This window comes from Pantoea trifolii, assembly GCF_024506435.1.
Classification (GTDB): Bacteria; Pseudomonadota; Gammaproteobacteria; order Enterobacterales; family Enterobacteriaceae; genus Pantoea; species Pantoea trifolii.
Map to the genome: position 1 here is coordinate 1,607,922 of NZ_JANIET010000001.1, position 113,614 is coordinate 1,721,535.

The following is a 113,614-nucleotide window of genomic DNA, read 5'->3' on the forward strand; positions in this document are numbered from 1 at the left end:
CACCGACCGCGGCGATATCGCCGAAAGCCAAGCCACCGCGGCGATTTATGGCAACAGCACGCCAATCTCTTCGCTGAAAAGCTACTTTGGTCATACGCTGGGCGCGTGCGGGGCGCTGGAAGCCTGGATGAGCATTGAGATGATGCGCGAAGGCTGGTTTGCGCCGACGCTGAATCTGTCGCAACCGGCAGCGGAATGCGGTGAACTTGATTACATCATCGGCGAAGCACGTCAGATTGAGACGGATTACATTCAATCTAATAATTTTGCGTTTGGCGGTATTAATACTTCGCTGGTGTTTAAACGCTGGCGCGATGGCTGATAGCAGGTCGCTATGAATGGCGCTTGTTAGTTAAGTCCGCGACGAGCGCATGCCGGATGCGCTTTTGGTCCGGCGGTCCTCGCGCCGCTTACGCGGTACCTTCACTTCGCTCGTTTGCCTGACGGACCGGCGGAGACGGGACTTCCTTGTCCCGGCTCCGCCTTTCGCCCGCGTCCTGCGGGCTCTCCTGGCTTCCTCGCTTCGTTCAGCGCTGCGGATTGCCTAACCAAAAGCGCACCTGGCCTGCTCGTAAGCTTCGGTACATGTTGTTGAAAAGGGCACAGTTGCCCGTGACGCAGCAGACGTGTCAGAACCCGCTACCTATTCAAAGCAAACCCCTTTCTTCAGTGATAAGCATTGGTCGCCATGAATGGCGACCCTACAAGACCGCTCAGGCGACTTGTTGCACCACCTCTCCATAATGTGAACGCAGAAAGTAGGATTTTTCTTGCTTTCGGGCAACGACTGCGCATAATCGCAAACCGCAATAATAATGATTATCACTTCGTTTGCATTAGGGGATCCCATGCGCGCTATGCCTTTCAATCCCGGACTGAAACCGACGCTGTTGGCCGTAATGGTCAGCGCCGGTTGTTTGCCAGTGATGGCTGCTACCACCAACACCACAACTCAAACCAACGCGAAAAACGAGCAGCAGACGCTGACCGTGACCGCGACACCCCAAACCGATTTCAAACCCGGCGGCGACGATCTGGTACCGGCGTTCCTTGATGGTCAGGTTGCACACGGCGGCCGTCTTGGCATGCTGGGTGAGCAAAACGCCATGGACGTGCCGTTCAACGTCATCGGTTTTACCTCGAAAATGATTCAGGACCAGCAGGCGCAAACCATCGGTGATGTGGTGCGCAACGATGCTGGCGTGCAGAATCTGAAAGGCTACGGCAACTTTGCCGAGAGCTATCGCATTCGTGGCTTCAAGCTGGACGGCGATGCCATGACCTACGGCGGCCTGGCCGGTATCGTGCCGCGTCAGGTGATGGATGCCTCCCTGATTGATCGCGTAGAAATTTTCAAAGGTGCTAACGCCTTGCTGAACGGTTCGGCGGAGAGCGGCGTCGGCGGCATGATTAACCTCGAGCCGAAGCACGCTGATGACACGCCGCTGACGCGCATCGGCGTGGATTACACGTCAGGTTCACAAGTGGGCGGTACCGCCGATATTGGCCGTCGTTTTGGCGACAATAACCAGTTTGGCGTGCGTCTGAATGCGGTTCACCGCGAAGGCGGCACGGAGGTGAATGGTGAAAAGAAACGCACCACCGCTGCGTCACTCGGCCTGGATTATCGTGGCGATCGTCTGCGTACGTCGCTCGACGTCGGCTACCAGAAAAAGACCTTCCACGATGCGCGTAACGGCATCAACATCAGCGGCATCGATTTCATTCCTGATGTGCCGTCCAACTCGAAAAACTACAGCCAGAATTGGGTGTTCAGCGATATCGAGTCGGAGTTTGGTCTGGCGAAAGCCGAATACGATCTGACCGATCAGTGGACTGCCTATGCAGGCCTCGGCGCACAGCACACCCATGAAGTGGGCAACTACGGCATTCCAAAGATCCTCGATAGCGCCGGCAACGCCACCATTGGCCGCTTCCGTACCAATCGTGTGCAGGACAACATGAGCGGCATGGTTGGCCTGCGTGGTGATTTCACCACCGGTCCGGTGACGCATAAAGTGAACTTCGGCTATTCGGCGATGACCGCGAATGCGAAAAACAGCTATCGCATGTCGTCGGGTAACGATGCCAATGTGAACATTTATAACCCGCAGGATGTGGCCGAACCGGATAGCATGTTTGCCGGTGGCGCTAAGTTCAGCGATCCACTCACCACGTATCGTTCTCGTTCACAGGGCTACCTGCTGAGCGATACGCTGGGCTTCTTCGATGACACCTTGCTGGCAACCGTTGGCGCGCGTCATCAGAAAGTGGTGGTGCGTAACTACGGTTATGACGGCGCTGAAGATACCGCGACACGTTTCGACAGCAGCCGCTGGTTGCCAGCGTACGGTTTGCTGTATAAAGCCACGCAGAATATCTCGCTGTATGCCAACCATACCGAATCGCTGACGCCGGGCACCGCCGCGCCGTTTACCGCCACCAACTACGGTAGTGTGACTGGCATCGTGCATGCGAAGCAGAACGAAGTGGGTGTCAAAGCGGACTTTGGTCGCGTTGGCGGATCGCTGGCGCTGTTTGAAATCAAACAGCCGGTTGGTGTGCTGAACAATTCGGTTTACCAACTGAATGGCGAGCAGCGTAACCGTGGCGTGGAGCTGAATGTATTCGGTGAGCCGGTGCTGGGCCTGCGTCTCAACAGCAGCGCCACCTGGATCGATCCGGATATGACCAAAACCGGTGACAGCGATCAGAATGGTAAAAACGCCATTGGCGTACCGCGCTTCACTGCGGCGCTGGGTGCGGAGTATGACATCAAGCCGGTGGACGGTTTGACTGCCACAGCATTACTGAACTACACCGGTTCGCAATACGCCGACCTGGCAAACAACATGAAGCTGGATGATTACACCACGCTGGATTTAGGGCTGCGTTACCGCATGAAGGTTAACCAGAACGATATGGTGTGGCGCGTGGGGGTTGATAACGTCACCAATGAGAAATATTGGGCCAACGTCGATGACAGCGGCACCTATTTGTCTCAGGGTGAACCGCGCACGGTGAAGGTTTCACTGAGCTACGATTTCTAATCTTTTCTTCACGGGGCGCTTGCGCCCCGTTATTTTCTCCGCCAGAAATAATCCTGTAACTTTAAGCACATTGCATTACACTCTGTGCGGCAATCCTGCGCGAAAACTCGCCTTTATTTTTGAGTCATCATGAGTTCACCTGCACCACCAGACGACCACGACGAACCTTATCGGCAGCCGCTCGACGACGCGCTCTTCGCTATTGTGGTACTTGCAGTCACTTCGGTTACGCTTATAATCTTCGTCCTGATGATTACGCTGTGGATGAGTTAAGGTCAGCACCGGGAAAAGGAAGCCTGCAAGGAGATGTCGATGGAATCCAGAGATGACAAACTGATCGCCATAATTGGTCTGCTCTCCGCCTGTTTAATTGGCGTGGTGTTTCTCTTCACTATGACGTGGCTCACCGACGTGCGTCACCCCGCTGATCCTTCACTTGATGTGCAAACCTGTCCGCAAAAACCTGCCACCACGCAACAGTCTTAGCTGTTTGTCTGCCAGTTCTGCCACTTAATTTGTTGACTGCGCAACTCCAGCGCCAGCGCCTCATGCAAGGTGCGATTGCCATTGGGATCGCCAAGGCCAAACAGCGCGCCCGGTGAACGCCGATCGTCGGCCCAGGCCGGATACTCCACCACCGGATAGAGCGAAATGCCTTCCAGCGCCACACCGTGATCCAGCGCCAGACGCGCTTCTTCACTAATCTGCCGCAGCCAGGGCGCACGCGCCTGACCTTCAGCGCCGGTTTCGGCCAGAATCATTGGGCGCTGATAGCGTTGCCAGCACTGCATTAACAAACGGTGCAGCGGTTGACGCGTCGGATGGTCATGCGGAATGGTTTCGCCTGAGAAAAACCAGTGATTGTCGGGATAGTAATTGAGACCCAGAATATCGAGGAAATCCGCGCGGCCACCCAGTTCCGGCGCATCGCGTCCGCCAATCCAATCCCAGGCTTCAAACTGCGCCTGATGCTGCGCGTCGGCGTAGGGTTTGCTGTCGGGATTATCGGGATCGGTCGCCACTTGTACCAGCGGATCGGTCAGCACAAAGCGAGCATCGGGATAAACCTCACGAATGGCGTGCATTGCCGCTAGCGAGGCGCGCACTAATTGGCGCTTCAGCTCGCGACCGCGATCGCTGGCGTAAGGATCGAGCCAGGAAACGTCCGCGCCGGCCCACGACCAGAATGAGATCTGATTAATTGGCGTGAAAAAGGGCTTTTCGATGCCTTCATCGCGCATCAGTTGCGCCATCGCGCGGGCGAAGCGTTCAAAGTGATCGACAAAGCTGGCTTTCCAGATATCCAGGTGATCGGGATAGCCAAAGTGCGCCAGCTCCCAGATAATCTGCATGTCTTGACGCGCTGCGGCATGCATCATCGGCATAAAGGTGCGCCAGTCATATACGTTGGGCACGGATTCAATTAAATGCCAGCGCGCGCCATCGCGCGCGGTGTGCAAACCTTCTTGCGCCAGCGCGGCATAATCTTTCTCCAGCAGCATGTCGTGGCCGCTGCTGATCACCATATCGAGCCGACGTCCGCCTGCGCGACAGGCGGTTGAGCAGGGAAAACTGCCCTGAAAGAAACTGCGGAACAGCTGAGGGTGATGGCGCAGGGATTGCTGGGTCATAATCCTCTCCTCACGGTGAACGCCGGATGCAGAATGCAGAACGCCTGGCTAAGTCTAGACTAAATTGACGGTGCGCCATTGGGCAGAAAAGGACGCCTCCGATTGCTTGTTAGCGCATTGATACCAACAATAATAGGTCCACAGCTTTCAGGGATTCACTATGAGTGAAGCAGCAACTTCTTTGCCGCCTGAGGAACATTCGGGCAACGGGCTGAAACCGAGTGTTGAGGCGCGTTGTGCGCGGCATCCGGGCATGAGCGGCATTCATCCGCTTAATGATGGATTGGATGCTTTTGCTGCGCGCTATCAGATGATGAGCATGGCGCAGCACACCATTGATGTGCAGTACTACATTTGGCACAACGACATGTCTGGTCGCTTGCTGTTTAGCGCGCTGCTGGATGCCGCCGAGCGCGGAGTGAAAGTGCGACTGCTGCTGGATGACAACAACACGCCGGGTTTGGATGAAACGCTGGCGGAACTCGATCGTCACGTCAATATCGCCGTGCGCTTGTTCAATCCGTTCTCGTTCCGCACGTTGCGCGCGCTCGGTTATCTCACCGATTTTTCCCGCCTCAATCGACGTATGCACAATAAAAGTTTGACGGTGGATGGCGCGGCGACGCTGGTGGGCGGGCGCAATATCGGCGACGAATATTTTGGTACCGGCAATGAGCCGCTGTTTACCGATCTCGATGTGCTGGCGATTGGGCCGGTGGTCGACGAAGTGACGCAGGATTTCGAACGCTACTGGCGCAGTAAAGCCGTTTCGCCGCTGCGCAAGGTGGTTGATGTGAGCGGCGATGCGCATCAGGCGGTGCGCTTGCCGCCGGAGTGGCAGCAGAGTGAAGCGGTGGAGCGCTATCTGGCACGGCTGGAGCATTCGTCGTTTATCAGTCAGATGGAGCAGGGCGAGCTGGAGATCACGTGGGCGGAATCGCGTCTGCTGAGCGACGATCCGCGTAAAGGGCTCGGCAAAGCAAAACGCCGCAGTTTACTGCCGCAGCGTATGCTGGAGGTGATTGGTACGCCGCAGCAGCAGTTCGATATTATCTCGGCCTATTTTGTCCCGACGCGTGCTGGCGTGGCGCAACTGCTGGCGTTGAAGCGGCGCGGGGTGAAGATTGCGATACTCACCAATTCACTGGCGGCGAATGACGTTACGGTGGTACACGCCGGTTATGCGCGCTGGCGGAAAAAACTGCTGCGCCACGGTATCGCGTTGTATGAACTGAAGCCGCAGGATAATCCGCAGAGTGCGCCACACGATCGCGGCATCACCGGTAATTCGGGTTCCAGTTTGCATGCCAAAACCTTCACCGTGGACAATCGCAAAGTGTTTATCGGCTCGTTCAATTTCGATCCGCGCTCCGCCATGCTGAACACCGAAATGGGGTTGGTCATCGAGAGTGAAACGCTGGCGCAGCAAACCCATCAGCGCTTTATTGCCGGGATGCGCGATCGCGCCTGGACGCTGCGCCTGGATAAGTGGGGACGCGTCAATTGGGTGGAGTTTGCGAACGAGCAGGGCGAAGTGGTGCATAAACACGAACCGCAGTGCACGCTACTGCAGCGCTTGCTGGTGCGACTGGTGTGGCGTTTGCCGGTTGAGTGGTTGCTTTAAATATAAGGGCCAGCTAACCTGGCCCTTATATTTATTTGCGTTCCGGCTTACCGGAGAACAGGAAGCGCAGCAGCGGAATGCGCAGATGGATTTCATACAGCGTAAACGCCACGCCGAACACCATCAGCAAGCCGACGAAGAAGCCGAGCGTGTCGCTACCAATGTGCGGCGTGATGTAGATGCCGTACAAAATGGTCAGCGGATGGTGTACCAGATAGATAAACAGCGAGGCATTCACCAGATACATGATGCGCGGCGAATGGCTGTTCAGCAGCTTATGGCCGAAGCTAAAACAGACGTTTAGCATGCACAACCCCATCAGCGTCGAAATGATCATATCGATTTCATACAGCCAACCTTCACCGCTGCTGTAACGCTGATTCAGGCTATAGGCGATGAATACTGCGATAGCGCCAAAGCACATCACCGGATTAAAGCGCACAAACAACGCTTTCAGCGCCTGATGCTTCCAGCTCAACGCACCCAGCATAAAGAACGGCAGGAACATCAGCGTTTGCATCACGGCAATGCTGAACAGGCCATCGGCAAACACGGCCGGAACGAAATAAAACAGCACGCGGCGCAACGCACACCAAATTAAGGCATAAGTCAGTAGTGCCAGCGTCAATTTACACCAGCCAATTTGCTGATAATCGATGCTGCGCTGCTGCTTATTCAGCCAGCGAAACGCCACCATACCGAACGTCGTCAGAATCACCAGTACCAATAAAAACCACAGATGAGATATCAGCTCCCACGCCAGCGTGTTGTACTTGTCGTACAGCGAGAAACTACTCCAGTCGCCGATTTTGTCAGTGAGATTTTTGGTGATGAAAAACTGCGGCAGCGTAATCAGCGGAACAGCGGTCAACATCGGGATGCCGACACGCTCCAGACGCACTTTCAACCAGCGTTGTGGCTGGTAGCGTAAGTAGAGCATGTAGGAAAAATAGCCTGAGATAACAAAGAACACCTGCATGCGGAAGGCGTGAATAAAGTCGTTCAGCACCGTCAACCACATTGAGGCGTCATGACTGTTCACGGCCCATTTCTGCGTGGAGTAAATCAGGGAGACGTGAAAAGGCACGCCCAATAACATTAAATACGCGCGAATCGAATCGAGGAAATATTCACGTTCGGGTTTAGCTGAACTCATAATCTTCCAATAGTCAGTTTACTTGCCGGTTTCGCCCTGAAACCGGATTATGCCGAAGGAAAATTCTACCGGCTGTAAACAGGGTATACTATCAGGTGAATCTGTATGTGATTTTGCGGGGTTTAATTATCCTAAAAGCACATTTTCAGCTTACAAATCAGCGGAACAATCGATTACATACGCTGTCGGAAAACCGAATAATCCTTTAAGATAATCGGGTTTGATCTAAGCACACGAAAGGGGGGGATGTGCTGAATAATGTGAATAATAAAGTGGGACTGGTAAAGATGCGCTGGGTAGGCGCGGCAGTTCTGCTGGCTATGTATGCCAACAATAGTTGGGCGTTTAACATTGATGATGTTGCAAAACAAGCCAAGGCGTTGGCAGGGAAAAGTTTCGAAGCGCCAAAAAGCAATTTACCCTCTCAGTTTCGTGAAATGAAGTTTGCTGACTATCAGCAGATCCAGTTTAACCACGACAAAGCTTATTGGGGCAAACTGCGCACGCCGTTTAAGCTTGAGTTCTATCATCAGGGCATGTATTTCGATACGCCGGTGAAAATCAACGAAGTGACGGCGTCTTCAGTACGTGAAATTAAATATAACCCTGACTACTTCAATTTCGGCAACGTAAAACACGATGCTGATGCAGTCAAAAATCTCGGCTTTGCTGGGTTTAAGGTGTTGTATCCATTAAACAAAAAGGGCAAAGACGACGAAATCACCAGCTTCCTCGGCGCCAGCTATTTCCGTGTGATTGGCGAAGGCCAGGTGTACGGTCTTTCGGCGCGCGGTCTGGCGATTGATACCGCCTTGCCGTCCGGCGAAGAGTTCCCGCGCTTTAAAGAGTTCTGGATTGAGCGTCCAAAACCGCAGGACAAACAGCTGGTGATCTATGCGCTGCTGGATTCGCCACGTGCGACCGGTGCCTATCGCTTCATCATCAAACCGGGCAAAGAATCGACGGTTGATGTGCAATCCAAAGTTTACCTGCGTGATAACGTCGGTAAACTGGGCGTTGCGCCGTTGACCAGTATGTTCCTGTTTGGTGCGAACCAGCCTTCGCCGGTGACCAACTTCCGTTCAGAGCTGCACGATTCGAATGGTCTTTCGATTCATGCCGGTAACGGTGAGTGGATTTGGCGTCCGCTGAATAACCCGAAACATCTGGCGGTCAGCACCTTCACCGTTGAGAATCCAAAAGGCTTTGGTCTGCTGCAACGCACGCGAGATTTCAGCCGTTTCCAGGATCTTGACGATCGTTACGATCTGCGCCCAAGTGGCTGGGTTGAGCCGCAGGGTGATTGGGGCAAAGGTCGCGTTGAGCTGGTAGAGATTCCAACCGCGGATGAAACCAACGACAACATCGTTGCGTTCTGGACGCCGGAAAAACTGCCTGAGCCAGGCAAAGAGATGAACTTCCAGTATCGTCTGCACTTCACCCGTGACGAGAATCAGCTGCACTCCGACGATATCGCCTGGGTGAAAGACACGCTGCGCTCTGCCGGAGATGTGAAGCAGTCGAATCTGGTGCGTCAGCCTGATGGTTCTATCGCCTTCACCGTGGATTTCGTTGGCAAAGCGATGAGCAAGCTTCCGGAAGATACGCAAGTGGCACCGCAGGTGAGCGTGGGTAATAACGCTGACGTGGTTGAGCAGAGTGTGCGCTACAACCCGGTGACCAAAGGCTGGCGTCTGGTGTTGCGTCTGCGTGTGAAAGATAACAAGCAGCCGACTGAGATGCGTGCGGCGCTGGTGAGCGGCGACAAGACATTGACGGAAACCTGGAGCTATCAGCTACCTGCCAATGAATAAATCGATATTTCTACCTCAATCTTACGTGGAGGCTCTGCCGCTTGATGCGGCAGGGCGCGCCCGTCTGAGCGATTCGCTACAGAATGCGCAGGCGTTCCACGCTATTCATACGTCGCTGGGGCAGGATAACGCCGCCAGCGAGCGCCCGGATGATGCGCCGCTGAAATCGGTGTCATCCCGTGTGCAAATGGCCTGGCCGGACTCACTGGCGGATGGTCAGCAGCTCAGCAAGGATTATCTCGATCGCACCACACTCAAGGCGATGCCGAAAGTGAAGCGTTCGCTGATGTTCCCGGAGATCTGGCGCACCAACCCGATTGCGCGCGCCTGGGATTCCCTGCGCGGCCAGAAATCCAATCCACGTTATGCCACCGTTGAAGAGCAGAAAACGGAGGACAAGTGGCGTCACGTTGGCTCTATGCGTCGCTACGTGCTGCTGATTCTGACGATTTTGCAGACCGTAGTGGCAACCTGGTACATGAAAACCATTCTGCCGTATCAGGGCTGGACGCTGATCGATCCAATCGAGATGTTCAACCAGAACTGGCTGCAGTCGGTTGAGCTGATCCTGCCGTATATCCTGCAGACCGGAATCCTGTTCCTGTTCGCCATTCTGTTCTGCTGGGTTTCTGCCGGTTTCTGGACCGCGCTGATGGGCTTCCTGCAGTTGCTGATTGGCCGCGATAAGTACAGCATTTCGTATTCGACCACCGGCGATGAGCCGCTGAATCCGGAACACCGTACCGCGCTGATCATGCCGATCTGTAATGAAGACGTTGAACGCGTATTTGCCGGCCTGCGTGCGACCTGGGAATCGGTCAAACGTACTGGCAATGCTGAACATTTTGACGTCTACATTCTGAGCGACAGCTACGATGCGGATATCGCCATCGCCGAGCAGAAAGCCTGGATGGAACTGGTGCGTGATGTCGGTGGCGCGGGCAAGATTTTCTATCGCCGTCGTCGTCGTCGTGTGAAGCGTAAAAGCGGCAACATCGATGACTTCTGCCGTCGCTGGGGCAGCAACTACAGCTACATGGTGGTGCTGGACGCCGACAGCGTGATGAGCGGTGAGTGTCTTACCGGTCTGGTGCGCATGATGGATGCTAACCCGAACGCCGGTATTATCCAGTCGTCGCCAAAAGCGTCAGGTATGGATACGCTGTATGCCCGTTGCCAGCAGTTCGCGACGCGCGTGTACGGTCCGCTGTTCACCGCCGGTCTGCACTTCTGGCAGTTGGGTGAATCACACTATTGGGGCCATAACGCCATCATTCGTGTGCAGCCGTTTATCGAGCACTGTGCGCTGGCACCGCTGCCGGGTGAAGGTTCCTTCGCTGGTTCGATCCTGTCGCATGACTTCGTTGAAGCCGCGCTAATGCGTCGTGCTGGTTGGGGCGTGTGGATCGCCTACGATCTGCCGGGCTCTTATGAAGAACTGCCGCCGAACCTGCTGGATGAGCTGAAGCGTGACCGTCGCTGGTGCCACGGTAACCTGATGAACTTCCGTCTGTTCCTGGTAAAAGGGATGCACCCGGTTCACCGCGCGGTGTTCCTGACGGGCGTAATGTCTTATCTCTCTGCGCCGTTGTGGTTCATGTTCCTTGCGCTGTCTACTGCCTTGCAGGTGGTGCACACGCTGATGGAACCGACCTACTTCCTGCAACCACGTCAGCTGTTCCCAGTGTGGCCGCAGTGGCGTCCGGATCTGGCGATTGCCTTGTTCTCAACCACTTTGGTGCTGTTGTTCCTGCCGAAGCTGTTGAGCGTGGTGCTGATTTGGTTCAAAGGAGCGAAACCTTACGGTGGCGCCATCCGCTTGTTCTTCTCGCTGATTCTGGAAATGCTGTTCTCGGTGCTGCTGGCGCCGGTGCGCATGCTGTTCCACACCGTATTCGTGGTCAGTGCGTTCCTTGGCTGGGAAGTGGTGTGGAACTCGCCGCAGCGTGATGATGATGCGACGCCGTGGAGCGAAGCGTTCCGTCGTCATGGTTCACAGATGCTGTTGGGTATCGTGTGGGCGGGCGGTATGGGCATCCTCGACCTGAACTTCCTGTGGTGGCTGTCGCCGATCGTCTTCTCGCTGATCCTGTCGCCGTTTGTGTCGGTGATGTCAAGCCGTGCAACGGTAGGGCAGAAGAGTAAGAACGCCAAACTGTTCCTGATTCCGGAAGAGTATGAGCCACCCAAAGAGTTGGTCGATACCGATCATTATCTGCAGATTAACCGTCAACGCGCGCTGAAAAATGGCTTTATGCATGCGCTGTTTAACCCGGCGTTTAACGCGCTGGCGACGGCGATGGCAACATCGCGTCATAAGCAGAGCGATTTGCTGGACCATGCGCGCGACCGTCGTGTCGATCAGGCGCTGAGTGATGCGCCAGAGAAACTGAACCGCGAGCAGCGTTTGCAGCTGATTAGCGATCCAGTGGTGCTGGCGCGCGTGCACTCACGTTTGTGGGAAAGCGCGGACAAATATCATCAGTGGGTGGAAAGCTATCAGAAGCTGAAGCTCAATCCTGAGGCGCTGCCACAGCGCTGAAGATGAGAAAATGAAAAGCGGCAGAGATGCCGCTTTTTTTTTGCGCGGAATATGACGCAATCTTTACGCGTCAGGAGTGGTTATTCCACCTCGCAGGCGGTTAAACTAACGCCAGTTCATTGTGAGTAAATGTTGTGAATTATTTACTGAAAATAACCGCGCTTAGCGCCGCCATTCTTCTGCTCACCGGTTGTGGCAGTATTATCAGCCGCACCTTGCCCGGACAAGGTCACGGCAATCAATATTATCCCGGCGTGCAGTGGGACGTTCGTGACGGACCGTGGCGTGTGCTGACCATTCTCGATTTGCCGCTATCGCTGGTGATGGACACGCTGTTACTGCCCGTGGATGCCAGTCACGGCCCGTACGAATAATCGTTATTACAGATTGTCAGAAGGGCTGTTGTCGTCTTCCCACTCCTGCGCCGCCGCTTCACCCTCTTCGAGGTCACGCGGCGGTTCCAGCTGGAATTCGCCTTCATCCCATTCATGCAGCGTATTTTCCGCCTGCCACTCCTGACGTAGTTCGACTTCATCAAAATCGCCGTCAAAAATTGCCTGTGCGGCTTCTCCGCTGGAGATCGGCAGGCATTCACCCTGGCCATCCTCTTCAGCGAAAAATTCAGCCTGCCACATAATGTCGCCATCCTGCATCACATACTTCTGCAGGGCAAACTGGCTGACGCTGGCATCTTCTTCGGCGATCTCAGGTTGGCTGGCGAGAAACTCTTCGCGGGCGGCTTCAATGGCTTCTTCAAGGGTGCTAAACAGGCTCATCATCAACTCCATGTCTGTAAAAAAGGGATTTCACAGAAGGATAGACGAAAAATCGTGAAGTGCAGGGCGGAGAGGAAATATCGGTTGGGCGGTTGCGTAAAATTCAACCGCCCAACCGGTCAGGCTATTTTCTGCGGGAAATGCAATACCGGGCGTACTGATTCATGAATAATTGGAGCAGAGTAACGAATACAACATTTAATACAGGGCTTAACCTTTTTAAAATTAATACGCGCGGTTGATAATGCCTGATTTAAATTATACAGAGTGCCGATAAAAACCATATCCTCCTTTACGGGTAGCCGTTTACACTCTTTTCTATGCAGAAGATGATAACCTTCCTGATCGGTACTGATCGTCACGTAGTAGTAGATGCCTTTATTCATTTTATAATTGTCCTGAGATATATTTGCTGTGTGAAATCTTTTTATATTTTTTTAAAAGTGAACGTAGCGTTCTAACTGACATCACGAAATTAACTGGATTCGATTTTATCGACAAATTCCATAAGGGAATAAGAAGGTGTCATTTTCTTTAGAAAAAGAATATAGAGGATTTTATTAAGACAATACCTTGTTTAGTAAGTTAATTTTACTGCATTGATTAGCGGGGCCGAAGGGTTTAGTAAAATTAAATAGGATTACCCCTGGATGTTGGGGAATTCAGGTCCGAGACAGCATATTTTGATCCGTTAATATTTCCTTACAAGCAGCGCAAGAATCAAATGCTAAGGCAGTTTTTTACCCATATACTGGCTTGAAAGGTTAATTTTTTACAGAGTTAAGGCAAAGAAACACGGATTTAGTGGGTAAAGTTTGGTGCTAACTGAACAATTAGCCCAAGTTCACGCTGGACCGATTAGCGAATTAATAACCGGATAAAATCACGTAATAAGGTAAATTTCTGCTGAAGGACGTGGGGCACGCAATCATGCCCCATATCACATTAATAAACCGAAGGCTCGCCTTGTGGACGCGTTTTGAAGCGGCGATGCAGCCACATATATTGTTCCGGAGCCAGTAACACTGTCTCTTCGACCACTTTATTCATCACGACAGCGGTCTCAAGTTCAGATTCCAGCGTAAATTTATCTCGGATATCAGGCATCATTTTCAGCTCATAGCCGCGCGCATTGGGCAGACGTCGCGCCAGGAACGGCACCACGCTGGGGTTTGCCAGACGAATCAACATATGGGTGCCGGTGGTGGTTGCCGCATCCTGAACCGCGAAGAACGGTGCAAACACGCTGCTGCGCGGGCCATAGTCATGATCCGGTGCATACCAGATAATGTCGTTGTTCTTCATCGCGCGAATCATGCCTTTCAAATCTTTGCGGTCTAGCATGCTTTTATTGGAACGCATGCGGCCCCAGGTTTGTAGCCAGTCGATGAGCTTATTGTCATTAGGGCGATATACGCCAATGCCCGGGTTATGCATACCAAATACTCGCGCGCCCAATTCCAGAGTCAGAAAGTGCATACCAATTAATAATATGCCGCGCTTCTCGGCCAGTGCGTTAGCAACATGTTCAAGACCGCTGGTGGTGACCCATTTACGGATGCGCCAGTCTGGCCAGAACCATGCCATACCGGTTTCAATTAGTCCCATGCCCACCGATTCAAAATTGTGTTTGACCATCGCGTCGCGTTCATTGGTCGGCATGGTGGGAAAGCACACTTCAAGATTGCGCTGCGCCACTTCAACACGACGTTTCATGAAACGCATGGCAATGCGACCCAATCCACAGCCAATGGCATGCAACACTGGATAGGGCAATAGCACCAGCAGGTAGAGGAAACCAATGCCGAGCCAGGTCAGCCAATAGCGTGGATAGAGGAGTTCACGGGTGAGTTTGGGAAGTTGAGTCATGGAAATGTCAGTATCCTGCGTCTTATGCCAGAGAGTCCGGTTTCTGTAATTTTTTGTCATTATGCCATTTTTTCATTCTGGCTGAAATCAAGCATAGACCGTGGGCGGCTATCTGGCAGCAGGTATGCGCACGAAAACGCAATTGTGTCGCAGAAATGCGCCTGTAATTACATCCGTCAGGTTTATCACACCAAAATTTTTGTATCCGGCAGAATTCGGGTATTATACGCGCGCTCAATTTCTCTGATTGCTAACAGGACGAACACCATGCCAGTGTTACATAACCTTGTTTCCAATAAAGAGCTGAAGGAACGTATGTTGGCGGAAACCGAACCACGTACCACAGTCTCTTTTTATAAATATTTCCAGATCGCCGATCCCAAAGCCTTCCGTGATGCCCTTTACGTTGAGTTAACCAAACTCAAGGTGTTTGGTCGCGTCTATGTCGCGCATGAAGGCATCAACGCACAAATCAGCGTACCAGCCAGCCGCTACGAAAAGATGAAGGCAGTTTTGTATGCCTTTGATGCGGCGCTGAACAATCTGCGCATGAACATTGCGCTGGATGATGACGGTAAATCTTTTTGGGTGCTGCGCCTGAAAGTGCGTGAGCGCATTGTGGCGGATGGGATTGAAGATAATAGCTTCGATGCCAGCGATGTGGGCGCTTACCTGAAAGCCGCAGACGTTAACGCGATGCTCGACGATCCGGATGCGCTTTTCGTGGATATGCGTAACCACTACGAATATGAAGTGGGACGCTTTGATAACGCCATGGAAGTGCCGGCCGATACTTTTCGCGATCAGCTGCCGATGGCCGTTGATATGCTGCAGGATAAGAAAGACAAAAAGATTGTCATGTACTGCACCGGCGGCATTCGTTGTGAAAAAGCCAGCGCCTGGATGAAGCACAACGGCTTCAATGATGTTTATCACATTGAAGGTGGGATTATTGAATACACCCGTCGCGCGCGCGAGCAGGGCTTACCGGTGCGTTTCAAGGGCAAAAACTTTGTCTTTGACGAACGCATGGGCGAACGCATTTCCGACGATATTCTTTCCAGCTGTCATCAGTGCGGCACGCCTTGCGATAGCCACACCAACTGCATCAATGATGGCTGTCACTTGTTGTTTATTCAGTGCCCAAGCTGTGCTGAAAAATACAACAACTGCTGCAGCCCAATCTGCATGGAAGAGTCAACGCTGTCGCCAGAAGAGCAGCGCGCACGCCGTGCGGGCCGTGAAAATGGCAACAAGGTGTTTAACAAATCACGCGGTTTGCTGAACATGACGATGGCGATTCCCGCGCCAGATAAAAAATAAGCGCAAAACAGCCTGAAGTCAGCGGACTTCAGGCTGCATTTGGTTTACTTACGCACGCCTTCCACCGAAATAATCAATTCAGCTTTCTGCGATGCCGGGCCAAGATCTTTGCTGATGTTGAACTCTTTCAGCACGATTTCTCCGCTGGCTTCAAATCCTGCACGGTAGCCGCCCCACGGATCTTTGCCTTCTCCCATCAATTTTGCGTCGAGCATCACGGGCTTGGTCACGCCATTCAGCGTCAGGTCGCCGGTGATTTTGTAATCCTTGCCGTCTTTCTTCACAGCGGTAGAAGTAAAGGTCGCCTGCGGGAACTTACCGGTGTTGAGGAAATCCGCGCTGCGCAGGTGTTTATCACGTTCAGCATGGTTGGTATCGAGGCTGTTAGTGTTGATGGTCACGTTGACTTTATCTGCTGCAGGATTGGCTTCATCAAACGTGAAGCTGCCGTCAAAATCTTTAAAGGTACCGTACAACCAGCTGTAGCCCAGATGCTGAATGCGGAACTGAACAAACGCGTGCTGGCCTTCCTTATCAAATTTATAGTCAGCTGCGCTGGCCGTCAGGCTGGCGCTTAATAAGCCGGCCGCTGCTACTGCCAATAATGTCTTCTTTAGCATGTTACTTTTCCTTTTCAGAGGTTAACGGGATGCGGTAACCCAACATCCTTTTCAGTGTCACATCACGGTCGATGAAATGGTGTTTCAGGGCTGCCAGCGCGTGCAATGCAGAGAACAGCACCAAACCCCACGCCAGCCAAAGATGAATGTCGCCTGCCAGATCTGCTTGTTGCGCAGCACCGCTGAACAGTGCGGGAACCTCGAACCAGCCAAATACGGAGATCGGTTTTCTATCGGCGGTGGAGATGAGATAACCGCTGAACAGCAGCACAATTAGTAAGCTGTATAACATCCAGTGCGCGGCAGTGGCACCGCGCCGAACGGCGGGGGAATAGCTCGCCAAGGGTTTGGGCTGCGGCGAAATAAAACGCCAGCCGAGGCGCAGCAGCAGTGCAGCAAACAGCAGCATGCCGATGCCTTTATGAATTTCAGGCGCGTCGTGATACCAGCCGTCGTAATAACCCAATCCGACCATCCACAAACCCAGCGCAAACATGCCGTAAATAGCCAGCGCCATAAGCCAATGTAATAAAATGGAGATGGCGCCGAAATGCTGTGTGGAATTACGCCACATATTAAGTTCCAGAAATGAAATAAGTGGCAATGAGCATCTACATTTTGCAATGAAAGATCAATTAACCTTACTTTTCTATAAAGTCGAAAATCATCTTCGGAATAAATGAGGATTTAATTAAAACTCAGTCAGGATAATTGAAGGGATGACGTAAAACACAAGGGCTATTGCGGGATATTGCATATTGACTACACCAAATGCGGCATACCGCTGCATTGAATGTTTATTTAGGTAATTAAATGTCAACTTACGTCAATCTTGCCGACGCAGAGTGAGCGCCGGCATCTGTGCATCAGTCAAATCGCGCGAGTGAGAAGGGCTTCATATCGAAAGAGAACGGTTTATTCTGCGCAAATTCACTGGCAAGCTCACCCAACACGCTGGCGAATTTGAAACCGTGTCCGCTTAAACCGGTGATAATCAGGCGATTCGGCTCACCGGGCAGCGTATCAATAATGAAATCTTCATCCGGCGTATTGTCGTAGCTGCAGGCTTCACCATGCAAACAGACGCCCACGCCCGGCAGAAATTGACGCAGGAAGTTAAATGACTCGTTACCATCCACCGCGATGCTGCCAAAAGGTTTGCGATCGGCCGGCGTTTGCATCAATTGGCCACCATCGTGACGTCCCACTTTCAGCGCGTTGTTATCCGCCGGGAAGCCATAAAAGTGACTGCCATCGCTCATCTCCACAGTGAAGCCGGGAAATTTGTTGTTTTCGCTGTAGCGACCATCTGCCTGATACCAGGCGAAAACTTTACGCACCGGCGCAACCGGCAAATCAGCGACCAACTGGCTCACCCAGGTTCCGGCGCTGACCAGCAATTTACGCGCGCGGAAAATGCCTTCGCTGGTGGTGACCTGCTGCAGATCGCCATCGCGACCCATTTCTGTCACCGGGCAGTTAAACAGCTGCGCGCATCCGGCTTGTTCCGCCAGCTGCACCCAGCTGCGCACCGCCTGCTCGCATTTGAGGAAGCCGGAGTTAGGCTCGAACACGCCAATATAGCCATCTGGCACCGTGAACTGCGGCCAGCGCGCGCGCACTTCATCGGCTTGCAGGATTTTCACATCCAGCTGCCACGCTTTCGCGCTATCGATAACATTTTGAATAAAGGTGGAGGTGATAGGCGCTAAGTTGAGGATGCCGCTGCGATGCATGATGCGCTCGCCGCTCTGGTGTTCCAGTTCATCCCACAGCGTCTGCGCGCGCAGCACCAGCGGCACGTAACGTTCACCTTCGCCATAAGCATGGCGAATCAGGCGGGTTTCGCCATGATGCGTGCCCTGGCTGTGCGGGGGATGGGCGCTATCAATCATTAGCACTGATAAGCCAGCCTGCGTGGCGTAAAACCCGGCTGCTGCGCCTACCGAACCGCTTCCCACCACAATCAGATCATAAACCATAACGACATCACTCCAGCAAAACGGTGAAATTTTTCAACAGCATATCAAAAGAGAGCGCCCATGAAAAAGGCACCCTGTTGGGTGCCCTTTCACGCGATAGTAGAAGTTAATGCTTTTGATTGTCGCGTAGATACTGCTCGGTAGACTCTATTTTTGCAATGCCAGCTTCGAGAAGTGAGATAAACTGTCTGGCAACATCAGTTGTCAGCCAGTAGGTCGGGCCCACGTCAGCTTCTTCTTCTTTCTGCCCCTGCGAGGAGAGCGAGTGCAGGCGAATCATCATGGCGTCATAACTGTCTACGGTGCTGATATCCCATCCTACCAACGGATGAGTCTGGATGACGTCTTTATTTCTGTCCATTATAACCTCCGTATTACTCGTTAAACGAAGTGCTTCTTGAGGTTCAATGCGGCTGTATCGTGCACTAGCGAAACAATTATAACATGAAATAGCGAGTACAATAGTTAAAAGGTATGACGAACCTAATCAGAGTGAAAATAAACGCACTTCACATTGACGTTATAGCGAATAATAAAATGCCCGAAACGTCAGGCATTTTATTGGAAATATTATTGGCAGTAGTGACGAAATTATCGGCTTTTGTAAGAGGAAACTTTAGGCCGAAAAAGAGAATCTTTTAGGCGTGTGGCTCGCTTGGCAGCAGGCCGTGACGTTTCTGAATCTCTTCCGCTAGCCGGGTAAAATGCTGCTGTAACTGCTCGTCATGGTTCTGGTTTTGCGCTTCCAGCGTCAGGTTGTGGACCAGCAACTGATTGGCGCGATCGTCGAGACAGAAGGTCAAGGTGGCAAACGCATTTTCTAATACGGTTAAGCGGCGCTGTTGCTCAGCAATAAATGCCAGCAACTCTCCGAAGGTCATCGCCTCTTCTGGTTTTTCAGTAGTCATGTAAAACACCTCCTGTAAGCATGACGAGGCAAGAATAGGGGATCGTTTAACATGAGTCTAGATGCAGGCAGTTTTTCTGGCGAGAGGGAAATAAAAACAAAAAAGCCGGGTGGCGAAACCCGGCAAAAACGGCACAGTGGCTGTTAATCGTTATTAAACCAGTCGTCAGCGCTTTCCCAGGTTTCTTGTAACAGTTCGCTGATGCGTTCGCGTGACTCTTTGCAGCCACCAAACACGCTAAGTTGGTTGCCGCCGGCATAACGCACTTTGACGTGATGATCGTCGTCAGGGAAATCCTGCGTAATGCGACGGACCAGTTCGATGCTGAGTGCATCCAGTGCACCTGCAGGAAGGGGCGAAGTTTTTGCTACGGTAATTTCAACGCGCATAGAAGCCTCCGGAATAATATACTGTTTATTTGTACAGTATATTATTCCCGAAGGCAAGCAGCAGAAAATTATTCTTTGATGCGCCAGTTCAGCGTCTCACCGGCAAGGAAAGGCACCAGCGTGTCATCCGCCAGGGCAATGCTCTCTTCAACCTGCCAGGATTCACGCACCAGCGTCAGCGTGCCTTCATTCAGCGGCAAACCATAGAAGTTCGCGCCGTTCTCTGAGCAGAAGGCTTCAAAATGTTCCAGCGCCTTCAGCTCCTCAAACACCGTGGCGTAAGCAGGCAAGGAGGTCGGCGCATTGAACACACCGGCGCAGCCGCAACTTGCTTCTTTCAGGTGACGCAGATGGGGGGCGGTATCGGTACCGAGGAATACGCGACGATTACCGCTGGCGACCAGCTTACGCAGCGCTTCCTGATGAATATTGCGTTTCAAAATCGGCAAGCAGTAGAGATGCGGACGCACACCGCCAACCAGCATGTGGTTGCGGTTGAACATCAGGTGTTGTGGCGTGATGGTGGCGCCCAGCAACTCGTTTCCTGCCGCCAGATACTCCGCTGCTTCTTTGGTGGTGATGTGCTCCATCACCACTTTTAGTGCCGGGAACTGTTTGCGCAGCGGCTCCAGCACAGTTTCAATAAAGCGCGCTTCGCGATCAAAAATATCGATATGGGAATCGGTCACTTCACCGTGCACCAGCATGGGCATGCCGATCTGCTGCATGCGATCCAGCACCTTCGCGATCGCGGCGATATTGGTCACGCCGTGGCTGGAGTTGGTGGTGGCATGCGCAGGGTAGAGTTTGGCAGCGGTAAAAGTGCCGTCACGGAAGCCGCGTTCGATCTCATCGGGATCGAGTGAGTCGGTGAGATAGCAGGTCATCAGCGGAGTAAAAGCATGCTCAGCAGGTAACGCAGCCATGATGCGCTCGCGGTAAGCCACGGCAGCGGCCACGCTGATAACCGGTGGAACCAGGTTCGGCATGACAATCGCTCGACCATTCACTGCGCTGGTATAAGGCAGTACGGCGTTGAGCATCGCGCCATCGCGCAGATGAATATGCCAGTCGTCAGGGCGGCGGATGGTAATTTGCTGAGGTTGGGCTGTCATTCAAAAAGACTCCGGCTGAGAAGAAAACGAGAGGCGCGTTTAGGCCGGGGAGTAATCATAAGGATGTGGGCAACCGTTTGCACGGGATTTTATTGTGACAAACAAAAACCGCACCCGAAGGTGCGGCTACGCGGATTAATCAGTAAACGGAATCACCAATTGTCCCGGTTTCACTTCTATCCCTTTAGCGAGTTTCTTCGCCAGCGCTTCTCCTTTACTGCGGTCTGCGCTCAGCACGTAGGCGGGTTTCTCATTGAAATAACGCTTTAGCGACTCATTGAGATAAGGCGTTAGGGTTTTCATGATCGACGCCATTTTTTCTGGCTGCACCTGCGCATCGACAATCTCCATGTCATGCAGATAAATCGCGCCTTCCTGCGCGTTGTAAACCGGCTGCGCCTTCATCTTCAGCAGCATTTCGGCCTGCTGCGGACCAAACAGCGAGCTGACATTGATATTGGCTTTACCTGAGAGGGTGATTTTGCCAGGTTCTTCACGGCCAATCTGGCTGTTGAGATCGCTCAGCACAATGTGTGCATTCACCAGCCCGGAAACGCCGATGTCTTTTTCGAAGTTATTGCGCTTTTGCAGCGCCTGATTCACTTCCTGTTCGCTGATAGTGTATTGCGTCAATTGGTTACAGCCGCTGAGTAGCACGGCAAAAAGCAGGGCGACAAGCCCGGTAAACGCCTTTTTCATATAATCCTCATCCTGATCGAAACGGCAAAACAACGATAGCCTGCCTTAATCAGCGGCACCTGTCACCAGGAGAGGGATGAGAAGCGCCGTGGCGCTTCTCATGGATGAGGATTATGCAGCGATGGAGGAGAGCAGATTGACCTGAGTTTGTTTCGCCATATTATCGCGATAATCGGCAACGCGGCTTGGCCACTCAATACCATTGACCAGCGTTAAGGAGCGCAGCAGCGGGAACAGATGAATATCATCTTCTGAAAGTTCGCCATTGACCGCATTGGGCTTGACGATCAGTTTGTCGAGCTGGCGCAGATCATCGCTGATGTTTTTGATCAAGCCCGGCGCGTGTTTACGCAACTCGCCGAAATCCCCGACGCTGGCCTGCTTCTTCTCGCTAAAGTAGCTGCGCGCTTCCGGCGTAGCGAATTCGGCAAAGGAGGCATCGGCGATGCGCGGCAACAGCAACTTGTTGACGTAGCCATTCACATGGCGCAGCCAGTCGCTAATCGCCGGATTGCTTTTGCCATTCAGCAGCGGTTCGTGATCGTATTTATCCACCAGCCGCACAATATCCATACTTTCCGGCACCGCGCTGCCATCAGCCTTTTGCAGAATCGGCGCCATTTTCTGGCCGATCAGTTTTTTCGGCGTTTGCTCGTCGTCATTCAACATAACGATGAGTTCTAACGGCAGATTTTTTAAGCCGAAAATCATGCGTGCTTTGACGCAGAAAGGGCAGTGATCGTAGATGTAGAGTTTCATCCCGTTTCTCCTGTGGTTCTAAGGGTGACGGAGGTCACCCTTTTTTCGGACGTGCGGGAAGTATGGAAGAGATCTGTGGCAGGGGCAAACTAGCTGCTGAAAATTGCTGGCGCCACCGAACGCGGCTGGAACTGCCACCACAGCGCCAAAAGGGTGATCATCCCGACGCTGCTCAGCAGCATCCACGGCAGTTCCGGCAGCGCCCATTGCTGGCCCATATCGAACATCCAGCCACCACCGGAGTAGCCGATCAAACCGCCAATCGCGAGGCCGAGACGGCTGAAGCCCATGTAGCTACCGCGTGCGCGGGAGCTGGCGAGCGAAGCGCTGAGCGTTTCACGCGCCGGTTCAGCAATGATCGAGCCGAGATAAAAGATGGCGATCAGTATAAACAGCGACGGCAGCGAGTCGGTCATGCCAACCGGCAACAGACTGAACGTCATCAGGAACAAACCGGCCATTAGACGCGTTTCCAGGCGGAAGCGTTTTTCGCTCCAGCGTGCCAGTGGATAAAGCAGGCTTAATGACAGTAGCGCTTCAATGGCGTACATCCACTTCACCGCAGCAGGCGCACCGGCCACCTGATTCACCATCACCGGTAACATCAACATCACCTGCACGGCGAGAATGTAGTAACCGGTTAATGTCAGCACATACAGTCGAAAACGCTTATCCTGCCAGACGCGTTGCATCCCTTCACGCATCGCAATGCGTTCTGTTGAGATACGCCACGCCGGTAACCAAATGGCGTTGAACAGCGCAGCAGCGACGAACACCGCCGCGCCAACCCAGCACACCAGGCGGAAATCCCACGCCAGCAGCCAGCTACCAATCAGCGCCCCCAGCACCGCACCGGCGCTGTCCTGCATCATCAGCAGGGAGAAGAAGCGGCCGCGATCGCGTGCGCGCACCAGTTTCATCACCAGTGCGCTGCGTGGCGGGTCAAACAGCGTGCCGCCAAGACCGGATAGCAAGCAGGCGAACCACAGCAGCCAGGGTTGATGCGCCAGCGCCATGCAGGCAAAACCCGCCGCACGCATCAGCATGCCGGTGACGATCAGCGGACGCGCACCAAAACGGTCGGCAATCGCACCGCCGAAGATGCCGAATCCCTGCTGGACGAATTGCCGCAAGCCAAGCGCAATGCCGACCATCAACGCGGCCCAGCCCAGCTGTTCGACAAAATGGATAGAGATGAGAGGAAATACCACAAAAAATCCCATCACAACCAGCATGTTATCCACTAAAAGAAATGTTTTACCGAGGCGTCGTGCCCGCGCAACCCGAGACATGCTAATTCCTGAGCAAGTGAGAGGAGATAAGAGACCAATTGGTCTATTTTCCGCCTGCTCAAAGGCGAAAAACAGCTTTCTCAGGATGATATTTTTTCATCGAATCCGCAGAAATATTAATCCTCAATCAGGATGAATCCGGAGGAACGCGTTCAAGGGTTTTACCGCAAGCGGGGTGACGGTTATAGTGAGCAGTATCGCCGCTGGCGTACATCTTTCTTAAGTTATGGATTTCAGGAGTCATGATGTTTGGCTATCGTTCTGCTGGCCCACGCGTGCGCCTCACAACCGATCGCTTAGTGGTGCGTTTAGTACATGAACGCGATGCCTGGCGATTAGCGGATTATTACGCTGAAAATCGTGCGTTTCTTAAGCCGTGGGAACCGGTGCGCGACGAGAGCCACTGTTATCCTTCAGGTTGGCAAGCACGCCTCGGGCTGATCGCTGACATGCATAAACAGGGCTCAGCCTACTATTTTGTGTTGATGGACCCGGAAGAGACCGAAGTGCGGGGTGTAGCCAACTACAGCAACGTGCTGCGCGGCTCGTTTCACGCCTGCTATCTCGGCTATTCGCTGGGCGAGAAGTGGCAAGGTCAGGGATTGATGTTTGAAGCGCTCACCACCACCCTTCGCTATATGCAACGTCAGCAACGCATTCACCGCATCATGGCAAACTACATGCCGCACAATCAGCGCAGTGGCGATCTGCTGGCGCGCCTCGGATTTGAAAAAGAGGGCTACGCCAAAGATTATTTATTGATTGATGGACGCTGGCAGGACCATGTCCTGACTGCGCTGACCTACCGGGAGTGGACCCCGGATCGCCGTGGACAATAAAAAAGGATTATCCCCAATGAAAATGGCCTTATCCGCGCAGGCGCTGCGCGTAATTGGATGCCTGCTGGAGAAGCAGGTCACCACGCCAGATCAATATCCGCTCTCCCTTAATGGCGTTGTCACAGCCTGTAATCAGAAATCCAACCGCGAACCGGTGCTGAATCTCAGCGAGATGGAGGTGCAAACGCAGCTCGATGAGCTGGTGAAAAAGCATCTGGTGACCTCCAATAACGGCTTCGGCCAGCGCGTCAGCAAGTATGAACAGCGTTTCTGTAATTCCGCGTTCGGCAACTTGCAACTGAACAGCGCTGAAGTCGCGGTGTTGACACTGTTGTTCCTGCGCGGCGCTCAGACGCCTGGCGAGCTGCGTACCCGTAGCGGTCGTCTGCACGAATTCAGTGATATGAATGAAGTCGAGCAGACGCTTAACGGCTTGACCACGCGCGATGATGGTCCAATGGTGGTGCGTCTGGCGCGCGAACCGGGTAAACGTGAAAGCCGCTATATGCATCTGTTTGGCGGCGAAGTGGCGGAAGACGCGGCCAGCACAGAAACCACGAGCGACAATGACGATTTAATCGCGCGTGTTGCGCAACTTGAAGAAACGGTTGCTCAGTTGCAGTCGCAACTGCAACAGCTGCTGCAAAAGGATCTCTGATATGACGCTGCGTATTGGCATTGTCGGTTTAGGCGGTATCGCGCAGAAAGCGTGGCTGCCGGTGTTATCGCAGGCCAGCGGCTGGCAATTGGCTGGCGCGTTCTCGCCCAATCAGGCCAAGGCACAACCGATTTGCGATAGCTATCGCATCCCCTATTTTGGTCAGCTGGATGCGCTGGCCGCAGCCAGCGATGCGGTGTTTGTTCACAGCAGCACCGCCAGCCATTACGAAGTGGTCAAAGCGCTGTTGCTGGCGGGCAAAGATGTGTGCGTCGATAAACCGTTAGCCGAAACGCTGCAACAGGCTGAAGCACTGGTTACGCTGGCGGACAAGCATAAGCGCAAGCTGATGGTGGCATTTAATCGCCGTTTTGCGCCGCGCTATCAGCAGCTAAAAAATGACATGCCTCGCGCGGCCTCGCTGCGCATTGAGAAGCATCGCGCGGATAGCGTTGGCCCGCACGATCTGCGTTTTACCCTGCTGGATGATTATCTGCACGTAGTGGATACCGCGCTGTGGCTGGCGGGCGGCAGCCTGACGCGCGAGCTGGGGCATATCGAGACCAATGACGATGGCGCGATGCTGTACGCCGAACACCATTTCACCGCCGGTTCGCTGCAAATTACCACCAGCATGCATCGCCGCGCCGGCACGCAACGCGAAGTGGTCAGCGCCATCTGCAACGGTGATTACATCGAAATTAACGAGATGCGCGACTGGCAGCAGGAAAACCGCAGCGGCATCGTGCGTGATGTGCCGCCCGCGTGGCAAAGCCATCTTACCCAGCGCGGTTTCAGCGGCGCAGCGCACCATTTCATTCAGTGTGTTGAAAATCAGACGATGCCTGAAACCAGTGGCGAACAGGCGCTGGCGGCGCAGCGTCTGGTGGAAAAGTTGTGGCGCGATGCCGAACGTGAATAATCCCTTGTAACACTCAATGCTGGTCATTTCCCGCCGTGTCAGTAGACTATCGCCGGACATCAAGGGATGTCCGCGCTAAGTCGCTCATTTCTCCGACACTTTTCAGGATGCGCCACTCAAAATGAATTTGTTGAAATCGCTGGCTGCGGTCAGTTCGATGACCTTGTTTTCCCGCGTGCTGGGCTTTGCCCGCGATGCCATTGTGGCGCGCGTTTTCGGTGCGGGGATGGCAACCGATGCCTTCTTTGTTGCCTTCAAACTGCCCAACCTGCTGCGCCGTATTTTTGCCGAAGGCGCGTTTTCTCAGGCGTTCGTACCGATCCTGGCGGAATATAAAAGTAAGCAGGGCGAAGATGCTACGCGCGTGTTTGTGGCCTACGTTTCCGGTTTATTGACGCTGGTGCTGGCGGTGGTGACTGTGTTGGGGATGATCGCTGCGCCCTGGGTGATTGTGGTGACGGCGCCAGGTTTTGCCGATACCGCCGATAAATTCGCCTTAACCAGCGCGCTGCTACGCGTCACCTTTCCTTATATTCTGCTGATTTCGCTGGCCTCGCTGGCGGGCGCCATCCTCAATACCTGGAACCGTTTTTCCGTGCCGGCGTTTGCGCCAACGCTGCTGAACATCAGCATGATTGGTTTTGCCGTCTTCGCTGCGCCGCATTTTAATCCTCCGGTGATGGCGCTGGCGTGGGCCGTGGTGGTGGGCGGCGTGTTGCAGCTGTGCTATCAGCTGCCGCATCTGAAGAAAATTGGCATGCTGGTTCTGCCACGCCTGAATCTGCGCGATGCGGGCGTGTGGCGCGTAATGCGTCAAATGGGACCGGCGATTCTTGGCGTGTCGGTCAGTCAAATTTCACTGATCATCAACACCATCTTCGCCTCCTTTTTAGTTTCCGGTTCTGTTTCATGGATGTACTACGCCGATCGTCTGATGGAGTTTCCATCCGGCGTACTGGGCGTGGCGCTGGGCACCATTTTGCTGCCCTCGCTGGCGAAGAGTTTTGCCAGTGGTAATCAGGAAGAGTATTCACGGTTGATGGATTGGGGCCTGCGTCTCTGCTTCCTGCTGGCGTTGCCGAGCGCGGTAGCGCTGGGGATCTTGTCCGGACCGCTGACGGTCGCGCTGTTCCAGTACGGGAAATTCACCGCCTTTGATGCCTTGATGACGCAACGCGCGCTGATTGCCTATTCAGTGGGTTTGATGGGGCTGATTGTGGTGAAAGTGCTGGCACCCGGCTTCTATTCTCGTCAGGACATCAAAACGCCGGTGAAAATTGCCATCGTGACGCTGATGGTGACGCAATTGATGAACCTGGCATTTATTGGCCCGCTCAAACACGCCGGTTTGTCGCTGTCGATCGGTTTAGCCGCTTGCCTGAATGCCGCGCTGTTGTACTGGCAACTGCGTAAGCAGGATATCTTCCAGCCGCAGCCTGGCTGGTTCAGTTTCCTGACCCGTTTGCTGATTGCGGTATGTGTGATGGCCGCAGCATTGCTGGGCGTTCTGCAGGTCATGCCAGCATGGGAAGAGGGGCAGATGTGGTGGCGCCTGATTCGCCTGGCGGCAGTCTGCGCCATCGGCGGCGGCGCATACTTTGTGATGCTCGGTCTGCTCGGCTTCCGCCCGCGCGACTTCGCACGCCGCACTCTGGCGTAAAAAACCTGCTCCCACGCAAACGGAAGCTTGTTTTGGTCCGGCGGTCCTCGCGCCGCTTCGCGGTTCCTTCACTTCGTACGTCAGCCTGACGGACCGGCTCAGACGGGACTTCCTTGTCCCGGCTGAGCCTTTCGCCCGCGTCCTGCGGGCAAATCCTGGCTTCCTTTCTTCGTTCAGCGCTGCGGATGCCTGCCCAAAACAAGCTCCCGCCTGCTGTTTATCTCTTGTGCGCTATGCTTAAAACCAAAGAAAAAAGGCCGCCGTCCCGAAAGATAGCAGCCTCTTCAAACCCACTTTTTACCCTTTACGGCTCAGCGTCGCCTGACCTTTGCCCAAACCATCCGGCCCGTAAAATGCCTGCGTTTGATGCGGTCGCAACACCGCCAATGCTTCATTGGTGAAGCCAATCTGATGCTGCAACAAAATCCCGTTATGCGTATTGGCATCGCGCAAGCGGCGCGTGTGCTGTTGAATACGCGCCCAGCGGTTTTCGCGATCGCTGTGATCACCATAGGGCGCCTGCGTACCAAGGGATTTCTCGGTGGTGCGGCGCATCTCGTCCAGATAATTCAACGTGGTCAGCAGCGCGCTTTTATCTTCAGAAATACGCTGCAGCATGTTGCCATTAACCTGGCCGGCAGAAAGTTGCTGTTGTTCTTCATCCATTACCACCGCAAGGGATGTCAGCACGTCCTGCATTTTGTCTAAGGTGATCAGCAGATTGTCCATTGGGATTAGTTACCCTCTAAATACGCCTTGGTATCGGCGATCAGCGCGTCGGCGATCTTACCGGTATCCATTTTCAATTCGCCATTACGAATGGCCGTCTTCAGCTGCTCAACGCGCGCTGTGTTAATGTCTTTGCTGCCAGGCTGCATCAGTTGCGCCTGCGCGCTACTCAACTTCACTTCTGCACCGCTTTCGCTGGTGGTGCTGGCTGCTGGCGTGGCGCTCTGACGCACTTTGCTGCTGTTATCGTTGGTATCGCGTGTTTGAACAGTGCTAACCGGATTCGTAGGCTGCGTTCTGTCGATGCTCATGGTAAGGCTCCTGTAAGGTCAGTTGGGGGTCAGCCAACTGAGTCAGCATAGGGTAATGTCTTTGTTGATATCTCTATCGGCAGAAAAACAGGGTTCTTTAACGCTTTATAGCGATATCAGAATATTCCCATCCGCGTCGACGCGACCACTGACAACCTGACCATTTCCCATCCTCACGCGCACCATTTGTGCCGCGCTGGCGTTGTTCAGCGCACGTCCTTCGCTGCTGGCATTAAACCCGTTTCCACTGGCGACTACCATCACATTTTGACCGGCTTTCACGCGCCACGGCTGGCGCACCATGGTGGCAGTCACCGGCTGTCCTGGCGGGATATCGCGCAGCGCGACGGCATCGATGACGCCGCTGCTATCCATCAAGGCGCGCGCCGGCAGTTCATCCAGCCGCCCGGTTTCAAGACGCACATCAGATGGGCTGAGATTGCTGCCGCGTGCCACCTGGCGACTCGCCACCAGATATTGTCCGGTGACCTGTACCTGCACCTGCAGGAAACGACGGTTTTGATCGCAGTTAGCGGCGATGCTGATGTTGCCCCACTGACGGCTATTACCCGGCAGCTGCAGTTCAGGGGTTTCGCAGTTTGGCCACTGCGCCTGCGGTGTACGCACCACCACCGTCATGCCTGCGGCATGTTGTGGGTCGCGTGCCTTAAAAAATTGGGTCAACTGCGCGGTAAGGTCCGCGGCAGAACTGGGGAGCGCCAGTGCCAGCAACAATGTGACTAGCAAGGTGGAATATCTGCGCATAACGCCTCCTGACGAGAAGATGGCAGTGAGTCTACGCCTCGCGCAAAAAAACCAATGTCAAAAATAGCCGTCATTTTTGCTGCTATTCAGACGATCACCCTTGCATTTGTCCCCTTAAGCTGTCAGCTCGAAATTCTCATTCGCGGAGGAAGCATGCTCGACAAACTCGATGCCGCGCTGCGATTTGGTACTGAAGCGTTAAACCTGCGAGCTCAGCGTCAGGAAATTCTGGCGTCAAACATTGCCAACGCCGATACCCCGGGCTACCAGGCGCGGGATATCGACTTTGCCAGCCAACTGAGCAAGGTGATGCAAAACGGTCGCGCCCAAGGCAGCAGTCTGGCGCTGAATGTGACGTCCTCACGCCACATTGAAGCGCAAACCAACTCTCAGCCGTCACTGGATCTGCTGTACCGCATTCCCGATCAACCCGCCGCGGATGGCAACACCGTGGATATGGATCGCGAACGTACACAGTTTGCTGATAACAGCCTGAAATACCAAACCGATCTCACCCTCATCAGTAGCCAGATTAAAGGCATGATGAGCGTTCTGCAGGGGCAATAAGCATGGCATTGCTGAATATCTTTGATATCGCAGGTTCTGCGATGACAGCGCAATCACAGCGCCTCAACGTCAGCGCCAGTAACCTGGCCAACGCCGACAGCGTTACTGGCCCAGATGGCCAGCCTTACGTGGCAAAGCAGGTGATTTTCCAGACCGACGCCGCACAAGGTGCAGCCACCGGCGGCGTTAAGGTCGCAGGCGTGGTGAACGATCCTACTCCGGCAAAACTGGTGTACGACCCGGGTAATCCGCTGGCGGATCAGAAGGGCTACGTCAAGATGCCGAACGTTGATGTTGTGTCCGAAACCGTTAACACCATGTCCGCGTCGCGCAGCTACCAGGCCAACGTTGAAGTGCTGAACACGGTGAAGTCAATGATGATGAAAACTCTCACCATCGGTCAGTAACGGAGAACGAATATGAGCGTAGCAGTAGGCATTAAAGACAGTCTGGACCCAACGGTACTGACCTCCAGCAGCGCCTCGAGCGGTAACTCTTCCGCCGACCTGCAGAATCAGTTCCTTAACATGCTAGTGGCGCAGCTGAAAAACCAGGATCCCACCAATCCTATGGATAACAGCCAGCTCACCACCCAGTTGGCACAGATAAACACCCTTAGCGGTATCGAAAAGCTGAATACCACACTGGGATCCATCTCCGGCCAGATCACGACCAGCCAGTCGCTGCAGAGTTCAACGCTGATTGGTCACGGTGTCATGGTCAAGGGATCGCAGGTACTGGTGGGCAGCGGAACCACGACGCCATTTGGTGTTGAGCTGGCGACCGCGTCGACTGCCACAAGTGTCACCATTAAAGACAGTAATGGCGCCACGGTCCGCACCATCGATCTCGGCAAACTGAGCTCTGGCGTTCACACCTTCTCGTGGGACGGCAAACTGGATGACGGTTCTACTGCCGCGGATGGCAAATATTCTGTCTCACTGGCCGCCAGCAATGGCAGCACGCAACTGGTGGCGCAGCCGCTGAATTATGCCTATGTCAATGGCGTCAGCACCACTGATGGCACTACAAAACTGGATCTCGGCACCATGGGCTCCGCGACCCTCGATGAAATTCGTCAGATTCTCTGATTAACCTTTTTGCAGGAGAGATTACATGTCTTTTTCACAAGCGGTGAGCGGCCTGAATGCTGCTTCCAGCAACCTGGATGTGATTGGTAACAACATCGCCAACTCCGCCACAGCCGGTTTTAAATCCAGCACAATTGCCTTTGCCGATATGTTTGCCGGTTCTAACGTCGGTCTGGGGACTAAAGTTGCCGCCGTTATCCAGAACTTTGGTGATGGCAGTACTACATCAACCAGTCGTGGATTGGACGTCGCGCTGAGCGGCAACGGCTTCTTCCGTATGACCGACGCTAGCGGCGGTGTGTTCTATTCCCGTAACGGCCAGTTCACGCTGGATGCAAACCGTAACCTGGTGAACACCCAAGGACTGAACGTCTCTGGTTATCCGGCCAGTGGCACACCACCCACCATTCAGACCGGTGCGAATCCGGTGGCGCTGAGCATTCCAACCACGCAGATGGGCGCTCGCGCAACGACCACCGCGACTCAGGTTGCGAACCTGAACTCCACCAGCACCACGCCGAGTGTCACCACCTTTGATAAGTCCAATGTAGATAGCTACAACGCAAAAACCACCATGACGGTGTATGACACTCAGGGTAACGATCACCAGTTAGATATGTATTACATCAAAACGGCAGATAACACCTGGACCGTGCATATGGTTGACTCCACCACCGGTAATGAAGTCGGTAACACTGCGGGCGGTGACAGTCTGGGCTACCAGATGCAATTTGATGCTAACGGTAAGCTGACCGGCGTATCAAAAATGATTAATGATACGGCCAACCCTGGCACTGCAATTCCTGATACCGCTACCACCAACGCTTCGCTGGCAAACCTGGTTGTGGGTGGCACCAACGGTGCGGCTGGCATGAATATCAGCCTGAGCATGTTGGGCAGCCTGCAGCAAAACACCGGTGCGACCACCTTTGGTAACCCAACACAGGACGGTTATCAGCCGGGTGATTTGACCAGCTACACAATTAATGATGACGGCACCATTACCGGCACTTACTCGAACCAGAAAACCCAGTTGTTGGGTCAGATCGTGTTGGCGAGCTTCTCTAACCCGGAAGGTTTGAAGTCTGAAGGCGATAACGTCTGGTCAGCAACCAGCTCATCAGGGCAGGCCGCGGTCGGTCTGGCAGGCACCGGTACTTACGGCAACCTGACTTCAGGTGCGCTGGAAGCGTCCAACGTCGATATGAGTAAAGAGCTGGTGAATATGATCGTTGCGCAGCGTAACTATCAGGCCAACAGCCAGACCATCAAAACTCAGGACCAGATTCTTAACACCCTGGTTAACTTACGTTAATTCGCTAACGGGATTGCCTTATGGATCACGCAATATATACCGCCATGGGCGCGGCCAGTCAGACGTTGGAGCAGCAGTCGGTAACGGCCAGCAACCTCGCCAACGCCTCAACGCCGGGCTTTCGTGCTCAGCTCAACGCGTTGCGCGCGGTGCCGGTCAGCGGCTGGTCGCTGCCAACACGTACGCTGGTTGCCGCTTCCACGCCGGGCGCCGATATGTCACCGGGCTCGATGGATAACACCGGCCGCACGCTGGATGTAGGTGTCGCGCAGGACGGCTGGTTGGCAGTGCGTGCCGCTGACGGTACCGAAGCTTATACCCGCAACGGCAACATGCAGATCAGCTCGACCGGTATTTTGACCATTCAGGGCAATCCCGTGATGGGCGATGGCGGTCCGATCGCCATCCCGCAAGGTGCTGAATTGACCATCGCGGCAGACGGTACCATCACCTCGCGTAACGCCGGTGATGCGCCGAACGCCACGGTGCAGATTGGTCGCCTGAAGCTGGTGCGCGCCACCGGTAAAGAGATGCAACGCGGTGATGACGGCATGTTTCGCCCTAACCAGCAAACCCAGGCGACGCGCGGCGCGGCGCTGGCGAACGATGCCACCATGACGGTGATGCCTGGCGTGCTGGAGGGCAGTAACGTGAAGCCGGTGGAAACCATGGTCGATATGATCGCCAACGCCCGACGTTTTGAGATGCAGATGAAAGTGATCTCCAACGTCGATGAAAACGAACAGAAAGCTAACAGCTTGCTCAACATGAGCAGCTAAGGCGTAAGGAAAACACCATGATTCGTTCTTTATGGATCGCCAAAACCGGTCTTGACGCTCAGCAAACCAACATGGACGTCATCTCCAACAACCTCGCGAACGTAAGCACCAACGGCTTTAAACGTTCGCGCGCGGTATTCGAAGATTTGATGTACCAAACCCTGCGTCAGCCGGGCACCCAGTCGTCGGAGCAAACCACGCTGCCGTCTGGTTTGCAGATCGGTACCGGTGTGCGTCCTGTCACCACCGAACGTCTGCATCAGCAGGGTAACCTGTCGCAGACCAGCAACTCGAAAGACGTGGCGATTAACGGCCAGGGTTATTTCGAAGTGCAGATGCCGGACGGCACCTCGGCGTATACCCGTGATGGTTCATTCCAGGTTGACCAGAACGGTCAGCTGGTGACCAACGCCGGTTATCCGGTGCAGCCAGGCATCACCATTCCGGCCAACGCCACCAGCATCACTATCTCGCGCGATGGCGTAGTGAGCGTAACGCAGCAGGGCCAGACCAACCCCGCACAGGTCGGTCAGCTGACGCTGAGCACCTTCATGAACGATGCGGGCCTGAATAGCCAGGGTGAAAACCTCTATCAGGAGACGCAGGCATCCGGTGCGGCAACGCAGAGCACGCCAGGCCAGAACGGCGCGGGTCTGCTGTATCAGGGTTATGTCGAAACCTCGAACGTCAACGTGGCGGAAGAGCTGGTGACCATGATTCAGACGCAGCGCGCCTACGAGATCAACAGTAAAGCGATCAGCACCTCCGATCAGATGCTGGCGAAGTTAACCCAGCTGTAATGCTGGTGTCGTTGGGCCAGCCTGGCTGGCCTGATTAAGCAACATGAATAAGGTTAGAACTCCGTGGCGAAGCAAGTGATTCTCAAGCCTGGTCATTGGTTGGTAGCCACGCTGCTACTCACTCTTAACGGTTGTGCGCTGGTTCCGCGCACGCCATTGGTGCAAGGGGCGACAACGGCAGAGCCGACGCCATCCGCACCACCAGTGGTGAACGGTTCCATTTTTCAGGGCGTCGCACCGCTGAACTACGGCTATCAGCCGCTGTTTGAGGATCGCCGTCCACGCAACATTGGCGACACATTGACGATCACCTTGCAGGAAAACGTCAGCGCCAGCAAAAGTTCTTCCGCTAACGCCAGCCGCGATGGCAGCAACAGTTTTGGTGTGACAGGTGTACCAACCGGCCTCAGTGGTCTGGTGGGGGCCGGTGGCGAAAAAGCCACGCTGGATGCCAATGGCAAAAATGACTTCGCCGGCAAAGGTGGCGCGACGGCGAATAACACCTTTACGGGCACCATCACCGTCACCGTCAATCAGGTGTTGTCGAACGGCAACCTGCGCGTGGTGGGTGAGAAACAGATCGAAATTAACCAGGGCACCGAATTCATCCGCTTCTCGGGCGTGGTTAACCCGCGCACCATCAGTGCCAGCAATGCGGTGCTGTCAACGCAGGTGGCCGATGCACGTATTGAGTACGTCGGAAATGGTTATATCAATGAAGCGCAGACGATGGGCTGGTTCCAGCGTTTCTTCCTGAACGTCTCGCCGATGTAAGAGGTAGTAACAATGAATATGACGACTCTGCTCCGCCTGAGCCTTGGCTTACTGCTTGGTTTCAGCGTTCTGGCGCATGCTGACCGCATCCGCGATCTGACCTCCGTACAGGGCGTGCGCGATAACCAGCTGATCGGTTACGGCTTGGTGGTGGGCCTTGATGGTACCGGTGACCAGACCACGCAAACGCCGTTTACCACGCAAACCGTGAGCAACATGCTCTCCCAGCTCGGTATTACCGTGCCAGCGGGCACCAATATGCAGCTGAAAAACGTGGCGGCCGTTATGGTCACCGCCAAGCTGCCGACCTTTGCGCGTCAGGGACAAACCGTTGATGTGGTGGTCTCCTCGCTGGGTAACGCCAAAAGTCTGCGCGGCGGTACGCTGCTGATGACACCGATGAAAGGTGTCGATAACCAGGTTTATGCGCTGGCGCAGGGTAACATTCTGGTTGGCGGTGCCGGCGCTTCAGCCGGTGGCAGCAGCGTGCAGGTTAACCAGCTGAACGGTGGCCGCATTACCGGCGGCGCCACGGTAGAGCGTGAACTGCAGAGTAACTTTGGTAGCCAGAACACCATCAACTTGCAGCTGAATAATGAAGACTTCAGCATGGCACAGCGCATCGCCGACGCCATCAACAGCCGTGGTATTGGCTCCGCGCAGCCGCTGGATGCGCGTACCGTGCAGATCCGTGTTTCGCCGAATAACAGTTCTCAGGTGCGCCTGCTGGCCGAAATCCAGAACCTCGACGTTTCAGTGCCGCTGGAAGATGCCAAGGTGATCATCAACTCACGTACCGGTTCGGTGGTGATGAACCGCGAAGTGACGCTGAATACCTGTGCGGTGGCGCAGGGCAACCTGTCGGTTACCGTCAATCAGCAGCAGAACGTCAGTCAGCCTGATACGCCGTTGGCGGGCGGTCAGACCGTGACCACCAACAATACCCAGATCGATCTGCGTCAGAGTGGCGGCGCGCTGCAACGGGTTAACGCCAGCGCCAACCTCAACAACGTGGTACGTGCGTTGAATGCGCTGGGTGCGTCACCGATTGAGCTGATGTCGATTTTGCAATCGATGGAAAGCGCAGGCTGCTTGCGCGCCAAACTGGAAATTATCTGATGAACGATACGCAATCGCTGGTGAATGCGGCGTACGACAGCCGCTCGCTGAACGACCTGAAACGCGAAGCCGCCGCCGACCCAAAAGGGAAGGCGATGCAGGTGGCCAAGCAGGTGGAAGGGATGTTCGTGCAGATGATGATGAAAAGCATGCGCGCTGCGCTGCCGCAGGATGGCTTGCTGAGCAACGATCAGACGCGGCTTTTCACCTCGATGTACGATCAGCAGATTGCGCAGGACATCGGCAAACGGGGTCTCGGCATGGCCGATATCATCGTTAAACAGATGCAGCCCGCTCAGGAGCCGGACGAAACCGCCGGTACGGTGCCGATGAAGCTGGATAACAGCTTCATCTATAGCAATCTGCCGTCGAATCAGCTGGAGCAGATGGTGCGTAAAGCGGTGCCGCGTTTGCCAGTCTCGCCGAGCAGTTTGCCCAGCGACAGTAACGACTTTATCGCCCAGCTGGCGCAACCGGCGCAGGTCGCCAGCCAGCAGAGCGGCATTCCGCATCACCTGATTCTGGCGCAGGCCGCGCTGGAATCCGGCTGGGGCCAGCGACAGATCCTGACGCGCGACGGCAAGCCGAGTTACAACGTGTTTGGTATTAAGGCGAGCGGCGACTGGAAGGGCGCAACTACCGATATCATGACCACCGAATACGATGGCGGCGTGGCGAAAAAGGTGCGCGCCAGTTTCCGTGTGTATGGCTCCTATATGGAAGCGCTCAGCGACTACGTCAAACTGCTGTCCAATAATCCTCGTTATGCCGCCGTTGCCAACGCACCGAGCGCCGAGCAGGGCGCGCGTGCCTTGCAGGCCGCCGGTTACGCGACCGATCCAAAGTATGCGCAGAAACTGGTGGGAATGATCCAGCAATTCAAAAACATGGGCGAAAAAGTGGTGAAGGCTTACAGCAACGACATCACCGATTTGTTCTGATTTTTGCTCTCAAGTTTCACTTAAGCACGCCGATAACAATCACATGCCTCGGGCGTTCACCGCCCGCGCAATCGCACTGATGACTGCCAGCCCGGTTAACGGGAAATTAAGGAACCGAGATGTCCAGCATAATTAACTCAGCGATGAGTGGGCTGAGCGCCGCACAGGCTGCATTAAGCACCACCAGTAATAACATCAGCAATTACACGGTAGCGGGCTATTCGCGTCAGACGGCGATTCTGTCGCAGTCGAACAGCACCCTACAGGGCAACAGCTATTACGGCAACGGTGTGACGCTCTCCGGCGTGCAACGTGAGTATGACGAGTTCATCACCGCTCAGCTACGCGGCTCCAGCGCTAACTACAGCGCCGTGAATACGCAGTACAACCAAATCTCGAACATTGATGACCTGCTGTCGACGTCGACCACCAGCTTGTCGACCTCAATCCAAAGCTTCTTCACCAACGTGCAGAACGTGGTGAGTAACGCCAATGACCCGTCGGCGCGTCAGTCAATGCTGAGCTATGCACAAGGTCTGGTGAATCAGTTCCAGACCACGGCGCAATATCTCAATAATATGCAGAACAGCGTTAACACCGATATCGCCTCGAACGTCGACCAAATCAATACCTTCACCAGCCAGATTGCCGACCTGAACAGCCAGATCGCCAAGCTGACCACCGGCGGTGGCGCGGCGCCGAACAATTTGCTGGATCAGCGCGATCAGTTGGTGAATAGCCTGAACAATGTGGTGGGCGTTAACGTATCCCAGCAAGATGGTAGCTATATCGTCTCAATGGGCAGCGTGACCTTGGTGAACGGTAAAAACTCGACCAGTTTGGTGGCGATGCCGTCCAGCAGCGATTCAACACGTACCACTGTCGGCTATGTTGATAAGCAGGCGGGTAACGTTGAGATCCCTGAGAAGACGTTAACCACCGGTTCCCTTGGTGGTTTGCTGGCGTTCCGCACGCAGGATCTGGATACCGCGCAAAATCAGCTCGGCCAGTTAGCTGCGGCGTTCACTACAAGTTTCAATACCGTGCACAGCGAAGGCTATGACAGCAACGGCGATCAGGGCGGTAACTTCTTTAATATCGGTTCGCCAACCGTGGTGGGTAACAGCAAAAACACCTCAGCGGCTACCGTTACGGCTGCATGGTCAGACACCAGCGCGATGAAAGCGTCTAACTACACCGTAAGTTATGACGGCAGTAATTGGTCGGTGACCCGCATGTCTGACAACGTGAAGTTTAGCGTTACGCCAGATGCGACTGACGGCACCCTTAACTTTGATGGTCTGAAACTGACGGTGAGCACCTCACCCGCGCCAAACGCTAAAGACAGTTTCCTTGTCAAACCGGTACAGAACGTCATTGCCGGTATGTCGGTGGCGATCACCGATGAGTCTGAAATTGCTGCGGCATCCAGTGCAACCAGCGGTGAAAGTGACAACCGTAATGCGCAGAAATTATTGGATCTGCAGGACAGTAAATTGGTGAATGGTAATGCGACCATTGCCCAAGCTTATGCCAGTATTGTTAGCACCGTTGGTAACAAAACCAGCACATTGAAAACTGCCAGCACTACGCAAGAAAACGTGGTGACTCAGTTAAGCGATCGTCAGCAGTCAGTGTCAGGGGTCAACCTTGATGAAGAATACGCTAACCTGACTAAGTATCAGCAGTTCTATATGGCGAACGCGCAAGTGCTGCAAACGGCGGGTACCATTTTTAATGCGCTGATGGGCATCCGCAGCTAAGCATAGAGGATAAAACCATGCGTCTTAGTACCAATATGATTTTCAACCAGCAGGTACGCGGAATTACGGATTCGCAAGCCTCGTGGTTAAAAGTAGGCGACCAACTGGCAACAGGGAAACGCGTGAGCAATCCCTCGGATGATCCTATTGCAGCGTCACGCGCGGTAGTGCTATCTCAGTCCCAGGCTAAAAGCACTCAATATGCTACGGCGCGCAGTTTTGCCGATCAAAGTTTGTCGATGGAAGAGAATTCACTCTCAAGCGTGACCAGCAGTATCCAGGATGCGCAGACCATGATCGTGTATGGTTCTACCGGTACGCTGAGTGACGATGACCGCGCATCGATTGCCACTAAACTTGAAGGTATTCGCTCACAATTACTCAATCAGGCCAACAGCCGTGATGGTAACGGTCGTTACATTTTTGCTGGCTATCAAACGGATGTCGCGCCTTTCAGCGATGCGGGTGCGCCGGCAGGTGTCTCTTACGTCGGCGGCGCTGAAGCCATTACGCAGAAGGTCGATGATGGTCGTACGATGGCGGTGAGTAGCACGGGCTCATCAGTGTTTATGTCAATAACCAGCAACTCTAAAGTTGAGCCCGATGGCACGCCTAGTGAAACCAATCTGTTTAAGATGCTGGATAGCGCCATTGCGGCATTAAAAACGCCGCAGGATGATGCTGATGCTGCAACCAAGCAGGTTTTTCAGGATGCGATGGATAAATCCAACCGTGGCTTGAGTAACTCATTAAACAACGTGCTGGCAGTGCGTTCAGCGGTGGGTTCACAGTTGGCGGAACTGGATACGCTGGATGCACAAGGTGATGATCGTGACACCATTATGGCGACGCAAATGACGGATTTGGTGCAGGTTGATTATACGCAGGCCATATCGAGCTATACCATGCAACAAACAGCCTTGCAGGCGTCGTACAAGACGTTTACCGATATGTCGAAACTTTCTTTATTTCAGCTTAATTCGTAATTGACCTGAACCTTTGAGCGTACTTTAACCGGGTGCGCTTAGTTTCTCCCACCGCCTTTCGGGGCCGTGGGATTTTTTTTGCCTGTTATTCCTGGCGCCATTTATGGCGGTCGCAGGCAATAAAAAACCCCGGACTGGCCGGGGTTTGATGTCGACTGACTTGCTAGAGGTTACGCGCTTTCCGGACGGGTTGCCGGTGCGGTTGCCTGGTGCGTCGCGCTGTGACCACCAGCAGAGCCGCGACCTTCGAAACCAAACGCTGGACGGACCCAGTCGCTATTGCGAACCGGTTCAGGTTCCCACGCCGGTGCCGGTGCTTTGGTCATCGGTGCAGTTGCGTGATGTTTAAAGCGCGTCTCAACCGTGGTCACTGCGGTATCACGTGCCGCAACCGGCGCATGAGGTTCCGTGACCGGTGTGACTTCGGCTTCAGCCGCAACTGGCGCAGCCAGCACGTCTTCAACCTGAGCTTCCACTGCTGGCGAAACATCAGCTGGCGCCTGTTCAACAACCGCAGCCACTTCGCTAACTGCTTCTTCAGGTTTCGCTTCTTCAACAACAACGGCCGGTTCCGCTTCAGCTGCGGTTTCCTGAGCAACCTGTTCATCAGCAGCGGGAATTACGGCTGGCTCTTCGTTAACAGGCGCGGCAATTGGCGAGACGTCATCAGTATTCACCACTGGCACATCGGTATGTGCTTGTGGTTCAGCCTGATGCACCACTTCTTCAGTAGCAACCTGCTCAACGGCCGGTTCAACAGCAGCCGGCTGAGTTTCTGCATCAGCGGCTTGCTGGTAGCCGTAATCCGTCACTTCATGCATCGCATCTTGCGTGCTGTACTCTTCCTGCGCTTGCGCAACCGGGTAAGAGATCCACACTTTGCCTGACGCCATTTCTGGAGAGGCAGCAGCCGATTCCAGCGGCATTGCTGACTGCGTTGGGTAACGCTCGTCACGATAACGACGACGACGCTGGCCACTCACGCGCAGGTGACGCGGTGAACGACGTGAACGGCGCGGCATATTGGCGCTATCACGGTTATCGCTATCATCTTGCTCGTCATTGCTGGCTTCAGGATGTTCGTTGTACTGAGCGCGCGGCGCAGTTTCAATGGCGGCTTCGTGCACCACTGGCGTTTCGGCAGCAATTTCAGTGGTGTCGCCCACACGCACGCGCTGTGACAGCTGACGCTGCTTACGACGCGGCATTACCTGAACGCGTTCTTCTTCCTGCTCGACGTTTTCGTTAACGACAGGAGCCTGAACAACCGGCTCAGCGGCTTTCTGATCCTGCTGCTGATTGCGCTTCTCTTCCTGACGACGACGCTGGCGATCGGCACGTTGTTCGCGGCGCTGTTGCTGCTGCTCATCACGTTGCTCAAGCGCTTCATCGCTCAGGACCGGACGCGCTTCACGCGGCTCGTTCTGACGCTTGTTGCGACGATTGTCCTGATTGTCACGCGGTTCACGGGCTTCACGTGGCTCACGTGCTTCACGCGGCTCGCGCGGTTCACGACCTTCGCGCACCTGACCATTCTCGCCATTACGCGGAGTACGTTCGCGACGGTTGTTGCGGCGATTGTTATTGTTGCGACGTTCGCCACGTTGCTGGGTATTTTCAGATTCAGCAGCAACAACGGCTGGGGATTCTTGTTTAGTTTCAGCAGGAGCCGCAGCTGGTGCATCACCGGCAAACAGTTTCTTCAATCCGCTCAGCAGGCGTGCCACGAAGCCGGTGTTAGTCACCGCTGGTGCTGCAACAGCAGGCTTGGTTTTCACTTCTGCTGCAGGCTGAGACTCTTTCACCACTTCAACCGGCGCAGGCGGCGCATCAGGCATCGCGAAGGCGGCCAATGCTGGCTGCTCCGGACGACGACGCTCAGCATGCTCTTCTTCAGAAGGCAGCGCCATTTCCGCTTCGTGCAGTTTCGGCAAGTGATAGCTCAGCGTTTGTGTCTCTTCGCCGGTGCGAACACGGAGTACCGAATAGTGTGGCGTTTCCATCTGATCGTTTGGCACGATGATGGCACGCACACCGCCCTGGCGTTTTTCGATGGCGCTTACGGCATCACGCTTTTCGTTCAGCAGGTAAGAGGCGACCTGAACCGGAACAATCGCATGCACTTCTTTGGTGTTGTCTTTCAGCGCTTCTTCTTCAATCAGACGCAGAATAGACAGCGACAGTGATTCGTTATCACGGATGGTGCCGGTACCGCTGCAGCGAGGGCAGACGTGATGGCTGGATTCACCCAGTGACGGGCTCAGACGCTGACGCGACATCTCCAGCAAACCGAAGCGTGAAATGTGGCTGATCTGAATACGCGCACGATCCTGACGCACCGCTTCACGCAGACGGTTTTCCACCGCGCGCTGGTGGCGCACTGGCGTCATGTCGATGAAGTCGATAACGATCAGGCCGCCGAGATCGCGCAGACGCAATTGGCGAGCAATCTCATCGGCCGCTTCCAGGTTGGTGTTATAGGCAGTTTCTTCGATATCACCACCGCGAGTAGCGCGTGCGGAGTTGATATCAATCGCCGTCAGGGCCTCGGTGCTATCGATAACAATCGATCCGCCTGATGGCAGACGCACTTCACGCTGGAAGGCTGATTCAATCTGCGATTCGATTTGGTAGTGGCTGAACAGCGGGATTTCACCGGTGTACAGTTTGATTTTGCTGCTGAAGTCTGGACGACCCAGTGCAGCAATGTGCTGACGAGCCAGTTCCAGGACTTTTGGATTATCGATAAGGATTTCACCGATATCCTGACGCAGATAGTCGCGGAAGGCGCGCACGATAACGTTGCTTTCCTGATGGATCAGGAAAGGCGCCGGGCGGCTGTCTGCGGCTTTCTTAATGGCTTCCCAGTGCTTCATACGGAAGCTGAGATCCCACTGCAGTGATTCGGCAGATTTGCCTACGCCCGCAGTGCGAACGATTAATCCCATGCCGTCTGGAAGTTCCAGTGCGGAAAGTGCTTCTTTTAATTCGGTACGATCGTCGCCCTCAATGCGGCGTGAAATACCACCAGCACGTGGGTTGTTCGGCATCAATACCAGATAGCTACCGGCCAGAGAAATAAAGGTAGTCAGTGCTGCACCTTTATTACCGCGTTCCTCTTTATCAATTTGAACGATAACTTCCTGACCTTCACGCAGCACATCTTTGATATTCGGACGACCATGTGCGTTGTAATTGGCGGGGAAGTATTCGCGGGAAATTTCTTTCAGAGGGAGGAAACCGTGACGTTCTGCACCGTAATCAACAAATGCAGCTTCAAGGCTGGGTTCAACGCGGGTGATTTTACCTTTGTATATGTTGGCTTTTTTCTGTTCGTGTCCAGGACTTTCAATATCCAGATCGTACAGACGTTGTCCATCAACCAGGGCAACGCGCAACTCCTCCTGCTGAGTTGCGTTAATTAACATTCTTTTCATCGTGACTTACTCGTTATTCTCACATGAGTGATCTAGCTGCGGGCATCGTTACCCTGGACGAGAATCAACCGATGGCCCCGTGTCTTAATGCACTGACGTCAACCTCACGGTTGTCGGCGGCTAAAGGGGCGCAAATCTTGTCGGTGGCCTGTTTTTCATAAGGAAATCCAGCGCCTGAAGGTGGAAATGTTACAGAGTATTCAAAAATCCACACATCCTGGTCTGTCGTCCAGGCCGCAACCCGCAGCCCGCTAAGTGCCTGATTTAACATTACGTCTTACGCCATTGCTGCGTGTCCGTTCAATCCGGCAAAATGACTTATTTCGCTCTTTATCCTGCCTGAATCTCTCCAGGGCAGAAACCCCTGCATTATTCCATTGCTAACCAACATTAAGCAAGGCGACTTTTGCCAAGCTGAGAAGTTTATTCGTCCATAACCTGTTCATTTGCAGGGCTAATCATCGCATCGCTGAAAATGTCGCCATTTTCACCGTTTCATCACGCGACAAAGAGAGAGTTAAGCACAGAAAAAGGGGTGGCGCTATCCAGGGACACTAATTAGAATCGCCGCCATGAAAACAGAGAATCCCGGCGTACAGTATGTCGCCATCACGGCTGAAAATGCCGGACAACGAATTGATAACTTTTTGCGCACCCAGCTCAAGGGGGTGCCGAAAAGCATGATTTATCGCATTTTGCGTAAAGGTGAAGTGCGGGTGAATAAAAAGCGCGTTAAACCGGAATATAAGCTGGAGGATGGCGACGAGCTGCGTATTCCGCCGGTGCGGGTTGCCGAGCGCGAAGAGAATACGGTTTCACCGAAGCTGGATAAAGTCGCGGCGCTCACCAATGCCATTCTCTATGAAGATGATTACCTGATGGTGCTGAATAAGCCGTCGGGCACGGCGGTGCACGGCGGCAGCGGATTAAGTTTCGGCGTGATTGAAGGGCTGCGTGCGTTGCGTCCGGAAGCGCGATTCCTTGAGTTAGTCCATCGCCTCGATCGTGATACTTCCGGCATCCTGCTGGTGGCGAAGAAGCGTTCTGCGTTGCGCTCTCTGCATGAGCAGCTGCGCGAAAAAGGCATGCAGAAGGATTATCTGGCGCTAGTGCGCGGTGACTGGCCGTCGCATCTGAAAGTCGTGCAGGCACCGCTGCTGAAAAACATTTTGCAGAGCGGCGAGCGTGTGGTGCGCGTGAGTGCGGAAGGCAAGCCTTCTGAGACACGCTTTAAAGTCGAAGAGCGCTTCGGTTTCGCGACCTTGGTGAAAGCCAGTCCGGTGACCGGCCGTACGCACCAGATTCGTGTGCATACGCTGCACGGCGGCCATCCAATCGCCTTTGACGATCGTTACGGTGACCGCGACTTTGATGCGCAATTGGGTTCGACGGGCTTATCGCGTCTGTTCCTGCATGCTGCAGCGTTGACCTTTACCCATCCCAACACCGGAGAAGTGCTGCGGATGGAAGCGCCACTGGATGGCGCACTCAAGAATTGCCTCGCCAAACTGCGTCAGAAAAAAGACTGATTATCCGGGCATCAACATAACGCGTTGATGCCCACCTTTCTTAGCATTTCATCCAGCGCAATCAGCGGTAAACCAATCAAGGTATTGGGATCGCGACCTTCCAGCCTGTCAAATAAACAAATCCCCAAACCTTCGCTTTTGAAACTGCCAGCGCACTGCAGCGGCTTTTCTTTATCAACGTAGCCCCGAATCTCTTCAGCACTCAATTCGCGGAAATGCACGATAAAGGGTTCGCAAATGACCGATTGTTTGCCGCTCTGCGGTTGCAATAGCGCCAGACCGGTATAAAAGGTGATGGTGTTGCCGCTGGCGGCTGCGAGTTGCTGGCAGGCTTTCTCCACCGTATGCGGTTTACCGGTTATCTCGCCATTCAGCACGCAAACCTGATCGGACCCGATTATCCAGCTGTCTGGGTAACGTGCTGCCAGCGCCTCCGTTTTGGCTAAGGCCAGACGCTGCACCAGCTCGGGAGCCGATTCATGCGGCAGCGGGGATTCGTTGCAATCCGGGGCGGCGGTAATAAAAGGCAGGCCCAGTTTGCTCATCAGCGCCTGACGAAAAGGGGAGGTTGAGGCTAAAACCAAAGGTGTCGTCATTTTTTTTCAGAATAGATAGCGTAAACATGACAGTCATTTTAAACTATGCGCCGCACTGGATGCGACTAACGGGTGAAAGATGCCGTAAACCGGCCTTTTTCTTTGACTCTATGACGTTACAAAGTTAATATGCGCGCCCTATGCAAAAGGTAAAATTACCCCTGACGCTCGATCCGGTCCGCGCCGCGCAAAAACGCCTTGATTATCATGGTGTTTATGCACCTGAATTGGTGGCGCGCTTGGCCGAAACGGTCGTGAGTGTGGACAGTGAAGTTGAATGCGATATGTCGTTTGCGGTTGATAACCAGCGCCTCGCCGTTCTGCAAGGAACAGCCGAAGTGCAGGTGACTCTGTCATGTCAACGCTGCAACCAGTCGTTTCCACGTCATGTTCACGTAAGCTATTGCTTCAGTCCTGTCTCTTCTGATGAGCAGGCCGAGGCACTACCGGAAGCCTACGAGCCAGTTGATGTCAATGATTTTGGTGAGATCGACTTGCTGGCAGTGATCGAAGATGAGCTCATCCTCGCGCTGCCCGTGGTTCCGGTGCATGATTCTGAACACTGTGAAGTGTCCGACGCGGACATGGTGTTTGGTCAACTGCCTCCAGAGGCAGAAAAACCAAATCCCTTTGCCGTATTAGCCAGTTTAAAGCGTAAGTAATAGGAGTAAGGTCCATGGCCGTACAACAGAATAAACCAACCCGTTCTAAGCGTGGTATGCGTCGTTCACACGATGCTCTGACCACTGCTGCTCTGTCAGTAGATAAAGTTTCTGGCGAAACTCATCTGCGTCACCATATCACTGCGGATGGTTACTACCGCGGTCGCAAGGTTATCACCAAGTAATCCTCGCGATTACACAAGGCGATACCTTGACACGTTTGACCCTGGCAGTTGATGCCATGGGCGGGGACTTCGGTCCTTGCGTGACAGTGCCTGCAGCCTTGCAGGCACTGGCCTCTCATTCGGAGCTGGTTCTTCTTCTGGTCGGCGATCCCGACATCATCTCGTCATTTCTTGCCAAAGCGGATTCCTCGTTACAGAGGCGTGTGCAGGTTATTCCTGCCGAATCGGTTATTGCAAGTGATGCCAAACCTTCTCAGGCGATTCGTAACAGCCGCGGCAGTTCAATGCGTGTGGCGTTAGAGTTGGTGAAAGAGGGTAAAGCACAAGGCTGTGTCAGTGCGGGAAATACCGGTGCGCTGATGGGGCTGGCGAAAATGTTATTAAAACCGCTGGATGGCATTGAGCGTCCGGCGTTAATGACGGTGTTGCCACATCAGCAGCATGGCAAAACGGTGGTGCTGGATCTCGGCGCTAACGTTGAATCTGACAGCGCTATGCTGGTGCAGTTTGCGATCATGGGCGCTGTAATGGCCGAAGAAGTGCTGGAGATCGCCCAGCCGCGTGTGGCGCTGCTGAATATTGGTCAGGAAGAGACCAAAGGGTTAGAAACAATCCGCGCCGCATCTGCGGTGCTGCGAGCGTCACCGCAAATCAACTATATTGGATACCTTGAGGGGAACGATCTCCTCACCGGCAAGACGGATGTGCTGGTTTGTGATGGCTTCGTTGGTAACGTCACGTTGAAGACCATGGAAGGCGTGGTAAGAATGTTCCTCTCTCTGATCAAATCGTCAGAGGAAGGAAAAAAACGGGCCTGGTGGCTAACATTGCTGGGGCGCTGGATTCAAAAGCGTCTGGCAAAGCGTTTCGGCCATCTCAACCCCGACCAGTACAATGGCGCTTGTCTGTTAGGATTGCGCGGGACAGTGATCAAAAGCCACGGTGCGGCGAATCAACGTGCATTTGCCGTGGCGATAGAGCAGGCAGAGCAGACGGTGCGAAAGCAAGTCCCAGAGAGGATTGCGGCGCGCCTTGACACTGTATTAGCCAGGAGTGACAAAGCGTAGATGTTTACCAAAATTATCGGTACGGGCAGCTATTTGCCTGAGCAGATTCGCTCCAATGCGGATCTGGAAAAAATGGTCGAGACGACGGACGAGTGGATTGTCACCCGTACCGGCATCCGTGAGCGTCGTATTGCCGCTCCGGATGAAACCGTTGCTACTATGGGCTTCACCGCAGCACAGCGCGCGCTGGAAATGGCGGGTGTGAATGCGAGCGACGTTGGCCTGATCATTGTGGCAACCACCTCTTCCAGCCATGCCTTCCCTAGTTCAGCGTGCATGATCCAGCAGATGCTGGAGATCAACGATTGCGCTGCCTTCGATTTGGCCGCTGCCTGTGCGGGCTTCACCTATGCACTGAGCGTTGCCGATCAATACATCAAAAATGGTGTGGTAAAACATGCGCTGGTGATCGGTGCAGACGTGCTGGCACGTACGCTCGATCCTAACGATCGTGGCACTATCATTCTGTTTGGTGATGGCGCGGGCGCGGTGGTACTAAGCCAGAGTGAAGAGCCTGGCATCCTTTCTACCCATCTGCACGCCGACGGCCGTTACAGCAAACTGCTGACGCTGCCGTATCAGGATCGTGCCCATCAGGATGAGCCTGCTTATCTGACGATGGCGGGCAACGAAGTCTTCAAAGTGGCCGTGACTGAACTGGCGCACATTGTTGATGAAACTCTGCAAGCCAACAATCTTGATCGTGAAATGCTCGACTGGCTGGTGCCGCATCAGGCGAACCTGCGCATTATTAGCGCAACCGCCAAAAAGCTCGGCATGGGCATGGATAAAGTTGTCGTCACGCTGGATCGTCACGGTAATACCTCGGCCGCGTCAGTGCCAAGTGCACTGGACGAAGCGGTGCGCGATGGTCGTATCAAGCCGGGACAACTGATTCTGCTGGAAGCCTTTGGTGGTGGTTTCACCTGGGGTTCTGCGCTGGTTCGCTTTTGATTGACAGGAACGAAAGATGACGCAATTTGCTTATGTTTTCCCAGGACAGGGATCGCAGACCGTCGGCATGTTAGCCGAGCTGGCTGCTGAAAACCCGCAGGTTGAAGCCACTTTCCGTGAAGCTTCTGATGCGCTGGGTTATGACTTATGGCAGCTGGTCCAGCAAGGACCGGCTGAAGAATTGAATAAAACCTGGCAGACGCAGCCTGCGTTGCTGGCGGCTTCTGTTGCTATCTATCGCGTATTGCAGAGCAAAAATGCGGTGCAGCCAACCATGATGGCCGGCCACAGCCTCGGTGAATACTCGGCGTTGGTTTGTGCCGGTGTGCTGAATTTCGCAGACGCCATTAAACTGGTTGAACTGCGTGGCAAACTGATGCAGGAAGCGGTACCAGAAGGTACTGGCGCCATGCAGGCGATTATCGGTCTGGATGATGCATCCATCCGCAAAGCTTGCGAAGAAAGTGCACAAGGTCAGGTGGTTTCACCGGTTAACTTTAACTCGCCGGGCCAGGTGGTTATCGCTGGCAACAAAGAAGCGGTTGAGCGTGCGGGTGCAGCTTGTAAAGCTGCCGGTGCCAAACGTGCACTGCCGCTGCCAGTCAGCGTGCCATCACACTGTGCGTTGATGAAGCCTGCTGCCGATAAATTGGCGGTGGCGCTCGAAGCGATCACCTTCAATGCGCCTGCGGTGCCGGTGGTAAATAACGTCGACGTGAAGTGTGAAACTGAAGCTGCTGCGATTCGAAGCGCATTGGTTCGTCAGCTGTATAGCCCGGTGCGCTGGACCGAATCGGTCGAGTTTATTGCTGCGCAGGGCGTTGAACAGCTGCTGGAAGTCGGTCCAGGTAAAGTCCTGACCGGTCTGACCAAACGTATTGTGGATAGCCTGAGTGCTGCTGCGGTGAACGATTCTGCTTCACTGAGTGCTGCACTTTCACAGGAATAAGAGGAAAAACATGAGCTTTGAAGGTAAAGTAGCGCTGGTTACCGGTGCAAGCCGTGGAATTGGTCGCGCCATTGCGGAAACGCTGGCTGCGCGCGGTGCCAAAGTGGTGGGAACCGCCACCAGTGCAAGCGGTGCGGAAGCAATCAGTGCGTACCTCGGCGACAAGGGCAAAGGCCTGCTGCTGAACGTCACTGATGCCGCCTCAATTGAGAGCGTCCTCGAACAAGTTCGCGCCGAATTTGGCGAAGTGGACATTTTAGTCAATAATGCAGGCATTACGCGTGACAATCTGTTGATGCGCATGAAAGACGATGAGTGGGCGGATATCCTTGATACCAACCTGACATCTGTCTTCCGTCTTTCTAAGGCGGTTATGCGTGCCATGATGAAAAAACGCGTGGGCCGTATCATTACCATCGGTTCTGTAGTTGGGACCATGGGTAACGCGGGTCAGGCAAACTATGCGGCAGCAAAAGCAGGTTTGATTGGCTTTAGCAAATCACTGGCGCGAGAAATTGCGTCACGTGGCATTACTGTAAACGTCGTGGCTCCGGGCTTTATTGAGACGGACATGACGCGTGCACTGAACGAAGATCAACGTTCGGGTATTTTGGCAGAAGTGCCAGCAGGTCGTTTAGGTGACCCGCAGGAGATTGCCAATGCTGTTGCATTCTTAGCCTCTGACGAAGCAGCCTACATCACGGGTGAGACGCTTCATGTCAATGGCGGCATGTACATGGTCTGATAATCACGAAAACATTTGCTTTATCTGCGGTAAACACCGCAGAATAACGCAAAATCGTGGTTCGACCAGCCGGGATTTTGTTGCATCTTTTTCAACATTTTATACACTACGAAAACCATCGCGAAAGCGAGTTTTGATAGGAAATTAAATAGTATGAGCGATATCGAACAACGCGTTAAGAAAATCGTAGCTGAGCAGCTGGGTGTTAAAGAAGACGAAGTGATTAACACTGCTTCTTTCGTTGAAGACCTTGGTGCAGATTCTCTTGACACCGTTGAGCTGGTAATGGCTCTGGAAGAAGAGTTTGATACTGAAATTCCAGACGAAGAAGCTGAGAAAATCACTACCGTTCAGGCAGCGATCGATTACATCAATAGCCACAACGGCTAATGAATATCTTCAGGCGGTCACCTCGACCGCCTGAGTTTTATGTTTGCCCCACATAGCGTTATTTTTTCCCTCCCTGGAGGACGTGCGTGTCTAAGCGTCGTGTAGTTGTGACTGGTCTTGGCATGTTGTCTCCTGTCGGCAATACCGTAGAGTCTACCTGGAGTGCTCTCCTTGCCGGTCAGAGCGGCATTAGCCTGATCGACCATTTTGATACTAGTGCCTATGCAACGCGTTTTGCGGGCTTAGTAAGAGATTTTAATTGCGATGATTTCATCTCGCGCAAAGATCAGCGCAAGATGGATGACTTCATCCAATACGGCATCGTTGCAGGCATTCAGGCTATGGCAGACTCCGGTCTGGTCGTAACCGATGAGAATGCTGGTCGCATTGGTGCGGCAATCGGTTCTGGTATTGGCGGACTGGGTTTAATCGAAGATAACCACAGCTCGCTGGTCAACGGTGGACCGCGCAAAATCAGCCCATTCTTTGTGCCTTCTACCATCGTCAACATGGTTGCAGGTCACCTCACCATCATGTACGGCCTGAAAGGTCCAAGCATCTCGATCGCAACTGCCTGTACGTCTGGTGTGCACAACATTGGTCATGCGGCGCGTATCATTGCGTATAACGATGCTGATGTGATGCTGGCCGGTGGTGCGGAGAAAGCCAGTACGCCATTAGGCGTTGGTGGTTTTGGTGCTGCTCGTGCGCTCTCCACGCGTAATGACAATCCTCAGGCGGCAAGCCGTCCGTGGGATAAAGATCGTGACGGTTTCGTGTTGGGTGACGGTGCTGGCATTATCGTATTGGAAGAATACGAACACGCGAAGAAACGTGGTGCGAAGATTTATGCTGAGATCATTGGTTTTGGCATGAGCAGCGATGCTTACCACATGACGTCACCTCCGGAAGACGGTTCAGGTGCAGCAGCAGCGATGGTTAACGCGCTGCGTGACGCGCAGCTGAACGCTGAGCAGATTGGTTATGTCAACGCGCACGGCACTTCGACGCCCGCCGGTGACAAAGCGGAAGCGCAGGCGGTGAAATCGGTGTTTGGTGCGGCGGCTCACAGTGTGATGGTCAGCTCAACTAAGTCGATGACTGGCCACCTGTTGGGCGCTGCGGGCGCGGTAGAAGCGATTTATTCGATTCTGGCGCTGCGCGACCAGGCGATTCCACCAACCATCAACCTCGACAATCCTGACGAAGGTTGCGATCTGGACTTCGTGCCGCATACGGCGCGCCAGGTCAGCGGACTGGAGTACACCTTGTGTAACTCCTTTGGATTTGGCGGCACTAACGGCTCGCTGATCTTCCGCAAGGTTTAATCGCTCCTCAGCCATACAGAGGCCCGCATTGCGGGCCTTTTTTATATTTTCTACCGGGCTAATCAAGGCGGCCAACATGTGGATAAACGGCATACCGCAAACCGCGCTTTCAACACGCGATCGCGCAGTGCAATTTGGTGATGGCTGCTTTACCACTGCTGCAGTGATCAACGGCCATATTGTTATGCTGGATGCGCATCTGCAGCGGCTGAAAGAGGGTTGCGCACGGTTATTGATGGATGCGCCTGATTTAGCTCAACTCGCCGCAGAAATGCATCACGCCGCTGCGCAACAAACGCAGGCAGTGCTCAAGGTGATTTTGACACCGGGCGCAGGTGGACGTGGTTATAGCCGCGCAGGCTGCCAAACACCGACGCGCATTATTTCGCTCTCGCCGTGGCCACAGCATTACGCTACGTTGCAACAGCAGGGCGCTGTGCTGCACACCAGCCCAATACGCCTGGGACGCAATCCATTGCTGGCCGGCGTAAAGCACCTGAATCGCCTTGAGCAGGTGCTGATTCGCCAGCATCTTGACCAGACGGGCGGCGACGAGGCGCTGGTGCTTGACACTAACGGGACGGTGGTGGAATGCTGTGCGGCCAATTTATTCTGGCGCAAAGGCAATATCGTCTTTACGCCGCGGCTTGAGCAGGCTGGCGTGGATGGCATTATGCGTCGTTATCTGATGGCGCAGATGGCCGCGAATGGCCAGACTTGTCAGCTGATTGATGGCAGCAGGGACGATGTGTTGAACGCCGATGAAGTGGTGATGTGCAACGCCCTGATGCCCGTTTTACCCGTGCGACAAATTGACGACGTTTCGTTTACCGCACGCTCGCTGTATCAGCAACTGCGCGCCAGTTGCCCGACGATGGAAGCATCATGACTCGAATGAAAAAAATTCTCGCAGGCGTTGTGGTAGTCGCAGGACTCGCCGCCGCCTTTAGTTATTGGCAGATTGAACGTTTAGCCGATACGCCCTTAACACTGCAGCAGGAAACCATTTACACCTTGCCCGCTGGCAGCGGTCGCGTGGTACTGGAAGCGCAACTGGAAAGTCAGCACATCATTCCGCAAAGCATCTGGTTTGGCCCGTTACTGAAGCTTGAACCGGAACTGGCGCGTTTCAAAGCCGGTACCTATCGCCTGGAAACCGGCATGACGGTACGACAGTTGCTGCAATTGCTGGCCAGCGGTAAAGAAGCGCAGTTCCCGGTGCGTTTTATTGAAGGTTCGCGTCTTACCGAGTGGTTAGCCGAGCTACGCAAAGCGCCATACCTGAAACACACGCTGACCGACGATCAACTTACCACCGTTGCCGCTGCGCTCAAACTTGACGTGAGCCAACTGGAAGGCAGTTTCTACCCTGATACGTATCTCTACACCGCCAATACCAGCGATGTGGCGCTACTGGAACGTGCCCATGCGCGCATGAACAAGCTGGTTGATGAGATTTGGCAGGGACGCGTGGAAAATCTGCCTTACAAGAAAGAGCAGGACATGGTCACCATGGCGTCGATCATTGAGAAAGAGACTGGCGTGAGCGAAGAGCGCGCGCGCGTGGCGTCGGTATTTATCAATCGCCTGCGTACCGGGATGAAACTGCAAACCGATCCCACGGTGATTTACGGTATGGGCGACAGCTATACCGGCACGCTAACCCGTAAAAATCTGGAAACGCCAACCGACTATAACACCTACACCATTAGCGGTTTGCCGCCGGGACCGATCGCGATGCCGGGCCGTGCTTCACTGGAAGCGGCTGCACATCCGGAAAAAACCAATTACCTCTATTTTGTCGCGGATGGCAAAGGTGGACACACCTTTACCACCAATCTGGCCAGCCACAACAAAGCGGTACAGGTTTACCGGCTGGCAATGAAGGAAAAAAATGAAAAGTAAGTTTATCGTCATTGAAGGCCTGGAAGGTGCAGGCAAAACCACTGCGCGTGATGCGCTGGTTGCTGTGCTGCATGAGCACGGCATTCATGATGTCGTCTTCACGCGCGAGCCGGGCGGTACGCCGCTGGCAGAACAATTGCGCGTGTTGGTCAAGCAGGGCATTGATGGCGAGCAGGTGACCGATAAAGCTGAGCTGCTAATGCTGTACGCGGCACGCGTGCAGCTGGTTGAGAACGTGATCAAACCGGCGCTGGCACGCGGTGCCTGGGTAATCGGCGATCGTCACGATCTATCTTCGCAAGCCTATCAGGGCGGTGGACGCGGTCTGGATGCGCAGCTGATGACCACGCTGCGCGATGCAGTGCTGGGCGATTTCCGTCCCGATCTCACACTCTATCTCGACGTTACGCCAGAAATTGGCCTGCAACGCGCCCGCGCACGCGGTGAGCTAGATCGCATCGAGCAGGAATCATTGCGATTTTTCGAGCGCACGCGTGAACGCTATCTGGCTTTGGCCGCTCAGGATCCCTCAATCCTGACCATTGATGCGACGCAAAATATTGCAGGCGTGACATTGTCACTTCAAGGCGCCTTGCGTAACTGGTTGGCAGGCCAATCCGCATGAACTGGTATCCGTGGCTGAACCAGCCTTATCGACAAATCATCGCCCGCCATCAAAGTGGCCAGGCGCATCACGCCTTGCTGGTGCAGGCCATTGAGGGCATGGGTGACGATGCGTTGATCTGGGGCGTAAGTCGTTGGTTGATGTGCTTGCAGCCGGAAGGATTAAAAAGCTGCGGCCACTGCCATGGCTGCCAGTTGATGCAGGCGCACACGCACCCGGATTGGTATCGCCTTGAAGCCGAAAAGGGGAAATCCTCACTCGGTATTGATGCGGTGCGCGACGTCACTGAAAAGCTGTATCACTTCGCCCAGCAGGGCGGCGCAAAAATCGTTTGGTTGCCCGATGCGGCGCAGCTCACGGAAGCTGCCGCCAACGCACTATTGAAGACGCTGGAAGAGCCGCCGGCGAATTGCTGGTTTTTCCTCAGCGTGCGCGAACCTTCGCGCCTGCTGGCGACGCTGCGCAGTCGCTGCATGACGTGGCATCTCTCGCCGCCAGAAGAAGCACATAGCCTGCAATGGCTGCAGAAGCAGCAACCGCAGCCGCAAGAGAAGCTGCGCGCCGCCTTGCGTTTGAGTAATGGCGCACCCGCTGCTGCCTTGACGCTGCTGCAGCCGGAGCGCTGGCAGGCGCGTGAAACGCTGTGCGAAACGCTGATCAAAGCGCTTAACGGCGATGTGCTGCAGCTGTTACCTGCGCTGAACAGCGAAGATGTGTCCGAACGCCTCAGCTGGCTGATTTCGCTGCTGGTGGATGCGATGAAAGTGCAACAGGGCGCCCGTCAGTGGCTGAGCAACGGCGATCGTCCGTATGTGGTCACGCAGTTGGCGCAAAGAATGAATAGCAGTGCGCTCAACAGCAGCGCGCAGCAATGGATGCAGTGCCGCGAACAGCTGTTACATGTCGCCGCACTCAACCGAGAATTAATGTTGACCGATCGTTTACTCGCCTGGGGACGTTTACTGACTCCGGCAACGGTCGGCTAAGCGAAAAGAGAGCTCTATGTTTATTGTCGATTCCCACTGCCATCTTGATGGCCTCGATTATGAAAAACACCATCGCGATCTGGATGATGTCATCGCCAAAGCGGCGGCGCGCGATGTGAAGTTTATGCTGGCAATTGCCACCACCTTGCCGGATTACTACAAAATCAAACAGCTAGTAGGCGATCGTGAAAATGTCGCGCTGGCCTGTGGCGTGCATCCGCTCAATCAGGAAGCGCCGTACGACGTCGAAGAGTTCCGCCGTCTGGCTGCCGAGGATCGCGTAGTGGCGCTGGGCGAAACCGGGTTGGATTACTTCTATCAGCAGGAAACCAAAGCGCAGCAGCAAGCCTCGTTTCGTGAGCACATTCGCACTGGTATCGCACTGAATAAACCGATCATTGTGCACACGCGTGATGCGCGTGAAGACACGTTGGCGATTCTGCGCGAAGAGCAGGTGGAGAAGTGCGGCGGCGTGCTGCACTGTTTTACCGAAGATAAAGAAACCGCAGCGAAACTGCTGGATCTCGGTTTTTATATCTCTTTCTCAGGCATTCTGACTTTCCGCAACGCCGAACAAATTCGCGATGCGGCGCGCTATGTGCCGATTGATCGCATGCTGGTAGAAACCGATTCGCCGTATCTGGCGCCGGTACCGCACCGTGGCAAAGAGAATCAGCCAGCGTTTACGCGTGATGTGGCAGATTATATGGCGGTATTAAAAGGCGTGGATATCGATACCCTCGCCGCTGCCACCACTGAAAACTTCTCCCGCCTGTTCCACATCCCGATGAGTCGTCTCGGCGGCTAACCGCTTTATTTCAAACGCTGTAATTAATCAAAAATCACCCAACTGCACTGCGTCTGACTGGACGCAGTGCAGTGATTTATTGCTGTTTATTAGTGCAAGTCAGTAAGAAATGACTGAAAGGAAGGGGTCACACTTAGCGAAATGTGATGGCCGTCAATTTAACAATTAGCGATTTATTTTACTCTTCGTAATAAATCAAAAGACGCTCAGCGTCACCCCGGCGAAGGATCCTCCCCCTAAGCCATGCGCACTGCGCAAAAAATTGCACTCATACTCAGGAGTTTCTATGTTCAAGAACGCATTTGCGAACCTGCAGAAAGTAGGTAAATCGCTGATGTTGCCGGTATCGGTTCTGCCGATTGCCGGTATTTTGTTAGGTGTTGGTTCAGCAAACTTCAGCTGGCTGCCGGAAGTGGTTTCCCACGTCATGGCCGAAGCGGGTGGTTCGGTGTTTGCCAATATGCCGCTGATCTTTGCAATCGGTGTGGCGCTTGGCTTTACCAATAACGATGGCGTGTCTGCGCTGGCGGCTGTGGTTGCTTACGGCATCATGGTGAAAACCATGGCGGTGGTTGCGCCATTGGTACTGCATATGCCTGCCGGAGAAATCGAGGCCAAGCATCTTGCCGATACCGGTGTGCTCGGCGGGATCATCGCCGGTTCTATCGCGGCGTATATGTTTAACCGCTTCTACCGCATCAAACTGCCTGAATATCTCGGCTTCTTTGCCGGCAAGCGCTTTGTCCCAATCATCTCTGGTCTGGCCGCGATTTTCACCGGTGTGGTGCTGTCATTCATTTGGCCGCCAATCGGTACCGCAATTCAGGACTTCTCACAGTGGGCTGCGTACCAAAACCCCGTCGTCGCCTTTGGCCTTTACGGTCTGATTGAGCGTTCACTGGTGCCGTTTGGTCTGCACCATATCTGGAACGTACCTTTCCAGATGCAGATTGGTGAGTTCACCAATGCCGCAGGTCAGGTTTTCCACGGTGATATTCCACGTTACATGGCGGGCGACCCAACGGCAGGCAAACTGTCAGGCGGCTTCCTGTTCAAAATGTACGGTCTGCCAGCAGCAGCGATTGCGATTTGGCATACCGCCAAACCAGAAAACCGCGCCAAAGTGGGCGGTATTATGATCTCCGCCGCGCTGACCTCGTTCCTGACCGGTATTACCGAGCCAATCGAGTTCGCTTTCATGTTCGTGGCGCCGATTCTGTATGTGATCCACGCGATTCTGGCGGGCCTGGCCTTCCCAATCTGTATCTTGCTGGGTATGCGTGATGGCACCAGCTTCTCACACGGTCTGATCGACTTTATCGTGCTGAGCGGCAACAGCAGCAAAATCTGGCTGTTCCCGATTGTAGGTATCATCTACGGCCTGATTTACTACACCGTGTTCCGTTTCCTGATTGTGAAACTGAATCTGAAAACCCCTGGCCGTGAGGACACCGCAATGGAGCAGAGCAGCGCAACCGGCAGCGAAATGGCGGGCAAACTGGTTACCGCGTTTGGTGGTAAAGAGAACATCACTAACCTTGATGCCTGTATCACGCGTCTGCGTGTGAGCGTGGCGGATGTCGGCAAGGTTGATCAGGCTGAACTGAAAAGCCTTGGCGCACGTGGTGTGGTAGTAGCAGGTTCAGGCGTTCAGGCGATCTTCGGTACCAAGTCCGATAACCTGAAAACTGAAATGGATGACTATATCCGCAGCATGTAACGAGAAAGTGTGGGCAGAGCCGGTGCGATGAAGCGGCGTCAGATCGTAAAGACGCCATAAACCATCCCTGGGGCTCGGCCCAAGCCATCCCTGGCTTGGGACGCTTTACTCCTCTGCCGCCGCTTCATCGCACTTCACTTTCGGTGCGTAAAAATGCCCTCAAATGAGGGCATTTTTTATTTATAAATAAACCCGCAAATACTCCGTCAAACACAGCAGCGCCATCGCCTGACCATACGGCATCGAGGTGAGCGGTATCTGGCGGTAATACTCCAGATCGTTGCCCATCGCCGTTCCGAACGACACCTGCTTCAGTTCCCCATCCTCATCGATATTACCGATCACGCCACGCAATGCTTTCTCCGCCAGCGGCAAATACGCGGGCGAGAGGTAGTGTTTGCGCACCGCTTTAAGAATGCCATAGGCGAAACCGGCGGTGGCGGAGGCTTCAGGATAGCTGTTGGGATCGTCGAGCAAGGTGTGCCACAAACCGCTGCTGTGCTGACAGGTGCTCAGCGCCTTCACCTGGCTCTCCAGCACCTGCTGCAGGAAACGCCGCGTGGCATGCTGTTCCGGCCAGTTCATCATCTCGAGGAAATCAGGAATAACGATAGTCAGCCAGCTGTTGCCGCGCGCCCAACGTGCGTTGGCGAAGTTGTGCCGCCCATCAAACGTCCAGCCGTGGAACCACAAACCGGTTTGGCGATCCATTAAATATTGGGTATGAATCAGGAACTGATAGCTGGCTTCTTCGACAAACTCGGGACGATTCAGCAGCTGACCAATCTTCGCCAGCGCCATCACGCTCATCATCAAGGTGTCATCCCACAGCTGCTGGGTGTTTTCGTTGTTGTAGACGATGTGCTGCAGGCCGCCTTGCTCGGTGCGCGGCATCTCATACATCACCCATTCAGCCCAACGCTCCAGCACCGGCCGCCATGCGGCATTTTGCGTCTCTTCATAGCGATACGCCAGCGTCAGGAACGGACAAACGGTATTGACGTTCTTGGTTGGCGTGCCTTCTGCCAGCCGCGTGCTGAACCAGTCATCGATGATCTTCAGCGTCTCTTGATCGCCGGTTTGCTGATAGTAGTGCAGCATGCCGTACAGGCCGATGCCGTGTGTCCATTCCCAACCGGCCCAGCCTTTGGTATCGATCACGCGGCCATCATCGAGGCGCAGCAAAAACTCACCGCTGTGATCGGTAATATTCACCAGATTATGGGTTAGCCGCTGAATCAACTGCACCAGCTCAGTACGTGGCAACAGATATTCAGGCTGGCGCAGTAACGCGCTGTGCTTCACAGGAAATACAGTCATGGTTCATTCCTATCGTTAATCAGGGTAGAGAGAGAAGGTAAAGATCGTGGCTGAGTCGGCAGCGGCGGTGCGGCCGCTTTGTGACGGTTGAGATACCCGACGTTGTTATTGCCCCACAGATTTTCATACGGCATACCCGCCAGCATTTCGACCACTTCACGCGCTTGCGGCGTAATGCGTTCCGGCACCACGCGTCCGGCTTCGCGCATTTTCAATGTCTCTTCGCGCAACACCGTGTGGGTTTGCAGGTTGAGCTTGAAGCGCAGTGAAATAATGAAGCCGCAGGCCAGCACGCAAAGTGTGCCCACGCTGAGGATCGCCAGAATGGTATGGCCGACAGCCGGGACTTGTGTGGCCTTGCCGGAAGAGAAGCCCGCCAGCTGCAACACGATACCGACGAACATCACCGCACCTGCTTGTGAGGCTTTGCGCGTCAGCGTCATGATGCCGGCAAAAATGCCTTCGCGACGCTGGCCGGTAATCACTTCATCGACGTCAGCGATATAAGTGTAAGTATTCCACGGCACATAGTTGATGCCACCGCGACCAAGACCAGCAAGGCCAGAAATCAGTACCAGCAGGGCGAAGTTGTCGTTCATGCCGGTGTACCACAATCCGGCGTAGGAGAGGGCGCTCAGACCAAACAGCACCACCACCATACGATAGGCAGGCGCAGGTCCTAGTCGGATACACAGCGGAATCATCGCCATCACCGCAATAAACTGCATCACCGCCATGGTGCCCATCAGGTTGGAGGCGATCTGCGCGCTTTGCATCAGCACAAACACCACATACCAGGTAAACACCGCGTTAAACACGTCCTGCGCGATATAGCCGCCGAGATACATGCCAAGATGCTGGCGGAAAATACGAATGCGCAGCGTTGAGGCCAGCTCGGTGTAGAGGCGTTTCAGGCTCTGCAGCAAAGTTAGCTGTGATTTTTCCTGCTCTGCGCGGCGTGATTCGGCAGAGAAATCGTTGGGATCGCGCTCCCAGGTAAACAGCCACACCAGCGTTAACACCAGCGCACAAATCACCGAGAACACCAGGCTGGCGTAGAAGAAGGAGATCGGATTATCTTTGCCAAACCAGCCAATCAGCACGCCCGGCAGGAACGCCGCCAGAATGGCCGACAGCTGCGCCAAACCAATACGCGCGCCAGAGAAACGGGTTTTCTGTTTGAAATCATCGGTCATCTCCGGCACCAGCGTTTCATAGGGCACCAGAATCATGGTGTAGACCATATCGAACAGCAGATAAGTCAGCAGATACCACCAGAAACTCATGTCGCCAACCCACATCAGGCTGTAGCTGAACACGCACGGAATGCCGAGCAGAATGAAGAATTTGCGGCGGCCAAAGCGCTTGCCGAGCCAGGTCGAACCAAAGTTGTCGGTCAGGAAACCCATTAGCGGGCTCACTACCGCATCCAGCACGCGAGCGGCAGCAAAAATAAAGGTCGCCTGAATCGGCGAGAGCCCACAAAAGGTGGTGTAAAAGTAGAGCAGCCAGGCGGCGGTTAACGCCGTGGTGCCTGCACCGAGGAAATCCCCGGACCCATAGGCCAGATAATGGCCCAGGCCAATCTTACGAGAGCGCATGGCAGGTTCTCCTTGAATTAGTCGGTAAACACATCCCTCATCACTCCGTACAACTTGCTCGGATTGGATTGAAAGTAGAGCGGCTTAAGCGTGCAAACCTTCGTGATTTCGCAATGACTTTCTTGTGGATGGCAAAATCACAAAGAAAATGGCGAGATATCTCTAATTTATAAAACAGCGTTTCATTTTTGTGGTTAATGAGATGTTGGAAATGCGAGTTGCAGCACAATGTGTGGCGAAGGGAGAAAACGGCGTAAAGGCAGTCATTTAATACAGGAAATGTGGTCCTGAGGTTGAAAGAAATGGAATTCCTCACGCATACTGCCTGACTGAACTCAGGCTTAAGGAAATGCACCATGGCTGAAGAAACCATTTTCAGTAAAATCATCCGTCGCGAGATCCCCGCCGACGTGGTTTATCAGGACGAACTGGTCACCGCCTTCCGTGATATCGCGCCCAAAGCGCCTACCCATATTCTGATCATCACCAACGTATTGATTCCCACCGCCAACGATGTGCAGGCCGCACACGAGCAGGCGCTGGGCCGGATGATCACCGTGGCCGCCAAAATTGCCCGTGATGAAGGCATTGCCGAAGATGGCTACCGTCTGATCATGAACTGCAATAGTCATGGCGGTCAGGAGGTTTATCACATCCATATGCATTTGGTCGGCGGTCAGCCGCTGGGCCCAATGTTGGCCATCTAACTCAGGCGGACAAATTGATGCGTCAATGGCTGAGTGGCTTGCTGTTGCTGACCCTTGCCGGTTGCAGCAGCGATAAGCCGATGATTAATACCTCGCAGTCGCTGGTAATGGAATCGTCTGTATTATCCGCGGGCATTATTACCGATGATCCGAAGTTGACCGAACAAGATGGTCAGCAGCGTGCCATGAGCGTGTTGTACAACCAGCGGGAAACGCCGGTGAAGGTGAACTATCGTTTCTATTGGTACGACGACAAAGGATTGGAAATCACGCCGGAAGAGCCAGCGCAGAGCCAAATTGTCCCGGCGCACGGCAGCGTAGAAGTGGCCTCACAAATGGGCAATCCGACCGCCAGTAAGGTGCGTCTCTATCTTTATCTTTGAGGAGTAAGCTGTGATTCGCAGTGTAAAACGTTCGGGCGCGTTGTTATTTGCGCTAATGCTCACCGGTTGTGTGGTGAAACAACAGACGCCAGCGCCGGTAGAACCCACGCAGCCAACTACGCCAACGCAGCCGGTTGAACCGACGCCGCAGCCGGTGCCGCCGCCAGAAACCGTACCGCAGCCACCGAAGCTGAAAACCATTAACTGGGATGCCAGCGTCCAGCCGTTGGTCGGCAAGATGGTGCAATCTTCAGGCGTGAATCCTGGCAGCGTATTGCTGGTGGACCGCATCAAGAACAGCACCAACGGCGCGTTGCAAACCGATAAAGCTACCGATGCGATTCAGAATGCGCTGGCCAACAACGGCAAGTTCACGCTGATCACTCCGGAACAGCTGGCGCAGGCCAAGCAGACGCTGGGCTTATCGCCGGATGACAGCCTCAACTCGCGCAGTAAAGCGATTGGCCTGGCGCGCAACGTTAACGCGCAGTATGTGCTGTACAGCAATGCGCAGGGCGATGTGAAAGCTCCAACGCTGCAAATGCAGCTGATGCTGGTGCAAACCGGTGAAATCATCTGGTCAGGAAACGGTGTTGCTCAACCCTGATCCTCAGCTGCAAAACCTGATTCAGCAACAATGGCCGACGGCGCAAGCTGCCGGTCATTTTTTCGCGCTGCCGGGACTGAGCGGGCAAAGCGTGCGCGTGCAAACGGAACAGGGCGAGTTGCTGGCGCGACGTGCGCCGCCGCAGCCGATCCCGTTTGTCGATCGCCAGCGCGAATATCGCATTCTGCAGCAGCTCAGATATGCAGAGCTCGGGGCGCAGCCGCTGGCGTGGCGCGATCCCTGGCTTCTGCAAAGCTGGTTACCGGGCGAAGTGCTCACCTCCACGCAGTTTAACGCGCAGCGGGAGGCGATTGTGGTGCTGCTGCAGCGCCTGCATCAACAGCCGCTCACCGGCTATCGTTTACGATTAGCGCCGCTGCTGCAGCGCTATTGGCAACTTTGCCAGCAGCGTCACTGGCGCTGGCAGCGTCGTCTGCAACGCTTATTACAGCAGGGCGAACCGCAGCCGCTGCGCCTGGCACCGCTGCATATGGATGTCCACGCCGGTAACCTGATTGCTACGCCTGCCGGTTTGCGCCTGATCGACTGGGAATATGCCGCCGATGGCGACGTGGCGCTGGAGCTGGCGGCGGTCTGTGCGGTTGATGGCGATACGCGTCCAGCGTGGATTGCCGAGTACGCCGCGCGCGCGAAGTTGGATGAGCACGAACTGGCGCGGCAGATGCAGCGCTGGCAGCCGTGGTTGCAACTGCTGATGGCCAGCTGGTATCAGCTGCGCGCTGAGCAGAGCCAGGATGACACCTTACAACAGCTGGCGCAGGCCAGTTGGCACGACCTTTAACGTAGGATTTTAATCATGACCATGAACACGCCTGGACCGCTGATGCTCGACGTCGAAAGCTATGAGCTGGACGCCGAAGAACGCGAGATTCTGCAGCATCCGCTGGTAGGCGGACTGATTCTGTTTGCCCGCAACTTCCACGATGTCGACCAACTGGCAGAGCTGGTGCGCCAGATTCGCGCCGCGTCGCGCCATCGTCTGGTGGTCGCGGTGGATCAGGAAGGCGGGCGCGTGCAGCGTTTCCGCGACGGCTTCACGCAGTTGCCGGCCATGCAATCCTTCGCCGCGCTGCACGATCTCAATAGTGCCGGTGAACTGGCGCAGCAGGCGGGCTGGCAGATGGCGTCGGAAATGATCGCCATGGATATCGACATCAGTTTCGCGCCGGTACTCGACATTGGTCACATCAGCGCGGCGATTGGCGATCGTTCGTTCCATGAAGATCCGGCTATCGCACTGCAAGTCGCGCGTCATTTTATCAACGGCATGCATGAAGCGGGTATGAAAACCACTGGCAAACACTTCCCCGGTCACGGTGCGGTCAGCGCGGATTCGCACAAAGAGACGCCGCACGACAACCGCGATGCCGCCACGCTGCGTCAGCATGACATGGCGATCTTTAAGCAGTTGATCAATGAGCAGCTGCTCGATGCGGTGATGCCAGCGCACGTTATCTATACTGAGGTGGATCCGTTGCCCGCCAGCGGTTCACCCTACTGGCTGCAAACCGTGTTGCGCCAAGAGCTCAGCTTCCACGGCGTGATTTTCTCCGACGATTTGTCGATGGAAGGTGCCGCCGTGATGGGCAGCTACGCCGAACGCGCACAGCAGTCGCTGAATGCCGGTTGCGATATGATCCTGGTGTGCAATCAGCGCGCCGGCGCGGTGAGCGTACTGGATAACTTGACGCCGATCGGGGCAGAGCGCGTGACGCAGTTATACCATCAAGGGCGTTTTACCCGTCAAAGCCTGCTGGCAAGCGAGCGCTGGCGGCAAAATCAGCGTCAGCTCAGCGCATTGCAAGAGCGCTGGCTGGCGCACAAAGCTTCGGGCAGATAAGCCGCGCTGCCCGGATTTATTCCACGCTGAGGAAAATCATGATCATCTATCTGCACGGTTTTGATTCCAACAGTCCGGGCAACCATGAAAAGGTGCTGCAGCTGCAGTTTATTGACCCGGACGTCAGATTAGTCAGCTACAGCACCCGTCATCCCAAACACGACATGCAGTTTCTGCTGAAAGAGTGCGACAAGCTGCTGCAACAGGGCGACGATGCGCATCCGCTGATTTGCGGGGTTGGGCTGGGCGGTTATTGGGCCGAGCGCATTGGCTTCCTGTGTGGCATGCGTCAGGTGATCTTTAATCCCAATCTGTTCCCATTTGAGAACATGGAAGGCAAAATCGATCGCCCGGAAGAGTATCTCGATATTGCTACCAAGTGCGTGAATGATTTCCGCGAGAAGAACCGCGAAAAGTGTCTGGCGATTTTGTCTCGTCAGGATGAAGCGCTGGATAATCAGCGCAGCGCGGCGTATCTGCAGCCGTTCTATGAAATCATCTGGGATGACGCAGCCAGCCACAAATTCAAGAACATCGCGCCACATCTACAACGCATCAAAGCCTTCAAACTCCTCGCCTGACCATTGTTGCGCCGTGTGACGCGGCGCATAAAATGTGTAACATTCTGATAATGCTGCTGAAAGATTGATGTACATCAATTTTCTTATGTGATGTCTTTGACGCCGTGATATTCTGCCCTCAGCTCGCGATTTAACGTCGCCAACCCTATGTTTATTAAGGTTTTTATTAACCATTAATTAACTATTGGTTTACAACTTTGAGGGGGTCTTTGTTGACTACATCTATGGAAAAAATCGTTATCATCGGCGGTGGTGCTGGCGGCTTAGAGCTGGCAACGCAGCTCGGTCACAAGCTGGGACGCAAGAAAAAGGCCGAGATCATTCTGGTCGATCGTAATCACAGCCATCTGTGGAAACCGCTGCTGCATGAAGTGGCAACCGGTTCGATGGACGAAGGGATTGATGCGCTGAGCTATCTGGCGCACGCGCGCAATCACGGCTTCCAGTTCCAGCTGGGATCGCTTACGCAAATCAACCGTGAAAACAAAACCCTTGAGCTGGCTGAAATTCGCGATGCGGAAGGCGCACTGTTAGTGCCGCAGCGTGAGCTGGCCTACGATCGCCTCGTTATTGCGCTTGGCAGCACCTCAAATGACTTCGGCACGCCGGGCGTGAAAGATCACTGCATCTTCCTTGATAACCCGCATCAGGCGCGTCGTTTCCACAACGAAATGCTCAACCTGTTCCTGCGTTTCTCGGCCAGCGAAGGCAGCCTGGAAAAAGTGAATATTGCGATTGTCGGCGGCGGTGCTACCGGCGTGGAACTCTCTGCTGAGTTGTATAACGCGGTGAAACAGCTGCACAGCTACGGCTACAAAGGTCTGGATAGCAGCTCGCTGAACGTCACGCTGGTGGAAGCCGGTGAACGCATTCTGCCTGCGCTGCCACCGCGTATCTCGGCGGCGGCGCATCAGGAGCTGACCAAACTTGGCGTGCGCGTGTTGACGCAAACCATGGTCACCAGCGCCACCGAAAACGGTTTGAATACCAAAGGCGGCGAATTCATCGAGGCCGATCTGATGGTGTGGGCGGCCGGTATCAAAGCGCCAGATTTCCTGAAAGAGATTGGCGGACTGGAAACCAACCGCATCAATCAGCTGGTGGTGAAAGAGACGCTGCAAACCACGCTGGATGACGACATCTACGCCATTGGTGATTGCGCCTCCTGCGCGCTGCCGGGTGGCGGATTTGTGCCGCCGCGCGCGCAGTCAGCGCATCAGATGGCATCGCGCGCGCTGGAGAACATCCTTGCACAGCGTAAAGATAAACCATTGAAAGCCTATGTTTATAAAGATCACGGCTCGCTGGTATCGCTGTCGCGCTTCAGCACCGTGGGCAGTTTGATGGGTAACCTGATGCGCGGCTCGATGATGGTGGAAGGGCGCATTGCGCGTTTTGTCTACATCTCTCTATATCGTATGCACCAGATTGCGCTCCACGGATACTTCAAGACCGGTCTGATGATGCTGGTCGGCAGTCTTAACCGCGTACTGCGTCCGCGCCTCAAGCTGCACTGATGATTTTCGGGCGGTGAATGCCGCCCCACGCCACGTCAGCTGCCGTAACCCGCTGAAAACTTCACGTTCAGCTTAAGGTTACGGCACTATTTCACCTGCTCTCAGAACTCTCCTAAAAGCTGGCCCTGATGGGTTTCCGCTGCGTTTCCTCCATTAATCTGATGTTGCAATTACGGTCCATCTGTAAAACTTATTACCAACAAACACGGCGCGGCGCGCACGCCGGTTATGCCTCGGCTACATCAGGATTTCGTAGCGGCAGGAATGCGCGGTAACAACCTTCAGGAGGACATTCCTGTGAATAAATCAATGTTAGCGGGTATCGGTATCGGCGTAGCAGCAGCGTTAGGCGTTGCCGCAGTCGCCAGCATGGATGTCTTCGATCGCGGCCCGCAGTATGCACAAGTTCTGTCGGCGACGCCGATCAAGGAGAGCATCAAGCAACCGCGACAGGAGTGTCGCAATGTGACGCTGACCCATCGTCGTGCGGTCCAGGATGAGAATCGCATTGCCGGTTCGGTGCTGGGTGCAGTAGCGGGCGGTGTGTTGGGCCATCAGTTTGGTGGTGGTCGCGGACGCGATGTGGCAACGGTAGCGGGCGCGTTGGCCGGTGGTTACGGTGGTAATCAGGTGCAGGGTGCGCTGCAGGATCGCGACACTTACACTACCAACGAGCAACGTTGCAAAACGGTATACGATAAACAGGAAAAAATGCTGGGTTATGACGTGACCTATAAAATAGGCGACCAGCAGGGCAAAATCCGCATGGAAAATGACCCTGGCACCCGCATTCCGCTGGACCGTAATGGTCAGCTAATCCTGAATTCGAATCAGGCCTAATTGGGCAAAGATGCATCACAGCAGCAGTAACAAAAAAGCGCCGCAAGGCGCTTTTTCGTATCACACATCATCTCAGCCATAGGGTCGCCATTTATGGCGACCTTCCGAAACACAACATCAAACCCGATTTTTCGCCAGCTCGCTGACAAAATCCTGCACCCATTCCATACGGATTTTCCGGTCCGCCATGTCGCGGGTGAATTTCAGGCGCGTTGGGCCATCCAGTTTCCACTGCTTAGGATCTTTCTGCAGCAGGCCAATCAGCCAGCCCGGATCAACCTGATTCTGCGGCGCAAACTCAAAGAAACCGCCTTTGTCGCTGGCTTCAATCTTACGAATCCCCAACTGGCGCGCCACTAAACGCAGCCCGGCGATATCCAGCAGATTCCGCGCCGCATCCGGCAGTTTGCCGAAGCGGTCAATCATCTCAACTTTCAGCTCCGCCAAATCCTGCTCATCCGCCGCGCTGGCGACGCGCTTGTAGAGCGACAAGCGGGTATTCACGTCCGGGATAAAATCATCCGGCAGCAGGGCAGGCATGCGCAGTTCGATTTCGGTTTGATTGCTGGTGAGATCTTCCAGCGACGGCTCGCGGCCCGCCTTCAGCGCATCGACCGCATTCTCCAGCAGCTCCATATACAGCGTGAAGCCGATGGTTTCCATCTGGCCGCTCTGATCTTCGCCGAGCAGTTCACCCGCGCCGCGAATCTCCAGATCGTGGGTTGCCAGCGCAAAACCGGCACCAAGATCTTCCAGCGACGCGATAGCTTCCAGACGCTTCTGCGCATCAGTGGTCATCGCTTTTGGATGCGGCGTCAGCAGCCACGCATAGGCCTGATGGTGCGAACGTCCCACGCGGCCACGCAGCTGATGCAGCTGCGCCAGACCAAAGTGGTCGGCGCGTTCAATGATAATGGTGTTGGCGCTGGGAACGTCGATACCGGTTTCGATGATGGTGGTACACACCAGCACGTTAAAGCGCTGATGGTGGAAATCATTCATCACCCGCTCGAGATCGCGTTCGCGCATCTGGCCGTGACCAATGGCAATACGCGCTTCCGGCACCAGATCGGCCAATCGCTGCGCCGCTTTCTCGATGTTTTCGACGTCATTGTAGAGATAGTAAACCTGGCCGCCGCGCAGCACTTCACGCAGGATCGCCTCGCGCACTACCAAGCTGTCGTACTCGCGCACAAAGGTTTTCACCGCCATGCGTCGTGCCGGTGGCGTGGCGATAATCGACAGATCGCGCATGCCGCTCATCGCCATATTCAGGGTACGCGGAATCGGCGTGGCAGTGAGCGTCAGGATATCAACATCGGCACGCATCGCCTTGATGCGCTCTTTGTGACGCACGCCAAAGCGGTGCTCTTCATCGACAATCAGCAGGCCGAGATCGTGCCATTTCAGGTCGTTCGACAGCAGCTTATGCGTGCCAATCAGTATATCGACTTTGCCCTCGCGCGCCTGCTCCAGCACCTGACTCTGCTCTTTGGCGGTGCGGAAGCGCGATAGCATCTCAATGCGCACCGGCCAGTTAGCGAAGCGATCGCGGAAGTTGTCGTAATGCTGCTGCGCCAGCAAGGTGGTCGGCACCAGCACCGCGACCTGTTTGGCGTTCTCAACCGCGAGGAACGCGGCGCGCATCGCCACTTCGGTTTTACCAAAGCCGACGTCACCGCACACCAGACGATCCATCGCCAGCGGCTGACACATGTCGCTCAGCACCGCATTGATCGCTTGGCCTTGATCCGGCGTGGTTTCAAACGGGAAGCCTTCGCAGAACAGCTGATATTGATCGCGATCGTGCTTAAAGGCAAAGCCGGTTTTGGCCGCGCGCTGAGCGTAGATATCCAGCAGCTCGGCCGCTACGTCGCGCACTTTCTCGGCGGCTTTCTGCCGCGCGCGCGACCAGGCATCGCTGCCGAGTTTATGCAGCGGCGCATTCTCATCGGCGCCGCCGGCATAGCGGCTAATCAGATGCAGCGACGAAACCGGCACATACAGCTTGGCGTCGCCCGCATAGGAGAGCATCAAATATTCAGCCACGATGCCGCCGGCTTCCAGCGTGGTCAGGCCGATATAACGCCCAACGCCGTGCTCCAGATGCACTACCGGCTGGCCGGGATGCAGCTCGGCAAGGTTGCGGATCAGCACATCAGGATTGATGGTGCGGCGATTATCCTGGCGACGGCGACTGACGCGCTCGCCAAGCAGATCGCTTTCGCAGATCAACGCCAGCTGGCGTTGCGTGTCGATAAAGCCGCGCTCGCTGGCGCCAATCATCAGGCTATGCGGCTGGTTGGCGGCCTGATCAAAGTGATCGATGGCCTGTGGGCGCAGTTTGATGCGCGTCAGCAGCTCTTGCAGGCTTTCGCGGCGACCTTCACTCTCCACCGAGAAAATGACCTGACCGCTGAATTGTTCAAGGAACTGACGCAGCAGATCGAGTGGCGCTTTGGCCTGCGCCTGCACGGTTAATTCCGGCAGCGGCTGATACCCCAGATTGGTGTTTGCCGCTTTCTCCGGCAGCGTGTCGCTGCTTAGCTGCATGCGCGGCCAGGCTTTCAGTTCGCTCATTAACGTGTCGGGACGCAGCCACAGCGTAACCGGCTCCAGCAACGGACGCATCGGATCGATACGGCGATTCTCAAAGCGCGCGTTGGCGTCTAGCCAGAAGCGCTCGGCGCTTGCCAGCAAATCGCCGCTGTTGAGCAGCAGCGTGTTGGCAGGCAGATAGCTAAACAGCGTTGGCAATTCTTGCTCAAAGAACAGTGGCTGCCAGTATTCGATACCGGCAGGCAACGTGCCTTTGCTCACCTGCTGATAGACGTGCTCCGGCTCGCGTCGTACGTCAAAGGTTTCGCGCCAGCGGCTGCGGAACAGCTCGATGGCGGCTTTATCCGTGGGGAATTCATGCGCCGGCAGCAGGTTAATGGCGTTGACCGCTTCCAGCGTGCGCTGAGTATCGACATCAAACAGGCGCAGGCTGTCGATCTCGTCATCAAAGAAGTCAATGCGATAGGGTTGATCACTGCCCATCGGGAACAAATCGAGCAGCGCACCACGCGTGGCGTATTCGCCGTGCTCCATCACCTGATCGACATGGCGATAACCAGCCTGCTCCAGCTGATCGCGCAGCGCATCGCGCGACAGCTTTTGCCCTTGCTGCATCACCAGCGCATGGCCGTGCAGGAAGCTGTGCGGACAAACGCGCTGCATCAGCGTGTTGACCGGCATAATCAGCATACCGCGCGTTAAGTTGGGCAGCTGATACAGCGTGGAGAGGCGAGCAGAGATAATGTCCTGATGCGGCGAGAAACTGTCGTAGGGCAGCGTTTCCCAGTCAGCGAGGTTAGTGACCGGCAGATCGGTGAACTGGCGTATCTCCTCCTGCAGACGCAAGGCAGATTGCATATCCGGGGTAATCATCAACACCGGACCGCTATGGCGTTCGGTGATGCTGGCACACTCAAGCGCTTGCGCGGCGCCGACGAGCTGGCCGAGCTGGCGATGGTCGCCGGCTTTGACTGGCAGGGTATAACGACTCTGTTCCGACATGGGATCTCGACATTCTCTCCTTGGATTACAGGGCGTCATCATTCCATAATCCGCCCTGAGGATCATCTGTCGTTTCGGAGTTTCTGCCAGGTCTTCATAATGACGACTCTACAAAACCCCCACGAATCACTTACTCGATTGCTGTGTGTAGTGCATACGCGGGCGATCGACATTGGCCCATGACAGCTCTTTCTCCAGATGGTAGCTGTGATTGCCGTCGTCCCACTTCACGTAATAGCCGGTTGGCGCATCTCCCTGTTCAAAAACGTTAACGATCTCGCCTCTGATCTCTCCCGATTTATGCTTCACGATACTGTTCTTAGGGAATTTGAACATGGTGTACTCCTCGTCGCCTACGGTAATTCACCTTTAAGTCTACGCCAGCCGATGACGAATAAACGTACAAATAACATCATTAATTTGTCGCAATTTTATGCATAAGCAGTGGCTGGTACGGTTTTTGACACAACTTTGCCGCAGACTCAGAGGGTTAGAGGTTTCATAAAGGGGACGCCTCCTTTATCATCCCACTACTTATTTTAGGCAACTGCCAAGACGGATCTCATGTATCAACCAGTCGCGTTATTCATCGGTTTGCGCTACATGCGTGGACGTGCCTCAGACCGCTTTGGTCGCTTCGTCTCCTGGCTCTCAACTATCGGCATCACGCTCGGCGTGCTGGCGCTGGTCACCGTGTTATCGGTGATGAACGGCTTCGAGCGCGAGCTGGAAGGCAATATCCTCGGCCTGATGCCGCAGGCGCTGGTCACCAGCGACAAGGGCAGCATCAATCCGAAAGAATTGCCAGCCGAGGATCTCAAGCTGCAAGGCGTTAAGCGCATCGCTCCGCTCACTACCGCCGATGTGGTGCTGCAAAGCGCGCGTAACGTTTCGGTCGGCGTGATGCTCGGCATCAATCCCGACGAACAGGATCCGCTGACGCCATTCCTCGTCAACACTCAACAAAGCGTGCTGCAAGCGGGCCAGTACAACGTCATCCTCGGTGAACAGCTGGCTGCACAGCTGGGCGTGAAGCGCGGCGATCAGCTGCGTTTGATGGTGCCGTCGGTCAGCCAGTTCACGCCAGTGGGGCGCTTGCCGAGCCAGCGTATTTTCACCGTGGCTGGCACGTATGCCGCCAACAGCGAAGTGGATGGCTATCAGATTCTGGTTAATCAGCAAGATGCATCACGCGTGATGCGCTATCCGCTCGGTAACATCACCGGCTGGCGTTTGTGGCTGGATAAACCGTTAAGCGTTGATGCGCTCAGCCAGCAGAAACTGCCGGATGGCCTGGCGTGGAAAGACTGGCGCGAACGCAAAGGCGATCTGTTCCAGGCGGTGCGCATGGAGAAAAACATGATGGGGCTGCTGCTGAGCCTGATCATCGCGGTGGCAGCCTTCAATATCATTACCTCGCTCGGCCTGCTGATCATGGAGAAGCAGGGCGAAGTGGCGATCCTGCAAACGCTGGGTTTGACCCGCCGCCAGATTGTCGCGGTATTTATGGTGCAGGGCGCCAGCGCCGGCATTATTGGCGCGCTGCTGGGCACCGTGCTTGGCGTGCTGCTGGCCAGCCAACTGAATAATTTGATGCCGGTAATTGGCCTGTTCCTCGATGGCGCGGCGCTGCCGGTCGACATCAACGTGTTGCAGGTAATCACCATCGCGCTGGTCTCGATGGCCGTCGCGCTGCTCTCTACTCTTTATCCGTCGTGGCGCGCTGCCGCCGTCCAACCCGCTGAGGCTTTACGTTATGAGTAATACTCCTTTGTTGCAGTGTCGTGACCTGTGCAAACGCTATCAGGAAGGCAGCGTGCAGACCGATGTGCTGCGCAATGTGGCTTTCAGCCTGCAGCCGGGTGAACTGACGGCGATTGTCGGCAGCTCCGGTTCGGGTAAAAGTACCTTGCTGCATCTGCTCGGCGGCCTGGATGCACCTACGTCGGGCGATGTGATTTTTGATGGTAAATCGCTGAATGCGATGTCGTCCGCCGCGAAAGCCGAGCTGCGTAACCGCGAGCTCGGCTTCATCTATCAGTTCCACCACTTGCTACCGGACTTTAGCGCGCTGGAGAACGTAGCGATGCCGCTGCTGATTGGCAAAATCGGCAAAGCGGAAGCGGAATCACGCGCGCGTGAAATGCTGGCGGCGGTAGGGCTGGAAAAACGTGCTGCGCATCGGCCTTCTGAGCTGTCGGGCGGTGAACGTCAGCGTGTGGCGATTGCGCGCGCGCTGGTGAATCGTCCGCGCCTGGTGATGGCGGATGAACCCACCGGTAACCTCGATGCGCGCAACGCCGACGCGATTTTTGAATTGCTTGGCGAGTTGAACGTCAAGCAGGGCACCGCTTTTCTGGTGGTGACGCACGATCTGCAGCTGGCGAAACGCCTGAGCCGGCAGATGGAGATGCGCGACGGTGAGCTGAGCGACCAACTGACGCTGGGAGTGATCTGATGGCTTCGTCATTATCCCTGCTGCTCGGGCTGCGTTTTAGCCGCGGTCGGCGGCGTGGTGGCATGGTCTCGCTGATCTCCATCATCTCCACCATCGGCATCGCGCTGGGCGTGGCGGTGCTGATCATCGGCCTGAGCGCCATGAACGGCTTTGAGCGTGAGCTGAACAACCGCATTCTGGCGGTGGTTCCGCACGGTGAAATCGAGCCGGTGAATCAGCCGTTCCGCAACTGGCAACCGATGATCGCGCCGATTGAGCAGGTTGCTGGCATTGCCGCCGCCGCGCCCTACATCAACTTCACCGGGCTGATTGAGAGCGGCGCGAAGCTGCAAGCGCTGCAGGTGAAAGGCGTCGATCCGCAGCAGGAAGCGCGTCTTAGCGCCTTGCCGAGCTTTGTTGCCGGTGATGCGTGGTCACAGTTCGCGGCGGGCAAACAGCAAATCATTCTGGGTGGCGGCATCGCCAAATCGCTCAACGTGAAACAGGGCGACTGGATCACCATTATGATCCCGAATAATGATGGCGAGAATAAGCTGCTGCAGCCGAAACGCATTCGTCTGCAGGTTAGTGGCGTGCTGCAACTGAGCGGCATGCTCGATCACAGCCTGGCGCTGGTGCCGCTGGCCGATGCGCAGAAGTATCTGGATATGGGCGACAGCGTCAGCGGTATTGCGCTGAAGATGAATGACCCGTTCCAGGCGCAGAAGCTGGTACGAGACGCCGGTGAAGTGACGCACTCTTACGTCTATATCAAGAGCTGGATTGGCACTTACGGCTACATGTACCGTGACATCCAGATGATTCGCGCCATTATGTATTTAGCCATGGTGCTGGTGATTGGCGTGGCTTGCTTCAACATCGTTTCGACGCTGGTGATGGCGGTGAAAGACAAGAGCAGCGACATCGCGGTGCTGCGTACGCTGGGCGCCAAAGATGGTTTGATTCGCGCCATCTTTATTTGGTACGGCTTGCTGGCGGGCCTGCTTGGCAGCGTCAGCGGCGTGGTGGTCGGCGTGCTGGTGGCGCTGAATCTCACGCCAGTGATGCGCGTGTTTGAGCACCTTACCGGGCATCAGCTGCTGGCGGGCGATATCTACTTTATCGATTTCCTGCCGTCCGAACTGCACTGGATTGATGTGATTTCGGTGCTGGGCACCGCGATTGTCCTGAGCCTGATTGCCAGCTGGTATCCGGCCCGACGCGCCAGCCGTATCGATCCGGCCCGCGTGCTCAGCGGTCAGTAAAGATAAAACCCAGCCGCCGTGCGGCTGCTATTATCGGGCAGATTAGCCCGAAAAATACCCGACGCGCGGCGATAAACGCCGCAGATAAGGAGCTTTTATGCGCATACCGCGCCGCCGCCTACGACTCGCCCGCGACAAAAAAAACCGCCGCAAGGTGCATCAACGCTTTCGCCAGCGCATCTTCGAGCGCGATCGCAAAGCTGAACTGGCCGCGCATCCGCAACCGCGCGTGGTGGTGCTGACCGGCGCGGGTATCTCCGCCGAGTCCGGTATTCGCACGTTCCGCGCCGCCGATGGCTTGTGGGAAGAGCACCGCGTGGAAGATGTCGCCACGCCGGAAGGTTTCCAACGCAATCCGGCGCTGGTGCAGGCGTTCTACAATGCGCGTCGTCAGCAGCTGCAACAGCCCGAAATTCAGCCCAACGCCGCGCACAAAGCGCTGGCGGAACTGGAGCAGGTGCTGGGCGATAATTTCCTGCTGGTGACGCAGAATATCGATAACCTGCACGAACGCGCCGGCAGCCAGCGCGTGCTGCATATGCACGGTGAACTGTTGAAAGTGCGCTGCGTCAGCAGCGGACAAGTGCTGGACTGGACCGAAGATTTAACCCCGGACGATCGCTGCACCTGCTGCCAGTTCCCGGCGATGCTGCGCCCGCACATCGTGTGGTTTGGTGAAATGCCGCTGGGGATGGAGGAGATTTATCAGGCGATTGAGCAGGCGAATCTGTTTATTGCCATCGGCACCTCGGGCCACGTTTATCCCGCCGCTGGTTTTGTCCACGAGGCAAAACTGCAGGGCGCGCATACCGTGGAGCTGAACCTGGAACCGAGCCAGGTTGGCAATGAGTTTGCTGAGCGTCATTACGGTTTAGCCAGCGAAGTGGTGCCGGAGTTTGTGCATACGTTTTTGCGTGGGTTGTATAAGTAGTTTAGTGCGCGCTTTCCCTCATCCCAACCTTCTCCCAAAGGGAGAAGGGGCGAAATAGAACCCTCTCCCGCTTGCGGGAGAGGGCAGGGTGAGGGGGAAGTCGCAGAGGACTAACGTCCCGCCTTCAGCTTCTGGAACAGCGTCTCATACTGCACGCTGGCTTCACCGACATCGTTCTGCCACTCGCCGTTTTTAATCACATCCTCAGCAGGATACAGCGAAGGATCGTTGGCCACTTCCTGTGGCAATAGCTTCTTCGCCGCCAGGTTTGGCGTGGGATAACCGATGGTTTCCGCCACTTGCGCCGCCACGTCTGGACGCAGCAGGAAGTTAATCAGCTTCAGCGCGCCTTCACGGTTTTTCGCGTTGGCGGGAATCGCCAGGTTATCCATCCAGAAAATCCCGCCTTCCTGCGGCCAGATAATCTGCAGCGGCGTGCCCGCCTGACGCGCAACGTAGGCGGAACCGTTCCAGATCATGCCAACGTTCACTTCGCCTTCCATAAACGGGTTGCCCGGATTATCGGAGTTAAACGCCAGCACGTTCGGCATCAGCTTTTTCAACTCTTCATAAGCAGCTTCGATCTGTTTAGGATCGCGGGTGTTGCCCGAATAACCCAGCTTGCGCAGCGCCATCTGGAACACTTCACGCGCGTCGTCGGTCAGCAGCAGGCTCTGCTTATACTCCGGCTTCCACAAATCGGCCCAGCGGGTAATGCTTTTGGCATCCACCTCGTCGGTGTTGACGCCAATGGCGGTTGCGCCCCAAATATACGGGATTGAGTAATCGTTATTAGGATCGAACGGCTTATTCAGCAGGTTAGGATCGAGATTTTTGAAGTTGCTGAGCTGGGATTTATCGATCTTTTGCAGCATGCCTTCATTACGCATCTTGGCGACGAAGTAGGTTGAAGGCACCACCAAATCGTAAGCGCCATCTTTCCAGGTCTTCAGCTTGGCATACATGCTTTCATTGGATTCGTAGGTGGAGTAAATCACCTTGATGCCGGTCTCTTTGGTGAACTGCTCCAGCAGTCCCGGCGGCACGTATTCGGTCCAGTTATAGAAGTAGAGCGTTTTGCCGGCATCCGCCTGCGCGCTCTGCATGCCCAATGCCAGCGCCCCAGCCGCCAGCCAATGAGACCACTTTTTCATCGATTATCCTCTATTTGGTTTTATCACGGAGCAACAGCTGACTGAGCGCCACCAACAGCAGCGACAGCAGCAGCAAAATTGTCGCCAGCGCGTTCACTTCCGGTGACACGCCAACTTTAACCATCGAATAGATTTTTAACGGCAAAATTTCGAAGCTCGGGCCGGTAACAAACGACGATACCACGACATCGTCCATCGACAGCGTAAAACTGAGCAGCCAACCCGCTGCGACCGCCGGTAGCGCCAGCGGCAGCAAAATTTTGCGCAGGATGGTGACTTCGCTGGCACCAAGATCTTTGGCGGCTTCCAGCATGCGCACATCAAATCCTTTCAGGCGCGAATAGACGGTGATCACCACAAACGGCAGGCAGAAAGTGATGTGCGAGAACAGCAGCGACCAGAAGCCAAGCGAAATGCCCAGCAGCATGAACAGCACCAGCAGCGAAATCGCCATCACGATATCCGGCGACATCATCACCACAAACAGCATGCCGCTGACGAACGGTTTACCCCGGAAGCGATAGCGATAGAGCGCGACGGCGGTCAGCGAGCCGATAATCGTGGCGCAGCTGGCGGAGAGCACGCCCATCAGCAATGAATGTTGTGCCGCCTGAATCAGGCTGTCGTTGTTCATCAGCAGGCGATACCACTGCGTGCTGAAACCCTGCCAGTTAATGCCGAAACGTGAACTGTTGAAGGAGTTGACGATCAGAATGATGATCGGGATATAAAACCAGGCGTAAATCACGGCCATGAAGCCGCCACGTAACCAGCGCGCCATCATTGCAGTTCCGCCTTGCTGTTCAGCATACGCGCTGCACGCCAGTAAGCCAGCAGCATCAATCCCATCAGCAGCGTCATCACAATGCTGGTGGCGGCACCGAACGGCCAGTCGCGGATATTGAGGAACTGGCTCTTGATCACGTTGCCAATCAACAGGTTTTTCGCGCCGCCCAGCAAATCTGCCACAAAGAACAAACCCATCGCCGGGATAAACACCAGCAGGCAACCGGCGACAATGCCCGGCATGGTGAGCGGCAGAATGATGCGTAAGAAGGTTTTCAGTTTACTGGCGCCGAGATCGCGCGCCGCTTCGAGGCAGGATTTATCCAGTTTTTCCAGGCTGGAGTAGAGCGGCAGCACCATAAACGGCAGCAGAATGTAGATCAGTCCCAGAATCACCGCTTCGGAGGTGTACATGATGCGAAACGGTTTATCGATCACCCCGAGCCACAGCAAAAACTCATTTAGCCAGCCGCGCGTGCTGAGGAAGATTTTCAGGCCGTAGATGCGGATCAGCGAGTTGGTCCAGAACGGCACAATCAGCAGGAACAGCATCAGCGGACGCAGGCGCGCCGGTAGTTTTGTCAGACACCAGGCAAACGGATAACCCAGCAGCAGGCAGCACAACGTGGCGATAAACGCCATATTCAGCGAGTGCAGCAGCACGTCGGCGTAAAGTGGATCCAGCAGTCGCGTGTAGTTATTGAGGGTGAAGGCCATACTGACAAAATGCGCATCGTCGCGCGTCAGGAAGCTGGTGGCGAAGATCATCAGGTTGGGCAGCAGCACAAACAGCGTCAGCCAGCTGACGATCAGCGCGACAATCACTTTCTGCAGGCGGTTACGCATCAACTTCATACGGCAGCACCACCTCCCAGTTTGGCACCCAGCTGACCGCCATTTTCTGGTTCAGTGAGTGATCAAAATCGGGATCGTCTTCGTTGAAGAACTCGCTCACCGTCAGCAGCTTGCCGTTCTCCAGCTCAACGGTGGATTCCAGCGTCATGCCTTTATAGTTGCGCTCGCGCACGTAGCCGATCAGGTTGTCGCTGCGGCTGTCGTGATCGATCTCCTCGACGCGCAGATCTTCCGGGCGCAGCAGCACATGCAGCTTATCGCCCGCGCTGACCGGGAAATCACACTGCAGCTCACATTCACGCCCTTCCACCCGCGCGCGGATAGTGGGCGCATGCTCGCTGCTCAGCACCTCGGCATCGAACACGTTTATCTCGCCGATAAAGCGCGCCACAAACAGGTTGGCGGGCTCTTCGTAAATCTCGCGCGGCGTGCCGTCCTGTTCGATACGACCATCGCGCATCACCACGATACGATCGGACATAGTCAGCGCTTCTTCCTGATCGTGGGTGACGAAGACAAAGGTGATGCCGAGCTTACGCTGCAGCGCTTTGAGCTCGTTTTGCATCTGGCGACGCAGCTTGTAATCCAGCGCCGACAGCGACTCATCCAGCAGCAACACTTTCGGACGATTGACCACCGCGCGCGCAATCGCCACGCGCTGTTGCTGACCGCCCGAAAGCTGATGCGGACGGCGATCGGCAAAACTCTCCAGCTGCACCATCGCCAGCGCATCGTTAACGCGCGTGGTGATCTCGGCCACCGGGGTTTTCTGCATGCGCAGGCCAAAGGCGACGTTCTCAAACACCGACATGTGTGGGAACAGCGCGTAGCTTTGAAACACGGTGTTGATGTGGCGATGCTCGGCGGGCAGGTCGGTGATGTCATTATCATCAAGAATGATGTGACCGCGATCGGCCTCTTCCAGCCCGGCAATCAGCCGCAATATGGTGGTTTTTCCGCAGCCGGAAGGGCCAAGCAGCGTGATGAACTCGCCGTGACGGATGGTCAGGTCAAAGTCAGAGATGATGGTTTTGCCATCGAAAGCTTTACTGATGCCAGAAAGCGTAACCAGCGCAGGCGCGCGTGTTTGCGTCATTTTAGTCACTCAGTCTGATGGTGAATCAGGTTACAGCATAGCCGCTGGTGGCCGCTTGCTGTGATGAAGGGCGCGATGATACCGCAAAAATGTGTCAATGCCATGTTTTGCCACGGATTTACCTTGAAAACGCTGAAAAATGCCGGAGTATGCATAACGGAAAAGTCGGACAGGTGAGCGTGAGCGAATTTTCAGCGCAATTCACGTTGAGAGAGCTAACCTGAAGGATAATGATTTGACGCAACATGGTGCCATCAGGCCACCATGATAATGACGCAGGTTCTTTAGAGGGATGACAGATGGATCAATTACTTGAGCGTTTTCTCAGTTATGTCGCAGTAGAAACTCAGTCAAAACCTCAGGCACGTCAGGTGCCAAGCAGCGAAGGGCAGTGGACGCTGGCGCGTCAATTACAGGAAGAACTCATTGCGCTGGGCTTTGTTGATGTTTCGCTGAGCGATCATTGCTGTGTGATGGGCACTTTACCGGCTAACGTCGATTGGGCCACGCCGGTGATCGGCTTTATTTCGCATATGGATACCTCACCGGATTTCACTGCCAAAAACGTCAATCCGCAGATTATTGAAAACTACCGCGGTGGTGATATCGCGCTGGGTAACGGTGATGAAGTTTTGTCACCGGTGATGTTCCCGATTTTGCATAAGTTGATTGGCCATACGCTGATCACCACCGATGGCAAAACCCTGCTCGGCGCGGATGATAAAGCCGGTATCGCCGAGATCATGACCGCGATGGCGCGTCTGGCAAAAAGTGATACGCCGCACGGCGCGATTCGCGTGGCCTTCACGCCGGATGAAGAGATTGGTCGCGGTGCATCGCACTTCGACGTCGAAGGCTTTGCCGCCGATTGGGCCTATACCGTGGATGGCAGCGATCTCGGCGAGTTTGAGTTCGAGAACTTCAATGCCGCCACCGCGATGGTCAAAATCACCGGTAACAACGTGCATCCGGGCAGCGCCAAAAATGTGATGGTCAATGCGCTGGATCTGGCGATGCGCTTCCACGCGGAATTGCCGGCCAAAGAGAAGCCGCAGTATACCGACGGCTACGAGGGCTTCTTCCATCTGCACATCATCAAAGGCACGGTTGAACATGCCGAGCTAATGTATCTAATCCGTGATTTTGATGCCGACAGCTATGAACAGCGTAAACAACTGCTGGAAGAGATTGGCCAGCGCGTTAGCAAAGGGCTGCAGAGCGAGTGTTCGGTGAAGGTGGAGATCAGCGATAGCTATCGCAACATGCGCGAGAAGGTTGAACCGCATCCGCACATTATTGAGTTAGCGCTACAGGCGATGCGCGATTGTGGCATTGAACCGAACGTCAAACCGATTCGCGGCGGCACCGACGGCTCTGCGCTGTCGTGGAAAGGATTGCCGTGCCCGAACCTGTTCACCGGCGGCTACAACTATCACGGCAAGCACGAGTTCGCCTCTCTTAATGTGATGGCGCAGTCGGTAGATGTGATTGTGCGTTTGGCTGAGCTGGCGGGGCAGAAGAAGGGGTGATGGTGATTGCATAGTGCGGGTTGTCCCCCATCCCGGCCTTCCCCCATAAATGGGGGAAGGAGACGCTGCCACATGTAGCTTCAGAACGAACATATGGCAGCATCTTCCTCCCCCATTTATGGGGGAGGACCGAGGAGGGGGACAGCCAGCACCCACCGAGCACCCACCGAGCACCGTCCGAGTTTTAGAAACCCCGAGACAGACTGAAACTTACTCGCCGAAGAACCAATATCCGCTATTTACCAACGCCGCCAGCTGCGCCAGCAGTGAAGGGTCGTCCAGCGCATCGCCGAAATCTTCCAGCGTCAGCACGTGATTGTGTGCCAATGCCGCCAGCACATGCGGATGGCTGCTGGTGATCGATTCCCCGTTCACAAACACCACATCTCCGATGGTCAATACACGCAGACCGCCGAGACGCGTCAGCGCATCGCCTTGCTGCAGTGCATCGTAAATCTCATCAGGTTGATACGGCGGCTCCGGCGGCGCGACGTCCAGCTCATGACGTGACTGAGAAATAAACTCGCCAAACCACTGATTAAACTGCTCTGGCTGGTTGATCACATCCATCATCACTTTGCGGATGCCTTCCAGTTCTGATGGCAGGATCTGCGATGGGCATTCACGCGATGGCACATCAGGATCGCTGTAGCGATAGCTGCCCAATTCGTTGGCCAGCATGTGATCGGCAAAACCGCTGATCAGCTCGCGACCGTTCGGTGCGCGGAAGCCGACCGAATAGTTGATGGCGTTTTCCAGCGAATAGCCTTCATGCGGGAATCCAGGCGGAATATAGAGAATATCGCCGGGCTCCATCTCTTCATCGATGATGGCGTCGAACGGCTCAACCTGCAGCAGATCCGGATGCGGGCAGTGCTGTTTCAACGGCACCTTTTCACCCACGCGCCAGCGACGACGGCCGGTGCCCTGAATGATAAACACATCGTACTGATCGAAATGCGGGCCCACGCCGCCGCCTGGCACGGCAAAAGAGATCATCAGATCGTCAACGCGCCAGTCGGGCAGGAAACGGAACGGGCGCATCAGCGCGGCAGAAGGTTCATGCCAATGGTTGACCGCCTGCACCAGCAGCGACCAGTTGCTCTCACCGAGATGATCGTAGCTCTCAAACGGCCCGTGGCTGACTTGCCATTTACCTTCGTTATGGCTGACAAGGCGGCTATCCACCTCATTTTCCATTGCCAGACCAGCCAGTTCGTCAGGAGAAATAGGATCGACGAAGTTTTTAAATCCACGTTTAAGCACCACCGGGCGTTTCTGCCAGTAGCGCTGAATAAAGTCGGGCCAGTTGATATCGAGCTGATAGTCCATAGGGTGAGTCCGTTTGCTGCAAAGAATGATGGCAAGTATAACAGCCCGCGTCCCTTTCTACTCGCGGTGATGCTCGACTTCCTGGCGCTGGAAAATGACTTCCATGCGCGCGCCACCGAGCGGGCTGGTGGTGGCAATCACCTGACCGGCGTACTGTTCGAGGATATCGCGCACCACGGCTAAGCCCAATCCCTGGCCGGGGCGCAAGGTGTCGGCGCGCTGACCGCGCACGAAGATCAGATCGCGTTTGCTTTCCGGGATGCCGGGGCCGTCATCATCAATAAACAGATGCAAGGTGTTGTCGGTTTGGCGCGCGGTGACTTCAATGAATTCGAGGCAATATTTGCAGGCGTTATCGAGTACGTTGCCCAGCACTTCCATAAAGTCATTTTTATCGCCGATAAAGGTCAGTTCCGGCGAGATATCCAGCGTGATCGCCACGCCTTTACGTTGATAGACCTTATTCAATGCCGAACACAGGCTGTCGAGCAGCGCCGACACCGAATGCAAATCGCGCTGCAGAGGATTGTGATCGGCCTGCATGCTGGCGCGATGGAGGTAATAACCAATCTGTTGTGAAATGCGGCTGATCTGCTCCAGCATCACCGGTTCGGCCTGCTCAATGGTTAACTCTTTACCATTGCGTAACGATCGCAGCGTACTTTGCAGCACCGCCAGCGGGGTTTTCAGGCTGTGGGTGACATCCGAAAGGGTGGTGCGATAGCGCGTGTAGCGCTGGCGTTCATTGGTCAGCAGCAGGTTAAGATTGCGCACCAGGCTGCGTAGCTCTTGTGGCGGATTGTCATCGAGATTCTCGCGCTGGCCTGTTTCCAGCTCGCGCACTTGCGAAGTGAGATCGCCAATCGGCCGCAAGCTCCAGTGTGCCGCCAGCCACAGCAGCGGAATCACCAGTAGCAGATTCGCCGCCAGCACATAGCTGAACCACGACCACACCACATCGGAATGCTGCAACTCTTGCGGAATCGAATCGACCACCACAATGGTTAACGCCGGTAAGTTGGTGGTGGCATCGTAGCGATTGACCGCGACCGAATGGGTAAAGGTGTCATTACTGTCGCTATCCAGCGCGTGTAGTCGCTCTTTCGCCTGCGAGTTATTGCCCATCGCCGCCATGCTGGTGCGATTGCTGGTGTCGATTTCATAGAAGTCGGGCTTGAGCAGCCATTCACGACGAATCTTTTTGCGGATGTCTGGCACATCGCGCTGTTGCCACAGCAGTTTGCCGTGTTCATCGTAGATAAAGACCAGCGTGGGGAAATTGAGCGTCATGCGCTCGGGCTGACCAATGGTCAGCTGATTGTCGTGCCACTGCGCCAGCGTAAAGAACAGGTTGCTCTCGCCGCGCATCACGCGATAGGTATTTTTATCGAAGCTGACGACGTAGCCGACCACGGCGACCATGCCGTAGGAGAGCGACAAAAACAGTACGATCGCGGCCGTCGCCAACAGGAAACGGGCGCGAAGTGAGAAGGGGCGTAAGCGTTGTAACCACGTCATAAATCAGAGATCAAAGCGATAGCCCTGGCCGCGCACGGTGTTGATCACTTCGGTCGGATAGAGTGAGAGAATTTTTTTGCGCAGACGTCCCATCAGCACGTCGATGGTGTGGCTTTCGCGCAGTTCGGCGTCCGGATAGAGCTGCAGCATCAGTGAATCTTTGCTTACCACTTTACCGGCGTTACGAATCAGGGTTTCGACAATGGTGTACTCGAAGGCGGTCAGTTTTACCGGTTCGTCTTGCACCGTCAGTTCACGGCGAGAGAGATCGACCTGGAACGGCGGCATAGAGATAATTTGCGATGCATGACCGCTGTTGCGACGCATCAGCGCCTGCAAACGTGCAGCCACTTCTTCAATGTGGAACGGCTTGGTCACGTAGTCGTCGGCACCGGCTTCCAGCGCTTCCACTTTGGCCTGCCAGCCTTCGCGAGCGGTTAATACCAGAATCGGTTGGCGAACGGCATCGGTGCGCCAGCGGCGAATCAGCGACATGCCATCTTCGTCCGGCAAACCGAGATCGACCAGCGCGATGTCAGGGACATGTTCTTGCAGGAAATAATCCGCTTCTTTGGCATCTTCTGCGGCATCGACCTGATGGCCCATGTCACGCAGCTGCACGGCGAGGTGATGGCGCAGCAGCGCATTATCTTCCACAACCAGTACACGCATAGTATTTCCTTAGCTTCCAACGTAGTGATGATGGAAAGAGTATATGCGAAGCCAACTAAACCATAGAACAACCAGGCGCGCTAAGCGCGCCTGGTTAATGCATTACTTCAGGTCATCAACCATCTGAATCGCACGGCCGAGGTAGTTGGCTGGCGTCATCTGCTTCAGGCGCACTTTTTCCTCTTCCGGCAGTTCGAGGCTATCGATAAAGGTCTGCATGCCTGCGGCATCAACGCGTTTACCGCGCGTCAGCTCTTTCAGCTTCTCGTACGGTTTTTCAATGCCGTAACGACGCATCACGGTTTGGATCGGCTCTGCCAGCACTTCCCAGTTGTGATCCAGTTCGTCCAGCAGACGATCACGGTTCACTTCCAACTTAGAGATGCCTTTCAGTGTGGCCTGATAGGCGATCAACGCATAACCGATGCCCACGCCAAGGTTACGCAGCACGGTGGAGTCGGTCAGGTCGCGCTGCCAGCGTGAAACCGGCAGTTTGCTCGCCAGATGCTGCATCATCGCGTTCGCCAGGCCGAGGTTGCCTTCGGAGTTTTCGAAGTCAATCGGGTTCACTTTGTGCGGCATAGTAGACGAACCGATTTCACCGGCGATGGTTTTCTGCTTGAAGTGATTGAGGGCGACGTAGCCCCAGATATCACGATCAAAGTCGATCAGAATGGTGTTGAAACGCGCGATGCAATCAAACAGTTCAGCGATGTAATCGTGCGGTTCGATCTGCGTGGTATACGGGTTCCAGGTGATGCCCAGCGAGGTGACGAACTGCTCGCTCAGCTGGTGCCAGTCCACTTCCGGATAAGCCGAGATGTGAGCGTTATAGTTGCCGACCGCGCCGTTGATTTTACCCAGCACTTCAATCTTGCTCAGCTGACGCAACTGGCGCTCCAGACGATACGCCACGTTTGCCATCTCTTTACCCATGGTCGACGGCGTTGCTGGCTGGCCGTGGGTGCGCGACAGCAGCGGAATGTCACGGTATTCTTGCGCCAGACCTTTAACGGCATCGATCAGTTTGTTCCAGAACGGCACGATCACATCACGACGTGCGGTTTCCAGCATCAGCGCATGCGACAGGTTGTTGATATCTTCGGAGGTACAGGCGAAGTGGATGAATTCAGACACCGCATGCAGCGCAGGGACAGGGACATCGGCCACTTTTTCTTTCAGGAAATATTCCACGGCTTTGACGTCGTGGTTGGTGGTGCGCTCGATGGTTTTGATACGCGCCGCGTCTTCTTCACTGAAATTGGCGACAATGGCATCAAGGAAAGCGTTTGCGTCGGCATCAAATGCAGGAACTTCCTTGATCTCTACAGTCGTAGCCAGTTTTTGTAACCAGCGAACCTCAACCTCAACGCGGAATTTCAGCAAACCGAACTCGCTGAAAATGGCGCGCAGTGGGCTGACTTTATCGCCGTAACGACCATCGACAGGTGAAACGGCGGTCAGAGAGGATAATTCCATCAGTGCAACTCCTGAATCGTTTAACAATTATGCCGGGGCGGCGCTTAATACGCCGGGCCCAGGCGGGATAAAATGGTTTTGGCTTCGCTTAGCAAGCGCTGGCGCGAGAACATCAGCTGCAGACGGCCACCGCCAACCTGCTGCCATAACACCGCAGAGCGAATGCCGGCCAGCAGGGCGGCGCGCACTTTACTCTGCACTTGTGAATTCTGTAATACCTGCGGTGAACCGGTCACCTGAATGCGCGGGCCCAGCGGGCTAATCACATCGACATAAATGCCCGCCATCGCGCTGGTGATGGTGTCCGATTCCAGTTCGTAATGTGCCAGCTGACGGTCAAGCTGGCCGATGCGCTGTGCCAGCGTGTTCATCGCCGTTTTATTGCCGTGCAGCTTACGCTCCAGCACCATCATGCTTAAGGTGTAGCGCGTCAGTTCTGCGCTGGCGCCCTGACGATTGCTGCTGTTCAGCACCGCCATTAAGGTCTCTAATCCAACCTTCAAATTGGCTTCGTCGTTGCCAAACACCGCCAGCGTTGAACCGGGATTGAGATCGATCAGGCTGCGTAGCGACACGTTCAGTGCCGCGTTATTGCAATGTCCCTGCTGCGCGAGCTGTTGCACCACATGGGCCGCCTGACATACGCCCGCCAGCGCCAGTGTAATCTCATAATAGTTCTTAGCCACGCTTAACTCCTGTCATCGCGTCGGGCAGCGCCGACCTTAGGCTTCTGCCAGAGGCAGGCGTTGTTCGATAATGCCGCCGCCGAGGCACACTTCACCGAGATAAAACACGGCAGATTGACCTGGCGTGACGGCCGCAACCGGCTCGTCAAAACGGACTTCAATACGGTCGTCGCCGTGCGGAATGATTTCACACGGAATGTCGGTCTGGCGATAGCGGGTTTTCACCGTGCAGCGCAGCGGGGCGGTAATCGGCTGGCGATCGACCCAGTGCAGCTGTTGGGCAATCAAACCTACAGACATCAGGCGCGGATGCTCGCCGCCTTGCGCCACGATTAGACGATTGCGCGCCACATCTTTGTCGACCACATACCAGGGATCGTCGTTGCTCTCTTTACGACCGCCAATACCGAGGCCTTTACGCTGGCCGAGCGTGTGATACATCAAGCCCTGATGTTCACCGACGATTTCGCCGTCAACGGTTTCGATTTCACCCGGCTGGGCAGGCAGATAGCGGCCAAGGAAGTCACGGAACTTGCGCTCGCCGATAAAGCAGATACCGGTGGAATCTTTCTTCTTGGCGGTGATCAGATCCAACTGCTCAGCGATGCGGCGCACTTCCGGCTTATCCAGTTCGCCAACCGGGAACAGGCTTTGCGCAATCTGCTGGTGGCTGAGCGTGTAAAGGAAATAGCTTTGATCTTTGTTACCGTCGAGGCCGCGCAGCAGGCGGCTTTGACCGTCCACATCCTGGCGGCGCACGTAGTGGCCGGTGGCGATGAAATCTGCGCCGAGATCGTCCGCCGCGAACTCAAGGAAGGCTTTGAACTTGATCTCTTTGTTGCACAGGATGTCGGGATTCGGCGTGCGGCCCGCTTTGTACTCTTCCAGGAAGTGCTCGAACACGTTATCCCAGTACTCAGCGGCGAAGTTGATTTTGTGCAGTTTTATGCCGAGTTTGTCACACACGGCTTGTGCGTCAGCCAGATCATCGGCGGCGGTGCAATACTCCTCGCCATCGTCTTCCTCCCAGTTCTTCATGAACAGGCCTTCAACCTGGTAGCCCTGCTGCTGCAGTAACCAGGCGGAAACGGAAGAATCGACGCCGCCGGACATTCCGACGATCACTTTTTTCTGGCTGTTGTCAGACATGACGCACTCTTAAATTACGATAAAAACAGGCGGCGCATTCTATCATGCAGAAGCGGGGCGCGCACCCTCATGAAACGGCCACTGGAACGGCGCGACCAGATGCAGCGGAAAACGTTCGCCTTGTTGCCACAGCCGCACGCTCTCTGCCACTAGCGGTGAACGCAGGCGATTTGCCGTCAGAATCTGCTCTGGCGGCAGCCACCAGCAGCAATCGATGTCGCGATCGTGCGGCGAGGTTTCAACTTTTTCGGCCAGATCGAGGCCAAACAGGAAACGCACAAAAGGTGTATCGTCCGGGGCAATCCACTGTTGCACGCCGAGGAAATATTCGGGATGGGCGTCGATGCCGGTCTCTTCAAACAATTCACGCTGCGCGGCTTCGAGCAGGGTTTCATTGGCCTCAAGATGCCCGGCGGGCTGATTCCAGGTAATACGACCGTGGACGCGCTCTTCGACTACCAGCAAATGTCCCTGTGCCTGCACAATGCAGGCGACCGTTACATGAGGTTTAAACATCCTTCCTCCGAAATTGTTAACTAAAAGTTATTAAATGGCTGCGCTGATATCGCGCCATTCACCCGGCGGCAAATCGCCTAGCTGATGTTCGCCCATCGCAAAGCGAATCAGGCGCAACGTCGGAAAACCGATGTGGGCCGTCATGCGCCGTACCTGGCGATTTCGGCCCTCAAACAGGGTGATTTTCAGCCAGCTGGTGGGAATCGCCTTACGCTCGCGAATCGGCGGCTGGCGCGGCCACAGCCACTCTGGCTCGTCCACTAACTCAATGCCTGCCGGCAACGTTGGGCCATCGTTGAGCGTCACGCCGTTGCGTAACAGGGATAAATCCGATTCCTGCGGCGCACCTTCCACCTGCACGAAATAGACCTTTCCGGTGCGCTTGCCGGGCTGCGTCAGCGCGGCCTGCAGCGCGCCATCGTTGGTCAAAATCATCAATCCTTCACTGTCGCGATCGAGGCGGCCCGCAGCATAAACATCGCCTACCGGCACAAAATCTTTCAGCGTGCGGCGTCCGGCTTCATCACTGAATTGCGGCAAAACATCGAAGGGTTTGTTAAAGAGTATGACGCGTCTTGGGCCTTTCGGACGGGTATCACGGCGCACGGGCTTACGTGCTGGGGCGTTCGCACGCTTATCCTGGTGAATTCGTTGAGAAGTTTTTCGCATGGGCTTTGCAGTCAGAAACATTCGGCGCATTATAGCGCGAAACTACGGTGATTGGCGTAGCGGAAATAATCAAGTAGTATTGACCCGCATCTTACAAATCATTAACAAAAAATCGCTCGAAGGAGAGGTTGATGGAAAGCAAAGTAGTTGTTCCGGCGGAAGGTCAAAAAATCACCCTGGCTCAGGGAAAACTTACAGTTCCGAATAACCCGATTATTCCTTACATTGAAGGTGACGGTATCGGTGTTGATGTTTCCCCGGTAATGTTGAAAGTGGTTGATGCCGCTGTGAAGAAAGCCTACAACGGCGAGCGTAAAATTTCCTGGATGGAAATTTATACTGGTGAAAAATCAGTAGAACTTTACGGCCAGGACGTCTGGCTGCCGCAGGAAACCCTCGATTTAATCAAAGAATATCGCGTTGCCATCAAAGGCCCACTGACTACGCCCGTTGGCGGCGGTATTCGTTCTCTGAACGTTGCGCTGCGTCAGGAGCTGGATCTGTACGTGTGTCTGCGTCCGGTTCGCTACTACAAAGGCACCCCAAGCCCGGTTAAACGCCCTGAAGAAACCGACATGGTGATCTTCCGTGAAAACTCAGAAGATATCTATGCCGGTATTGAGTGGAAAGCGGGCACGCCAGAAGCGGATAAAGTGATCAAGTTCCTGCGCGAAGAGATGGGCGTGAAGAAAATTCGCTTCCCTGAGCAGTGCGGTATCGGCGTTAAGCCATGCTCGGAAGAGGGTACCAAACGTTTGGTACGCGCAGCAGTGGAATACACCATCACCAACGATCGTGATTCTCTGACCCTGGTTCACAAAGGCAACATCATGAAGTTCACCGAAGGTTCTTTCAAAGACTGGGGCTACCAGTTGGTGAAAGAAGAGTTCGGCGGCGAGCTGATCGATGGCGGCCCGTGGATGAAGTTCAAGAACCCGAACACCGGTAAAGAGATCATCGTTAAAGACGTGATCGCGGATGCCTTCCTGCAGCAGATTCTGTTGCGTCCAGCTGAATACGACGTGATCGCCTGTATGAACCTGAACGGTGACTACATCTCTGATGCCCTGGCGGCACAGGTTGGCGGTATCGGTATCGCACCAGGCGCAAACATCGGTGACGAATGTGCCCTGTTCGAAGCAACGCACGGTACAGCACCTAAGTATGCAGGTCAGGATAAAGTGAACCCAGGTTCAGTAATCCTGTCAGCAGAAATGATGCTGCGTCACCTGGAGTGGTTCGAAGCGGCTGACCTGATCGTTAAAGGTGTTGAAGGCGCTATCGCTAACAAAACCGTGACCTACGATTTCGAACGTCTGATGGACGGCGCTAAACTGCTGAAATGTTCAGAGTTTGGTGACGCGATCATCAACAACATGTAATTTGCCACTCCGGCAGAAAGCATAACGGGAGCCAATGGCTCCCGTTTTTCATTTAAAATAGTATGAGATTCACAGTTCATATAAAATTTTAATCATTTGATTTTTTTATATATCGCGGCCTGTGCTTGGTCTCTATATAGATTCTTCCAATATATTCCCCTAATACACCGATTCCTATCAACTGAATGCCGCCTAAGAAAAGAATTGATACCAGTAATGACGGATAGCCTGCTACAGAGTTACCCCATACTAACTTGTCAATAATCATCCATGTTCCATAAAGGAAAGATAAGAGAGCTACAAAAAAACCTATATAGGTCCATATTCTCAATGGAAATGTTGAGAAGCTCGTCAGTCCTTCCAGCGCTAAGTTCCAAAGGTGCCAGCCGTTGAACTTCGCTTGTCCTGCAATGCGAACGGAACGACTATATTCTACAATAGCGGCATCACCCTCCACCCAATTTAAAATCCCTTTCATAAATAGATTTCGTTCCTGCAATAGCTTGATGTTTTCGACTGTATCCCGCGACAGTAAACGGAAGTCTCCAACATTTTCTTCAAGCTTTGGTGAGCTAATTTTATTGTGAAGCTTATAAAACAAGGTAGCTGTTTTGCGTTTAAACTGACTATCGCTGCTTCTGTCGACGCGCTTTGCTAACACAATTGGCCAACCCTCCTGCCATTTGCTGATGAGCAAGGGAATGACGTCAATGGGATCCTGAAGGTCAACGTCCACAGGGATTACTGCATCACCGGTAGCATGTTCAAGTCCTGCGAGCAGGGCGGCTTCTTTGCCAAAGTTTCGAATAAAATTAATGATTAATACTGATTCGTCAACAGCCACGAGAGACTTAATGACCTGCTCTGTTTTGTCAGTGCTGCCATCATTAATAAAGATGATCTCTAGATTATATGCAGAGAGTTTTTCTTTGACCGCACGATAAAATATCGGTATTGCGTCTTCTTCATTGAAGACGGGAACGACCAGAGAAATTTTCAATTTTTCACCCTAAAAACAATAAAGTTTGAATAGATGAAGCCGAGAATCAGGCTTAATACCGAGAACGACGTAAGCGTAATGATCGGATTACTCTGCATATGATCGGCCAAGCCACCAATGCCTGCGGCCATGGTACCCATAAAACAGACAAAGATAATATAGCGAGTGGGCGTGGCTTCAGCTTTGAACGTCCAGCGTGCATTAGCAAAGAAAGAGAATGTTACAGCAACAGCGAAAGCAACCAGATTAGCTAACCATTGAGGCATGTTTTGAGCATATAGCGCTGCGAACACCCCCCAGTGAATCAGAGTATTAATGATGCCAACTGAAAAAAAGCGGGAAAATAATTTTATCATATTGAAATATATACGATATGGCACCTTTGTTCAAAGTAGCTGGAAATTAAAAATTCAAATATAAGACAACTATAGTTGGAAAATATCCGTTTCACTCTTCCAGCCGTAAAAAATAATAGTTTTTACGGTTTTGTTTAGTCGACTTGCTGCTCACTGGGTTTTACCAGCTGAGCCCGTTCCTGCGAGAGCCGCCAAAAATCGCTGCCGCCCGGCTGCTGATACATCCGCAGCGAGAAGTGACCGACAATCGCGTAGATATACTCAAAAATGGCTGATTGAGAATCCTCGTAATCCACCCACAGCACTGACGAGGTGAAGCAATAAACTTCCACCGGCAAGCCCTCTGGCGAGGGCTTCATGGCGCGCACCACGATATACATATCTTTCTTGATATCGTCGCGCTGTGACAGCCACGCCGTCAGGTACTTACGAAACACCGTCAGATTGGTGATGCCGTTTTCGGCAAACCAGCGTTCGCCCACTGCATTGCTGTCGCGACCATCCATCAGCGCCGAAAGTTGCTCACTGACACCGCGAATTTGGCTCATCTGCTGCACCATATCGTGATCGAGAAAGCGAATCGACATTTGATCAAGATGGAAACTGCGCATAATGCGTCGCGCGCCGGAGGAGAACATCGCCTGCCAGTTGGTGTAGGTTTCAGTGAGGAAATTTTTGGTTGGGATGCGCGAAAGCGTATTGTCCCAGTTGCGAATGGTGATGGTATGCAGCGCGATATCGATCACTTCGCCGCTGATACCGTTATCCGGCATCTCAATCCAGTCGCCGAGTTGCAACACATCGTTCGATGACACCTGAATATTGGCCACCAGCGACATCAGCGTGTGCTGGAACACCAACATCAACACCGCGGCTACCGCTCCCAAACTCGAGATAATAATCACTGGCGATTTATTCGACATAATAGCCAGAATCATGATCGCCGAAATAATGTGCACCAGAATCTTGCCGACCTGAATATAACCTTTGATCGAGTGATTCTTGCGTTTGGCTTTTTTCGAATAGGAGTTATTAACGATCTCCAGCACTTCGGTAAAAAACAGCGATAAATAGACGAAGAACAGAATACCGCAGATGGTCTTTATCGCGATCAACAGATGTTCTGGTAAATCTGGCATAAATTGCAGCAGATAATAAACCGTGATCACCGGGATAAAGTTAGAGAGCTTCTCCGACAGCCTGACGTCTTTATCCAGCGGCACCTGATTCTTGTGCGTGCTGAAGAACACCTTCCTCACCACCTTTACAATAAAGAATTTACAGATCAGGTGGGCGATCATGCCGGCAAACATCAGTAATACCAGACTAAAAGCGGCCGACAGCACCGTGTTGCTCTCAATAAAACCTTGAATCTTGCTTAAATAATTCATTTCAACCACATGTCGGACAGTGTTGGCGGGAATTCAAACATAAATGCACCAATGGCGATATGCCACGCGTGCGCAATAGTCTACACCATCGCTGGTTTACATTCCCTTTCGCAGAAGTTTGAATCAGTTAACATTAACGTGCTGACGGCGGTGTGCATTAAAGACTAAACCGTTATCTTCAGCGCTTACGATTGAGGAGGTGGTATGAAAGGTGTAATCAAGTTCGTTAAAGGCTGGCTACTGTTTTCGCTGTTGTGGGGCATCTTTATGTGGTTTGTTTCGTGGCAGGCGCAGGGCAAAGAGATCGGCATGGTGATCGTGATGAGCTTGTATGCTGGATTAATTTACCAGGCGCTGATGACCATGGTTGCACGATACAAAGCACGGCGCGCGCAAGTTTGATTGCACACAACTGCCCACATAGCTTTGCGGGACGTTGACGCTGATTTGCACTTTTTCCGGCAATCTGAGTCAACTTAGATCAGTCTGCTGGAAATAAATAATGGGAAAGAAGAGTGTAGCGGCGTGGTTTTTCCTACTACTTTCATTGGGTGCCTGTGCGCAACTGCCAGCGGGCGAGGTTAATTTGCCGACACAACACGAGCGTCATTTGAAGGGAGGCAGCAGCGTGGCGGATGTTGCCGAAACGCCGGATGAACATATCAAAGAGCGGACTGAGGATGTGGGACACCATCAATAGAAATCGGGGCCAACACGGCCCCGTTTCAACGGATTACTTACGTCCGAGCAGAAAACCAACAATTACACCAATGCTGGCTGCAACTGCCAGGCCGGTCGCGGGATTATCGCGTACCGATTTCACCACACAATCCGCTGCATCCTGAACCGCATAGCTGGCTTGAGCCGGGTAACGACGCGCTGCGCCTTTGGCTTGCTGACGGCGTGAACCGGTAAATTCGCCAAATTTTTCCTGAACGGCACCCGCCGCTTCATTCAATTTTGCTTCCGCTTTGTCGCTCATAATTACTCCCTGATCGTGGTGAATGTCCTGTAAAGCGTAGTCAGAGAAACTGTATGCAGCAAATGACGCAGCGGTAAAGGTTGTAACAGCAGTTTGCAGTGAGCAAAAATTCTGCGCGCAGCAGAAAGGCGGGAACGCAATAGTCTGAACTTAGGGCTTTCCGCGATAAGCCGGATACCAGCTCACAAGGAAGTGACGTAGATGATCAAAACACCATTCGGCATCTTCAGCTTGCTGGCAGTAATAGCGCAAAGTCACTTTTTCATAGCGCATGTGGCGTTGCTGCAGCGGTGACCAACCCCAATCGAGTACGGCACGCGCGTAATTGATCAGTGTGCCGCTCTGCATATTGTGCTGCTTCTCTTGTCGGCTCAAATAGATCTCAAATGCCTGATCCAGACCTTGCGTCTCTTCAGCGTCGAAACCTGTCACTGTCGGGCGGAACGCCACATCAACAAACCCGCACACGCCGTCGTCACGCTGCTGCCAGTCGCAGGCCAGCGTCATAAACAAGCCCTCCTGCAGATTGACCTCTTCCAGCAGACGCCGCATATTTTCGGAATGTTTACCGGCGGTGATCTCATCAATACGATCGGTCTCCAGCGTCAGGTCGAATCCACAAGGATTCACCGAGCCATCCGCATTAGTACTGGCCGGGAAGGGGAAATCGATATAACCGTTGTTATCCAGACTCTTTTCCATCAGGCAGGTCCGCAGCGTGAGATGGTCAGACAATAAACCATCTCGCACTGCGACGCACGGCTTATGGGCACGTCCAGGTGATCATGGTGTTCTGATAGGGATTGATCAGGCGGAACTGTTTATCCGACAGCCGTTGCGCGTAGAGGCCCTCAGCGGTGATGGCCGAAGGCACGTACTGAAAGCGATCGGTGGAGTGCAGCGTACCGCTTTGCACTTTTACCCCATCGCGCGAGACGGCGAAGGCGCTCACCAAATCAAAGATGCGCGCCTGCGTATTGCCCATCGATTGTCCATAAATCGTCGACACTTCGCCTGGACAGTCGACACCTTTCGGTGCGGAACTGCAGCCAGCTAAAACTAAAAGGGTGAGTACAACCGTGATTCGCCACATGAGCACCTGCTTCATTCCCTGGTTTGCAATGGCACGCCAATGCGTACTGATAAGTGGATCATAGCAGGTCTGACGCTGCTTCCCATTTGTCATTTGTATAATCGTTAAGCGGAAGGAATGTAAAGGGGTGACTTTACTAGCAGAGAAACGGTATTCTTGCCAGCGTTGCGCACCAGGTAAGCAAAGCAAGGGTAAATTAATGAAAGAAGAAGAAGCGAGTTTAATGATTCTTCAGCACGCGATCGACAAATTAGAAGCCGACAAAAAGAAGCAGGTCATGAACTGCGTAGCGGCCATTCAGGAAGTGATGCAGCGTTTTGAAGCCGAAGAGGCCGGGCTGGCATTGATGTTGGTCGCGGCGCAAGTGGCCGCTGAGTAGTACTTGCTCCTGCGAAATCTCGCCACGTTTGATGTACCAGGCTTTGCTGCTGTTAGATAACGTTCATGGAATGCAGTAGCAAAGCCCATCTCTCCACGTAATCATCATTTAACCTCAGCGGAGAACCTAATGAAGGCGATAGTCATGGCTGTTGGCGTGCTGGCTTGTCAGATTGCCCCCGCCTGGAGCGAAACCGAATACCAAATTACCTGTCCCGGCCGTCCCACCATGACGGTATCGCGTGCCGAGTATGGTTTGAGTACCTTAATGTGGCCAACGCGTCACTTCCAGATCGCTGCCGGGCAGCAGCGCACCAGCCTGAAAGGCGGTGACAAAGTTGCCATCACCCGTTTTCGTAATGGCGATCAGTTAATCGTGAATAAAAAGAACGATGAAACCTTCTTCGTCTACGCCAACAGCAGCAAGCTGTTGCCCTGTAGCCGTACCGATAAGCGCGATGCACAGATTCTGTCGCTGGAACGCTACGACGACAGCACGCGTCCAAACTCGTGAGTTAATATCCTGGTTTGATCAGTTGCCGCTGGCGCAAATCCAGCGGTGACTGTTCCGCCTCATCGATGGCTGCCAGCCAGCTCTGCAAATTCACCTTGGCCCACGACAGATGTCCGCGCGTGGTGCTCATCAACACCACATCGGGACGCAATGAGCGATAAAGCTCCAGCGACTGCTGCAGTTCGGTGGGATTGCTGTCTGGCATCAGCACGCTGATCCAGCGGTTATAGTCGCGGGTCAACGTATCGCCGACAAACAGATAAGTCTGGCCGAGCGGCGAGTGATAGAGGTAGCTGCTGCTGCCAGGCGTATGTCCGGGCGTCGGCAACAGGTGAAAATCGCCGAAGTGCGTCTCTTGCTGGGTAAAGGTTTCGTCAGGTTCAATCACTAAACTTACCGGCCCCAGCGAACGACTGTGGCAATAGAGCGCGCTATTAAAGCGCTGCTGAATGGCGATCGCGCCCGGCGCGGCTTCATGCCAGTGGGTCAAATAGTGGCGAATCACGCCGCCGGCATCGTTGAGGAATTCATGATCGAGCGGATGCTCCACGCGACCAATCAATAAATTGCCGCGGGGGTGGCACAGCATAAAGCCATGCATCATTAGATCACTTGCCGTCTCTTCAGCGGGGAATTCTGGCGTGGAGATCCACAAATCGTCATACAGTGGCTTCATTGTCGGTCTCCTGCGGCAACACGTTAGCGCAATGTCGGGTGGCCGGTGAAGGCGAACTGTGCTTCTCCCTTCTCAATCTGCAACGTGGCGCTGGCACCCAGCGGCAGCGTCACGGTATCGGCATCGTGTCCAAAAGCCAGATCGGTGATCACCGGAATCTGAAACTCGTCACGGATGCGCTGCCACACGGTGGCAAAATCAAAACCGTTATCATACGCCGACAGCGAAGTGCTGGTGAAGCTGCCGGTAATAATCGCTTGCTGTCGCGATAAAATGCCACTCTGCTGCAGCTGAATCAGCATGCGCTCGATGCGGAACGGATGTTCGTTCACATCTTCAATTACCAGAATGCCACCTTCAATTTGTGGCATCCACGGCGTACCAATCAGTGAGCAGATCATCGCTAAATTGCCGCCCCATAAGGTGCCTTGCCAGCGGCCATGATCCGGGCTTGTGCTCGGCCAGCTTAGATTGACTGTAGGTGAAGTTAGCGTTTGCCAAAAGTGCGACTCGGTAAAATCAGATAATGCCTCTGCACCGAAGTTACCGGCCAGCATCGGACCGCTGAAGGTAATCAGGCCGATTTGCGCCAGCATTGCCAGCTGCAGCGCGGTGAAATCGCTGTGGCCGCACAGCGCTAACGGTTGATTGAGCAATCGACGTTGCAGACCCACGTAATCGATCTTATCCAACAAGCGTGAAGCGCCATAACCGCCACGCACCGCCAGCACGATATCAGGCAGCGCCTCCAGTGTAGCCAGCGCATTGATATCATTCAGCCGCTGTGCATCCTCACCAGCAAAGCGTTGAAAGCGGCGGGTGATGGCAGAAAGATTCTCAAGATGATGGCCTGCGGCCTGTAAACGATGCACTGCGCGTTGGGCGGCATCCTGATTGTGGCAATAGCCGGAAGGGGCGATAAGACGTAGCGTGCGGGGAGTAACCATAACTTCCATCCTGCTGTAGAGTGGCCTGCCGATGATGACGAAATGCGTTATCGAAGTCACGGTAGCATAAGGTTTTTAACCGATTTAGGATAAACGGTAATTTTGCATCGCGCTGCGCCAGGTATGATAGCTTGCGCCAACCCTATTGCGGAACCAAAAATCAGTGAAAATTCGCCTACTTATGCTTTCTGCACTGCTGCTTGCTGGCTGTTCAAGCGAGCCGGAAAAACCGGCACTGCCCGAGAAGAATACGCCTTTGACCCAGGCACCGCCGTCGAAAGTGAATGATGCATGGTCAATGTTTACCGAAGATGCCGCCAGTCATTATGGCGTTGATGAGAAGTTAATCAGCGCCATTATTAGTGTCGAATCCGGAGGCAATCCCACCGTGGTGAGCCGTTCCAATGCGGTCGGTCTGATGCAAATTAAGGCTTCGACGGCAGGCCGCGAAGTATATCGCACCCAGGGCCGCCATGGTCAGCCATCCTCTTCCGAGCTGCGCGATCCGGCGAAGAACATCGATATCGGCGCCGCCTACCTGAAAATTTTGCAGGACTCCGCATTAGCCGGGATTCGCGATCCGTTGACGCTGCGTTACGCCACCATTGTTTCCTACGCCAACGGTGCCGGTGCCTTGCTGCGTACCTTCTCGCGTGACCGCGATCGTGCGATTGCGATGATCAACGCCATGACGCCGGACGAGTTTTACCAGCACATACAGAACAAGCATCCGGCGGCGCAGGCCCCGCGTTATTTGTGGAAAGTCACCACCGCCTACCGCACCATCGGTTGATGACGTAGGGTCGCCATTCATGGCGACCTTGCCAATAACCGCACCATCATGGCCACCTTATCAACAACCCCACCATCAGGGCGACCTTGCCAATACCCCACCAAACTAACCCTCTACCAATAATCTCGCCGTCGGATAATCCACAATCAACACCTGCACATAACCGCCGCGCAACGCCCCGCGAATCGCCTGCGCTTTCTCTTTGCCACCCGCTAACGCCACCACCTGCGGACAGCGTTTTACCTGCGCCAGCTCCATGCCAATTACCGGATCTTCCTCTGCGCTCAGCACCGGCTGACCATCAGCATCGAAATAGTGCAGGCAGATATCGCCCACTGCGCCGCGCTCGGCCAGCGTTTGCAGCATCTCACCGTCGTAATAGTTGCCGGAGTTGCGCAGCAGGGCGGAAGGCTCGAGATCGCCAATGCCGACAATCGCCAGATCCACCTGATCAAACTTTTCCAGTACCACCGCGACATCGGGATTCACCGACAAACGCTGGCGATCCTGCACTGAATGCTCAATCGACTGCGACGGCAGCAGCCACGCCGGGCAATCCAGCAGCGCCGCCAGATTCTGCGTCAAAATCGTGGCCTGCACGTTGCCGTTGGCGCCCACGCCGCCCAGCAGCTGAATCACCCCTTTGCATGGCGCGCTCAGCGGATGCAGCGCATCCACCATCGCGCGAATCGTGCCGCTCCAGGATGAAATGCCAATCAGCTCATCGGCGCGTACTCGTGTTTCCAGATAGTGCGCGGCGGCGGAACCAATCGCCTGTTTAATCTGCAACGCCGACGCCTGGTCCGGCACATCCACCACAATCACCTGCGGCAGTTGATAGAGCTGCTCAATGGCTTTTTCCAGCTCAGGGAACACATTGGCCGGCGGCACTACGCTGATCTTCACCACACCTTCTTTCACGCTGCGATTGAGGATGCGCGACACAAAGGATTGCGACAGCTTCAGCAGCTGCGCAATGTCGGACTGCTTCCTGCCTTCCACATAATAAAGCGTGGCGATTTTCACCATCAGCCGCTGTTCATCCTGTTTTGCCATGGTTTTTTCTCTCTCTTAACCTGCCTGGTATTGTTAATCAGCCTGTCATAAATAACAACGCAGAACATTTTGTGATCGTTTTCGCTTTTTGAGGATCGGGCAATGGACGTGCTCGGAAAGCCAGCGCATAGTCATTATGCATATAAAATCGCAATTGAATATATATTCAATCGGAGATAACAAATGAAAGCCTCTGTCCTCAAAGTCTCTCTACTTGCTTCAATCATGATGATCTCGGCGGCGTCGCTGGCGGCGGATAAGGGGTTGCTGGCCATCATTACGCCATCACATGACAACCCGTTCTTTAAAGCGGAAGCCGATGGCGCGCAGGAAAAAGCCAAAGCGCTCGGTTACACCACGCTGGTAGCCTCACACGATGATGACGTGAATAAGCAAAACCAGCTAATCGAAACCGCCATCGCGCGCAAAGCCAAAGCCATCATCCTCGATAACGCCGGTGCGGATGCCACGGTTGGCCCGGTGCAAAAAGCCAAAGATGCCGGCATTCCTACCTTCCTGATTGACCGCGAAATCAACAAAACCGGCATTGCCGTGGCGCAAATTGTCTCCAACAACTACCAAGGCGCACAGCTCGGTGCCGAGAAGTTCGCCAAGCTGCTGAACGGTAAAGGGGATTACGTCGAGCTGCTGGGTAAAGAGTCGGATACCAATGCGGGCGTGCGTTCGCAGGGCTATCACGACGTGCTGGATGATTATCCCGATCTAAAAATGGTGGCGCAGCAGAGTGCCAACTGGAGCCAGACCGAAGCCTTCAGCCGCATGGAAACCATCCTGCAGAAGAACCCGAATATCGTTGGCGTGATCTCCGGTAACGACACCATGGCGCTTGGTGCGGAAGCCGCGCTGAAAGCGGCGGGCAAAACCAATGTGATTGTGGTCGGCTTCGACGGCAGCGATTACACCCGCGACTCCATCCTTAATAAAGGCAACATCAAAGCCACCGTGCTGCAGCCGGGCTGGGATCAGGCGCAGATGGCCGTTGAGCAGGTGGATTACTACCTGAAGAACGGCAAAGCGCAGAAAGAGGAGAAGCAGCTGATGGATTGCGTGCTGATTGACGACAGCAACGCCTCGAAGCTGAAAACCTTCAAGCTGGCGCAATAACATGGAGGTCGGCATGAAGGGGAAAGCGCTGAGCGGCATGCTGGTGGCGCTGCTGACGCTGATGTTAGCCGCCTGCACCGTGGTGGATCTGGATGCCGACGGCAAACCCATCATGCCGAAAGATCCCAACGCCAAACCGGGCTACAGCGATCAAACGCCGCAGCAGATTGCGGAATCAAGCTGGGCCAGCCGCGTGCAGCAACCGGCTGAGAAGCAGGCGCTGAGCTGGGCAGATATGGAAACCAAAAGCCATACCGTCAAAGCCGGCGGCAGCGAAAGCGTGTTTGTGCGCGCTGCGGGCACGGTGACGGCATTTGATAACAGCAACGATCGGGAACGCAGCCTCACCATGACCATCAACGGCAAACCGGTGAAAGTGTCGATTGGTCCGGTGCTGCGCGGCAACGCCATACGCGATGCGGCCGGTTTCCGCTTTGAAGAGTTCACCAATCAGGTGCAATACGCGCAACTCACCAAAGCACTGAATCGCCATGCGGTGAAACAGCTGCCAGCGGTGGATGCCAGCTGGGTGGGCAAACCGGCGCAAGCGCTGCTTGCCGTCAGCATGGGCGCGGGCACAGTGGAAGATGTGGTGGCGGTGCAGCTGCAGCAGGGGAATCCAAAATGAGCGATGAGATCATTCTGCAAGCCAATCAGATGTCGATGCTGTTCCCCGGCACCTTAGCGCTGGATCGTGTGGATTACCGCGTGTGGCGCGGCAAAGTCAACGTCATCATCGGCGAGAACGGCGCGGGGAAATCGACGCTGATGAAGATTCTTGCCGGCGTGCAGCAGCCGACCAGCGGTGAGATGTTCCTCAATGGCAACAAAGTGGCGTTTCACAGCACGCGAGACGCTGCGCGCCACGGCATTGGTATGGTGCATCAGGAACTCAATCTGTTTGAGAATCTCAGCGTGGCGGAGAACATTTTCCTCGGCCGCGAAATTCAGAGTGGCATTCGGCCCATCAATGAAGCCGAGCAGAAACGCCGCACCGCCGCCTTGATGCAGCGCCTCGATCAGCCGATTTCACCGGATGAGAAGGTGGGCAGCCTGAAGGTTGGCCAGCAGCAGCTGGTGGAGATCGCCAAAGCGCTGGCGGAGGACGCCGACATTCTGATCCTCGATGAACCGACCTCGGCGCTGAGCAAAACCGAAGTGGAGATCCTGTTTCGGGTGATCCGCGAACTGACGCGTCAGGGCGTTTCTATCATCTATATCTCGCATCGGCTCGAAGAACTGATGGCGATTGGCGATGTGATCACCATTCTGCGCGACGGGCGTTTTCAAGCCGAAGCGCAGGTCAGCGATATCGACGTGCCGTGGATCGTACGCGAAATGCTGGGCAGCGAACCGGTGGGCACCTTTCTGCCGCCGGATCGCCAGTTCGGTGCGCCGGTGCTGGAAGCCGAACACATCACCTGCGTCAGTCCGAACGGCAACACGCTGGTGGATGATGTCAGCTTCCAGGTGCGTTCCGGTGAAATCGTCGGCATTTACGGGTTGATGGGCGCGGGGCGCACCGAGCTGTTTGAGTGTTTGCTCGGCACGCAGCGTAACTATCTCGGCAAGCTGTGGCTCGACAGCAAACCGTTGCCGACGCGTCTGCCGACCGCTGAACGCATTCGCATGGGCATGAGTCTGGTGCCGGAAGATCGCAAACGCTCGGGCATTTTTCCCATCTCATCGGTGGCGAGCAATCTCACCATTGCCAGCCTGTGGCGACGTCTGTCGCATCGCACGGTGATTTCAGAGCAGGCGGAACGCGAAGTGGTGACCAGCACCGTCGGCAATCTGGCGATCAAAATCTCCTCGCCGGATGTTGCCATCAGCGCGCTGAGCGGCGGCAATCAGCAAAAGGTGGTGATTGGTCGTTCGCTGCTGACCAATCCGCGCTTGCTGCTGCTGGATGAACCGAGCCGTGGCATCGATGTCGGCGCCAAAGGCGAAGTGTTCCGCATGATGGTGAAGCTGTCGGAGCAGGGCATTGCGGTGGTGTTTTCCACCTCTGATTTGAAAGAGATCATGGCCGTTGCCGATCGCATCATTGTGATGTCCGGCGGCAAATTGACTGCTGACCTGCCGCGCGCTGAAGCGGAAGAGGCGGCGCTGGTTAAAGCAAGCGCACAAGGGTTCTGATATGAAAAACAACGGCGCGCTCGCGCTCGCATCGCCAGCTAAAGCGTTCAACTCACGCGAAAGCCTGATATTGCTGCTGCTCAAACTGCGCACCTTTATTGCGCTGTTTCTGATTGTTGGCTTCTTTGCTATTACGGTGCCCGATTTCCTCGCGGTGGGCAGTATGGTGATCATGGTAAAACACATCGCCATTAACGCCTTCCTCGCGCTCGGCATCACATTTGTCATCATCACGGCGGGCATCGATCTCTCCATCGGTGCCACGCTCGGCCTGTGCGGCATGATCGCCGGTTGGCTGATCACCAAAGGCATTGTGCTGCCGATGTTTGGTATCGCCATCTTCCCCAGCGTGTGGCTGATCGTACCGGTTGTGTTGCTGATTGGCGGCCTGATTGGCGCGGCAAACGGCTGGATCATCACGCGCTATAACGTGGCACCGTTCATCTGCACGCTCGGTACCATGTACATCCTGCGCGGCACGGCAATGCTCACGTCGGGCGGCGAAACCTTCCCCGGTTTGCAGGGCAATGAAATGCTCGGCAATACCGGATTCGACAAGATTGGCGCGGGCTATTTTCTCGGTTTGCCGTGGGCCATCTGGATGATGGTGCTACTGGCGCTGGTGATTGCCTATGTCGCACGCCGTCTGCCGTTCGGTCGTCAGGTCTACGCGATTGGCGATAACGAACGCGCCGCTGAACTTTCGGGCGTGAAAGTGAAGTCGGTGAAAATCTGGGTGTATGCCATCTCCGGTTTCTGCGCGGCGATTGCCGGCATCGTGGTCTCGTCTCAGCTGGTGGCTAGTCATCCGGCGAACGGAACCTCCTTTGAAATGAACGCGATTGCCGCAGTGGTGCTGGGCGGCACTTCGCTGGCCGGTGGACGCGGCACCATTCTCGGCACGCTGATTGGTGCCTTCGTGATCGGCTTTCTCGCCGACGGTTTAATCATGATGGGCGTGAGTGAGTTCTGGCAAATGGTGATCAAAGGCATCGTGATTATCGTGGCGGTGATCATCGACCAAATGCAGAGTCGCATGCAGCAGAAAGCGGCGGTGGTGGCGCAGAAAGCGCTAATTGAGGAGGGCGGTAGCCCGGCAAAAGGTTAATCGGTTGGGTGCAGGCGCTGATTGTCTGCACCTTTTTTTCTCCATCAAGAATAAATATTCATCCATGCTTTAAAATTCAGAGGTGTCTATGAATCCTTTCAAATATTCGGTAGCGGATCTGGCAGCCAAAGCGCGCGCCGTGCGTCGCCGCATCATTCAGCTCAATGCGGGCAGCCCGGCGGGCGGGCATACCGGTGCCGACCTCTCACAGGTTGAGATCCTCACCGCACTCTATTTCCGCATTCTTAACTGCGCGCCGGATCGCACCAACGATCCGCAACGCGACATCTATATCCAGTCGAAAGGCCATGCGGTGGGCGGTTATTACTGCGTGCTGGCAGAAGCCGGTTACTTCCCGACCGAATGGCTGCCGACCTATCAGCATTCGGATTCACATCTGCCGGGCCACCCGGTACGCCAAAAAACGCCTGGCGTTGAGCTGAATACCGGTGCACTGGGCCACGGTTTACCGGTGGCAGTCGGCATTGCGCTGGCGGCGAAGAAAGATAACAGCGACCGACGTATTTTTGTCGTTACCGGCGACGGTGAGCTGGCGGAAGGCAGCAACTGGGAAGCCGCGCTGGTGGCGGCGCATTACGGTCTCGATAACCTGGTGATCATCAACGATAAGAACAAGCTGCAGCTGGCGGGCCACACGCGCGACATCATGAACACCGATCCGTTGCCGGATAAATGGCGCGCCTTTGGTCTGGCGGTGAGCGAGTGCAACGGCAATGACATGGCGGCGGTGGTGGAAGCCATCGAAAACCTGCCGCGTAACAGCGGCAAGCCACAGGTGATTGTGGCGCACACCGAAAAAGGCTTCGGCATCTCCTTTATTCAGGGCAAACCGGAGTGGCATCACCGCGTGCCGAAAGGGGAAGAGATTGAGTTGGCACTGGAGGAGTTGAAAGATGAGTAATGCAAAACACCTGGCGACGGTAATGGTCGAGGCATTTATTGATGCGGTTAATCGCGGCGTCGATTTAGTGCCGGTGGTGGCCGATTCCACCTCAACCGCCAAAATTGCGCCCTTTATCAAAGCCTTTCCCGACCGGCTGATTAACGTCGGTATCGCCGAACAAACGCTGGTGGGCACCGCCGCCGGCCTGGCGATTGGCGGTAAAGTGGCCGTAACCTGTAACGCTGCGCCGTTCCTGGTTTCCCGCGCCAATGAGCAGGTTAAAGTCGACGTCTGCTACAACAACACTAACGTCAAACTGTTTGGCCTGAATGCCGGTGCCAGCTACGGTCCACTCGCCAGCACCCATCACAGCATCGACGACATTGCGGTGATGCGCGGCTTCGGCAACATCGAAATTTATGCGCCATCCTGCCCGCTGGAGTGTCGTCAGATTATTGAGTATGCGCTGGCGCATGTTGGACCGGTGTATATCCGTCTGGATGGTAAAGATCTGCCGCAGCTGCACGATGAGAACTATCAATTCCGTCCCGGCCAAATCGACGTTTTACGTGAAGGTCATGACATTGTGCTGGTGGCGATGGGCTCGACAGTTCACGAGGTGGTTCACGCCGCCGAGCAACTGCATGAGCAAGGCATTACAGCAGGTGTGATCAGCATTCCATCGATTCGACCTTGTGATACCCAACAGCTGCGCGAGCTGTTAAATCACTATCCAGCGGTCATTACCGTGGAAGAACACAACGTCAACGGCGGCGTCGGCAGCCTGGTGGCAGAAGTGCTGGCGGAAGGGGGCTGTGGCATCCCGCTGCTGCGTTTGGGTATCCCCGATGGCGAATACGCGATTGCGGGCGATCGCGCCTCAACCCGTGCCCGACATGGCATTGATGCCGCCAGCGTAGTGAAGAGTGCAGCGCGCATCTGTGCAGGAGCGTAAAGATGGCAGGTTCGGTGATACTGGCAATTGATGAAGGCACCACCAACGCAAAAGCGATAGCGGTCGATCGTGCCGGGAAGGTGGTGGCGCGCGGCAGCCAGCCGTTGACGCTGGAGCATCCGCAGCCGGGCCTGGCGGAGCAGGATCCACTGGCGATTTGGCAGGCGGTGAAACAAGCGGTGAGCGATTGTCTGGCGCAGTGTGCGGGTGCGCAAGTTGCGGCCGTGGCGATCAGCAACCAGCGCGAATCGGTGCTGATCTGGCAGCGCCATAACGGTCAGCCGCTGACGCCGCTGGTTAGCTGGCAGGATCGCCGCTCGGAGGCGTTTTGCCGCGATTTGCGTGTGGCGGGTAAAGCGCCGCGCATCACCGGGCTTACCGGATTGGCGGTTGATCCGATGTTTCCAGCCGGTAAGCTCACCGGCATGCTGGCCGCGCTACCGAACGGATTTTCTCGCGCGCAAGCCGGTGAACTCTGTATCGGCACCGTGGACAGCTGGCTGAGCTGGCAACTGAGCGGCGGCGAAAGCTTTGTCACCGATCATGCCAATGCGGCGCGCACCCAGCTTTACAACCTGCACAGCGGCGACTGGGATGATGAACTGCTGGCGCTGTTCCATATTCCCCGCGCGGCGCTGCCGCAGATTGTGCCCTCGGCCAGCGCGCAAGGTGTGGTGACACGTAACGATATGCCCGGTTTAGCGCCCGGCACACCGATTTTGTCGCGCATCGGCGATTCGCACGCCGCGCTGCAAGCGCAGCGCAGTGGCAGCGAAGAGGTGGTCAAAGCCACGTACGGCACCGGTTCGTCACTGATGATGTCGATGGCAACGCCGCTACTGACGGAAAATGGCCTTAGCACCACGGTGGCGTGGCACGACGGCACGTTGCGCTATGCCTTTGAAGGCAACATTACCCACACCGGTTCCGGCGCGGCGTGGCTGGGCCGCATGCTGGGCATCAAGGATCCACGAGAACTCACCGCGCTGGCGCAGCGCAGCGAACACAATCAGGGCATCTATTTTGTACCGGCGCTCTCTGGCCTCGGCGCGCCCTGGTGGGACTTGAAAGCGCGCGGCATGGTGTGTGGTTTGACCGATGCGGCAACGCCGGAAGTGCTGGCGCGCGTGGCGTTGGAATCGATCACTTTCCAGATCGCCGATGTGTTTTTCGCCATGGAGCAGGCCAGCGGCGTACAACTTCCTGCGCTGTGCGTGGATGGCAGCGCCACGGAAAACGGCTGGTTGATGCAGATGCAGGCCGATGTGTTGCAGCGGCCACTGAAACGCGTACCGACGCCCGAAGTTTCAGCGCTGGGCGCCGCGCTATTAGCGGGCCGCAGCTTAGGCTGGTGGCAGCAGGGCAGTGAGATGCAGGCGTTACAGGGCGGCAGCGTGATCACGCCGCGTGAAGATCAGGCGAAAAGCATGCAGGAGAATTATCACGGCTGGCTGGATGCGGTGGCGCGTTGCCGTTATCAGCCGCATTGATGGGTGCGGTTTTGTGCAAATCTGGGGGGAGTGGTCGCCATGAATGGCGACCCTACGAATGATGGACTTACTGGAAACGGTTGGCTTTATCACGCGCCAGACGTTCCAGCGCAAAAATCACCTGCTGCAGCTGGCGTTCCTGAATCGGCTCGATGGCGGTAAAGCGGAAGCTGAGGCGCGGAGTGGCGCGGGTTTCATTCTTGCTGGTCACTACGGTGCGTTCACCAATGTGCAGCAGCTGTGCTGTCACCTCGAAGTGACCGTATTCAGCCAAATCCACGCGCAGCTTTTTAAAGGTATCGCCGCGATTAAGGCCTTCTGGCAGCGCTTCGTCCAGCAGCACGCCCACGCCACCCAATGACAGGTCCTGCAGGCGGAAGCGCGCAGTGCTGCCATCCGGCCACTGGCTGTGGCAATAAAAAACCGGCTCCAGCGGCGCATTGACGCGGAAGAACTCACGGCGTTGAATCTGCCACACCAGTTCGGGTAGCGACGCAGCAAAAGCGGGCAAGCCTTCAAATTCGATACGCTGTAAACCGATTAAGCTACATTCGACTTTGGCACCGTGCGTTTCGGCAAAGATATTCACTTCACCACTTTGCAGCGCTAAATCGTTATCCAGCGCATTGCTGCCAAGGTCAAAGATCACCTGATCTTCATCGGCTGACAGCATGCGGCTGATAAACTGACCGCGCGAAAAATTCACCATCAACGGGGTTTGAGAACGCAACAGATCCTTCATCACGCCCAAAACCGCTAACGTGCCTCGCTTGAGGTATTGTTCTTTATCGGCTTCTCCCACGTCCTGCTCCACTTATCCGATTGTTATTCACGACTGACAATGCTGTTCGTCAGTTATCGGCGTGGCTGCGCTAACCTTTAGTTAGCTAACGATTATTTACTGCGGCAAGTTGCGAGGCAGATCATAAAATCCCGTCTATACTAGAGGCGGTGAACACATTGATTAATAACGTAAGGAGCAGTACATGGGTATTCTTTCATGGATTATTTTTGGTCTGATTGCCGGGATTATCGCGAAGTGGATTATGCCGGGTAAAGATGGCGGCGGCTTTATCATCACCGTGGTTCTGGGTGTGGTAGGTGCGGTTGTCGGTGGCTGGATCAGTACCCTGTTTGGTTTCGGTAAAGTTGACGGTTTCAACTTCGGTAGCTTCGTGGTGGCCGTGATCGGTGCCATTGTGGTGCTGTGGATTTACCGTAAAGTACGAAGTTAACAGCATAGCGATTTGATGAAATCCGCCATCCCGTAAAAGGATGGCGGATTTTTTTATGCCTGATTAAAAGTCGTAGCCCACCGTAGCCATGACCGTACGCTCGGCACCGCGATAGCAGTAACCGGTGCCGTAACAGGCGGCCAGATACGTCTTATCGGTCAGGTTGTTGGCATTCACCTGCAGCCAGGCGCCTTTCAGCTGTGAGTTCCATGCGCCAAGATCGGCGCGAACCGACGCATCAAACAGCGTCACGGATGGCAGACGTGTGGTGTTCTCGTTATCCGCCCACTGTTTGCCGATATAGCGCACACCGGCGCCAGCGCTCAAGCCGTAGTCAAACTGATAATGTCCCCACAACGATGCCATGCTATTCGGCGTGACATATGGCGTATGGCCATCGTTACCGTCCACCGAATCTTTAAAGCGCAGATGATTCAGCGTGTAGCCGGCGATGGTGCTAAAACGCGACGTCAGCTGATTACGCGCCTCAAGTTCAATGCCCTGCGAATGCACTTTACCCGACGGCGTGTAAGTGCCGTCCAGCACGTTACGGTTGGCGACATCGTCCTGGGTCAAATCGTACAGCGCGATTGAGTACATATCGCGCGTGCCCAGCGGCTGATATTTCACGCCCGCTTCATACTGCTCTGAGGTGGTCGGTTTTAGCTGATTGCCGAAAGGATCGGTCAAGGAAGCCGGCGTTATTGCCTGGCTCCAGCTGACATAAGGCGAGATGCCGTTCTCGAAGGCATACAGCAGCGCGGCGCGGCCGCTGATGTGATCGTCCTGACGACGGCTGGTGCCGTTTTCCGACACAATGCGGTCATAACGTCCCGACAAATCCAGATGCCAGCGATCAAGCTGCAACTCATCCTGCAGATATAAACCGGTTTGATAGTAGCGGCGCGTCTGCGATGTCCAGTCGAAGTCCGGCATGATGCCCACTTCTTCGCCGCTCCACGCATTCAGCGCGCTGGCGGCACCGCTGGCTTTGGTGATGTCATTTTTATAGCGATGGTATTCCGCGCCCAGCGTCACGCGATGCTGCACCGCGCCGGTAGCAAAATCGGCCTGCAAGCGGTTGTCATTCGCCCATGCGCTCAGTGATGAACGCTCGCCGGAGTAGTAGCGGTTCAGCAGGTCAGGATTCGTTGCGTTCCAGCCAATCTGATAAACCTGATCGAGATCGGTATTCGAGTGGCTGTAACTGCCGGTGGAGTACACCGACCAGACTTCGTTGAAGCGATGTGAGAAGTCATAGCTGTAAATCTGCTCGCGACGTTTGAACTGATCGAGCGAACTGTCGCCTTCGTAGAAACTGTCGCTCAACTTGCGGCCGTTATGGCTGTAAAGCGTGCCTTCCGCCGGTACCGAACCGTGATAGCCGCCTGAGGGATCTTTCTGCAGGTAGGCGCGCAGCACTAAGTTGGTATCTTCACTTGGCTGCCACATCAGCTGTGGCGAAATCGCATATTTCTCTTCGCGGGTGTGATCGTACTGCGTATCACTGTTGCGCGTGATGCCGGTTAAGCGAAATGCCCACTGATCGTTGATGGCGTTGGAGTAATCAAAGGCAGCGCTGTTGGTGGCGTTGGTGCCGCTCGACAGGCGGAAGTGGCCCTCTTCGGCAAACTGCGGACGCTTGCTCACCATGTTCACTAATCCGCCCGGCACCGTTTGGCCGTAAAGCGCGGAGGAGGGACCTTTGATCACATCAATGCGATCAAGGAACCAGTTGTCCACCTGCAGGATGTTGAAGCTGCCGCCGTCACTCATCACGCGCAGGCCATCGAGGAAGGTGTTGTCGACATCGCCGCCGTGGAAACCACGCAGCGCGATGGTGTCGTAACGCGTGGCGGCCCCGCCGAAGTTGGTGAACACCCCTGGCGTGTAACCCAGCGCCTGGTTGAGATCCTGCGCGCCCTGATCTTCCATCTGCTGACGTGTCACTACCGAGATTGACTGCGGCGTGGTAATCAGCGGTTGATCGCTTTTGCTGGCGCCGCTGCTGCGCGTGGCGAGATAGCCCTGCGTCGGCGAGGTGGCGCTCTCTTGCGGTTGCGCCGTGACGACGAGCGACTCTTCGGCGAAGCTTGCAGCGGGTAAAGCCAGCGCAAGCGTGCACAAAACGCGGCCACGGTTAAGGGTAAACAGCGAGGTCATGAGAGGTTCCTGATATTTTAATGGGAATAGCTATCGATATTAGATTGAGAATTATTATCTTTTGTGGCGGATGTTTCAAGATGTGAGGTTGTTGTAAATGGGGTGTGAGGAAAATGCACAGGCAGGACGAAATTCGATATGAGGCTGTAGGGTGCGCATTAATGCGCGCATCGGTTAATGGTCGCCATAAATGGCGACCCTGCGACGGCTACGTATTGACCAGGAAAAACGTTACTTCGCGCTACTCAAAACCGGCATATTCGGGATATCGCCGGCGTTATTACAGGTTTTGTCTTTCGGACAGTACTTATCCAGCAGCTTCAGCGTCACGCCGTTGGTCCAGCCGAAGCCATCCTGCAGCGGATATTCGCCACCGCCACCGCCACCCAACTGCGCGCCTTCAACCACATATTTCTCGACCAGCTTATGCTCCTTGTCGTAGGTGGCCTGCACGTTCTGCAGGAAGCGCTGACCAATCTGCTGCGCCAGTTTCGGCTGTTTGTAATGCTCAAGACCTTCCACCGCCACCCATTGCAGCGGCGCCCAGCCGTTTGGCGCATCCCATTGCTGGCCGTTATTCACCGTGGTGGTCACCAGACCGCCCGGTTTCAGTAGCTGTTTTTCAACAGCGGAAGCGGTGCGCTCAGCTTGCTTATCGCTAGCCACCTGCATATAGAGCGGGAACAGCGTGGCGGCGGTCAGCTGCGAATGAACCTGCTTCTTCTGGAAATCGTAATCGGCGTACCAGCCTTTTTTGTCATCCCAAAGATAGCGATTGATCGCCGCCTGACGTTTTTCGGCATCCGCCGCGAACTGTTTGGCTTTGTCATCCTGCTTATCCAGTTTGGACGCTTTAGACAATGTCTGTTCGAGGTGGAAAATCAGGCTGTTGAGATCGACCGGCGCCAGTTGCGTGGTACGAATCGACGCCAGATTGTGCGCATCAGTGAACCAGCGCGAACTGAAATCCCAGCCTGATGCCGCGCCTGCACGCAAATCGCGATAAACCTGCTGCTTATTACGCTCCGGCGCTTTATTCGCGGTGTTAACGTCATCAAGCCAGGATTCGGTACGCGGCGCATCACGATCGTCCCAGTAACGGTTAAGCAGCGTACCGTCGCTGAGTTTAATCACGCGTTTGCTGGCCTGGCCGGCCGCCACTTTGTCGCTGTCCGCCATCCAGTAATCGTACTCTTTCTGCAGCTGCGGCAGGTATTGGCGATAGACATCGTCGCCTTTGTGCGTTGCCAGCAGGTCAACCATCAGGCTAAAGAACGGCGGCTGCGAGCGGCTGAGATAGTAGCTGCGGTTACCGTTGGGGATATGGCCATATTTATCGAGTTCGGTGGCGAAGTTATCCACCATATCCTCCACGCGATCCCAGTGACCGCTCTCCGCCAGGCCGAGCATGGTGAAGTAGCTGTCCCAGTAATAGACTTCGCGGAACCGGCCGCCCGGCACCACATAAGGTTTTGGCAGCGGCAGCAGCGAATCATACTGGCTGGCACTTTGCGCGGTACGTGTCAGCACCGGCCACAAACCGTTGATGTGCTCGCGCAGGCTTTGCCCGGCGGGCGGCACATATTTGTCTCCCTCTTTTGGCAGCGTAAAATTGCTGTCGACAAAATGCTTGAGATCGAAGTTGCGCTGGTTTTTCTGCATCTGCCAGTCGGCCAGAATCGAAGAGGGATTGGATTTCGGCACCGCGTCGGCGAAGGTTTTCTGGTCCGGATAAAATTTCGCCTGCTGCACCGCATTGAAAAGCGGTCCCAGACGCACATCTGGCGGCTGCGGCTGGTTGCTGAGCATGCGGCTTTGGTCATCGGCGTGCGCGGCGCTGGCAGCGGCCAGCAACGCGGCGCTGAGTAAAAAGGTCAGACGCGCGGGCGTGAATACGGCATTTTTTATCATCGGTTTTTCTCCTTGTCCGAAAAAGTGGTGTGCTAACGCATTGACCACCCGAACAACTTTAGTCGTAATCGCACCGCTTAGCCTCGTACAGCGGTGGAAATGTGAAGCGCCCGGAATTAATCACGCGAGAAATTGCATCAAGGCTAAGGTTTTTGCTTGCCCTGCACAGCTATTTGCCTGAGGCTGAAGCAAAAAAAAGGAGAGTCGAATGGAGATTATCTGGTATCACCCGTCGCTGGCACCGCAGGGCTGGCTGGACGGTTTGCGTCAGCGTTTACCTCAGGCACGCGTGCGTTACTGGCAGCCGGGCGACAATGCACCGGCCGATTACGCGGTGGTGCGTTCGCCGCCGGTTGAGATGCTGGCGGGCCGTCAGCTGAAAGGCGTGTTTGCCATGGGCGCGGGCGTGGACGAAATCCTCAAGCAGCTGCGTGACAACCCACAAATGCTGGCTGACAACGTGCCGTTATTCCGTCTGGAAGATACCGGCATGGCGCGCCAGATGCAGGAATACGCTAACTGGTGCGTGCTGGGCTGGTTCCGCCGTTTCGCCGAATATCGTCAACTTCAGCAGCAGGCTAGCTGGCAAGAGCTCGATGGCTTGGACCGCCACAACTTCACCATTGGCGTGCTCGGCGCAGGCGTGTTAGGTCGTAGCGTGCTGGAGAGTTTGCGTCAATGGGGCTTCCCGTTGCGCAGCTGGAGCCGTTCGCCGAAGAACATCGACGGCGTACAAAGCTTCCATGGCCGCGATCAGCTCACTGCCTTCCTCGAGGGCACGCAGGTGCTGATCGATCTGCTGCCTACCACGACGGAAACCACCAACCTCATCGATAGCCCGCTACTGAGCGCATTACCGCACGGCGCCTGCTTCCTCAACCTGGCGCGCGGTGCGCATGTGGTGGAAGCCGATCTGCTGGCGGCGCTGAACAGCGGCCAACTGGCCGCGGCCGCGCTGGATGTGTTCCAGACCGAGCCGCTGCCGCACGATCATCCGTTGTGGTCTCATCCGCATGTCACAATCACGCCACATACTGCAGCGATTACCTTGCCAGCCGAGGCGATGGATTACATTGCGGATGCCATACTTGCTCTGGAGCAAGGTCAACAGCCGGGTGGTTTGGTCGATCGCCAGCGCGGTTATTAATTCACATTGGGTCAGGAGATGAAGATGTATCCCGTTGATTTACATATGCACACCGTTGCCAGCACGCATGCTTACAGCACGCTGCATGATTATGTGGCGCAGGCGAAACAGAACGGCCTGAAGCTGTTCGCGATTACCGATCACGGCCCGGATATGGCCGATGCGCCGCACTACTGGCACTTCGTCAACATGCGCATCTGGCCGCGCGTGATTGATGGCGTTGGCGTGCTGCGCGGTATTGAAGCCAACATCAAAAATCAGCAGGGCGAGATCGATTGCAGCGGCCCGATGCTCGATGCGCTGGATCTAATCGTCGCGGGCTTCCACGAGCCAGTTTATGCACCGCGTGATAAAAAGCATCAC

General features: G+C 54.9%; 116 protein-coding genes (2 of these 116 only partly in view). 67 read left to right on the forward strand and 49 right to left on the reverse strand.

Annotated features, from left to right (window positions below):
* The 3 genes from NQH49_RS07430 to NQH49_RS07440 all read left to right on the forward strand — a co-directional run.
* Window positions 1–322, forward strand: partial view of a beta-ketoacyl-ACP synthase gene (locus NQH49_RS07430; RefSeq protein ID WP_256696166.1) — the 3' end only. Its footprint begins 914 nt before the window's first position; the window shows 322 of its 1,236 coding nt (coding positions 915–1,236); its start codon lies beyond the left edge, outside the window; its stop codon occupies window positions 320–322.
* Between the two features lie 526 nt (window positions 323–848).
* Window positions 849–3,050, forward strand: coding sequence for a TonB-dependent receptor (locus NQH49_RS07435; RefSeq protein WP_256696167.1), 2,202 nt, complete (start codon window positions 849–851; stop codon window positions 3,048–3,050).
* A gap of 312 nt (window positions 3,051–3,362) precedes the next feature.
* Window positions 3,363–3,536 carry a hypothetical protein gene (locus NQH49_RS07440; protein ID WP_256696168.1) on the forward strand — a complete coding sequence of 58 codons (174 nt, stop codon included), beginning with the start codon at window positions 3,363–3,365 and terminating at the stop codon, window positions 3,534–3,536.
* On the opposite strand, the gene NQH49_RS07445 is transcribed toward NQH49_RS07440, so the two are convergent.
* Entirely contained in the window at window positions 3,533–4,681 is a 1,149-nt protein-coding gene (locus tag NQH49_RS07445) for a beta-glucosidase (protein ID WP_256696169.1), read from the reverse strand. The genes NQH49_RS07440 and NQH49_RS07445 overlap by 4 nt on opposite strands.
* A gap of 160 nt (window positions 4,682–4,841) precedes the next feature.
* On the opposite strand from NQH49_RS07445, the gene NQH49_RS07450 reads away from it, so the two are divergent.
* On the forward strand, window positions 4,842–6,305 hold the full coding sequence (locus tag NQH49_RS07450) for a phospholipase D-like domain-containing protein (RefSeq protein ID WP_305961172.1): 1,464 nt from the start codon (window positions 4,842–4,844) through the stop codon (window positions 6,303–6,305).
* A gap of 31 nt (window positions 6,306–6,336) precedes the next feature.
* Here NQH49_RS07450 and mdoC read toward each other — a convergent pair whose 3' ends face one another.
* A complete protein-coding gene (gene mdoC / locus NQH49_RS07455) occupies window positions 6,337–7,461 on the reverse strand; it encodes a glucans biosynthesis protein MdoC (protein ID WP_256696170.1) in 1,125 nt (374 codons plus the stop codon).
* A gap of 278 nt (window positions 7,462–7,739) precedes the next feature.
* Between mdoC and NQH49_RS07460 the strand changes: the two genes are divergently transcribed.
* The 3 genes from NQH49_RS07460 (at window position 7,740) to NQH49_RS07470 (ending at window position 12,191) form a co-directional block, all read left to right on the forward strand.
* Window positions 7,740–9,275 carry a glucan biosynthesis protein G gene (locus NQH49_RS07460; RefSeq protein ID WP_256698395.1) on the forward strand — a complete coding sequence of 512 codons (1,536 nt, stop codon included), beginning with the start codon at window positions 7,740–7,742 and terminating at the stop codon, window positions 9,273–9,275.
* Window positions 9,268–11,817 carry a glucans biosynthesis glucosyltransferase MdoH gene (mdoH, locus tag NQH49_RS07465; protein WP_256696171.1) on the forward strand — a complete coding sequence of 850 codons (2,550 nt, stop codon included), beginning with the start codon at window positions 9,268–9,270 and terminating at the stop codon, window positions 11,815–11,817. The genes NQH49_RS07460 and mdoH overlap by 8 nt, the downstream gene beginning before the upstream one ends.
* 134 nt (window positions 11,818–11,951) lie before the next feature.
* Window positions 11,952–12,191 (forward strand): YceK/YidQ family lipoprotein, encoded by a 240-nt coding sequence (locus NQH49_RS07470; protein WP_256696172.1) that lies wholly within the window; start codon window positions 11,952–11,954, stop codon window positions 12,189–12,191.
* A 6-nt stretch (window positions 12,192–12,197) separates the two neighbouring features.
* Here NQH49_RS07470 and NQH49_RS07475 read toward each other — a convergent pair whose 3' ends face one another.
* From NQH49_RS07475 to NQH49_RS07485, 3 genes are all read right to left on the reverse strand, one after another.
* Entirely contained in the window at window positions 12,198–12,593 is a 396-nt protein-coding gene (locus NQH49_RS07475; protein ID WP_008103134.1) for a MysB family protein, read from the reverse strand.
* A gap of 119 nt (window positions 12,594–12,712) precedes the next feature.
* Complete coding sequence (locus NQH49_RS07480) at window positions 12,713–12,979, reverse strand: hypothetical protein (RefSeq protein ID WP_008103132.1); 267 nt, start codon at window positions 12,977–12,979, stop codon at window positions 12,713–12,715.
* Between the two features lie 559 nt (window positions 12,980–13,538).
* Entirely contained in the window at window positions 13,539–14,462 is a 924-nt protein-coding gene (locus NQH49_RS07485; RefSeq protein WP_008103130.1) for a Kdo(2)-lipid IV(A) acyltransferase, read from the reverse strand.
* 267 nt (window positions 14,463–14,729) lie between these two features.
* On the opposite strand from NQH49_RS07485, the gene trhO reads away from it, so the two are divergent.
* Entirely contained in the window at window positions 14,730–15,785 is a 1,056-nt protein-coding gene (trhO, locus tag NQH49_RS07490) for an oxygen-dependent tRNA uridine(34) hydroxylase TrhO (protein WP_256696173.1), read from the forward strand.
* A 44-nt stretch (window positions 15,786–15,829) separates the two neighbouring features.
* Here the strand turns inward: trhO and NQH49_RS07495 are convergent, their stop codons facing one another.
* From NQH49_RS07495 to mdtH, 10 genes are all read right to left on the reverse strand, one after another.
* Complete coding sequence (locus NQH49_RS07495; protein WP_256696174.1) at window positions 15,830–16,405, reverse strand: YceI family protein; 576 nt, start codon at window positions 16,403–16,405, stop codon at window positions 15,830–15,832.
* Between the two features lies 1 nt (window position 16,406).
* The gene (locus NQH49_RS07500; RefSeq protein ID WP_256696175.1) at window positions 16,407–16,979 is read right to left on the reverse strand and encodes a cytochrome b; all 573 of its coding nucleotides are present in this window, start codon (window positions 16,977–16,979) and stop codon (window positions 16,407–16,409) included.
* 292 nt (window positions 16,980–17,271) lie between these two features.
* Window positions 17,272–18,387 (reverse strand): N-methyl-L-tryptophan oxidase, encoded by a 1,116-nt coding sequence (solA, locus tag NQH49_RS07505; RefSeq protein WP_256696176.1) that lies wholly within the window; start codon window positions 18,385–18,387, stop codon window positions 17,272–17,274.
* A gap of 106 nt (window positions 18,388–18,493) precedes the next feature.
* Window positions 18,494–18,748 (reverse strand): biofilm formation regulator BssS, encoded by a 255-nt coding sequence (gene bssS / locus NQH49_RS07510; RefSeq protein WP_008103119.1) that lies wholly within the window; start codon window positions 18,746–18,748, stop codon window positions 18,494–18,496.
* A gap of 277 nt (window positions 18,749–19,025) precedes the next feature.
* Window positions 19,026–19,295, reverse strand: a complete 270-nt coding sequence (locus NQH49_RS07515; RefSeq protein WP_008103116.1) for a hypothetical protein — start codon at window positions 19,293–19,295, stop codon at window positions 19,026–19,028.
* 143 nt (window positions 19,296–19,438) lie between these two features.
* Window positions 19,439–19,684, reverse strand: a complete 246-nt coding sequence (gene dinI, locus NQH49_RS07520; RefSeq protein WP_007893661.1) for a DNA damage-inducible protein I — start codon at window positions 19,682–19,684, stop codon at window positions 19,439–19,441.
* Between the two features lie 68 nt (window positions 19,685–19,752).
* Window positions 19,753–20,799, reverse strand: coding sequence for a dihydroorotase (pyrC, locus tag NQH49_RS07525; protein ID WP_256696177.1), 1,047 nt, complete (start codon window positions 20,797–20,799; stop codon window positions 19,753–19,755).
* Window positions 20,800–20,934: 135 nt separating this feature from the next.
* Entirely contained in the window at window positions 20,935–21,498 is a 564-nt protein-coding gene (locus NQH49_RS07530; protein WP_008103112.1) for a lipoprotein, read from the reverse strand.
* 111 nt (window positions 21,499–21,609) lie between these two features.
* Window positions 21,610–22,257, reverse strand: a complete 648-nt coding sequence (grxB, locus tag NQH49_RS07535; protein ID WP_256696178.1) for a glutaredoxin 2 — start codon at window positions 22,255–22,257, stop codon at window positions 21,610–21,612.
* A gap of 89 nt (window positions 22,258–22,346) precedes the next feature.
* Window positions 22,347–23,549, reverse strand: coding sequence for a multidrug efflux MFS transporter MdtH (mdtH, locus tag NQH49_RS07540; protein WP_256696179.1), 1,203 nt, complete (start codon window positions 23,547–23,549; stop codon window positions 22,347–22,349).
* A 245-nt stretch (window positions 23,550–23,794) separates the two neighbouring features.
* Between mdtH and rimJ the strand changes: the two genes are divergently transcribed.
* The 4 genes from rimJ (at window position 23,795) to murJ (ending at window position 27,628) form a co-directional block, all read left to right on the forward strand.
* Window positions 23,795–24,388, forward strand: a complete 594-nt coding sequence (gene rimJ / locus NQH49_RS07545; protein ID WP_008103106.1) for a ribosomal protein S5-alanine N-acetyltransferase — start codon at window positions 23,795–23,797, stop codon at window positions 24,386–24,388.
* Window positions 24,389–24,404: 16 nt separating this feature from the next.
* A complete protein-coding gene (locus NQH49_RS07550; RefSeq protein ID WP_256696180.1) occupies window positions 24,405–25,046 on the forward strand; it encodes a DUF480 domain-containing protein in 642 nt (213 codons plus the stop codon).
* A 1-nt stretch (window position 25,047) separates the two neighbouring features.
* Window positions 25,048–25,968, forward strand: a complete 921-nt coding sequence (locus NQH49_RS07555; protein ID WP_256696181.1) for a Gfo/Idh/MocA family protein — start codon at window positions 25,048–25,050, stop codon at window positions 25,966–25,968.
* Window positions 25,969–26,089: 121 nt separating this feature from the next.
* Complete coding sequence (gene murJ, locus NQH49_RS07560) at window positions 26,090–27,628, forward strand: murein biosynthesis integral membrane protein MurJ (RefSeq protein ID WP_256696182.1); 1,539 nt, start codon at window positions 26,090–26,092, stop codon at window positions 27,626–27,628.
* Window positions 27,629–27,925: 297 nt separating this feature from the next.
* Here the strand turns inward: murJ and flgN are convergent, their stop codons facing one another.
* From flgN to flgA, 3 genes are all read right to left on the reverse strand, one after another.
* Window positions 27,926–28,357 carry a flagellar export chaperone FlgN gene (gene flgN, locus NQH49_RS07565; RefSeq protein ID WP_256696183.1) on the reverse strand — a complete coding sequence of 144 codons (432 nt, stop codon included), beginning with the start codon at window positions 28,355–28,357 and terminating at the stop codon, window positions 27,926–27,928.
* 5 nt (window positions 28,358–28,362) lie between these two features.
* Window positions 28,363–28,668 (reverse strand): flagellar biosynthesis anti-sigma factor FlgM, encoded by a 306-nt coding sequence (flgM, locus tag NQH49_RS07570; RefSeq protein ID WP_256696184.1) that lies wholly within the window; start codon window positions 28,666–28,668, stop codon window positions 28,363–28,365.
* A 105-nt stretch (window positions 28,669–28,773) separates the two neighbouring features.
* Window positions 28,774–29,433, reverse strand: coding sequence for a flagellar basal body P-ring formation chaperone FlgA (gene flgA, locus NQH49_RS07575; protein ID WP_256696185.1), 660 nt, complete (start codon window positions 29,431–29,433; stop codon window positions 28,774–28,776).
* A 153-nt stretch (window positions 29,434–29,586) separates the two neighbouring features.
* Between flgA and flgB the strand changes: the two genes are divergently transcribed.
* From flgB to flgL, 11 genes are all read left to right on the forward strand, one after another.
* Window positions 29,587–30,000, forward strand: a complete 414-nt coding sequence (flgB, locus tag NQH49_RS07580; protein ID WP_256696186.1) for a flagellar basal body rod protein FlgB — start codon at window positions 29,587–29,589, stop codon at window positions 29,998–30,000.
* 2 nt (window positions 30,001–30,002) lie between these two features.
* Entirely contained in the window at window positions 30,003–30,407 is a 405-nt protein-coding gene (flgC, locus tag NQH49_RS07585) for a flagellar basal body rod protein FlgC (RefSeq protein ID WP_064740862.1), read from the forward strand.
* A 12-nt stretch (window positions 30,408–30,419) separates the two neighbouring features.
* Complete coding sequence (gene flgD, locus NQH49_RS07590) at window positions 30,420–31,091, forward strand: flagellar hook assembly protein FlgD (RefSeq protein ID WP_256696187.1); 672 nt, start codon at window positions 30,420–30,422, stop codon at window positions 31,089–31,091.
* 25 nt (window positions 31,092–31,116) lie between these two features.
* Window positions 31,117–32,406 (forward strand): flagellar hook protein FlgE, encoded by a 1,290-nt coding sequence (gene flgE / locus NQH49_RS07595; protein WP_256696188.1) that lies wholly within the window; start codon window positions 31,117–31,119, stop codon window positions 32,404–32,406.
* Between the two features lie 20 nt (window positions 32,407–32,426).
* On the forward strand, window positions 32,427–33,185 hold the full coding sequence (locus NQH49_RS07600) for a flagellar basal-body rod protein FlgF (protein WP_008103084.1): 759 nt from the start codon (window positions 32,427–32,429) through the stop codon (window positions 33,183–33,185).
* Between the two features lie 17 nt (window positions 33,186–33,202).
* Window positions 33,203–33,985, forward strand: a complete 783-nt coding sequence (gene flgG / locus NQH49_RS07605; RefSeq protein ID WP_007885801.1) for a flagellar basal-body rod protein FlgG — start codon at window positions 33,203–33,205, stop codon at window positions 33,983–33,985.
* Window positions 33,986–34,048: 63 nt separating this feature from the next.
* The gene (locus NQH49_RS07610) at window positions 34,049–34,759 is read left to right on the forward strand and encodes a flagellar basal body L-ring protein FlgH (RefSeq protein ID WP_256696189.1); all 711 of its coding nucleotides are present in this window, start codon (window positions 34,049–34,051) and stop codon (window positions 34,757–34,759) included.
* 12 nt (window positions 34,760–34,771) lie between these two features.
* Window positions 34,772–35,878 carry a flagellar basal body P-ring protein FlgI gene (locus tag NQH49_RS07615; RefSeq protein ID WP_305961173.1) on the forward strand — a complete coding sequence of 369 codons (1,107 nt, stop codon included), beginning with the start codon at window positions 34,772–34,774 and terminating at the stop codon, window positions 35,876–35,878.
* The gene (flgJ, locus tag NQH49_RS07620) at window positions 35,878–36,819 is read left to right on the forward strand and encodes a flagellar assembly peptidoglycan hydrolase FlgJ (RefSeq protein ID WP_256696191.1); all 942 of its coding nucleotides are present in this window, start codon (window positions 35,878–35,880) and stop codon (window positions 36,817–36,819) included. Before NQH49_RS07615 ends, flgJ begins: the two co-directional genes overlap by 1 nt.
* 119 nt (window positions 36,820–36,938) lie before the next feature.
* Window positions 36,939–38,582: a flagellar hook-associated protein FlgK gene (gene flgK, locus NQH49_RS07625; RefSeq protein ID WP_256696192.1), complete on the forward strand. Its 1,644-nt coding sequence runs from the start codon at window positions 36,939–36,941 to the stop codon at window positions 38,580–38,582.
* A 17-nt stretch (window positions 38,583–38,599) separates the two neighbouring features.
* Window positions 38,600–39,568 (forward strand): flagellar hook-associated protein FlgL, encoded by a 969-nt coding sequence (flgL, locus tag NQH49_RS07630; RefSeq protein ID WP_256696193.1) that lies wholly within the window; start codon window positions 38,600–38,602, stop codon window positions 39,566–39,568.
* Between the two features lie 170 nt (window positions 39,569–39,738).
* Here the strand turns inward: flgL and rne are convergent, their stop codons facing one another.
* Entirely contained in the window at window positions 39,739–43,005 is a 3,267-nt protein-coding gene (gene rne, locus NQH49_RS07635; RefSeq protein WP_256696194.1) for a ribonuclease E, read from the reverse strand.
* Window positions 43,006–43,069: 64 nt separating this feature from the next.
* Window positions 43,070–43,276 (reverse strand): hypothetical protein, encoded by a 207-nt coding sequence (locus NQH49_RS07640; protein WP_101760841.1) that lies wholly within the window; start codon window positions 43,274–43,276, stop codon window positions 43,070–43,072.
* Between the two features lie 301 nt (window positions 43,277–43,577).
* On the opposite strand from NQH49_RS07640, the gene rluC reads away from it, so the two are divergent.
* Window positions 43,578–44,534, forward strand: a complete 957-nt coding sequence (gene rluC, locus NQH49_RS07645) for a 23S rRNA pseudouridine(955/2504/2580) synthase RluC (protein WP_256696195.1) — start codon at window positions 43,578–43,580, stop codon at window positions 44,532–44,534.
* Between the two features lie 11 nt (window positions 44,535–44,545).
* Here the strand turns inward: rluC and NQH49_RS07650 are convergent, their stop codons facing one another.
* Window positions 44,546–45,130: a Maf family protein gene (locus NQH49_RS07650; protein WP_256696196.1), complete on the reverse strand. Its 585-nt coding sequence runs from the start codon at window positions 45,128–45,130 to the stop codon at window positions 44,546–44,548.
* Window positions 45,131–45,270: 140 nt separating this feature from the next.
* Between NQH49_RS07650 and yceD the strand changes: the two genes are divergently transcribed.
* From yceD to ptsG, 14 genes are all read left to right on the forward strand, one after another.
* Window positions 45,271–45,792 (forward strand): 23S rRNA accumulation protein YceD, encoded by a 522-nt coding sequence (gene yceD, locus NQH49_RS07655; RefSeq protein ID WP_007885785.1) that lies wholly within the window; start codon window positions 45,271–45,273, stop codon window positions 45,790–45,792.
* Window positions 45,793–45,806: 14 nt separating this feature from the next.
* Window positions 45,807–45,977, forward strand: coding sequence for a 50S ribosomal protein L32 (gene rpmF / locus NQH49_RS07660; protein ID WP_007885783.1), 171 nt, complete (start codon window positions 45,807–45,809; stop codon window positions 45,975–45,977).
* 26 nt (window positions 45,978–46,003) lie between these two features.
* Window positions 46,004–47,044 carry a phosphate acyltransferase PlsX gene (plsX, locus tag NQH49_RS07665; RefSeq protein ID WP_256696197.1) on the forward strand — a complete coding sequence of 347 codons (1,041 nt, stop codon included), beginning with the start codon at window positions 46,004–46,006 and terminating at the stop codon, window positions 47,042–47,044.
* Window positions 47,045–47,998 carry a beta-ketoacyl-ACP synthase III gene (locus NQH49_RS07670; protein WP_256696198.1) on the forward strand — a complete coding sequence of 318 codons (954 nt, stop codon included), beginning with the start codon at window positions 47,045–47,047 and terminating at the stop codon, window positions 47,996–47,998. It abuts the gene before it with no gap.
* A 16-nt stretch (window positions 47,999–48,014) separates the two neighbouring features.
* Window positions 48,015–48,947: an ACP S-malonyltransferase gene (gene fabD, locus NQH49_RS07675; protein ID WP_179451266.1), complete on the forward strand. Its 933-nt coding sequence runs from the start codon at window positions 48,015–48,017 to the stop codon at window positions 48,945–48,947.
* A 10-nt stretch (window positions 48,948–48,957) separates the two neighbouring features.
* Window positions 48,958–49,692: a 3-oxoacyl-ACP reductase FabG gene (gene fabG, locus NQH49_RS07680; protein ID WP_007885776.1), complete on the forward strand. Its 735-nt coding sequence runs from the start codon at window positions 48,958–48,960 to the stop codon at window positions 49,690–49,692.
* Window positions 49,693–49,845: 153 nt separating this feature from the next.
* Window positions 49,846–50,082 carry an acyl carrier protein gene (gene acpP, locus NQH49_RS07685; RefSeq protein WP_256696199.1) on the forward strand — a complete coding sequence of 79 codons (237 nt, stop codon included), beginning with the start codon at window positions 49,846–49,848 and terminating at the stop codon, window positions 50,080–50,082.
* Between the two features lie 86 nt (window positions 50,083–50,168).
* Window positions 50,169–51,410: a beta-ketoacyl-ACP synthase II gene (gene fabF / locus NQH49_RS07690; RefSeq protein WP_008103061.1), complete on the forward strand. Its 1,242-nt coding sequence runs from the start codon at window positions 50,169–50,171 to the stop codon at window positions 51,408–51,410.
* 76 nt (window positions 51,411–51,486) lie between these two features.
* Window positions 51,487–52,299 carry an aminodeoxychorismate lyase gene (gene pabC, locus NQH49_RS07695; RefSeq protein ID WP_256696200.1) on the forward strand — a complete coding sequence of 271 codons (813 nt, stop codon included), beginning with the start codon at window positions 51,487–51,489 and terminating at the stop codon, window positions 52,297–52,299.
* A complete protein-coding gene (mltG, locus tag NQH49_RS07700) occupies window positions 52,296–53,315 on the forward strand; it encodes an endolytic transglycosylase MltG (RefSeq protein WP_256696201.1) in 1,020 nt (339 codons plus the stop codon). Before pabC ends, mltG begins: the two co-directional genes overlap by 4 nt.
* Window positions 53,305–53,940 (forward strand): dTMP kinase, encoded by a 636-nt coding sequence (tmk, locus tag NQH49_RS07705; RefSeq protein ID WP_256696202.1) that lies wholly within the window; start codon window positions 53,305–53,307, stop codon window positions 53,938–53,940. Before mltG ends, tmk begins: the two co-directional genes overlap by 11 nt.
* A complete protein-coding gene (holB, locus tag NQH49_RS07710; RefSeq protein ID WP_256696203.1) occupies window positions 53,937–54,926 on the forward strand; it encodes a DNA polymerase III subunit delta' in 990 nt (329 codons plus the stop codon). The genes tmk and holB overlap by 4 nt, the downstream gene beginning before the upstream one ends.
* Window positions 54,927–54,942: 16 nt before the next feature.
* The gene (locus tag NQH49_RS07715; RefSeq protein ID WP_256696204.1) at window positions 54,943–55,734 is read left to right on the forward strand and encodes a metal-dependent hydrolase; all 792 of its coding nucleotides are present in this window, start codon (window positions 54,943–54,945) and stop codon (window positions 55,732–55,734) included.
* Between the two features lie 286 nt (window positions 55,735–56,020).
* Window positions 56,021–57,454, forward strand: a complete 1,434-nt coding sequence (gene ptsG, locus NQH49_RS07720; protein WP_008103049.1) for a PTS glucose transporter subunit IIBC — start codon at window positions 56,021–56,023, stop codon at window positions 57,452–57,454.
* A 180-nt stretch (window positions 57,455–57,634) separates the two neighbouring features.
* Here the strand turns inward: ptsG and bglB are convergent, their stop codons facing one another.
* Window positions 57,635–58,774 (reverse strand): beta-galactosidase BglB, encoded by a 1,140-nt coding sequence (bglB, locus tag NQH49_RS07725; RefSeq protein ID WP_256696205.1) that lies wholly within the window; start codon window positions 58,772–58,774, stop codon window positions 57,635–57,637.
* Window positions 58,771–60,375 carry an MFS transporter gene (locus NQH49_RS07730; RefSeq protein WP_256696206.1) on the reverse strand — a complete coding sequence of 535 codons (1,605 nt, stop codon included), beginning with the start codon at window positions 60,373–60,375 and terminating at the stop codon, window positions 58,771–58,773. Before NQH49_RS07730 ends, bglB begins: the two co-directional genes overlap by 4 nt.
* A gap of 356 nt (window positions 60,376–60,731) precedes the next feature.
* On the opposite strand from NQH49_RS07730, the gene hinT reads away from it, so the two are divergent.
* From hinT to NQH49_RS07770, 8 genes are all read left to right on the forward strand, one after another.
* The gene (gene hinT, locus NQH49_RS07735) at window positions 60,732–61,082 is read left to right on the forward strand and encodes a purine nucleoside phosphoramidase (RefSeq protein ID WP_256696207.1); all 351 of its coding nucleotides are present in this window, start codon (window positions 60,732–60,734) and stop codon (window positions 61,080–61,082) included.
* 17 nt (window positions 61,083–61,099) lie between these two features.
* Window positions 61,100–61,465 carry a YcfL family putative periplasmic lipoprotein gene (locus NQH49_RS07740; RefSeq protein WP_256696208.1) on the forward strand — a complete coding sequence of 122 codons (366 nt, stop codon included), beginning with the start codon at window positions 61,100–61,102 and terminating at the stop codon, window positions 61,463–61,465.
* A 10-nt stretch (window positions 61,466–61,475) separates the two neighbouring features.
* The gene (gene lpoB / locus NQH49_RS07745) at window positions 61,476–62,072 is read left to right on the forward strand and encodes a penicillin-binding protein activator LpoB (RefSeq protein WP_008103041.1); all 597 of its coding nucleotides are present in this window, start codon (window positions 61,476–61,478) and stop codon (window positions 62,070–62,072) included.
* Window positions 62,032–62,874 (forward strand): thiamine kinase, encoded by an 843-nt coding sequence (gene thiK / locus NQH49_RS07750; protein ID WP_372340020.1) that lies wholly within the window; start codon window positions 62,032–62,034, stop codon window positions 62,872–62,874. Before lpoB ends, thiK begins: the two co-directional genes overlap by 41 nt.
* Window positions 62,875–62,889: 15 nt before the next feature.
* The gene (gene nagZ, locus NQH49_RS07755) at window positions 62,890–63,933 is read left to right on the forward strand and encodes a beta-N-acetylhexosaminidase (RefSeq protein ID WP_256696209.1); all 1,044 of its coding nucleotides are present in this window, start codon (window positions 62,890–62,892) and stop codon (window positions 63,931–63,933) included.
* A gap of 38 nt (window positions 63,934–63,971) precedes the next feature.
* Entirely contained in the window at window positions 63,972–64,514 is a 543-nt protein-coding gene (gene ycfP, locus NQH49_RS07760; RefSeq protein WP_256696210.1) for an alpha/beta hydrolase YcfP, read from the forward strand.
* A 212-nt stretch (window positions 64,515–64,726) separates the two neighbouring features.
* Window positions 64,727–66,031 (forward strand): NAD(P)/FAD-dependent oxidoreductase, encoded by a 1,305-nt coding sequence (locus tag NQH49_RS07765; protein ID WP_085982346.1) that lies wholly within the window; start codon window positions 64,727–64,729, stop codon window positions 66,029–66,031.
* 297 nt (window positions 66,032–66,328) lie between these two features.
* The gene (locus tag NQH49_RS07770) at window positions 66,329–66,871 is read left to right on the forward strand and encodes a glycine zipper 2TM domain-containing protein (protein ID WP_097097555.1); all 543 of its coding nucleotides are present in this window, start codon (window positions 66,329–66,331) and stop codon (window positions 66,869–66,871) included.
* Between the two features lie 117 nt (window positions 66,872–66,988).
* Here NQH49_RS07770 and mfd read toward each other — a convergent pair whose 3' ends face one another.
* Complete coding sequence (mfd, locus tag NQH49_RS07775; RefSeq protein WP_256696211.1) at window positions 66,989–70,432, reverse strand: transcription-repair coupling factor; 3,444 nt, start codon at window positions 70,430–70,432, stop codon at window positions 66,989–66,991.
* 126 nt (window positions 70,433–70,558) lie between these two features.
* Window positions 70,559–70,768, reverse strand: coding sequence for a hypothetical protein (locus NQH49_RS07780; RefSeq protein ID WP_064740896.1), 210 nt, complete (start codon window positions 70,766–70,768; stop codon window positions 70,559–70,561).
* A gap of 228 nt (window positions 70,769–70,996) precedes the next feature.
* Between NQH49_RS07780 and lolC the strand changes: the two genes are divergently transcribed.
* From lolC to cobB, 4 genes are all read left to right on the forward strand, one after another.
* On the forward strand, window positions 70,997–72,196 hold the full coding sequence (gene lolC, locus NQH49_RS07785) for a lipoprotein-releasing ABC transporter permease subunit LolC (RefSeq protein ID WP_256696212.1): 1,200 nt from the start codon (window positions 70,997–70,999) through the stop codon (window positions 72,194–72,196).
* The gene (gene lolD / locus NQH49_RS07790; RefSeq protein WP_008103026.1) at window positions 72,189–72,890 is read left to right on the forward strand and encodes a lipoprotein-releasing ABC transporter ATP-binding protein LolD; all 702 of its coding nucleotides are present in this window, start codon (window positions 72,189–72,191) and stop codon (window positions 72,888–72,890) included. Before lolC ends, lolD begins: the two co-directional genes overlap by 8 nt.
* A complete protein-coding gene (gene lolE, locus NQH49_RS07795) occupies window positions 72,890–74,134 on the forward strand; it encodes a lipoprotein-releasing ABC transporter permease subunit LolE (protein ID WP_008103023.1) in 1,245 nt (414 codons plus the stop codon). The genes lolD and lolE overlap by 1 nt, the downstream gene beginning before the upstream one ends.
* 97 nt (window positions 74,135–74,231) lie before the next feature.
* On the forward strand, window positions 74,232–75,065 hold the full coding sequence (cobB, locus tag NQH49_RS07800; RefSeq protein ID WP_008103022.1) for a Sir2 family NAD+-dependent deacetylase: 834 nt from the start codon (window positions 74,232–74,234) through the stop codon (window positions 75,063–75,065).
* Between the two features lie 110 nt (window positions 75,066–75,175).
* On the opposite strand, the gene potD is transcribed toward cobB, so the two are convergent.
* The 4 genes from potD to potA are packed head-to-tail and all read right to left on the reverse strand — an operon-like array spanning window position 75,176 to window position 78,956.
* Window positions 75,176–76,219, reverse strand: a complete 1,044-nt coding sequence (gene potD, locus NQH49_RS07805) for a spermidine/putrescine ABC transporter substrate-binding protein PotD (protein ID WP_256696213.1) — start codon at window positions 76,217–76,219, stop codon at window positions 75,176–75,178.
* Window positions 76,220–76,229: 10 nt separating this feature from the next.
* The gene (gene potC / locus NQH49_RS07810) at window positions 76,230–77,003 is read right to left on the reverse strand and encodes a spermidine/putrescine ABC transporter permease PotC (protein ID WP_154152656.1); all 774 of its coding nucleotides are present in this window, start codon (window positions 77,001–77,003) and stop codon (window positions 76,230–76,232) included.
* Window positions 77,000–77,860, reverse strand: a complete 861-nt coding sequence (gene potB, locus NQH49_RS07815; RefSeq protein ID WP_256696214.1) for a spermidine/putrescine ABC transporter permease PotB — start codon at window positions 77,858–77,860, stop codon at window positions 77,000–77,002. The genes potC and potB overlap by 4 nt, the downstream gene beginning before the upstream one ends.
* Entirely contained in the window at window positions 77,844–78,956 is a 1,113-nt protein-coding gene (potA, locus tag NQH49_RS07820) for a spermidine/putrescine ABC transporter ATP-binding protein PotA (protein ID WP_256696215.1), read from the reverse strand. Before potA ends, potB begins: the two co-directional genes overlap by 17 nt.
* A 299-nt stretch (window positions 78,957–79,255) precedes the next feature.
* Here potA and pepT point away from each other — a divergent pair, with 299 nt between their 5' ends.
* Window positions 79,256–80,485, forward strand: a complete 1,230-nt coding sequence (gene pepT / locus NQH49_RS07825; RefSeq protein WP_256696216.1) for a peptidase T — start codon at window positions 79,256–79,258, stop codon at window positions 80,483–80,485.
* 210 nt (window positions 80,486–80,695) lie between these two features.
* Here pepT and NQH49_RS07830 read toward each other — a convergent pair whose 3' ends face one another.
* From NQH49_RS07830 to rluE, 8 genes are all read right to left on the reverse strand, one after another.
* Window positions 80,696–81,817, reverse strand: coding sequence for a ribosomal protein uL16 3-hydroxylase (locus NQH49_RS07830; RefSeq protein ID WP_008103010.1), 1,122 nt, complete (start codon window positions 81,815–81,817; stop codon window positions 80,696–80,698).
* 57 nt (window positions 81,818–81,874) lie between these two features.
* Window positions 81,875–83,335, reverse strand: coding sequence for a two-component system sensor histidine kinase PhoQ (phoQ, locus tag NQH49_RS07835; protein WP_256696217.1), 1,461 nt, complete (start codon window positions 83,333–83,335; stop codon window positions 81,875–81,877).
* A gap of 3 nt (window positions 83,336–83,338) precedes the next feature.
* A complete protein-coding gene (gene phoP / locus NQH49_RS07840; protein ID WP_256696218.1) occupies window positions 83,339–84,007 on the reverse strand; it encodes a two-component system response regulator PhoP in 669 nt (222 codons plus the stop codon).
* 102 nt (window positions 84,008–84,109) lie between these two features.
* Window positions 84,110–85,486, reverse strand: a complete 1,377-nt coding sequence (gene purB / locus NQH49_RS07845; RefSeq protein WP_256696219.1) for an adenylosuccinate lyase — start codon at window positions 85,484–85,486, stop codon at window positions 84,110–84,112.
* A gap of 44 nt (window positions 85,487–85,530) precedes the next feature.
* Complete coding sequence (gene hflD, locus NQH49_RS07850) at window positions 85,531–86,172, reverse strand: high frequency lysogenization protein HflD (RefSeq protein ID WP_176970282.1); 642 nt, start codon at window positions 86,170–86,172, stop codon at window positions 85,531–85,533.
* A 36-nt stretch (window positions 86,173–86,208) separates the two neighbouring features.
* Entirely contained in the window at window positions 86,209–87,321 is a 1,113-nt protein-coding gene (gene mnmA, locus NQH49_RS07855) for a tRNA 2-thiouridine(34) synthase MnmA (protein ID WP_008103001.1), read from the reverse strand.
* A 42-nt stretch (window positions 87,322–87,363) separates the two neighbouring features.
* Window positions 87,364–87,837: an NUDIX domain-containing protein gene (locus NQH49_RS07860; protein WP_256696220.1), complete on the reverse strand. Its 474-nt coding sequence runs from the start codon at window positions 87,835–87,837 to the stop codon at window positions 87,364–87,366.
* A gap of 30 nt (window positions 87,838–87,867) precedes the next feature.
* The gene (gene rluE / locus NQH49_RS07865) at window positions 87,868–88,536 is read right to left on the reverse strand and encodes a 23S rRNA pseudouridine(2457) synthase RluE (RefSeq protein WP_372340021.1); all 669 of its coding nucleotides are present in this window, start codon (window positions 88,534–88,536) and stop codon (window positions 87,868–87,870) included.
* A 101-nt stretch (window positions 88,537–88,637) separates the two neighbouring features.
* Between rluE and icd the strand changes: the two genes are divergently transcribed.
* The gene (gene icd / locus NQH49_RS07870; RefSeq protein WP_008108175.1) at window positions 88,638–89,888 is read left to right on the forward strand and encodes an NADP-dependent isocitrate dehydrogenase; all 1,251 of its coding nucleotides are present in this window, start codon (window positions 88,638–88,640) and stop codon (window positions 89,886–89,888) included.
* A gap of 88 nt (window positions 89,889–89,976) precedes the next feature.
* Here the strand turns inward: icd and NQH49_RS07875 are convergent, their stop codons facing one another.
* The 3 genes from NQH49_RS07875 to NQH49_RS07885 all read right to left on the reverse strand — a co-directional run bounded on the left by NQH49_RS07875 (window position 89,977) and on the right by NQH49_RS07885 (window position 92,635).
* Window positions 89,977–90,888: a glycosyltransferase family 2 protein gene (locus tag NQH49_RS07875; protein ID WP_256696221.1), complete on the reverse strand. Its 912-nt coding sequence runs from the start codon at window positions 90,886–90,888 to the stop codon at window positions 89,977–89,979.
* The gene (locus NQH49_RS07880) at window positions 90,885–91,244 is read right to left on the reverse strand and encodes a GtrA family protein (RefSeq protein WP_256696222.1); all 360 of its coding nucleotides are present in this window, start codon (window positions 91,242–91,244) and stop codon (window positions 90,885–90,887) included. Before NQH49_RS07880 ends, NQH49_RS07875 begins: the two co-directional genes overlap by 4 nt.
* Before the next feature lie 134 nt (window positions 91,245–91,378).
* Window positions 91,379–92,635 carry a mechanosensitive ion channel family protein gene (locus NQH49_RS07885; protein ID WP_256696223.1) on the reverse strand — a complete coding sequence of 419 codons (1,257 nt, stop codon included), beginning with the start codon at window positions 92,633–92,635 and terminating at the stop codon, window positions 91,379–91,381.
* Between the two features lie 204 nt (window positions 92,636–92,839).
* Between NQH49_RS07885 and NQH49_RS07890 the strand changes: the two genes are divergently transcribed.
* Window positions 92,840–93,037, forward strand: coding sequence for a DUF6404 family protein (locus NQH49_RS07890; protein WP_256696224.1), 198 nt, complete (start codon window positions 92,840–92,842; stop codon window positions 93,035–93,037).
* Between the two features lie 100 nt (window positions 93,038–93,137).
* On the forward strand, window positions 93,138–93,335 hold the full coding sequence (locus tag NQH49_RS07895; protein WP_256696225.1) for a hypothetical protein: 198 nt from the start codon (window positions 93,138–93,140) through the stop codon (window positions 93,333–93,335).
* A 33-nt stretch (window positions 93,336–93,368) separates the two neighbouring features.
* Here the strand turns inward: NQH49_RS07895 and NQH49_RS07900 are convergent, their stop codons facing one another.
* The 3 genes from NQH49_RS07900 to NQH49_RS07910 all read right to left on the reverse strand — a co-directional run bounded on the left by NQH49_RS07900 (window position 93,369) and on the right by NQH49_RS07910 (window position 94,710).
* Window positions 93,369–93,617 (reverse strand): CsbD family protein, encoded by a 249-nt coding sequence (locus NQH49_RS07900; RefSeq protein WP_007891510.1) that lies wholly within the window; start codon window positions 93,615–93,617, stop codon window positions 93,369–93,371.
* Window positions 93,618–93,767: 150 nt separating this feature from the next.
* Window positions 93,768–94,319, reverse strand: coding sequence for a hypothetical protein (locus NQH49_RS07905; RefSeq protein ID WP_256696226.1), 552 nt, complete (start codon window positions 94,317–94,319; stop codon window positions 93,768–93,770).
* Between the two features lie 61 nt (window positions 94,320–94,380).
* Entirely contained in the window at window positions 94,381–94,710 is a 330-nt protein-coding gene (locus NQH49_RS07910) for a hypothetical protein (RefSeq protein WP_256696227.1), read from the reverse strand.
* A gap of 199 nt (window positions 94,711–94,909) precedes the next feature.
* Between NQH49_RS07910 and NQH49_RS07915 the strand changes: the two genes are divergently transcribed.
* Both NQH49_RS07915 and NQH49_RS07920 read left to right on the forward strand, forming a co-directional pair.
* Window positions 94,910–95,089: a hypothetical protein gene (locus tag NQH49_RS07915; RefSeq protein ID WP_008108187.1), complete on the forward strand. Its 180-nt coding sequence runs from the start codon at window positions 94,910–94,912 to the stop codon at window positions 95,087–95,089.
* A gap of 129 nt (window positions 95,090–95,218) precedes the next feature.
* Window positions 95,219–95,602 carry a hypothetical protein gene (locus NQH49_RS07920; RefSeq protein WP_256696228.1) on the forward strand — a complete coding sequence of 128 codons (384 nt, stop codon included), beginning with the start codon at window positions 95,219–95,221 and terminating at the stop codon, window positions 95,600–95,602.
* A 1-nt stretch (window position 95,603) separates the two neighbouring features.
* On the opposite strand, the gene NQH49_RS07925 is transcribed toward NQH49_RS07920, so the two are convergent.
* Both NQH49_RS07925 and ldcA read right to left on the reverse strand, forming a co-directional pair.
* Window positions 95,604–96,278 carry an MBL fold metallo-hydrolase gene (locus tag NQH49_RS07925; RefSeq protein WP_256696229.1) on the reverse strand — a complete coding sequence of 225 codons (675 nt, stop codon included), beginning with the start codon at window positions 96,276–96,278 and terminating at the stop codon, window positions 95,604–95,606.
* Window positions 96,279–96,301: 23 nt separating this feature from the next.
* Window positions 96,302–97,225 carry a muramoyltetrapeptide carboxypeptidase gene (gene ldcA, locus NQH49_RS07930; protein ID WP_256696231.1) on the reverse strand — a complete coding sequence of 308 codons (924 nt, stop codon included), beginning with the start codon at window positions 97,223–97,225 and terminating at the stop codon, window positions 96,302–96,304.
* 163 nt (window positions 97,226–97,388) lie between these two features.
* Here ldcA and emtA point away from each other — a divergent pair, with 163 nt between their 5' ends.
* Window positions 97,389–98,018: a membrane-bound lytic murein transglycosylase EmtA gene (emtA, locus tag NQH49_RS07935; protein WP_256696232.1), complete on the forward strand. Its 630-nt coding sequence runs from the start codon at window positions 97,389–97,391 to the stop codon at window positions 98,016–98,018.
* Between the two features lie 105 nt (window positions 98,019–98,123).
* Here emtA and NQH49_RS07940 read toward each other — a convergent pair whose 3' ends face one another.
* Complete coding sequence (locus tag NQH49_RS07940) at window positions 98,124–99,074, reverse strand: sugar-binding transcriptional regulator (protein WP_061716794.1); 951 nt, start codon at window positions 99,072–99,074, stop codon at window positions 98,124–98,126.
* 183 nt (window positions 99,075–99,257) lie between these two features.
* Between NQH49_RS07940 and NQH49_RS07945 the strand changes: the two genes are divergently transcribed.
* The 7 genes from NQH49_RS07945 (at window position 99,258) to NQH49_RS07975 (ending at window position 106,795) form a co-directional block, all read left to right on the forward strand.
* Window positions 99,258–100,199 (forward strand): D-ribose ABC transporter substrate-binding protein, encoded by a 942-nt coding sequence (locus NQH49_RS07945; RefSeq protein WP_008108193.1) that lies wholly within the window; start codon window positions 99,258–99,260, stop codon window positions 100,197–100,199.
* 13 nt (window positions 100,200–100,212) lie between these two features.
* A complete protein-coding gene (locus NQH49_RS07950; RefSeq protein WP_256696233.1) occupies window positions 100,213–100,827 on the forward strand; it encodes a DUF2291 family protein in 615 nt (204 codons plus the stop codon).
* Window positions 100,824–102,338: a sugar ABC transporter ATP-binding protein gene (locus NQH49_RS07955; protein ID WP_110865954.1), complete on the forward strand. Its 1,515-nt coding sequence runs from the start codon at window positions 100,824–100,826 to the stop codon at window positions 102,336–102,338. The genes NQH49_RS07950 and NQH49_RS07955 overlap by 4 nt, the downstream gene beginning before the upstream one ends.
* Before the next feature lies 1 nt (window position 102,339).
* Window positions 102,340–103,446 carry an ABC transporter permease gene (locus NQH49_RS07960; RefSeq protein ID WP_256696235.1) on the forward strand — a complete coding sequence of 369 codons (1,107 nt, stop codon included), beginning with the start codon at window positions 102,340–102,342 and terminating at the stop codon, window positions 103,444–103,446.
* Window positions 103,447–103,534: 88 nt separating this feature from the next.
* Entirely contained in the window at window positions 103,535–104,368 is an 834-nt protein-coding gene (locus tag NQH49_RS07965) for a transketolase (protein ID WP_256696236.1), read from the forward strand.
* A complete protein-coding gene (locus NQH49_RS07970) occupies window positions 104,361–105,305 on the forward strand; it encodes a transketolase family protein (RefSeq protein WP_101760785.1) in 945 nt (314 codons plus the stop codon). Before NQH49_RS07965 ends, NQH49_RS07970 begins: the two co-directional genes overlap by 8 nt.
* 2 nt (window positions 105,306–105,307) lie before the next feature.
* Complete coding sequence (locus NQH49_RS07975; RefSeq protein ID WP_256696237.1) at window positions 105,308–106,795, forward strand: FGGY family carbohydrate kinase; 1,488 nt, start codon at window positions 105,308–105,310, stop codon at window positions 106,793–106,795.
* Between the two features lie 67 nt (window positions 106,796–106,862).
* Here NQH49_RS07975 and NQH49_RS07980 read toward each other — a convergent pair whose 3' ends face one another.
* A complete protein-coding gene (locus NQH49_RS07980) occupies window positions 106,863–107,597 on the reverse strand; it encodes a flagellar brake protein (protein ID WP_256696238.1) in 735 nt (244 codons plus the stop codon).
* 184 nt (window positions 107,598–107,781) lie between these two features.
* Between NQH49_RS07980 and NQH49_RS07985 the strand changes: the two genes are divergently transcribed.
* Window positions 107,782–108,030: a GlsB/YeaQ/YmgE family stress response membrane protein gene (locus NQH49_RS07985; RefSeq protein WP_008102737.1), complete on the forward strand. Its 249-nt coding sequence runs from the start codon at window positions 107,782–107,784 to the stop codon at window positions 108,028–108,030.
* 63 nt (window positions 108,031–108,093) lie between these two features.
* On the opposite strand, the gene NQH49_RS07990 is transcribed toward NQH49_RS07985, so the two are convergent.
* Both NQH49_RS07990 and treA read right to left on the reverse strand, forming a co-directional pair.
* Window positions 108,094–110,193, reverse strand: a complete 2,100-nt coding sequence (locus NQH49_RS07990; protein WP_256696239.1) for a TonB-dependent siderophore receptor — start codon at window positions 110,191–110,193, stop codon at window positions 108,094–108,096.
* A gap of 231 nt (window positions 110,194–110,424) precedes the next feature.
* On the reverse strand, window positions 110,425–112,104 hold the full coding sequence (treA, locus tag NQH49_RS07995) for an alpha,alpha-trehalase TreA (protein ID WP_256696241.1): 1,680 nt from the start codon (window positions 112,102–112,104) through the stop codon (window positions 110,425–110,427).
* A 208-nt stretch (window positions 112,105–112,312) separates the two neighbouring features.
* Here treA and ghrA point away from each other — a divergent pair, with 208 nt between their 5' ends.
* Both ghrA and NQH49_RS08005 read left to right on the forward strand, forming a co-directional pair.
* Window positions 112,313–113,251 carry a glyoxylate/hydroxypyruvate reductase GhrA gene (ghrA, locus tag NQH49_RS08000; RefSeq protein ID WP_256696242.1) on the forward strand — a complete coding sequence of 313 codons (939 nt, stop codon included), beginning with the start codon at window positions 112,313–112,315 and terminating at the stop codon, window positions 113,249–113,251.
* A gap of 24 nt (window positions 113,252–113,275) precedes the next feature.
* Window positions 113,276–113,614: the 5' portion of a phosphatase gene (locus NQH49_RS08005; protein WP_256696244.1), read on the forward strand. It continues 399 nt past the right edge of the window; 339 of the gene's 738 nt are visible here — the first part of the coding sequence; the start codon lies at window positions 113,276–113,278; its stop codon lies off the right edge, out of view.

Coding starts and splice junctions, on each gene's coding strand:
- NQH49_RS07975 (WP_256696237.1), top strand. CDS start 105,308: ATGGCAGGTTCGGTGATACTGGCAATTGATGAAGGCACCACCAACGCA.
- NQH49_RS07715 (WP_256696204.1), top strand. CDS start 54,943: ATGTTTATTGTCGATTCCCACTGCCATCTTGATGGCCTCGATTATGAA.
- mnmA (WP_008103001.1), bottom strand. CDS start 87,321: ATGTCTGACAACAGCCAGAAAAAAGTGATCGTCGGAATGTCCGGCGGC.
- NQH49_RS07600 (WP_008103084.1), top strand. CDS start 32,427: ATGGATCACGCAATATATACCGCCATGGGCGCGGCCAGTCAGACGTTG.
- flgG (WP_007885801.1), top strand. CDS start 33,203: ATGATTCGTTCTTTATGGATCGCCAAAACCGGTCTTGACGCTCAGCAA.
- NQH49_RS07555 (WP_256696181.1), top strand. CDS start 25,048: ATGACGCTGCGTATTGGCATTGTCGGTTTAGGCGGTATCGCGCAGAAA.
- hinT (WP_256696207.1), top strand. CDS start 60,732: ATGGCTGAAGAAACCATTTTCAGTAAAATCATCCGTCGCGAGATCCCC.
- NQH49_RS07890 (WP_256696224.1), top strand. CDS start 92,840: ATGAAAGGTGTAATCAAGTTCGTTAAAGGCTGGCTACTGTTTTCGCTG.
- NQH49_RS07730 (WP_256696206.1), bottom strand. CDS start 60,375: ATGCGCTCTCGTAAGATTGGCCTGGGCCATTATCTGGCCTATGGGTCC.
- bglB (WP_256696205.1), bottom strand. CDS start 58,774: ATGACTGTATTTCCTGTGAAGCACAGCGCGTTACTGCGCCAGCCTGAA.
- pepT (WP_256696216.1), top strand. CDS start 79,256: ATGGATCAATTACTTGAGCGTTTTCTCAGTTATGTCGCAGTAGAAACT.
- NQH49_RS07940 (WP_061716794.1), bottom strand. CDS start 99,074: ATGGCAAAACAGGATGAACAGCGGCTGATGGTGAAAATCGCCACGCTT.
- NQH49_RS07550 (WP_256696180.1), top strand. CDS start 24,405: ATGAAAATGGCCTTATCCGCGCAGGCGCTGCGCGTAATTGGATGCCTG.
- grxB (WP_256696178.1), bottom strand. CDS start 22,257: ATGAAACTCTACATCTACGATCACTGCCCTTTCTGCGTCAAAGCACGC.
- mfd (WP_256696211.1), bottom strand. CDS start 70,432: ATGTCGGAACAGAGTCGTTATACCCTGCCAGTCAAAGCCGGCGACCAT.
- NQH49_RS07740 (WP_256696208.1), top strand. CDS start 61,100: ATGCGTCAATGGCTGAGTGGCTTGCTGTTGCTGACCCTTGCCGGTTGC.
- rimJ (WP_008103106.1), top strand. CDS start 23,795: ATGTTTGGCTATCGTTCTGCTGGCCCACGCGTGCGCCTCACAACCGAT.
- rne (WP_256696194.1), bottom strand. CDS start 43,005: ATGAAAAGAATGTTAATTAACGCAACTCAGCAGGAGGAGTTGCGCGTT.
- potB (WP_256696214.1), bottom strand. CDS start 77,860: ATGAAGTTGATGCGTAACCGCCTGCAGAAAGTGATTGTCGCGCTGATC.
- flgK (WP_256696192.1), top strand. CDS start 36,939: ATGTCCAGCATAATTAACTCAGCGATGAGTGGGCTGAGCGCCGCACAG.
- potD (WP_256696213.1), bottom strand. CDS start 76,219: ATGAAAAAGTGGTCTCATTGGCTGGCGGCTGGGGCGCTGGCATTGGGC.
- NQH49_RS07500 (WP_256696175.1), bottom strand. CDS start 16,979: ATGTGGCGTAATTCCACACAGCATTTCGGCGCCATCTCCATTTTATTA.
- NQH49_RS07905 (WP_256696226.1), bottom strand. CDS start 94,319: ATGGAAAAGAGTCTGGATAACAACGGTTATATCGATTTCCCCTTCCCG.
- rpmF (WP_007885783.1), top strand. CDS start 45,807: ATGGCCGTACAACAGAATAAACCAACCCGTTCTAAGCGTGGTATGCGT.
- NQH49_RS07650 (WP_256696196.1), bottom strand. CDS start 45,130: ATGACGACACCTTTGGTTTTAGCCTCAACCTCCCCTTTTCGTCAGGCG.
- NQH49_RS07915 (WP_008108187.1), top strand. CDS start 94,910: ATGAAAGAAGAAGAAGCGAGTTTAATGATTCTTCAGCACGCGATCGAC.
- NQH49_RS07880 (WP_256696222.1), bottom strand. CDS start 91,244: ATGATAAAATTATTTTCCCGCTTTTTTTCAGTTGGCATCATTAATACT.
- NQH49_RS07445 (WP_256696169.1), bottom strand. CDS start 4,681: ATGACCCAGCAATCCCTGCGCCATCACCCTCAGCTGTTCCGCAGTTTC.
- NQH49_RS07985 (WP_008102737.1), top strand. CDS start 107,782: ATGGGTATTCTTTCATGGATTATTTTTGGTCTGATTGCCGGGATTATC.
- NQH49_RS07885 (WP_256696223.1), bottom strand. CDS start 92,635: ATGAATTATTTAAGCAAGATTCAAGGTTTTATTGAGAGCAACACGGTG.
- flgB (WP_256696186.1), top strand. CDS start 29,587: ATGCTCGACAAACTCGATGCCGCGCTGCGATTTGGTACTGAAGCGTTA.
- mltG (WP_256696201.1), top strand. CDS start 52,296: ATGACTCGAATGAAAAAAATTCTCGCAGGCGTTGTGGTAGTCGCAGGA.
- fabD (WP_179451266.1), top strand. CDS start 48,015: ATGACGCAATTTGCTTATGTTTTCCCAGGACAGGGATCGCAGACCGTC.
- mdoH (WP_256696171.1), top strand. CDS start 9,268: ATGAATAAATCGATATTTCTACCTCAATCTTACGTGGAGGCTCTGCCG.
- NQH49_RS07495 (WP_256696174.1), bottom strand. CDS start 16,405: ATGCTAAAGAAGACATTATTGGCAGTAGCAGCGGCCGGCTTATTAAGC.
- NQH49_RS07640 (WP_101760841.1), bottom strand. CDS start 43,276: ATGTTAAATCAGGCACTTAGCGGGCTGCGGGTTGCGGCCTGGACGACA.
- NQH49_RS07860 (WP_256696220.1), bottom strand. CDS start 87,837: ATGTTTAAACCTCATGTAACGGTCGCCTGCATTGTGCAGGCACAGGGA.
- flgM (WP_256696184.1), bottom strand. CDS start 28,668: ATGAGCATCGACAGAACGCAGCCTACGAATCCGGTTAGCACTGTTCAA.
- rluC (WP_256696195.1), top strand. CDS start 43,578: ATGAAAACAGAGAATCCCGGCGTACAGTATGTCGCCATCACGGCTGAA.
- NQH49_RS07960 (WP_256696235.1), top strand. CDS start 102,340: ATGAAAAACAACGGCGCGCTCGCGCTCGCATCGCCAGCTAAAGCGTTC.
- cobB (WP_008103022.1), top strand. CDS start 74,232: ATGCGCATACCGCGCCGCCGCCTACGACTCGCCCGCGACAAAAAAAAC.
- tmk (WP_256696202.1), top strand. CDS start 53,305: ATGAAAAGTAAGTTTATCGTCATTGAAGGCCTGGAAGGTGCAGGCAAA.
- flgA (WP_256696185.1), bottom strand. CDS start 29,433: ATGCGCAGATATTCCACCTTGCTAGTCACATTGTTGCTGGCACTGGCG.
- solA (WP_256696176.1), bottom strand. CDS start 18,387: ATGGTTTATGATCTGATTGTGGTGGGAAGCGGTTCGGTAGGCGCAGCA.
- NQH49_RS07990 (WP_256696239.1), bottom strand. CDS start 110,193: ATGACCTCGCTGTTTACCCTTAACCGTGGCCGCGTTTTGTGCACGCTT.
- purB (WP_256696219.1), bottom strand. CDS start 85,486: ATGGAATTATCCTCTCTGACCGCCGTTTCACCTGTCGATGGTCGTTAC.
- murJ (WP_256696182.1), top strand. CDS start 26,090: ATGAATTTGTTGAAATCGCTGGCTGCGGTCAGTTCGATGACCTTGTTT.
- nagZ (WP_256696209.1), top strand. CDS start 62,890: ATGACCATGAACACGCCTGGACCGCTGATGCTCGACGTCGAAAGCTAT.
- potC (WP_154152656.1), bottom strand. CDS start 77,003: ATGATGGCGCGCTGGTTACGTGGCGGCTTCATGGCCGTGATTTACGCC.
- NQH49_RS07950 (WP_256696233.1), top strand. CDS start 100,213: ATGAAGGGGAAAGCGCTGAGCGGCATGCTGGTGGCGCTGCTGACGCTG.
- lolD (WP_008103026.1), top strand. CDS start 72,189: ATGAGTAATACTCCTTTGTTGCAGTGTCGTGACCTGTGCAAACGCTAT.
- phoQ (WP_256696217.1), bottom strand. CDS start 83,335: ATGACGTGGTTACAACGCTTACGCCCCTTCTCACTTCGCGCCCGTTTC.
- holB (WP_256696203.1), top strand. CDS start 53,937: ATGAACTGGTATCCGTGGCTGAACCAGCCTTATCGACAAATCATCGCC.
- NQH49_RS07515 (WP_008103116.1), bottom strand. CDS start 19,295: ATGACTACTGAAAAACCAGAAGAGGCGATGACCTTCGGAGAGTTGCTG.
- yceD (WP_007885785.1), top strand. CDS start 45,271: ATGCAAAAGGTAAAATTACCCCTGACGCTCGATCCGGTCCGCGCCGCG.
- NQH49_RS07670 (WP_256696198.1), top strand. CDS start 47,045: ATGTTTACCAAAATTATCGGTACGGGCAGCTATTTGCCTGAGCAGATT.
- ptsG (WP_008103049.1), top strand. CDS start 56,021: ATGTTCAAGAACGCATTTGCGAACCTGCAGAAAGTAGGTAAATCGCTG.
- lolE (WP_008103023.1), top strand. CDS start 72,890: ATGGCTTCGTCATTATCCCTGCTGCTCGGGCTGCGTTTTAGCCGCGGT.
- NQH49_RS07480 (WP_008103132.1), bottom strand. CDS start 12,979: ATGAATAAAGGCATCTACTACTACGTGACGATCAGTACCGATCAGGAA.
- NQH49_RS07435 (WP_256696167.1), top strand. CDS start 849: ATGCGCGCTATGCCTTTCAATCCCGGACTGAAACCGACGCTGTTGGCC.
- NQH49_RS07900 (WP_007891510.1), bottom strand. CDS start 93,617: ATGAGCGACAAAGCGGAAGCAAAATTGAATGAAGCGGCGGGTGCCGTT.
- potA (WP_256696215.1), bottom strand. CDS start 78,956: ATGACGCAAACACGCGCGCCTGCGCTGGTTACGCTTTCTGGCATCAGT.
- NQH49_RS07910 (WP_256696227.1), bottom strand. CDS start 94,710: ATGTGGCGAATCACGGTTGTACTCACCCTTTTAGTTTTAGCTGGCTGC.
- NQH49_RS07965 (WP_256696236.1), top strand. CDS start 103,535: ATGAATCCTTTCAAATATTCGGTAGCGGATCTGGCAGCCAAAGCGCGC.
- acpP (WP_256696199.1), top strand. CDS start 49,846: ATGAGCGATATCGAACAACGCGTTAAGAAAATCGTAGCTGAGCAGCTG.
- NQH49_RS07780 (WP_064740896.1), bottom strand. CDS start 70,768: ATGTTCAAATTCCCTAAGAACAGTATCGTGAAGCATAAATCGGGAGAG.
- lolC (WP_256696212.1), top strand. CDS start 70,997: ATGTATCAACCAGTCGCGTTATTCATCGGTTTGCGCTACATGCGTGGA.
- rluE (WP_372340021.1), bottom strand. CDS start 88,536: ATGCGCCGAATGTTTCTGACTGCAAAGCCCATGCGAAAAACTTCTCAA.
- NQH49_RS07485 (WP_008103130.1), bottom strand. CDS start 14,462: ATGACTCAACTTCCCAAACTCACCCGTGAACTCCTCTATCCACGCTAT.
- ghrA (WP_256696242.1), top strand. CDS start 112,313: ATGGAGATTATCTGGTATCACCCGTCGCTGGCACCGCAGGGCTGGCTG.
- trhO (WP_256696173.1), top strand. CDS start 14,730: ATGCCAGTGTTACATAACCTTGTTTCCAATAAAGAGCTGAAGGAACGT.
- bssS (WP_008103119.1), bottom strand. CDS start 18,748: ATGGACAGAAATAAAGACGTCATCCAGACTCATCCGTTGGTAGGATGG.
- pyrC (WP_256696177.1), bottom strand. CDS start 20,799: ATGACAGCCCAACCTCAGCAAATTACCATCCGCCGCCCTGACGACTGG.
- mdoC (WP_256696170.1), bottom strand. CDS start 7,461: ATGAGTTCAGCTAAACCCGAACGTGAATATTTCCTCGATTCGATTCGC.
- treA (WP_256696241.1), bottom strand. CDS start 112,104: ATGATAAAAAATGCCGTATTCACGCCCGCGCGTCTGACCTTTTTACTC.
- NQH49_RS07925 (WP_256696229.1), bottom strand. CDS start 96,278: ATGAAGCCACTGTATGACGATTTGTGGATCTCCACGCCAGAATTCCCC.
- NQH49_RS07615 (WP_305961173.1), top strand. CDS start 34,772: ATGAATATGACGACTCTGCTCCGCCTGAGCCTTGGCTTACTGCTTGGT.
- NQH49_RS07475 (WP_008103134.1), bottom strand. CDS start 12,593: ATGAGCCTGTTTAGCACCCTTGAAGAAGCCATTGAAGCCGCCCGCGAA.
- fabG (WP_007885776.1), top strand. CDS start 48,958: ATGAGCTTTGAAGGTAAAGTAGCGCTGGTTACCGGTGCAAGCCGTGGA.
- NQH49_RS07895 (WP_256696225.1), top strand. CDS start 93,138: ATGGGAAAGAAGAGTGTAGCGGCGTGGTTTTTCCTACTACTTTCATTG.
- flgJ (WP_256696191.1), top strand. CDS start 35,878: ATGAACGATACGCAATCGCTGGTGAATGCGGCGTACGACAGCCGCTCG.
- ldcA (WP_256696231.1), bottom strand. CDS start 97,225: ATGGTTACTCCCCGCACGCTACGTCTTATCGCCCCTTCCGGCTATTGC.
- NQH49_RS07945 (WP_008108193.1), top strand. CDS start 99,258: ATGAAAGCCTCTGTCCTCAAAGTCTCTCTACTTGCTTCAATCATGATG.
- flgC (WP_064740862.1), top strand. CDS start 30,003: ATGGCATTGCTGAATATCTTTGATATCGCAGGTTCTGCGATGACAGCG.
- icd (WP_008108175.1), top strand. CDS start 88,638: ATGGAAAGCAAAGTAGTTGTTCCGGCGGAAGGTCAAAAAATCACCCTG.
- flgE (WP_256696188.1), top strand. CDS start 31,117: ATGTCTTTTTCACAAGCGGTGAGCGGCCTGAATGCTGCTTCCAGCAAC.
- ycfP (WP_256696210.1), top strand. CDS start 63,972: ATGATCATCTATCTGCACGGTTTTGATTCCAACAGTCCGGGCAACCAT.
- NQH49_RS07830 (WP_008103010.1), bottom strand. CDS start 81,817: ATGGACTATCAGCTCGATATCAACTGGCCCGACTTTATTCAGCGCTAC.
- phoP (WP_256696218.1), bottom strand. CDS start 84,007: ATGCGTGTACTGGTTGTGGAAGATAATGCGCTGCTGCGCCATCACCTC.
- flgN (WP_256696183.1), bottom strand. CDS start 28,357: ATGGACAATCTGCTGATCACCTTAGACAAAATGCAGGACGTGCTGACA.
- flgD (WP_256696187.1), top strand. CDS start 30,420: ATGAGCGTAGCAGTAGGCATTAAAGACAGTCTGGACCCAACGGTACTG.
- NQH49_RS07530 (WP_008103112.1), bottom strand. CDS start 21,498: ATGAAAAAGGCGTTTACCGGGCTTGTCGCCCTGCTTTTTGCCGTGCTA.
- NQH49_RS07970 (WP_101760785.1), top strand. CDS start 104,361: ATGAGTAATGCAAAACACCTGGCGACGGTAATGGTCGAGGCATTTATT.
- mdtH (WP_256696179.1), bottom strand. CDS start 23,549: ATGTCTCGGGTTGCGCGGGCACGACGCCTCGGTAAAACATTTCTTTTA.
- pabC (WP_256696200.1), top strand. CDS start 51,487: ATGTGGATAAACGGCATACCGCAAACCGCGCTTTCAACACGCGATCGC.
- flgL (WP_256696193.1), top strand. CDS start 38,600: ATGCGTCTTAGTACCAATATGATTTTCAACCAGCAGGTACGCGGAATT.
- NQH49_RS07920 (WP_256696228.1), top strand. CDS start 95,219: ATGAAGGCGATAGTCATGGCTGTTGGCGTGCTGGCTTGTCAGATTGCC.
- NQH49_RS07955 (WP_110865954.1), top strand. CDS start 100,824: ATGAGCGATGAGATCATTCTGCAAGCCAATCAGATGTCGATGCTGTTC.
- NQH49_RS07440 (WP_256696168.1), top strand. CDS start 3,363: ATGGAATCCAGAGATGACAAACTGATCGCCATAATTGGTCTGCTCTCC.
- NQH49_RS07450 (WP_305961172.1), top strand. CDS start 4,842: ATGAGTGAAGCAGCAACTTCTTTGCCGCCTGAGGAACATTCGGGCAAC.
- dinI (WP_007893661.1), bottom strand. CDS start 19,684: ATGCGCGTTGAAATTACCGTAGCAAAAACTTCGCCCCTTCCTGCAGGT.